The organism is Chitinophaga sp. GbtcB8, assembly GCF_019091455.1.
GTDB lineage: Bacteria > Bacteroidota > Bacteroidia > Chitinophagales > Chitinophagaceae > Chitinophaga.
This window is the reverse complement of sequence record NZ_JAGXJN010000010.1, coordinates 1-115,343: the sequence shown is the minus strand read 5'-3', so window position 1 is coordinate 115,343 and position 115,343 is coordinate 1. Positions and strand designations below refer to the sequence as shown.

94 protein-coding genes (1 of these 94 running past the window's edge) are annotated in these 115,343 nt (G+C 47.6%); 44 read left to right on the top strand and 50 right to left on the bottom strand.

The genetic code is table 11. The annotated features are described in order from the left end of the window. Nucleotides 1–651: the 3' portion of a class II fructose-bisphosphate aldolase gene (locus KVT36_RS11845; RefSeq protein WP_217603705.1), read on the top strand. 159 nt of this gene lie to the left of the window's left edge; 651 of the gene's 810 nt are visible here — the last part of the coding sequence; its start codon lies off the left edge, out of view; it ends in the stop codon at nt 649–651. Between the two features lie 72 nt (nt 652–723). Here KVT36_RS11845 and KVT36_RS11840 read toward each other — a convergent pair whose 3' ends face one another. Together KVT36_RS11840 and KVT36_RS11835 are read right to left on the bottom strand one after the other, a co-directional pair. Next, a complete protein-coding gene (locus tag KVT36_RS11840) occupies nt 724–1,533 on the bottom strand; it encodes a sensor histidine kinase (RefSeq protein WP_217603704.1) in 810 nt (269 codons plus the stop codon). Between the two features lie 598 nt (nt 1,534–2,131). Beyond that, the gene (locus KVT36_RS11835; protein ID WP_217603703.1) at nt 2,132–2,413 is read right to left on the bottom strand and encodes a hypothetical protein; all 282 of its coding nucleotides are present in this window, start codon (nt 2,411–2,413) and stop codon (nt 2,132–2,134) included. Between the two features lie 23 nt (nt 2,414–2,436). Here KVT36_RS11835 and KVT36_RS11830 point away from each other — a divergent pair, with 23 nt between their 5' ends. Further along, nucleotides 2,437–3,636: a tyrosinase family protein gene (locus KVT36_RS11830; protein WP_217603702.1), complete on the top strand. Its 1,200-nt coding sequence runs from the start codon at nt 2,437–2,439 to the stop codon at nt 3,634–3,636. A 15-nt stretch (nt 3,637–3,651) separates the two neighbouring features. Here the strand turns inward: KVT36_RS11830 and KVT36_RS11825 are convergent, their stop codons facing one another. After that, nucleotides 3,652–4,320, bottom strand: a complete 669-nt coding sequence (locus KVT36_RS11825; protein WP_217603701.1) for a response regulator transcription factor — start codon at nt 4,318–4,320, stop codon at nt 3,652–3,654. Nucleotides 4,321–4,559: 239 nt separating this feature from the next. Here KVT36_RS11825 and KVT36_RS11820 point away from each other — a divergent pair, with 239 nt between their 5' ends. Together KVT36_RS11820 and KVT36_RS11815 are read left to right on the top strand one after the other, a co-directional pair. Then, nucleotides 4,560–4,769 (top strand): hypothetical protein, encoded by a 210-nt coding sequence (locus tag KVT36_RS11820; protein WP_217603700.1) that lies wholly within the window; start codon nt 4,560–4,562, stop codon nt 4,767–4,769. A 145-nt stretch (nt 4,770–4,914) separates the two neighbouring features. Continuing rightward, the gene (locus KVT36_RS11815; protein ID WP_217603699.1) at nt 4,915–5,916 is read left to right on the top strand and encodes a phosphotransferase; all 1,002 of its coding nucleotides are present in this window, start codon (nt 4,915–4,917) and stop codon (nt 5,914–5,916) included. Here KVT36_RS11815 and KVT36_RS11810 read toward each other — a convergent pair. Beyond that, nucleotides 5,913–7,142: a BamA/TamA family outer membrane protein gene (locus KVT36_RS11810; protein WP_217603698.1), complete on the bottom strand. Its 1,230-nt coding sequence runs from the start codon at nt 7,140–7,142 to the stop codon at nt 5,913–5,915. The two genes, KVT36_RS11815 and KVT36_RS11810, sit on opposite strands and share 4 nt — an antisense overlap. Nucleotides 7,143–7,238: 96 nt before the next feature. Next, nucleotides 7,239–7,907 carry an NAD(P)H-dependent oxidoreductase gene (locus KVT36_RS11805; RefSeq protein WP_217603697.1) on the bottom strand — a complete coding sequence of 223 codons (669 nt, stop codon included), beginning with the start codon at nt 7,905–7,907 and terminating at the stop codon, nt 7,239–7,241. 98 nt (nt 7,908–8,005) lie between these two features. Here KVT36_RS11805 and KVT36_RS11800 point away from each other — a divergent pair, with 98 nt between their 5' ends. The 3 genes from KVT36_RS11800 to KVT36_RS11790 all read left to right on the top strand — a co-directional run bounded on the left by KVT36_RS11800 (nt 8,006) and on the right by KVT36_RS11790 (nt 9,732). Then, nucleotides 8,006–8,380 carry a helix-turn-helix domain-containing protein gene (locus KVT36_RS11800; protein WP_217603696.1) on the top strand — a complete coding sequence of 125 codons (375 nt, stop codon included), beginning with the start codon at nt 8,006–8,008 and terminating at the stop codon, nt 8,378–8,380. A gap of 72 nt (nt 8,381–8,452) precedes the next feature. Next, on the top strand, nt 8,453–9,370 hold the full coding sequence (locus KVT36_RS11795; protein WP_217603695.1) for a TIM barrel protein: 918 nt from the start codon (nt 8,453–8,455) through the stop codon (nt 9,368–9,370). Further along, complete coding sequence (locus KVT36_RS11790) at nt 9,370–9,732, top strand: nuclear transport factor 2 family protein (RefSeq protein ID WP_217603694.1); 363 nt, start codon at nt 9,370–9,372, stop codon at nt 9,730–9,732. The genes KVT36_RS11795 and KVT36_RS11790 overlap by 1 nt, the downstream gene beginning before the upstream one ends. A 51-nt stretch (nt 9,733–9,783) precedes the next feature. Here KVT36_RS11790 and KVT36_RS11785 read toward each other — a convergent pair whose 3' ends face one another. Then, nucleotides 9,784–10,719, bottom strand: coding sequence for an NADP-dependent oxidoreductase (locus KVT36_RS11785; protein WP_217603693.1), 936 nt, complete (start codon nt 10,717–10,719; stop codon nt 9,784–9,786). A gap of 88 nt (nt 10,720–10,807) precedes the next feature. Here KVT36_RS11785 and KVT36_RS11780 point away from each other — a divergent pair, with 88 nt between their 5' ends. Beyond that, nucleotides 10,808–11,653 carry an AraC family transcriptional regulator gene (locus KVT36_RS11780; protein WP_217603692.1) on the top strand — a complete coding sequence of 282 codons (846 nt, stop codon included), beginning with the start codon at nt 10,808–10,810 and terminating at the stop codon, nt 11,651–11,653. A gap of 40 nt (nt 11,654–11,693) precedes the next feature. Here KVT36_RS11780 and KVT36_RS11775 read toward each other — a convergent pair whose 3' ends face one another. Further along, on the bottom strand, nt 11,694–11,900 hold the full coding sequence (locus KVT36_RS11775; RefSeq protein ID WP_217603691.1) for a hypothetical protein: 207 nt from the start codon (nt 11,898–11,900) through the stop codon (nt 11,694–11,696). An 87-nt stretch (nt 11,901–11,987) separates the two neighbouring features. Here KVT36_RS11775 and KVT36_RS11770 point away from each other — a divergent pair, with 87 nt between their 5' ends. After that, on the top strand, nt 11,988–12,284 hold the full coding sequence (locus KVT36_RS11770) for a hypothetical protein (protein ID WP_217603690.1): 297 nt from the start codon (nt 11,988–11,990) through the stop codon (nt 12,282–12,284). A 43-nt stretch (nt 12,285–12,327) separates the two neighbouring features. Beyond that, the gene (gene bla, locus KVT36_RS11765) at nt 12,328–13,215 is read left to right on the top strand and encodes a subclass B3 metallo-beta-lactamase (protein ID WP_217603689.1); all 888 of its coding nucleotides are present in this window, start codon (nt 12,328–12,330) and stop codon (nt 13,213–13,215) included. On the opposite strand, the gene KVT36_RS11760 is transcribed toward bla, so the two are convergent. From KVT36_RS11760 to KVT36_RS11735, 6 genes are all read right to left on the bottom strand, one after another. Then, on the bottom strand, nt 13,212–15,644 hold the full coding sequence (locus tag KVT36_RS11760) for a penicillin acylase family protein (protein ID WP_217603688.1): 2,433 nt from the start codon (nt 15,642–15,644) through the stop codon (nt 13,212–13,214). The genes bla and KVT36_RS11760 overlap by 4 nt on opposite strands. Before the next feature lie 96 nt (nt 15,645–15,740). Next, complete coding sequence (locus tag KVT36_RS11755; protein WP_217603687.1) at nt 15,741–16,850, bottom strand: pyridoxal phosphate-dependent aminotransferase family protein; 1,110 nt, start codon at nt 16,848–16,850, stop codon at nt 15,741–15,743. A 60-nt stretch (nt 16,851–16,910) separates the two neighbouring features. Beyond that, nucleotides 16,911–18,704: an OmpA family protein gene (locus KVT36_RS11750; protein ID WP_217603686.1), complete on the bottom strand. Its 1,794-nt coding sequence runs from the start codon at nt 18,702–18,704 to the stop codon at nt 16,911–16,913. Between the two features lie 16 nt (nt 18,705–18,720). Further along, a complete protein-coding gene (locus KVT36_RS11745; protein WP_217603685.1) occupies nt 18,721–19,719 on the bottom strand; it encodes a type IX secretion system membrane protein PorP/SprF in 999 nt (332 codons plus the stop codon). 17 nt (nt 19,720–19,736) lie between these two features. Next, entirely contained in the window at nt 19,737–23,831 is a 4,095-nt protein-coding gene (locus tag KVT36_RS11740; RefSeq protein WP_217603684.1) for a Calx-beta domain-containing protein, read from the bottom strand. 411 nt (nt 23,832–24,242) lie between these two features. Then, the gene (locus KVT36_RS11735) at nt 24,243–36,308 is read right to left on the bottom strand and encodes a hypothetical protein (RefSeq protein ID WP_217603683.1); all 12,066 of its coding nucleotides are present in this window, start codon (nt 36,306–36,308) and stop codon (nt 24,243–24,245) included. 522 nt (nt 36,309–36,830) lie between these two features. On the opposite strand from KVT36_RS11735, the gene KVT36_RS11730 reads away from it, so the two are divergent. Further along, nucleotides 36,831–37,427, top strand: a complete 597-nt coding sequence (locus KVT36_RS11730; protein WP_217603682.1) for a tRNA-(ms[2]io[6]A)-hydroxylase — start codon at nt 36,831–36,833, stop codon at nt 37,425–37,427. A gap of 11 nt (nt 37,428–37,438) precedes the next feature. Here KVT36_RS11730 and KVT36_RS11725 read toward each other — a convergent pair whose 3' ends face one another. Beyond that, complete coding sequence (locus KVT36_RS11725) at nt 37,439–39,682, bottom strand: patatin-like phospholipase family protein (protein WP_217603681.1); 2,244 nt, start codon at nt 39,680–39,682, stop codon at nt 37,439–37,441. A gap of 151 nt (nt 39,683–39,833) precedes the next feature. On the opposite strand from KVT36_RS11725, the gene KVT36_RS11720 reads away from it, so the two are divergent. Then, nucleotides 39,834–41,330, top strand: coding sequence for an MFS transporter (locus tag KVT36_RS11720; RefSeq protein ID WP_217603680.1), 1,497 nt, complete (start codon nt 39,834–39,836; stop codon nt 41,328–41,330). A gap of 198 nt (nt 41,331–41,528) precedes the next feature. On the opposite strand, the gene KVT36_RS11715 is transcribed toward KVT36_RS11720, so the two are convergent. The 12 genes from KVT36_RS11715 to KVT36_RS11660 form a co-directional block, all read right to left on the bottom strand. After that, complete coding sequence (locus KVT36_RS11715) at nt 41,529–42,503, bottom strand: GSCFA domain-containing protein (protein ID WP_217603679.1); 975 nt, start codon at nt 42,501–42,503, stop codon at nt 41,529–41,531. Nucleotides 42,504–42,538: 35 nt separating this feature from the next. Then, entirely contained in the window at nt 42,539–43,393 is an 855-nt protein-coding gene (locus KVT36_RS11710; RefSeq protein WP_217603678.1) for a hydroxymethylglutaryl-CoA lyase, read from the bottom strand. 39 nt (nt 43,394–43,432) lie between these two features. Further along, entirely contained in the window at nt 43,433–44,221 is a 789-nt protein-coding gene (gene rlmB, locus KVT36_RS11705; protein WP_254639960.1) for a 23S rRNA (guanosine(2251)-2'-O)-methyltransferase RlmB, read from the bottom strand. 23 nt (nt 44,222–44,244) lie between these two features. After that, nucleotides 44,245–44,805 (bottom strand): NUDIX hydrolase, encoded by a 561-nt coding sequence (locus KVT36_RS11700; protein WP_217603677.1) that lies wholly within the window; start codon nt 44,803–44,805, stop codon nt 44,245–44,247. A gap of 12 nt (nt 44,806–44,817) precedes the next feature. After that, nucleotides 44,818–45,258: a GNAT family N-acetyltransferase gene (locus KVT36_RS11695; protein WP_217603676.1), complete on the bottom strand. Its 441-nt coding sequence runs from the start codon at nt 45,256–45,258 to the stop codon at nt 44,818–44,820. A gap of 86 nt (nt 45,259–45,344) precedes the next feature. Then, complete coding sequence (locus tag KVT36_RS11690) at nt 45,345–45,818, bottom strand: DinB family protein (protein ID WP_217603675.1); 474 nt, start codon at nt 45,816–45,818, stop codon at nt 45,345–45,347. After that, nucleotides 45,805–46,722: an EamA family transporter gene (locus KVT36_RS11685; RefSeq protein WP_217603674.1), complete on the bottom strand. Its 918-nt coding sequence runs from the start codon at nt 46,720–46,722 to the stop codon at nt 45,805–45,807. Before KVT36_RS11685 ends, KVT36_RS11690 begins: the two co-directional genes overlap by 14 nt. Before the next feature lie 12 nt (nt 46,723–46,734). Continuing rightward, nucleotides 46,735–48,195, bottom strand: coding sequence for a pyridoxal-dependent decarboxylase (locus KVT36_RS11680; RefSeq protein ID WP_217603673.1), 1,461 nt, complete (start codon nt 48,193–48,195; stop codon nt 46,735–46,737). A 334-nt stretch (nt 48,196–48,529) separates the two neighbouring features. Beyond that, entirely contained in the window at nt 48,530–49,015 is a 486-nt protein-coding gene (locus KVT36_RS11675; protein WP_217603672.1) for a methylated-DNA--[protein]-cysteine S-methyltransferase, read from the bottom strand. Nucleotides 49,016–49,065: 50 nt separating this feature from the next. Next, nucleotides 49,066–49,962: a DNA-3-methyladenine glycosylase gene (locus KVT36_RS11670; protein WP_217603671.1), complete on the bottom strand. Its 897-nt coding sequence runs from the start codon at nt 49,960–49,962 to the stop codon at nt 49,066–49,068. 4 nt (nt 49,963–49,966) lie between these two features. Beyond that, nucleotides 49,967–50,497 carry a helix-turn-helix transcriptional regulator gene (locus tag KVT36_RS11665; protein ID WP_089914375.1) on the bottom strand — a complete coding sequence of 177 codons (531 nt, stop codon included), beginning with the start codon at nt 50,495–50,497 and terminating at the stop codon, nt 49,967–49,969. A gap of 229 nt (nt 50,498–50,726) precedes the next feature. Next, nucleotides 50,727–51,170 (bottom strand): carboxymuconolactone decarboxylase family protein, encoded by a 444-nt coding sequence (locus KVT36_RS11660; RefSeq protein ID WP_217603670.1) that lies wholly within the window; start codon nt 51,168–51,170, stop codon nt 50,727–50,729. Nucleotides 51,171–51,265: 95 nt separating this feature from the next. Between KVT36_RS11660 and KVT36_RS11655 the strand changes: the two genes are divergently transcribed. Beyond that, the gene (locus KVT36_RS11655; protein ID WP_217603669.1) at nt 51,266–52,693 is read left to right on the top strand and encodes a PLP-dependent aminotransferase family protein; all 1,428 of its coding nucleotides are present in this window, start codon (nt 51,266–51,268) and stop codon (nt 52,691–52,693) included. A gap of 1 nt (nt 52,694) precedes the next feature. On the opposite strand, the gene KVT36_RS11650 is transcribed toward KVT36_RS11655, so the two are convergent. Next, nucleotides 52,695–53,186, bottom strand: coding sequence for a DinB family protein (locus KVT36_RS11650; RefSeq protein WP_217603668.1), 492 nt, complete (start codon nt 53,184–53,186; stop codon nt 52,695–52,697). Nucleotides 53,187–53,256: 70 nt separating this feature from the next. Here KVT36_RS11650 and KVT36_RS11645 point away from each other — a divergent pair, with 70 nt between their 5' ends. Beyond that, nucleotides 53,257–54,687: a PLP-dependent aminotransferase family protein gene (locus KVT36_RS11645; RefSeq protein WP_089914383.1), complete on the top strand. Its 1,431-nt coding sequence runs from the start codon at nt 53,257–53,259 to the stop codon at nt 54,685–54,687. A 78-nt stretch (nt 54,688–54,765) separates the two neighbouring features. Here KVT36_RS11645 and KVT36_RS11640 read toward each other — a convergent pair whose 3' ends face one another. The 8 genes from KVT36_RS11640 to KVT36_RS11605 all read right to left on the bottom strand — a co-directional run bounded on the left by KVT36_RS11640 (nt 54,766) and on the right by KVT36_RS11605 (nt 61,935). Next, complete coding sequence (locus tag KVT36_RS11640) at nt 54,766–55,884, bottom strand: ABC transporter permease (RefSeq protein WP_217603667.1); 1,119 nt, start codon at nt 55,882–55,884, stop codon at nt 54,766–54,768. Then, nucleotides 55,884–56,990, bottom strand: coding sequence for an ABC transporter permease (locus KVT36_RS11635; RefSeq protein WP_217603666.1), 1,107 nt, complete (start codon nt 56,988–56,990; stop codon nt 55,884–55,886). Before KVT36_RS11635 ends, KVT36_RS11640 begins: the two co-directional genes overlap by 1 nt. A 139-nt stretch (nt 56,991–57,129) precedes the next feature. Further along, nucleotides 57,130–57,852: an ABC transporter ATP-binding protein gene (locus KVT36_RS11630; protein WP_217603665.1), complete on the bottom strand. Its 723-nt coding sequence runs from the start codon at nt 57,850–57,852 to the stop codon at nt 57,130–57,132. Between the two features lie 3 nt (nt 57,853–57,855). Further along, nucleotides 57,856–58,776, bottom strand: coding sequence for an ABC transporter ATP-binding protein (locus tag KVT36_RS11625; protein WP_217603664.1), 921 nt, complete (start codon nt 58,774–58,776; stop codon nt 57,856–57,858). Between the two features lie 3 nt (nt 58,777–58,779). Continuing rightward, nucleotides 58,780–59,679 (bottom strand): HlyD family secretion protein, encoded by a 900-nt coding sequence (locus KVT36_RS11620; protein ID WP_217603663.1) that lies wholly within the window; start codon nt 59,677–59,679, stop codon nt 58,780–58,782. 34 nt (nt 59,680–59,713) lie between these two features. After that, on the bottom strand, nt 59,714–60,976 hold the full coding sequence (locus tag KVT36_RS11615) for a TolC family protein (RefSeq protein ID WP_217603662.1): 1,263 nt from the start codon (nt 60,974–60,976) through the stop codon (nt 59,714–59,716). A 49-nt stretch (nt 60,977–61,025) separates the two neighbouring features. Then, entirely contained in the window at nt 61,026–61,634 is a 609-nt protein-coding gene (locus tag KVT36_RS11610) for a TetR/AcrR family transcriptional regulator (RefSeq protein WP_217603661.1), read from the bottom strand. A gap of 142 nt (nt 61,635–61,776) precedes the next feature. Then, nucleotides 61,777–61,935 carry a hypothetical protein gene (locus tag KVT36_RS11605; RefSeq protein ID WP_217603660.1) on the bottom strand — a complete coding sequence of 53 codons (159 nt, stop codon included), beginning with the start codon at nt 61,933–61,935 and terminating at the stop codon, nt 61,777–61,779. 398 nt (nt 61,936–62,333) lie between these two features. On the opposite strand from KVT36_RS11605, the gene KVT36_RS11600 reads away from it, so the two are divergent. The 10 genes from KVT36_RS11600 (at nt 62,334) to KVT36_RS11555 (ending at nt 71,675) form a co-directional block, all read left to right on the top strand. Then, nucleotides 62,334–62,855, top strand: a complete 522-nt coding sequence (locus tag KVT36_RS11600; protein ID WP_217603659.1) for a hypothetical protein — start codon at nt 62,334–62,336, stop codon at nt 62,853–62,855. A gap of 18 nt (nt 62,856–62,873) precedes the next feature. After that, entirely contained in the window at nt 62,874–63,551 is a 678-nt protein-coding gene (locus KVT36_RS11595) for a hypothetical protein (protein ID WP_217603658.1), read from the top strand. Nucleotides 63,552–63,577: 26 nt separating this feature from the next. Next, nucleotides 63,578–64,315: a sensor histidine kinase gene (locus KVT36_RS11590; RefSeq protein ID WP_217603657.1), complete on the top strand. Its 738-nt coding sequence runs from the start codon at nt 63,578–63,580 to the stop codon at nt 64,313–64,315. Between the two features lie 171 nt (nt 64,316–64,486). Then, nucleotides 64,487–65,155: a response regulator transcription factor gene (locus KVT36_RS11585; protein WP_217603656.1), complete on the top strand. Its 669-nt coding sequence runs from the start codon at nt 64,487–64,489 to the stop codon at nt 65,153–65,155. Nucleotides 65,156–65,263: 108 nt separating this feature from the next. After that, nucleotides 65,264–65,599 (top strand): hypothetical protein, encoded by a 336-nt coding sequence (locus KVT36_RS11580; RefSeq protein ID WP_217603655.1) that lies wholly within the window; start codon nt 65,264–65,266, stop codon nt 65,597–65,599. A 54-nt stretch (nt 65,600–65,653) separates the two neighbouring features. Beyond that, on the top strand, nt 65,654–66,361 hold the full coding sequence (locus tag KVT36_RS11575; protein WP_217603654.1) for an ABC transporter ATP-binding protein: 708 nt from the start codon (nt 65,654–65,656) through the stop codon (nt 66,359–66,361). A 25-nt stretch (nt 66,362–66,386) separates the two neighbouring features. Further along, the gene (locus KVT36_RS11570; protein WP_217603653.1) at nt 66,387–67,811 is read left to right on the top strand and encodes a DUF3526 domain-containing protein; all 1,425 of its coding nucleotides are present in this window, start codon (nt 66,387–66,389) and stop codon (nt 67,809–67,811) included. A gap of 10 nt (nt 67,812–67,821) precedes the next feature. Beyond that, complete coding sequence (locus tag KVT36_RS11565) at nt 67,822–69,249, top strand: DUF3526 domain-containing protein (protein ID WP_217603652.1); 1,428 nt, start codon at nt 67,822–67,824, stop codon at nt 69,247–69,249. 25 nt (nt 69,250–69,274) lie between these two features. After that, entirely contained in the window at nt 69,275–71,407 is a 2,133-nt protein-coding gene (locus tag KVT36_RS11560) for a TonB-dependent siderophore receptor (protein ID WP_217603651.1), read from the top strand. Between the two features lie 79 nt (nt 71,408–71,486). Then, on the top strand, nt 71,487–71,675 hold the full coding sequence (locus KVT36_RS11555; protein WP_217603650.1) for a pinensin family lanthipeptide: 189 nt from the start codon (nt 71,487–71,489) through the stop codon (nt 71,673–71,675). A 5-nt stretch (nt 71,676–71,680) separates the two neighbouring features. Here KVT36_RS11555 and KVT36_RS11550 read toward each other — a convergent pair whose 3' ends face one another. The 4 genes from KVT36_RS11550 to KVT36_RS33160 are packed head-to-tail and all read right to left on the bottom strand — an operon-like array spanning nt 71,681 to nt 79,346. Next, complete coding sequence (locus KVT36_RS11550; RefSeq protein ID WP_217603649.1) at nt 71,681–73,606, bottom strand: lanthionine synthetase LanC family protein; 1,926 nt, start codon at nt 73,604–73,606, stop codon at nt 71,681–71,683. Then, on the bottom strand, nt 73,593–74,474 hold the full coding sequence (locus KVT36_RS11545; protein ID WP_217603648.1) for a thiopeptide-type bacteriocin biosynthesis protein: 882 nt from the start codon (nt 74,472–74,474) through the stop codon (nt 73,593–73,595). The genes KVT36_RS11550 and KVT36_RS11545 overlap by 14 nt, the downstream gene beginning before the upstream one ends. A 3-nt stretch (nt 74,475–74,477) precedes the next feature. After that, nucleotides 74,478–77,105, bottom strand: coding sequence for a lantibiotic dehydratase (locus KVT36_RS11540; protein ID WP_217603647.1), 2,628 nt, complete (start codon nt 77,103–77,105; stop codon nt 74,478–74,480). A 30-nt stretch (nt 77,106–77,135) separates the two neighbouring features. Further along, complete coding sequence (locus tag KVT36_RS33160; protein WP_217603646.1) at nt 77,136–79,346, bottom strand: peptidase domain-containing ABC transporter; 2,211 nt, start codon at nt 79,344–79,346, stop codon at nt 77,136–77,138. 160 nt (nt 79,347–79,506) lie between these two features. Between KVT36_RS33160 and treA the strand changes: the two genes are divergently transcribed. After that, the gene (treA, locus tag KVT36_RS11530; protein WP_217603645.1) at nt 79,507–81,063 is read left to right on the top strand and encodes an alpha,alpha-trehalase TreA; all 1,557 of its coding nucleotides are present in this window, start codon (nt 79,507–79,509) and stop codon (nt 81,061–81,063) included. 156 nt (nt 81,064–81,219) lie between these two features. Here treA and KVT36_RS11525 read toward each other — a convergent pair whose 3' ends face one another. Then, on the bottom strand, nt 81,220–82,290 hold the full coding sequence (locus KVT36_RS11525; RefSeq protein ID WP_217603644.1) for an aminotransferase class I/II-fold pyridoxal phosphate-dependent enzyme: 1,071 nt from the start codon (nt 82,288–82,290) through the stop codon (nt 81,220–81,222). 414 nt (nt 82,291–82,704) lie between these two features. Between KVT36_RS11525 and KVT36_RS11520 the strand changes: the two genes are divergently transcribed. From KVT36_RS11520 to KVT36_RS11505, 4 genes are all read left to right on the top strand, one after another. Next, the gene (locus KVT36_RS11520) at nt 82,705–85,902 is read left to right on the top strand and encodes a TonB-dependent receptor (RefSeq protein WP_217603643.1); all 3,198 of its coding nucleotides are present in this window, start codon (nt 82,705–82,707) and stop codon (nt 85,900–85,902) included. Between the two features lie 11 nt (nt 85,903–85,913). Then, nucleotides 85,914–87,806, top strand: coding sequence for a RagB/SusD family nutrient uptake outer membrane protein (locus tag KVT36_RS11515; RefSeq protein ID WP_254639959.1), 1,893 nt, complete (start codon nt 85,914–85,916; stop codon nt 87,804–87,806). 9 nt (nt 87,807–87,815) lie between these two features. Further along, nucleotides 87,816–88,493 carry a DUF3823 domain-containing protein gene (locus KVT36_RS11510; protein ID WP_217603641.1) on the top strand — a complete coding sequence of 226 codons (678 nt, stop codon included), beginning with the start codon at nt 87,816–87,818 and terminating at the stop codon, nt 88,491–88,493. Between the two features lie 119 nt (nt 88,494–88,612). Continuing rightward, nucleotides 88,613–89,266 carry a class I SAM-dependent methyltransferase gene (locus KVT36_RS11505; RefSeq protein WP_217603640.1) on the top strand — a complete coding sequence of 218 codons (654 nt, stop codon included), beginning with the start codon at nt 88,613–88,615 and terminating at the stop codon, nt 89,264–89,266. Between the two features lie 4 nt (nt 89,267–89,270). Here the strand turns inward: KVT36_RS11505 and KVT36_RS11500 are convergent, their stop codons facing one another. From KVT36_RS11500 to KVT36_RS11490, 3 genes are read right to left on the bottom strand one after another with little or no spacing between them, the layout of a single operon-like run. Continuing rightward, a complete protein-coding gene (locus KVT36_RS11500) occupies nt 89,271–89,978 on the bottom strand; it encodes a LytTR family DNA-binding domain-containing protein (protein WP_254639958.1) in 708 nt (235 codons plus the stop codon). Continuing rightward, nucleotides 89,975–91,003: a sensor histidine kinase gene (locus KVT36_RS11495; RefSeq protein WP_217603639.1), complete on the bottom strand. Its 1,029-nt coding sequence runs from the start codon at nt 91,001–91,003 to the stop codon at nt 89,975–89,977. Before KVT36_RS11495 ends, KVT36_RS11500 begins: the two co-directional genes overlap by 4 nt. Before the next feature lie 33 nt (nt 91,004–91,036). Beyond that, nucleotides 91,037–92,263, bottom strand: a complete 1,227-nt coding sequence (locus KVT36_RS11490; protein ID WP_217603638.1) for an acyltransferase family protein — start codon at nt 92,261–92,263, stop codon at nt 91,037–91,039. Between the two features lie 377 nt (nt 92,264–92,640). Here KVT36_RS11490 and KVT36_RS11485 point away from each other — a divergent pair, with 377 nt between their 5' ends. Both KVT36_RS11485 and KVT36_RS11480 read left to right on the top strand, forming a co-directional pair. Continuing rightward, nucleotides 92,641–93,834 (top strand): DUF4221 family protein, encoded by a 1,194-nt coding sequence (locus KVT36_RS11485; RefSeq protein ID WP_217603637.1) that lies wholly within the window; start codon nt 92,641–92,643, stop codon nt 93,832–93,834. Further along, the gene (locus KVT36_RS11480; RefSeq protein WP_217603636.1) at nt 93,809–94,264 is read left to right on the top strand and encodes a hypothetical protein; all 456 of its coding nucleotides are present in this window, start codon (nt 93,809–93,811) and stop codon (nt 94,262–94,264) included. Before KVT36_RS11485 ends, KVT36_RS11480 begins: the two co-directional genes overlap by 26 nt. Here the strand turns inward: KVT36_RS11480 and KVT36_RS11475 are convergent, their stop codons facing one another. Both KVT36_RS11475 and KVT36_RS11470 read right to left on the bottom strand, forming a co-directional pair. Next, on the bottom strand, nt 94,265–94,744 hold the full coding sequence (locus KVT36_RS11475; protein WP_217603635.1) for a group II truncated hemoglobin: 480 nt from the start codon (nt 94,742–94,744) through the stop codon (nt 94,265–94,267). It abuts the gene before it with no gap. A 70-nt stretch (nt 94,745–94,814) separates the two neighbouring features. Further along, nucleotides 94,815–95,600 carry a DUF2231 domain-containing protein gene (locus KVT36_RS11470; protein ID WP_217603634.1) on the bottom strand — a complete coding sequence of 262 codons (786 nt, stop codon included), beginning with the start codon at nt 95,598–95,600 and terminating at the stop codon, nt 94,815–94,817. A 127-nt stretch (nt 95,601–95,727) separates the two neighbouring features. Between KVT36_RS11470 and KVT36_RS11465 the strand changes: the two genes are divergently transcribed. Beyond that, nucleotides 95,728–96,090 (top strand): DUF1304 domain-containing protein, encoded by a 363-nt coding sequence (locus KVT36_RS11465; protein ID WP_217603633.1) that lies wholly within the window; start codon nt 95,728–95,730, stop codon nt 96,088–96,090. A 42-nt stretch (nt 96,091–96,132) separates the two neighbouring features. Next, nucleotides 96,133–97,209 (top strand): glycosyltransferase family 4 protein, encoded by a 1,077-nt coding sequence (locus tag KVT36_RS11460; RefSeq protein WP_217603632.1) that lies wholly within the window; start codon nt 96,133–96,135, stop codon nt 97,207–97,209. On the opposite strand, the gene KVT36_RS11455 is transcribed toward KVT36_RS11460, so the two are convergent. Next, on the bottom strand, nt 97,185–98,285 hold the full coding sequence (locus tag KVT36_RS11455; RefSeq protein ID WP_217603631.1) for a glycosyltransferase family 4 protein: 1,101 nt from the start codon (nt 98,283–98,285) through the stop codon (nt 97,185–97,187). The genes KVT36_RS11460 and KVT36_RS11455 overlap by 25 nt on opposite strands. Before the next feature lie 173 nt (nt 98,286–98,458). Here KVT36_RS11455 and KVT36_RS11450 point away from each other — a divergent pair, with 173 nt between their 5' ends. Genes KVT36_RS11450 through KVT36_RS11440 form a run of 3 tightly spaced genes read left to right on the top strand, consistent with a single transcriptional unit; the run spans nt 98,459 to nt 101,442 of the window. Beyond that, on the top strand, nt 98,459–99,121 hold the full coding sequence (locus KVT36_RS11450) for a HemK2/MTQ2 family protein methyltransferase (RefSeq protein ID WP_217603630.1): 663 nt from the start codon (nt 98,459–98,461) through the stop codon (nt 99,119–99,121). A gap of 11 nt (nt 99,122–99,132) precedes the next feature. Continuing rightward, nucleotides 99,133–100,608, top strand: a complete 1,476-nt coding sequence (locus KVT36_RS11445) for a radical SAM protein (RefSeq protein WP_217603629.1) — start codon at nt 99,133–99,135, stop codon at nt 100,606–100,608. 9 nt (nt 100,609–100,617) lie between these two features. Beyond that, complete coding sequence (locus KVT36_RS11440; RefSeq protein ID WP_217603628.1) at nt 100,618–101,442, top strand: bifunctional 2-polyprenyl-6-hydroxyphenol methylase/3-demethylubiquinol 3-O-methyltransferase UbiG; 825 nt, start codon at nt 100,618–100,620, stop codon at nt 101,440–101,442. 5 nt (nt 101,443–101,447) lie between these two features. Here the strand turns inward: KVT36_RS11440 and KVT36_RS11435 are convergent, their stop codons facing one another. Beyond that, entirely contained in the window at nt 101,448–102,365 is a 918-nt protein-coding gene (locus KVT36_RS11435) for a hypothetical protein (RefSeq protein ID WP_217603627.1), read from the bottom strand. Between the two features lie 490 nt (nt 102,366–102,855). On the opposite strand from KVT36_RS11435, the gene KVT36_RS11430 reads away from it, so the two are divergent. Beyond that, nucleotides 102,856–104,601 (top strand): SWIM zinc finger domain-containing protein, encoded by a 1,746-nt coding sequence (locus tag KVT36_RS11430; protein WP_217603626.1) that lies wholly within the window; start codon nt 102,856–102,858, stop codon nt 104,599–104,601. Nucleotides 104,602–104,648: 47 nt separating this feature from the next. Here the strand turns inward: KVT36_RS11430 and KVT36_RS11425 are convergent, their stop codons facing one another. Further along, on the bottom strand, nt 104,649–105,842 hold the full coding sequence (locus KVT36_RS11425; protein ID WP_254639957.1) for an MFS transporter: 1,194 nt from the start codon (nt 105,840–105,842) through the stop codon (nt 104,649–104,651). 19 nt (nt 105,843–105,861) lie between these two features. Beyond that, nucleotides 105,862–106,428: an NADPH-dependent FMN reductase gene (locus KVT36_RS11420; RefSeq protein ID WP_217603624.1), complete on the bottom strand. Its 567-nt coding sequence runs from the start codon at nt 106,426–106,428 to the stop codon at nt 105,862–105,864. 162 nt (nt 106,429–106,590) lie between these two features. Between KVT36_RS11420 and KVT36_RS11415 the strand changes: the two genes are divergently transcribed. The 3 genes from KVT36_RS11415 (at nt 106,591) to KVT36_RS11405 (ending at nt 108,677) form a co-directional block, all read left to right on the top strand. Continuing rightward, a complete protein-coding gene (locus tag KVT36_RS11415; protein WP_217603623.1) occupies nt 106,591–107,121 on the top strand; it encodes a VOC family protein in 531 nt (176 codons plus the stop codon). A gap of 87 nt (nt 107,122–107,208) precedes the next feature. After that, nucleotides 107,209–107,976 carry an SDR family oxidoreductase gene (locus KVT36_RS11410; RefSeq protein WP_217603622.1) on the top strand — a complete coding sequence of 256 codons (768 nt, stop codon included), beginning with the start codon at nt 107,209–107,211 and terminating at the stop codon, nt 107,974–107,976. A 116-nt stretch (nt 107,977–108,092) separates the two neighbouring features. Then, nucleotides 108,093–108,677 (top strand): Crp/Fnr family transcriptional regulator, encoded by a 585-nt coding sequence (locus tag KVT36_RS11405; protein WP_217603621.1) that lies wholly within the window; start codon nt 108,093–108,095, stop codon nt 108,675–108,677. A gap of 10 nt (nt 108,678–108,687) precedes the next feature. On the opposite strand, the gene KVT36_RS11400 is transcribed toward KVT36_RS11405, so the two are convergent. Beyond that, on the bottom strand, nt 108,688–109,314 hold the full coding sequence (locus KVT36_RS11400) for an NAD(P)H-dependent oxidoreductase (RefSeq protein ID WP_368670019.1): 627 nt from the start codon (nt 109,312–109,314) through the stop codon (nt 108,688–108,690). Between KVT36_RS11400 and KVT36_RS11395 the strand changes: the two genes are divergently transcribed. The 4 genes from KVT36_RS11395 to KVT36_RS11380 all read left to right on the top strand — a co-directional run bounded on the left by KVT36_RS11395 (nt 109,295) and on the right by KVT36_RS11380 (nt 115,268). Further along, entirely contained in the window at nt 109,295–109,660 is a 366-nt protein-coding gene (locus tag KVT36_RS11395) for a helix-turn-helix domain-containing protein (protein WP_217603620.1), read from the top strand. The genes KVT36_RS11400 and KVT36_RS11395 overlap by 20 nt on opposite strands. 276 nt (nt 109,661–109,936) lie before the next feature. Next, the gene (locus KVT36_RS11390) at nt 109,937–111,550 is read left to right on the top strand and encodes an RICIN domain-containing protein (protein ID WP_217603619.1); all 1,614 of its coding nucleotides are present in this window, start codon (nt 109,937–109,939) and stop codon (nt 111,548–111,550) included. A 29-nt stretch (nt 111,551–111,579) separates the two neighbouring features. Then, on the top strand, nt 111,580–114,747 hold the full coding sequence (locus KVT36_RS11385) for an RICIN domain-containing protein (RefSeq protein WP_217603618.1): 3,168 nt from the start codon (nt 111,580–111,582) through the stop codon (nt 114,745–114,747). Between the two features lie 137 nt (nt 114,748–114,884). Beyond that, nucleotides 114,885–115,268, top strand: coding sequence for an acyltransferase (locus KVT36_RS11380; protein ID WP_254639956.1), 384 nt, complete (start codon nt 114,885–114,887; stop codon nt 115,266–115,268). Nucleotides 115,269–115,343: the final 75 nt, after the last annotated feature.

The following is a 115,343-nucleotide window of genomic DNA, read 5'->3' as shown; positions in this document are numbered from 1 at the left end:
CTGGGCATTAACACCGCGGTACACATGGCCAGGGTAGCGCTGCGCCAGTACGGTGTAACCGGATGGGTGCACCTGGACCATGGCAGCAACATACATACTATCCGCGAATGCCTGGATGCAGGTTTTGATTCCGTGATGATAGATGCCAGTGAAAAATCATTTGAAGAAAATGTTCGTACTACCGCTGCCGTTGTAAGGGTAGCTGCAGGGTATGATGTGAATGTAGAAGCAGAGCTGGGATATATTGCCAAACTGGGACAGGAACAAACCGCTGCCTTTACAAGCCCGGAACAGGCCCGGCACTTTGTAAATGAAACCGGTGTGAATGCCCTGGCCGTAGCTATTGGTACTGCGCATGGCTTTTATAAATCGCCCCCGCATTTGCAGATAGACCTGCTTAAAGAGATCCATACCGCTACACCTGCCGCACTGGTATTACACGGCTGCTCCGGCGTTCCGGACGATCAGCTAAAAGCCGCTGTTAAAAACGGTATCACCAAAGTAAATCTTGCTACCGAAACAAAGAATATATTCATGAAAACATTGCAGCAACAGCTGCTAAACAGCCAGGATATAGATCTGCGCAGGGTTTTCCCAAAGGCAATAGATGCGGTAACAGAGCTTATATCCCGGAAGCTGAGCGTGATATAGCTCCATTGACACCCGGAATACACCTAAACATAAACCTTCCCTATGGGAGGGTTTATCCGTTTTACAGCCGGTCTAAACGGGTAACTTTATTGTTACAATACATCCGCTACCTATAGCGCTATCAATATTAAGAGAGGCATTAATAAGCGCAGCTCTTTTCTGAAGATTGTGTAACCCAGCCCCTTCTGAGTTTTTAATTTTGTCTGCAACATCAAAACCTTTGCCATCATCGGATATTTCCAGGTTAACAGTTTTCTCATTACCAGAAAGCTTTACACGGATATTTCTTGCATCGCTATGCTTCACCGTATTATTCAGCACCTCTTGCACTATACGGTATAGGATAATGGCTTTCCCGTCCGGGATAACCAGCTTGTCCACGTCCTGTTCAAAGTGAGTTATAAATTGCTCCGTTTTGCCAATACGCTTCATTTCAATTTCCAACATTTTAGCCAGGCCAGTACGCGAGATGTGATCTGTACCAAGGCTGACGGATAGCGACTTTATGTCTGTAATGAGGTTCCTCGTAAGCTCCCGGGTATCTGCTAGTTTTTCAGCAGCTTTTTCCTTGTCATCCAGAGGTATAGTGTGCAAATTTATTTTGATCAGGCTTGCGATCTGCCCAAGATTATCATGCAATTCATTACTAATATGCTGAAGGGTTTGTTCCTGTATTTCCAGTTGCGATTGCAGCAAGGTTTGGTTAAATTTTGATCGCATCAACTCTTTTTCCCTTTCAAACGACAATACCTTTCGTTGGTACTTTAAGACAAATCCGAAGAGAAAGACAAGCAGTATGAAAACAAATACTGAAGACGCAGCGATTATAATTATTTCAGTACCCATTTCTTGGAATTGATAGCTTTTAAGAAAAGCAAGCATGCAAGGCAAAGAAAGATATTATGTAATTGCCAAAGTACGAAAACATTCTTTAATGAAATACTGGACAAGTAATTATAGCTGATAAAAATAAAAAAGGAGCTGCCGAAATAAGCAAGTATGCCTGTAATGATCCAGAAGTCTTTCAGGGAAAGTATCCTAATAGCTGGCAGCGTATCAATAATCTGGTTTAAAAAGAAAAAGGCATAGAGGATAGTAATGAAGCTGCTGATGGAGTACAGGTAGCTAGGGAAGCTGTTATAAGGCTGTATTTCCAGGGTGATCAGAAGTAACGAAACAAGGAACAGAAAGAAGCCCCAATAAACGATCTGCTTATTGGACAGCACCTTCAGAAAATAGTAACCGAATATACAGTGAGTACTGTAGCAGTTTAAATGGTAAACCCATAAATTGTTGATCAATCGATCCTGCAGTATTGCAGCTGTTCCATTAAGCAATAATTGGGTTACAAAAAATGTGAGTAATAAACGATCCCCCAATGATTGTAGTCTTCGTTGGATCATTATCAGTATCATGGATAATAAAAGCGATACTGCAGGAGCGATTAGATCAAGTTTGAATAACAGGTCTTTCAAAGGGCTTAATGTAAAGGTGTTGCATAACCAGGGGGATAAGGACACCCTTTGGCCCTGTCATTTTGAACGATCACATCTTTTTTCGCTTGCGGATCAAAAAAAACAGCATTCAAATAAAAAACGGGCTCTTTCGCTTCGTCTAATGAGGGGCATACAACGAATCCTTTGAAAACTAAATTAGGAAGATAACTGGGTGGTGTAAAGATCTTAGAAAAGTCAATGGGTTCTCCCTGGATATGCCCATCTACCAATTCCTCGGCAGGTATTATAAACATAGACTCCATCATAAATTTAAATTTTTTTGTGATTAATGTCTCAAATATTGTTTGAATTCCATTTGGATAAAACAGGAAAAAACCTGTTTTATCCAATATCCTCTTTGTCTAATTTGATGTCCCTCACTAAAAACTATTTTATGATAAAAAGAAAAGAAATAAGATCCCTCGAGCCGTCCGAACTAATGGACCTTCGTATGGCGATGATAGCTTTTCAAGACAGTGGCGGCTACTATGAACTTGCAGGATATCACGGGCTTCCCAAGCACTACTGCCCTCACCAAGATCCTGTACTATTTCTGGCATGGCACCGTTATTACATATACAAATTTGAGCAGGGGCTAAGGGAAATTAACTCAAATGTGTCGTTACCATATTGGGACTGGACCAACAAGGCTACATTTGCTAACAGTATCGCCCCGGCACATGCAGATCAAACTTTTATAGATCCTACCGGCACAAAAAGAGACAATCCTCTTTATTCATCAGATATTTACGATAAAACCCGCAAAACTAACCGGAAGCCGTTACAATTACGAGGCTCCCTTATATCGGCCAGATCACTTGTTGACTTTGCACTAGGTAATAAAACACCTACATTGCCTGCCATAGGCAGGAAATTGCTGCCGCCTCACGGTTCAGTACATACAGGTGTAGGAGGTGATTTTAGCAATTCCGATCTGGCGGCCTATGATCCTCTCTTCTGGTCTCATCACGCAAATGTTGACCGGCAATGGGCAATCTGGCAAAGTCACAATCCTGATCCGGCTGGTCAATTTTTAGAGGATGAGCTGCGTGGATTTAACGGGGTAAGGGTCCGTAATGTTGTACAATATCAAACCCTGCTTGGATATGAGTATGACAACCTTACTTATGTAATAGAGCCACCTCACCACCGTGTAATATTACAGATTAATGGTGCCAATATGCCCATGCAGTCCTTGATTGTAGAAGTTTTTTTACAGCAAATAGATAATAATAAAAAAGTAAGTGCAGGCATTTTTGGAATATTTGGTATGGGTGACATGACAGGCCATATGCACCATCAAATGTTGTTTGACCAGTATCATGATATCACTGAAGCTTTAAATAGACTGGATTTACATGCAAAAAATATAGACCCTCAGAAAGACGTAAGTTTTGAAATAAGGGACACTCATGGAAACCTTTTAACTAACGAAATTCTCAAATACAACAATCTCACTATAGAGGAAACGACCGTTGAGTTGCGATAAGATAGCATACCTGCCTCACACTTGTACAAATCCATTCTTAATTGCGTACACGGCTAATCCAACTCTCGATCTCACGTTTAATTTCTCAAACAGCGCATTCCTATATCCGTCAATGGTCTTAGGGCTTAAAAACATCTTTGAAGCAATTTCATTATAAGTAAGTTCCGTGCAGGCAAATTTCAGAAATTCTCTTTCCCGGTCGCTCATAGCGGGCGGCCGGGCATTTCTGCCATTCCCTTCATCCCCTCTTTGCAGTGAATGCACGAGCTTACCGGTTATAAAATCCGTATAGTAATATCCTTTGTTCACTACAGAATCAATGGCAGCGCCCAACTCCTGCGGTTCCACATCCTTCGACAAAAATCCCTTTACGCCCAGCTTTAACATCTTTACAATGGTTTCTTCCTTCTGCGCCATGCTAACTATCAAAACCTTCACCAGCGGAAAATGCTCTATTAACCACTCAACGGTCACAAAACCATCCATATCCGGCATGTGAATATCCATGAGGATAACATCCGGCTCGTTCTCGGCTGTTATTTTCTGTTGCAGTTCCCGTCCGCTTCCAGCTTCGAATAATACACAGTAATCGCTATTGGCAAGTTCGATGAGGTTGCGCAAACCCTTTCTGAATAGTTTGTGATCGTCAACCAGGGCTAGTTTAACGTGTGATTTGGGAGTCATATATATGTAATCAATGGTTATAGGTCGGACATTTGCAGTGCTCCATTATTTTCTATTGTCCCTAAATATTATATGCTAATGTAATCAATTTTTTGCCGATACGAAATTCAGCCCAGGAGATTTTTAGGGCCGGGTACAGGAAAAACCTGGTATAAATTCCCGTGAAAATCCCCTTAAGTATCCTGCAGGGAATGCGCAACTTCGCATTATCCACTTAAACACATTTAAAACAAAACAAAATGAGTGATCAACTAATGTCGATTGAGCAGATCGATAAACACATTGCAAGCCGGCCTAATGCAACTACTGCCGCCATTGACTTTTGCGCCATCTACAAAACAGTAAGGCCTATACTGCTTTTCGCAAAAGCACTTTTGTTTTTCAAACCCGAATGGCAAAAAGTGCTGGAAGCCTTTATTGAGTCCATGGATGGCAATTGCCAGGCTTAACTTATTTAACTACCGGTGCACTTTCACCGGTAGTTAAATAAAACAAATAAAAATAAGATTATCTGTCACTACACGGTTGTTGCTAACTGAATATACCAAAATAAAAGTGAATGTCATAAAATTGGAATATTGTTACTTTTGATGCTTGGATACACAATTTTTGTTACCTGCACAATTGGAGCACATACTACGCAGCACAGGCAGGCTGGCGCCGGATACCCGCATCCTGTCCGTAAGACCGGTAACCATGGCAGGCGGCGGCTTAGTAGGGAACGTGTTACGCCTGCATGTTACCTATGATCATACACCGGGGCCAGGTACATTCATCGTTAAGCTCCCCTCCTATCAGCTAACGGAAAGTGTTGCATTCAGTCAAACAGAGGCCTGTTTTTACCAGCAGGCCAGCTCCTGGTTTCCCGGTATTCCTGCTCCTATATGTTATGCAGGCGATGAAAATTACCTGTTGCTGGAAGAACTGCACAATGGCTGTTTTGTAAAACAGCTGGCAGGTTGTAATGCGGCACAGGCGCAGCTGGCCATCCGGCAAATAGCGCAGCTGCATGCACAATGGTGGGATCGTGACCTGCCTGCTGACCTGCATTGGATACAAGCGCTTAACACTTCGCCTGCCGGTAACTTTTGCACGCAACGCCTGCTGGCATACGGCGGTGAATGGCCGGCATTGCTGCAGCCTTATCTACCCAATGTCACTACCCAGCTTAGCAAGCTGCAATCCCTGTTAATGGCAGCGCCACGCACCATAGTACATGGCGATTACCATAGCCAGAATATTTTTTTCAGGGAAGATAATGTTACGCTGATAGACTTCCAGTTTATGCAGCAGGCCTGCGGCATGCTGGATGTGGCGCGGTTTATAGCTACCAGCATTACTACGGAGCTGCGCCGCAGCATAGAACATACTTTACTGGAAAGCTACCGGGCATGCTTACACGCATATGGCATTCTTTACCCGGCACAGCAATGCCTGTTGGATTATAAAGCCGCCTTATTATGGAACCTGCTGCCACCGGTGGCGCTGCACCTGGTGAATGTTATGAAGGCGGGAAAACCATGGCCTGCGCAGTTCCCCATCCTACAAAAATGCATTGCGGTTATTGAAGATCATGAGGCTATGCAGGTACTTTAAAATGCTTCGCCCAGGTTAATATAAAACACATTGCCGTAGCGGCTAAAGCCATAATCCAGCGCTATATTGGTATTAGAGCGTTTGTTGAACTTAATGCGCAAGCCTGCGCCGGCTGCGGGGTGAAAGCCGGTAAAGCGGTACTTATCCCGCTCCGTTACTGTATTCATATTTGCAAACAGGGTAAAACCCAGGAAGCCGCTGGGTAAAATATCGCGCCGGTACTCTGCTTCGAGGTCTATGAGGCCCTTGCCCCGAAAGCGGTTCTGGTCTATGCCCCGGCCACTGCGGTTAGTAGGGTCCCAGCCTATGCTGGGCAGATCCAGGTAAGGTGTTTTACGACTGAGCGTGGTCCAGTAATAACCCCATAGGGCCAGCACATTCTGCATTCTTTCCGGACCAAAATGGAAATAACGCCGGTAATCTACATATAAAGATTTCCAGTTATCATTACTCCCCAGGAAAGTAGGGTTAATGCGGAAAATAGCATTTACATAATACCCGGATTGCGGGTTGATGGGGTTCTCCCGCGTATCATTCTGCACGTTCAGCGAAATACCCGAAGAAACTGATTGTTTACCCGGTGCTGTACCATAATCATACTTTACATAATCCGGCAGGTACAAAGAATCATTACTTCTTACCTTAATGGCCGAATGCCAGTCCAGGTGATAACCTACACCCGCCAGCAACCCGGGTCTTATACGCTGATAAAAAGTTTCGTAAAAGCGGAAATAGTTATTGCCCAACAGCTCGCGGTCATCGCCGGCGCCGCCTTTACCCAGGCCCCAGGTGTATTGCGGGTTCACAATAAAGCGTACATCGCCCACAATATTGCGGTCGTTACCCTGAAACCATAAGTTGGGACGCACGGAGAACGAGAACCGGCCTGAAAAAGAAAAGGACGGCGAGAACGTTACGTTGGATATACGCGTGGTGCGCCGGGGTCCCATGTAAAACGCCGCCTGGGTAGAGGTTACCAGCGCACTACCACCACCCGGTATATTCGTGGGAATGGGTATTAATGAATAATATACCTTCCCGTTTCTTTTGGGGACATTATGGGACTTTATGTGGAATAAATCGTTAAACAGGTCTATCACATCCAATCGTGGCACGGTATCCTCGTCAGGGTCGTAGTTCCTTTTTTGCAATGAATCCAGCCCCTTGTTCTGTGCCAGAACACAGCAGGGCGAAAGTAAGAGTATGATCAGCCACCATTTTTTCATCCGGGTAATCTGCCTTTTACGGGCCTATGCAGGCCCTTAGTTACACAATAGATCTGCTTATATAAACAAAATATTGTGCCAGTACCCGGCTGATGCTTAGTAGGCGCCCACAGTAAAAGGCGCTTCTTCAAAAATACCCTGCAGGCGGGTGGTCCAAACCGCCAGCTCATTAGCCCGTTCCTCATCCGATAACCTTGCCGGACCATACACCACCTGCGGCGCCAATACGGTAAAACCCGTGAACTCCAGGATACCGCGGTGAATGGGCCGTAATATGCCGGACAGATCTCCATTAAAACCACCTTTCACATAATTGCTTTCCGGGCCGCCGGTGGTAAGGGATAACAATGCTTTTTTGCCCCGGAACACACCTGTTTCATAAATATGCCCGTGCCGGTAAGTCCGGCCCATAGCAAACACACGATCTACCCAGCCTTTCAGGATACCCGGCAGGCTAAACCACCACAGGGGGAATTGCCAGATCATCAGATCACACCACTCCACTTTTTCCTGTTCTGTATCTATATGCGGTGCAAAACCATTTACTGCAGTGGCATGCGTTTCTTCCAGCTGTTGTTTAAAAAAGGCTGCATTATGTACACTGGTAAAGTTATAGCGGTCAGATACCGGGTTGAACTGCATACCATACAGGTTGGATGTTTTAACCTGGTGGCCGGCGGCTGTTAATGCCTGGATAGCTGTCTGAAAAAGCGCAGCGTTCATACTCTTCGGCTCAGGGTGCGCGTACACGATCAATACGTTCATAAAAAGATTTATTTAAATTATGCTGGCAAAATTATTCCCTGCGGTTTACATTTGTAACCTGTGTAGCCGGTTGTTTGATACACACAAAAATGTTAGTTATGGCTAAGCGTAAACCTACCTCCACCAATACCCAGAACCGGGAAAAGCTGAATAATATCTGTGGTGTTACCTATGCTATTAATATCCTGGGCGGACGCTGGAAGCTGCTGATCCTGTATAAGCTGGATAACAAAACCCTGCGTTTTGCGGAGATCAAGAAAAAGATCCCCGACATTTCTGACCGTATGCTAACCCTGCACCTGAAGGAGCTGGAAAGGGATGGCCTCATTAGCCGCGAAGTGTATGCTGAAGTACCGCCCCGGGTAGAGTATAAGCTTACAGAGAGCTCACAGGCGCTGATGCCTATCTGGAAACAGCTGGAATATTGGGGCCTGGCCCATCGCGATATACAGGAGCAGGTAACGGCCCTATGATTTTAACTTAAATTGAGTATATTCAGGTTACCTTACACACACGTTATTTCACGTTCATAAACAAACACTACTATGCACATTTCAAGAAGGAATTTTCTGCGTACCGGCGCTTTAGCCGTTGCAGGTACCACGTTATTAAGGAACGAATTATTTGCGGCCGCACGCGCCAAAGAAATACTGGGCATACAGCTATACTCTATCCGGGATGATATGAAAAAAGATCCTTCCGGTACCTTGAAACAGCTGGCCAGCATGGGGTACAAATACGTGGAGCATGCCAACTACATAGACCGTAAATTTTATGGCTATTCCGCCGCAGAGTTTAAAAAGCTGCTGGACGGCCTGGGCCTTTTAATGCCCAGCGGCCATACTGTAATGGGCAAACAGCACTGGGATGCTGCCAAGAAAGATTTTACCGACGCATGGAAATATACGGTGGAAGATGCCGCTACCGTAGGTCAGCGCTATGTAATAAGCCCCTGGCTGGATGAGGGCCTGCGCAAAACCTACGACGACTTTAAAGCCTATATGGATGTGTTTAACAAAAGCGGGGAGCTGTGTAAAAAGTCGGGCATGAAGTTCGGCTACCACAACCACGATTTTGAGTTCAGCACCAAGCTGAATGGCCAGAAACTGTTTGACCTGATATTGCAGAACACAGACCCGTCGCTGGTAGCCCAGCAGCTGGACATTGGCAATATGTACCATGCAGGCGGTATAGCGCTGGACATTGTAAAACAATACCCGGGCCGTTTTGAGCTGATGCACGTGAAAGATGAAATAAAATCTGCCAAGGGCGGTGAAATGGGCGGCGCTTATGAAAGCACGGTGCTGGGGAAGGGCATTATACCGGTAAAACAGGTTATAGACCTGGGCAAACAATCCGGCGGTACCAAGTACTTTATTATTGAACAGGAATCTTACCAGGATAAAACTCCGCTGGAAAGTGCGAAGCTGGACCTGGTGCAGATGAAGAAATGGGGGTACTAATGACAACAGCAATGGTAGCCGGCAGGCTGATTGAGCTCTGCAAAGAAGGGCAGTTTATTCAGGCGCAGCATGAATTGTATGATACAGATATTATAAGCATTGATCCTGATGGAAGCAGAACTGAAGGAGCTTCTAATATGCATGCGAAGGAGGAGCGATTCCTGAGTAATCTTGAAAAGATCATCAGCGTTAGCTTTTCTGAACCTTTGATAGCTGGTAATTATTTTTCTGTGATCCTTAGAATGGAAATAGAAATAAAAAATACCGGGTACAGGGATTTTGAAGAGATCTGTGTGTACCAGGTTGCGAATGGAAAAATTGTTTTTGAACAGTTTTTCCGGGATGTTAAAAAAGTTGTTTAAATAAGTACCGCTCTTAGCTTCTACAGACAGCTAAGAGCGGTACCTTCATAATTAAATCTCCACCACTACTTTCCCCACTGTTCTGCCGCTTTCCACCTGCAAATGCGCTTTATCCATATCTGCAAAAGCAAATGTTTGTGATACATGGGATCTGAGCTGCCCTTGGGCCAGTAAGTCAGCGAGTGCTTTCATATCCTCTCCGCTGGATTGTACTAATATAAATGCACCCCGGATGCCTTTTGACTTTGCCTTTTCTGTTACCTGCTCACTAAGGCCGGAGGGAATGCTTACCAGTGTGCCGCCGGGTTTAATTACTTCCAGGGAACGGTCAATATGATCACCGCCAATAGCATCCAGCACAAAATCAATATTGCTCACTACCTGCTCAAATTGCTGAGACCTGTAATCGATATGTTCATCAGCCCCCAGGCTTAATACAAAATCCCTGTTGACAGCAGAAGAGGTGCCTATTACGTAAGCGCCCAGGTGTTTGGCTATTTGTACGGCGTAGTGCCCTACCCCACCGGCAGCTGCGTGTATGAGTACCCGTTGGCCTGCTTTTACCTGGCCAAATTGCACCAGGGTTTGCCAAACGGTTAAAGGCGCCAGTGTAGCAGCAGCAGCTTCCGCATGGGAAATGCTGGCCGGTTTTAATGCCAGGTGCGCGGCAGGCGCTGCTACGTATTCCGCATAGGCCTTACCGTGGCCGGGAAAGTTGACCATCCCAAATACTTCATCACCTGCTTTGAACTGCGGAGAGCTGGAAGCAGTAACCACACCGGATATATCCCAACCTAAGATCAGAGGGGAAAACGCTTTCAGCCGTCCGTACATACCTTTGCCCTGGCGGCTCTTCACATCTACCGGGTTAATGCTGATGGCTTTTACCTGTACCAGTACTTCGTTATCACCAATAACAGGTGTATCTGTTTGTGTGTGGATAAGGTTTTCTACCCCTCCAGGCTGCGCTACGATAATTGCTTTCATGTGGCTCATTGATTTAATAACACAAAATTATACAGGCAAAACGGCTATTTACTGGTATAACTTTTCGCTTTTTCTGTACATTTGCCGCATGATAAAGGAAAACCTGTACGAGCCGTTTGAAATTGTGTTCAAAGAGCTGGATGAGCTGCCGGAGTACGAGCATAAACATTCTTTCTTTGAGCTGGTGTACATTGTATCCGGTACCGGTACGCAGTGTATCAATAAACATTCGTTCAACTATCATCCCGGGCATATGTTCCTTATTACCCCGGACGACTGCCATTCCTTTGATATAAAAAGTACTACACAGTTCTTCTTTATCCGCTTTAATGATATTTATATCCGCAACAGCAGCATACCTGCCGTCAACCGGGAAAAGCTGGAATTTATTTTACAGAATGCCAACCACCAGCCGGGCTGCATTCTCAGGAACCAAACCGATAAAAGCCTGGTGAAGCCCATTGTGGAAGCCATTATACGGGAGTATGTGAACCGGGACGTTTTTAATAAAGAGCTGATCCAACAGCTGGTGAACACCCTCATTATAGTAGTGGCACGCAACATTGCCAAGTACCTGCCGCAGGAAGTAAATGAAGCTACGGATGAAAAAGCGCTGGATATACTGCAATACATTCAGCAGCATATCTATGCACCGGAGAAGCTGCGTACGGAAGCCATCAGCAAGGAGTTTGGCGTATCGGCCTCTTACCTGGGCCGCTATTTTAAAAAACATGCCAATGAAACCATGCAGCAGTACATTAACAACTATAAGCTAAAGCTGATAGAAAGCCGCCTGCTGCGCAGTGACCTGCGTATTAATGAAATAGTGGCGGAGCTGGGCTTTACGGACGAAAGCCATTTGAATAAATTCTTCCGCAAGCTGAAAGGCATCAGCCCTTCGCAATTCAGGAATAAGAAACACCAGGCTGCGTGAAAGCAAAGGCAGCTATACACCATCCGCTAATGCTGCATCTTTATTTACCTTTATTCGCACGATAACTATACACCGTTAATACCCCTCCTAACAATACGATCAACGCACCCAGCCAGGGCGTAGCCGGCAGGCCCAGGGCTGCGCTGCCCACTGCTTTACCACCTGCATAGGAACCGATAGCTACCCCCAGGTTAAAGGCAGAAATGTTCAGTGAAGAGGCAATATCCGGTGAAAAGCAGGACAGCAAACCCTTTGAGCAGCTGGTTAAAAAAAAGAAATATGCAGATGCTGCCGCTGGCTGAAACAACAGGTATGGTACAGCACAGCTACGGATATGGAGAACCTGCGCAAATTCTGGCAAACAAATTTCAACAACCACCCGGATTTCCGGCCTAATTATATTGTGCCCAATAAATGCTCCATTGTAAGATGTTTAAGTAACCGTACGGGCTTTGCCGTGATACCTGATTTTTTATGCCGTAACGAGCTGCAAACCGGGAAACTAAATCTGGTATGGGAAGGGAACGCTGTGCTGGAGAATACCTTGTACTTTGGCAAAAGAAAGCGTACCATGTTTGCAAAGGAGATCAGCCTGATAGAAGGATTTTTTAAGGAACAGGAGTATAAATGATGAACGGTTTGTTTGGCTTTTTTTATGTTTATATTATTGCGCCATGCTTAAAAGATCATTGCACCTTACTTTACTGATAACCACCCTGCTGCTGACCCACCTTTGCTCCCATGCTCAAAAGCCTGCAGCCACCTACACTCCGCCGGAAACCTGGTCGCAGGATTATGCGCCCTTCAGGATTGCCGGCAACCTGTATTATGTAGGCTCCTATGAGCTGGCCTGTTATCTGATTACCACGCCCAAAGGCCATATACTTATCAACACCGGTATGCCGGGATCTGCTCCTATGATCCGGAAGCATGTGGAAGCATTGGGATTCAAATTTTCCGACATCAAAATATTACTGACTAATCAAGCGCATGCTGATCATGTAGGCGCAATGGCGGCCATAAAGAAAATAACGGGTGCAAAAATGATGATCAATGAAAAAGATGCACCTGTACTGGCAGACGGGGGAAGATCTGATTATGCGCTGGGCGGCAACCCTGCATTTGAATATACACCTGTTAAGGCAAACCGGCTGCTGCATGATAAGGATACAGTAACGCTTGGCGGCATGCAGGTGATAGTACTACACCATCCGGGGCATACAAAAGGCTCCAGCAGCTTTTTAGTTACCGTTAATGATACACTGCATACCTACAAGGTATTGATCGCCAATATGCCTTCTGTGCTGGAAGAGACGAACCTTGCAGGCATGCCTGCCTACCCGGATGTTGCTAAAGACTACGCCTATACGTTTGATGCAATGAAAAAGCTGGAATTTGATCTCTGGTTCGCTGCCCATGCCGGCCAGTTTGACCTGCACAAAAAACGTAAACCGGGCGATGCCTATAATCCTGCCGCATTTATTGACCGGCCGGGTTATGATTCCATCTTAAGTGATCTGCAGAAAGCTTATCTTAAAAAGCTGGGCAGCGCCGGGCATTAACTCTTAGGGGCCATTACCATCCTGAACTTGATACCGGCATCATCCCGCTGTTTCTGATCAAAGATGTGTAACAGGTAATACTTGCCCTGCACCCAGTCATTCACCGCATTATCATAATAAGGGCTGCCCGGGTTACCGCTTTGCCCACCGGGATAAATACCATACGCTTCCGTAGTAGCTCCCAATTGCACTACCATACGCCAGGAAGGGCCATGGTTAGCCTTGGTAGCATTTACCACATGCGTACCGCCGCCGGTGTAGAGATGCATACGGCTAAAGGCGGGCAGGCTGCGTGTAAGGTGGCGGATATCCGTACCACGGAAACGCCCCCACTCCAGCTCCTGCCGCTGATCCAGCTTTTGTGCGGAATCTGTTACCTGCGCAAAAGTTTGCAGCACCAGGTCTGTTAATGTTTCTTTTTGCGGAGTATGCACATCATCTACAAAACGCATGGAGGAATCGCGGATCAGCCATAACAGGGAGGCATTATCCTGCGGATAATCCAGCTCCGCGCTGTCAGTACGGTTCATCAGCTCATCGTCCCAGATGCGGTGTTTAAGCCCTTCCCACAACATATAAAAAATGGTAGCGCCTTTACTGGCAGGGCTGTTCTGCTGGTCCCATACTTTCAGCAGCTGGTAATAGGGCTGTTGTGCAGGCTTAAGATCAGCCTCCGGCAAATGCCTGGTGAGCAATGGTATGGCAGCGCGTGCAAACAGGTTGGCATTATCGTTCTGCAGCTGCATCATATCCTGTGTGGTGATCTGGCTCATGGCGCTCAAACGCTCATTGATCCGTTTACCACGGTACAGGTCATAATAACCAAAGTAATAATAAGGGTAGGTGCTGTCTGTTGGCTGCTGGTTGGCAGAGCTTACAAAACCGCGTGCGGGGTTTTTAATATGCGGCACTTCGCCATGCGGAATATATCCCTGCCAGGCAAAGCTGCTGTCGCTGCCGGGCATGATCCATTTGCCCTGGTCTTTCCAGCGCAGCGGGAACTCCCCGTTATGCCATAAAGCAATATCGCCGGCTTTGGAAGCAAATACAAAGTTCTGCGCAGGGCAGGTATAATGTTCCAATGCAGCCACGTAATCGTCGTAATTACGGGCATGGTTCAGCTTATTGAAGGTAAGCAGCTCATTGGAAGGGTCATGCGCTTTCCAGCGCAGGGCCAGGAAAGGCTGCCCGGGAATATCATCGTGAAAAGTATTATCAAACATTACCGGCCCCCATACGGTGTAGGCAACGGTGTCATAATAAGACCGCTGGCCGCGGATCTTGATTTCTTCCACGCGGGGCACAGCATCGCGGTACTGCCCGTTGAACAAATATTGCTGACGCCCGTTGCGGAACTGCACGGCGTAATAGTCCATCACATCTTCAGAACCATTGGTTACGCCCCAGGCTATGTTATCATTAAAGCCTATGATAACGCCGGGTGCGCCGGGCAGGCTGGCGCCATATACATTCATAGTGGGCGTGTTGATCTGTACCTCGTACCATAAAGAAGGCAGGCTTAAGCCCAGGTGCGGATCATTACACAGGATGGGTGCGCCGCTGCGGGTTCTGCTGCCGCTTACGGCCCAGTTATTACTCCCGTTATCCGGGTCAGGTTTGTCCTGCTTAAAATGCAGCATGGCAGCTACCTCCTGCAAGGCACTGTCTGCGGGCATAACGGCATTCTTCACCGGTTTATCAAAGGCGGTGCCTTTAGGTATTACCGGGTCTATGCTATCGTTACGGTCGGGGTACATGTTATTAAAGTCCGACTGGCTGAACAGGCGTCGGGCATTCGTATATTCCAGATCGTTCACTCCGCCGGCCAGATCATACGACATATACTTCAGCAATGCAGCGCATTTCAAAGCGCTCCAGGGTTCCGGACGGTAGTCCAGCAGCTTGTATTCCACGGCCAGGTCGCTGTAAGAGAGGCTGCTGATATAGGCATTGATACCGGCGGAATAGGCTTCCACCACCATTTTGGTAGTGCTGTCCTTTAACATCGCTGCTGCGGATAATTCTGCTGCATATCCCATGCCCAGGCGGCGCTGGCGGCGGTCGTACTGCAGCAGCTTAGGCCCCAGTATCTCACTTAAACGCCCTTGTGCGGCCATTGTCTGCAATTCCATTTGCCAAAGGCGGTCGCGGGCATGCAGGTAACCTTCTGCATAATAGGCATCGGCTTCCTGCTCTGCAAAAATATGCGGCACCATACGGTCATCCAGCCATACTTCTACTTTGCCTTTGAGGCCGGGCAGGGCCAGCTCCTCATTATAGTCTTTACTGATAGCTTCTGCATTTTGCCAGAACCCTTCCTGCGGGCTTAAGAACTTACCTAAGGGCGGGATGGATCCCCATTTGCGGTTCAGGGCTCCAATTAAAGCAAGGGTAATAACGGCGGCTATAAGAAAGGGTATGAATCTCATAATAATGTGCAAATATGCAGATGTGCAAATATGCAGATGAAATTAATGCAAAAAAATGAATACAATGGTGTACATGTGATTTTTCCCATCTGCACATCAGCACATCAGCATATTTGCACATTGATCCACTTCCTCAAACGTATTAAAGCTGTGTAATACAATACGTAAACGCTCCTGGCCCTTGGGGACTGTTGGGTGCAGGATGGGCCTTATATCTAAATTGGCGGACTGTAAAGCGGCTGCCTGGCGGCGGGTAAATTCATTGCCGGGGGTCAGCACGATCTGGATGGGCGTTTCGCTGGGCAGCACCTGCAGGGTATGCGTGGCTTGCCGGAAGCGGGTTATGAGGGCAGCCAGGTGCGTGCGGGCCTCTGTCATATAAGGGAATAAGTTATAGCTGGCCATAATAGCAGCAACAGCTGTAGGGGGTAACGCGGTCGTATATATGAAAGCGCGGGAAAAGTTTACCAGGTATTTGCGCAGCTCATCAGACCCTAATACAATGGCGCCATGACAGCCCAGAGCTTTGCCAAAGGTATGTACGCGGGCAAAACATTTACCGGCTAACCCCAACGCCTGTACTAAACCTTCGCCCTGCTCCCCGACTACACCGGTGGCATGGGCTTCATCTACAATTAAATGAGCGCCGGCCTTTTCACAGGCTGCAGCCATTTCTTTAAGCGGGGCCATATCCCCATCCATAGAGTATACGGATTCTACGGCAACAAATACATTGCCCGTAGCGCGCTGCAGCTTCTTTTCCAGGTCGGCCACATCATTATGTAAAAAGGAAAAAGCCTGTGCGCGGCTCAGGCGAATGCCATCGCGGATAGAGGCGTGGATCAGCTGATCATAGATCACGGTGTCTTCCTTTTGCGGTACGCAGGAGAACAATCCTACATTAGCATCGTACCCGGAATTATAGATCAGGCCTGCGGGGGCGGCATGAAAGGCGGCCAGGTTCTGCTCCGCTTCTTCGATCCACGCATAGTTACCGGCCAGCAAACGGGAGCCCGTGCTGCCATGCATATAAGGCCTTTCCATTAACAGGGTATGCACAGCCTCCTGCATGGCGGCGCTGCGGGCAATGCCCAGGTAGTCATTGGAACAAAAATCCACCATATGCGGGGCAGGCAGCTTCAGCTCGCGTAGGGCGTGCTGCGCCTGGCGCTGCGCCAGCCGGGATAAAAGAAAATCTTCCTTCATCCGTCAAAGCTAAGGAAAAGATCATTCAGGAGATGTTCCTCTGCTGTGAACGATCTTTGCTTAATACAAGATCTTCAGCATACTCCGCCTGTTTTCCCGATGCTGGCTTTCATCACAGGGCACCCCATTTCCACAGGGGTTTACCAGCACCCGCTCGCCCAGGTTCTCATAATACATGCGTTTGGCTGATACTCCTTTTTTAACCAGGTAATCTATTACAGCATAACTGCGCAGGGCGGAAAGATCAATATTGTACTTGTCAGAACCGCGGCTATCTGCATAGGAGCGCACCATCAGTTTCCATTCAGGATGCTGCTGCAGCACCACTGCTACTCTATCCAGCAGATCTTTGGATGCCGTTAGCAGCTCAGCGCTGTTATAATCATACAGGAAATATAATTTTTCCAGCTTGTTCACAATAGTGCTGTCTGTTTTAGTAGGTACAGGAGGCGTAACGGCAGCCGTATCAGGCTGCGTTGGTTTCCCGGCTTTGGGATTCTCCAGTTTTTCTGAGATATGCGTATCCATGAAATGATAGATATCATCTCCACCGCCACCACCGCGGCGGTTAGAGGAAAAGTACCCTTCGTACTGGTTGCTTTTTATTACAAAACCCAGGTCATCTGAACCGGAGTTAAAGGGGCGGTGCAGGTTGCGGGGAGCGCTCCATTCCGCACGGTTGCCCGTGGTGCGGAAAATATCAAAACCGCCCATGCCCGGATGCCCTTTGCTGGAAAAGTAAAGCGAGCCTGCTTCATTTATGGTGGGAAATCCTTCTTCAAAGCGGGTATTGATCACCGGCCCGCAGTTGGCGGGTGGTCCCCAGTTACCATCTGCCTGTTTTTCACTGTACCAGAGATCTGTTTTGCCCTGCCCGCCCGGCCGGTCTGATACAAAGTACAGGATATTGCCATCACCGCTAAGCGTTGCATTGCCGGTAAAGTAACCAGCCAGGTTTAATGCTGCAACCGGCTCCAGTGGCGACCAAACCGAATCTTTCTTCACAGACCAGAACAGCGACATTAAACGTTTTCCATTCACGGCGCCTTTCTTCGTACGGTCAGCCATATCTTTTCCCCAAACATTCAGGGTCACATACAAAGTATCTTCCCTGCTATTGAAACAAACCGGGCCTACGTGGTAAGGGACCTTTCCCAACACCTTCGGCAATACTTCTTCCAGCACATTATTCACTATGCCGCCTTTTGTATATTGTTTGAACAGGTAGGCTTTAAAGAAAGGTTGATTCACCCGGGGATCTGTAGCCGGGTTACGTTCTGCACCTGTGCTGAGCGCCATTTTACGGTAACCGTTGGATACTACCAGCAGCCCGGCTTTCATCATACCGCTCACCCAGTCGGCCCCTTGTGAGCTTAGCTCTTTTATATTTTCAACTGCCAGGTTCAGTGTATCTTTTTTCCATAACAGCGCACTGTCGCAACCCGCCAGCATCATGTTCCTCCATTGCATAATACTATCTGCACCAGTGCCGTTATAACGGCCTAAGTAAATTTTTGCCGTATCATATTCTTCGATGTTCTTTTGGATCTCGCTATACAGGAGCCCTATCTCTGCCGGGCAATCGGGGCGTTCCAGCATTTGCAGGTACCAGTAACCTGCTTCTGTAAAACGTGCCATTTCAATATAACACTGCGCTGTTTTTCCCAGCAGCTTTAGCGATGCCTTGTTACCCTTTCTTTCCGCCAGCCTGCTATAGAGCGTAGCAGCTACTGCATACTCCTGCCGTGCAAAAGCGTCATCTGCCAGCTGTGGCAGGCTTTTTTGCTCCTGCGCATATAACCGCACAGGCCCCCAAACTAAAACCATTAACAGAATGGTGTAAAAACGTAACATATCAGAGCCCCTTCTTTTAAAAGTACCGTGGATTGGATGTGCTGTAATGCTTTGACGGGAATAACAGGCCTATAGATATTTCGTGCGATCCCCCCTGGGCGCCGGCCAGTTTGTTAATATTCATATCATAGGCGTATCCCATGCGCAGCTTTTCCGATACATAATATTCTACCATAGCGCTGGCGGCATTCACAGATTCCAGCCCGGAAGGCAGCTGTTTGTTCCATATGGGCACGCCTGCACGAAAAGAGCCGCCTATCCAGAAAACATTTTCAATAAGCAGCATGGCATTCAGGTCTATGTTGGTAGGCCCTTTAAAATCATCCTTGAGCATGATGGACGGCTTCAGCTGCACATGTTCTGACAGCGGCAGCATACAACCTGTTGCCAGGTAAAGGTGCTGCGTTTTGCGGATGTTCTGGTAGTTATATCCTTTCCAGTGATATGATGTGCTGGTATAACGGGAAAAAAGGTCCAGCACAGACAGGCTGAGGAAAAAGGATGGTGTATGATAATAGATACCGAACCGCGCATCCGGAGAGTAAGCATTTACGCCTCCTGCCGGGAACACCGGGTCATCCGTATCCAGGTACTGCAGCGCTTTCCCGTCCAGCCGGTACTGCGTAACACCCAGGGCTATGCCCAGGCAAAGACGGCGCGTATTTTCATTATCCAAAGGAATGCGGTATGCATAGGAGCCGTAAAAAGAAAATGCCTGCTGCGGTCCCATCACATCTGCCATTACCTGTAATCCCAAACCTATTCCTGCACCGGCTTTCAGCGGGTGCACAGGCCCATCTACCGATACTCCTCCGGTATGCGGCGCACCGGGCAAACCGGTCCATTGCTGCCGGTAAATGGTGTTAAGGTATAAGGCATCCTTATAACCTGCATAGGCAGGGTTTACACTTAACCCGTTAAAGGCATACTGGCTGAACTGCACATTCTGCTGCGCCCTGCTATTCAAGGCTGCCAGTAGCAGTATTACTATATACCATCTTTTTCTGCTGCACATAACTGTACGTTTACGAATTAATTCCTTTTTATCACCACCCATCCTTTGTATAATTTTACGCCTCCTGCTGTTTCTTTTAATTCCAGCTTATAGAAATAGGTGCCTTCACTTAAGCCGGTACCATTCCAGTCGTTATGATATTCTTTTGACTGGTACACCATGCTACCCCAGCGGTTGAACACATAGAGCGCAGCCTTGCCATATTTTTCCAGTCCTTTGATGATAAAGTATTCATTCTTGCCATCGCCATTAGGGCTCATGGCATTTACAATAAACAGCCCGCCATCGCTGTCGTCCGGTATGGTTTCAATCTCCGTACCCGGGTGCCCGTTACAGCCTACGGATGCAGGATCGCAGCCGGATGTTGGCACTGTAACAGTACCATCTGAAACAAAGGCTGTATTGGTGATCACAGGCACGCTGCTATCCAGCCCGGTGCTTACTTTTACTTTAAAGGTTACATCGGCAACAGTACCTAATGCCAGGTTGCTCAGGGTCCATTTTACTGCATTCGTTGCCCTGTCATAAATACCGCCATCTGTTGCGCTTTCAAAAGTGGTATGCGCCGGTACTGTATCGGTAATATTAATAGCCGGTATGGTTACATTCCCTGTGTTCCGCACCTGGATGGTGTAGGTTAATATTTCCCCGGCTTTTGCCTTGGGATTACCGCTGGCAGTGGTCACTGTTTTCCAGGTATCAAATGTGGATACCTTGCCCACCGGTATGTTGGTGGCAGGATCGCCGGGATTGGGGTGCGGATGCGGGTTATTAGGATCATTGGGATCTGACGGCGTGCTGGGCTGCCCTCCCTTACCATTACCGTTATCTACTGCAGCGGTATTAATAATGCTGGTAGCGCCCGTAAGGTCTTTTACCACCTTTACGGTAAAGCTGCGGGTAACATCCGGTGCGCCTACTGCAATAGTGGCAACCGTCCAGGTAAGCTTGCCTGTAACATCGGGACCTATGCCGCCTTCTGCGCTTACAAATTCCGTATAGGCAGGTACGTTATCCGTGATCTGCACATTGGTTAATGTAACACTGCCGATATTACGCACATGAATGGTATAGGTGATCTCGTCGCCGGTGGTTACCGCACCTGCAGCACCGGAGCCGGTATAACTGGCACTTTTCCAGTTGGCGGAATTCTTGCCATTATCCACCGGCACCTCGGTAGCCGGATCATTGGGATCCGGGTTAGGTTTGGGCTGATTAGGATCGTTACCATTCTGCGGGCCTGTGGGATGATTACCGCCGCCATCTCCATTATCTACCCAGGCTGTATTTACAATATAAGTTGCGTTGGTAAGGTCGTTCGCTACTTTTACGGTAAAGCTCCGTGTTACATCTGCGCTGCCTACCGGGATCTCTGTAATGGTCCAGGTAAGCTTGCCGGCTCCATCGGGCGTAATACCACCTTCTGCGCTTACAAACTGCGTATAGGTAGGTATGTTATCCGTGATCGCTACATCAGTGAGCTTTACATAACCGGTGTTACGTACATGGATGGTGTAAGTGATCTCATCACCGGACCTTACTGATCCTGCAACGCCGGTGCCCGTATAGCTGGCACTTTTCCAGTTAACAGAGCGTTTGGCGGTATCTACCGGTACATTGGTAGACGGATCACCCGGGTTAGGATGGGTCTGCGGGTTGTTAGGATTATTTGGATCCGGCGGCGTAGTGGGATGCTCTCCTGATCCATCACCATTATCAACTCCTGCTGTATTAAGAATGCCGGTTGCACCGGTAAGATCATTCACCACTCTTACCACAAAACTGCGGGTTAGGTCTGTTGAGCCAACAGGCACCTCTGTTACGTTCCAGGTGAGCTTGCCGCTTGCATCGGGTACAATACCGCCTTCTGCGCTTACAAATTGCGTATAGGCGGGCATGTTATCCGTGATCACTACATTGGTAAGCTTTACATGGCCGGTGTTGCGGATATGAATAGTATAGGTTATCTGGTCGCCCGGTTTTACGGCGCCTGCAGCGCCGGTGCCGGTGTATGCTGCGCTTTTCCAGTTAACAGAGCGTTTACTCTGATCAACCGGTACGTTGGTAGATGGATCGCCAGGGGTAACAGGGCCGGGATGCGGGTTGTTAGGGTTACCGGGATCCGGCGGCGTGGTGGGATGCTCTCCTGATCCGTCGCCATTATCTACACCCGCGGTGTTAAGAATGCCAGTAGCGCCGGTAAGATCATTTGCCACTTTTACTACAAAGCTGCGGGTGACATCAGGGCCGCCTGTTGCTACACTGGGAATGGTCCAGGTTAATGTACCGGTAGCATCCGGCACAATACCACCATCGGCACTCACAAACTCTGTATAGGTGGGTATTTTATCCGTTATTTTTACGTTCGGTAAATTAACGTTGCCGGTATTGCGTATATGAATGGTATAGGTGATCTGGTCGCCTGCAGTTACAGCGCCTGCTGCACCGGTGCCGGTATAGGCAGCGCTTTTCCATTGCTGGGAGGATATAACATCATTATCAGCAATAGTAACAGTAGCGGGATTTGGCGTGCCTATCAGGATGGCAGGGCTGCTGGACGGACTGCCCGGTATAACAGCGGTGAGCGTCATAACCACGGTTTCAGGGCCTTCTACAAGATTATCATCCAGCACGGTTACTGTTACATCTGCATAACTGCTGCCCGACGGGATGAAAGTACTTGTGGGCATCGTATAGTCGTTACCGGCGCCCTTTGTTGCGGTGCTGCCGGTAATGCCGAAGTTAACGATCAAACCTCCTACCGGAGCCTTTACACCATTGGTCCAGCCAATTCTGAAACTGCCGTTATTACCTGCGCCACCTGGCTCCCTACCATCTGTGGTGCTGATAATAGCGATGGATGTGTTATCATCATCGGCAATATTTGCCACTGCGCTTTTATTAACAGGGTCCAGGGAAAAGTTCACTGCCGGTGATCCGGTTGAAACGCTTGCATTGGGCGTTAATGAAATACTAATTGTTTCTGTTGCTTCTATTACTTTATCGTCGTTCACTATTATGGGCAGTAACACACTGTTAGATCCTGCGGGTAAAACGATCCCGCCGGTAAGGGTTGTGTTATCATAGTCGTAGGTTGCACCGGGGCCGCCTGTTGCCGTACTGATGTTATCTATATTATACTTTACAAGAATGTCCTGAGTAAAGGTAAGCCCACCGGGCAAGCTGATGTTAAAACCTGCATTGTTGCCAGCGCCACCTGGCTCCGTGCCGTTTGTTGCAAGGGTGATGCTTAAGCGGTTATCATTATCAATAATATCTATGCCGCTGCCTATGTTGGGGCCTATGGTGAACATCACACCAGTTGCATCTGTAACGTTGTTTAACTGAATGGACAGATCTTCATCGCCTTCTATATCGTTATCATCTATGGCTGTTACCACCAGGTCTACTTTATTAGCGCCCGCCGGCAGTATAATGGAGTGGGGAGAGAGATCATTATAATCCGCCCCTTCTGTTGCAACACCGACGCCTGCGCCCTGGATGGTATAATCGATGGTAATATCATTGGCAGCTACTACACCTGCGGGCAGCTCAAAAGTGAATTTACCATTTGCGCCGCCTTCTTCTGCATTAATGGCGGTGCTGCTGATGTTTATATTATTATCATCATCCGTAATAGATACTGTTGCGGCATTGTTGGCTGAATTAACCGGCACCGGAACAGCAGGCGATCCGGTGGTAGCGCCCGTAAGGGTTACCACTACCGATTCAGTGGGTTCAATGAGCTTATCGTCCATTACATCTACCGGTATTTGCACCGCATTTGTATTGGCCGGTAATACTATTGTACCGGATAACGCTGTGTAATCACTACCTGCCGTGGCTGTGCCGCTTACTGTATAGGAGATGGTAATATCTTCCGGGTGCATGGTTCCCAGTGTTAACCCAACGGAAAAATTACCGGTGGTACCAGGTTCTCTTGCACCGGCTATAGCAGTGATGGCCACTTCCAGTGCATACGCGGGTGTGGTTTTATGCAGGGATGCTGTTTGACGGTTTACCGGTGTCCAGCTGCCGCATAAGATGCAGATGGCTATTAACAGGACATATTTCCTGCTACCGGTATACATGGTTAAAATGCGCTGCTGCATATATGCAAGCTTGCACCAATAGGGAGTAATACGCATTACATTAAATTGTTTGCGTTGAGAAGATAGGTTTAGTCCGGTGTCCGGAATGAGGGGGAGTTAAAGATGCATAATGGGGTATGCTACGTTGTGTAAAACTACTCATAGGTTAAAGGCATTGGTTATAGGATAGTATTCTGATACCATAAAATTAATGATATTTATATCTAAACAATCATTATACACCATATATTTCACCGGTATTTTCAAATAAATCGTATGTGCGTTTATGTGAGTATCATATATCAGGCATACCACTCCCATTCAGCTGTGGCAGCATGTTTCAATAGCTATTACTGATAAATACTTTACGTTCTTCCTCCGGAGAAAAAGAACGTAAAGTATTTTTTTATGCCTGATACTTTGTTTGTGGTATTACCACTTGGCCAGTATCAGCTTGGCCGAATATATTTTTCCGTTTGCACGGATCACGCAATAGTGCATACCCGGGGGAATGCTATGTGCATCCAGGAAGAGTTTATATGTAAGTCCGCCCTGCGCCTGACCGGAGAACAATACCGTTTCCCGGTTACCCATCGCTCCGAAGATGGCTACTTCTACCCTTCCGCTCACCGGCGATTTGAATGTGATACATGCTCTTTCCACAAAGGGATTGGGGAAGATGTTATATTCAAGCGGCGCCTGTTCTTCTTTTGCTACACGTTCAGTAAGATTAGCCGTAGCCGGTGCTGCAACCAACATCGCTCCTGCTGCTGTTGTTACCTTTAAGCTGGCCGTGTTCTCGCAACCATTTGTTTTATCCTTTACTACCAGCTTAAATGTGCCGGAGGTATTTGCATCGCCGGACATATACACCACGCTTGATGCATCTGCACCTGATACTATAGACCATTGGGGATCTGTAGCGGTGAGCGTCCATGCATAGGATACATTGGTTACATCTTTTGCTGTTAATACATTAAAGGACTGCGCATCCGGCGCTGTTGCCGGCGGATTGATGACACATTCCGGTATAGCCTTGTTCTCTGTTACAATGGTGCTCTTTGTAGCGGTACAGCTATTACCCGGGTCAGTGACTGTTAATGTATAGGTACCTGCTTTGGTGGTAATGGCCGTAGATCCCGGCACATCAAAACCGGCGCCATCCGTCCACCTGTAAGTAACTCCTGCGGTTGTGGAATTACCTGTTAAGGTAACATTGGTTTTGGTACATGTAAGCGGGCCATCATTGCCTGTTACCGGTGTAGCTGGTGCGGTGTTATTCTGGACTACCACTGTGCTTTTGGTAGACGTACATCCGGTAGCTGTATTAGTAACTGTGAGCGTATAGGTGCCTGCCGCTGTTGTAAATGCTATAGCGGTAGTGGCGTTATAGGTGTTGGTTGCATTCGTCCATCTGTAAGAAACATTTGACGAAGAAGAAACACCGGTCAGCGTTACACTGGTTCTTGCACAGGTCAGCGGACCGTTATTGGAAGCATCTACACCCTGCGGGGCTGTAAGATCCTGGATCACGGTTACGGAATCTTTATTAGTACAACCGTTCACGTTACTGCTCACCATAACATAATATTTACCTGGCGTGATCACGCTTACCGGATTCTGGCCTGCTGTGAAACCTGTCCAGGTGATACTTGTTCCATTAGTTGCTGCTGTCAGATTTACAGCCGTAGTGTTACAATTTAATACTGCCGGCTGTGTAATGGACAGTGTTGGCTTAGTGATATTCTGCGTTACCGTTACGCTGTCTTTTTGTGTACAACCGTTAGTACCAGTAGCCACTGCGTAGTATTTGCCTGGTGCGGTTACACTTACTGGGTTCTGGCCGGCGGCGAAACCTGTCCAGGTGATGGTTGTACCGTTAGTGGTAGCTGCCAGGTTCACGGAAGTAGTAGCACAAGTTAATACTGCTGGTTGTGTTATTGACAGGTTTGGCTTGGTGATATCCTGCGTTACTGTTACGCTGTCTTTTTGTGTACAACCGTTGGAGGCTGTAGCGATAGCGTAGTATTTGCCAGGAGCTGTTACACTTACCGGGTTTTGACCAGCGGCGAAGCCCGTCCAGGTGATGGTTGTACCGTTAGTGGTAGCTGCCAGGTTCACGGAGGTAGTAGTACAAGTTAATACTGCTGGTTGCGTGATTGACAGATTTGGCTTGGTGATATCCTGCGTTACTGTTATGCTGTCTTTTTGTGTACAACCGTTGCTACCTGTAGCCACTGCATAGTATTTACCAGGTGCTGTTACGCTTACCGGGTTTTGACCAGCGGCGAAACCTGTCCAGGTGATGGTTGTACCGTTAGTGGTAGCTGCCAGGTTCACGGAAGTAGTAGCACAAGTTAATACTGCTGGTTGCGTGATTGACAGGTTTGGCTTGGTGATATCCTGCGTTACTGTTATGCTGTCTTTTTGTGTACAACCGTTGCTACCTGTAGCCACTGCATAGTATTTACCAGGTGCTGTTACGCTTACCGGGTTTTGACCAGCGGCGAAGCCCGTCCAGGTGATGGTTGTACCGTTAGTGGTAGCTGCCAGGTTTACGGAGGTAGTAGTACAAGTTAATACTGCTGGTTGTGTGATTGACAGATTTGGCTTGGTGATATCCTGCGTTACTGTTACACTGTCTTTTTGTGTACAACCGTTGCTACCTGTAGCCACTGCATAGTATTTACCAGGTGCTGTTACGCTTACCGGGTTTTGACCAGCGGCGAAGCCCGTCCAGGTGATGGTTGTACCGTTAGTGGTAGCTGTCAGGTTCACGGAGGTAGTAGTACAAGTTAATACTGCTGGTTGCGTGATTGACAGATTTGGCTTGGTGATGTCCTGCGTTACTGTTATGCTGTCTTTTTGTGTACAACCGTTGCTACCTGTAGCCACTGCATAGTATTTACCAGGTGCTGTTATGCTTACCGGGTTTTGACCAGCGGCGAAACCTGTCCAGATGATGGTTGTACCGTTAGTGGTAGCTGCCAGGTTCACGGAAGTAGTAGCACAAGTTAATACTGCTGGTTGCGTGATTGACAGGTTTGGCTTGGTGATATCCTGCGTTACTGTTACACTAGCTGTAGTAGAACAGCCATTTGCAGTTGTTGCCGTTGCGGTATAGGTACCAGGAGCAGTTACACTCACTGGGTTCTGGCCAGCGGCAAAACCTGTCCACGTGATAGTTGCACCATTTGTGGTAGATGCGGCTGTTAAGTTCACGGAGGTAGTTGAACAAGTTAACACTGCAGGTTGCGTTATTGTCAGGTTTGGTTTGGCAATATCCTGCGTTACCGTTACACTCGCTGTAGTAGAACAACCATTTGCTGTTGTTGCTGTTGCGGTATAAGTGCCAGGAGCGGTTACACCCACTGGGTTCTGACCAGCGGCAAAACCTGTCCAGGTGATAGTTGCACCATTAGTGGTAGATGCAGCTGTTAAATTCACTGAAGTAGTCGTACAAGTTAACACTGCAGGTTGTGACACCGTCAGGTTAGGCTTGGCAATATCCTGCGTTACTGTTACACTAGCGGTAGTAGAACAACCATTTGCAGTTGTTGCTGTTGCTGTATAGGTGCCAGGAGCGGTTACACCCACTGGGTTCTGACCAGCGGCAAAACCTGTCCAGGTGATAGTTGCACCATTTGTGGTAGATGCAGCTGTTAAGTTCACTGAAGTAGTCGTACAAGTTAACACTGCAGGTTGTGACACCGTCAGGTTAGGCTTGGCAATATCCTGCGTTACCGTTACACTCGCTGTAGTAGAACAGCCATTTGCAGTTGTTGCTGTTGCCGTATATGTGCCAGGAGCAGTTACACTCACTGGGTTCTGGCCTGCAGCGAAACCTGTCCACGTGATAGTTGCACCATTTGTGGTAGATGCGGCTGTTAAATTCACTGAAGTAGTTGAACATGTCAGTACAGGTGGCTGCGTTACCGTCAGGTTAGGTTTGGAATTATCCTGCGTTACTGTTACACTGACTGTAGTAGAACAGCCATTTGCAGTTGTTGCTGTTGCCGTATATGTGCCAGGAGCAGTTACACTCACTGGGTTCTGGCCTGCAGCGAAACCTGTCCAGGCGATGTTTGCACCATTAGTGGTAGATGCAGCTGTTAAGTTCACTGAAGTAGTCGTACAAGTTAACACTGCAGGTTGTGACACCGTCAGGTTAGGCTTGGCATTGTCCTGCGTTACTGTTACACTCGCCGTAGTAGAACAGCCATTTGCAGTTGTTGCCGTTGCGGTATAAGTACCTGGAGCTGTTACACTCACTGGATTCTGGCCTGCTGCAAAACCTGTCCAGGTGATTGTTGCACCATTGGTGGTAGATGCAGCCGTTAAGTTCACTGAAGTAGTGGAACATGTCAGCACAGGCGGCTGCGTTACAGTCAGGTTTGGTTTGGCAATATCCTGCGTTACCGTTACACTCGCTATAGTAGAACAACCATTTGCAGTTGTTGCTGTTGCGGTATAAGTACCTGGAGCGGTTACACTCACTGGGTTCTGGCCTGCGGCAAAGCCTGCCCAGGTGATAGTTGCACCATTTGTGGTAGATGCAGCTGTTAAGTTCACGGAAGTAGTCGTACAAGTTAACACTGCAGGTTGTGACACCGTCAGGTTAGGCTTGGCATTATCCTGCGTTACTGTTACACTGGCTGTTATAGAGCAACCGTTGGCGGTTGTTGCTGTTGCCGTATAAGTGCCAGGAGCTGTTACACTCACTGGATTCTGGCCTGCTGCAAAACCTGTCCAGGTGATTGTTGCACCATTGGTGGTAGATGCAGCCGTTAAGTTCACTGAAGTAGTGGAACATGTCAGTACAGGCGGCTGCGTTACAGTCAGGTTTGGTTTGGCATTATCCTGAATTACCGTTACACTATCTTTTTGTATACAACCATTGCTGGCGGTAGCCACTGCGTAGTATTTACCAGGTGTGGTTACGCTTACCGGGTTTTGGCCCGCAGCGAAACCTGTCCACGTGATACTTGTACCATTGGTGGTAGCTGCCAGGTTCACGGAGGTAGTAGTACAAGTTAATACTGCTGGTTGTGTGATTGCCAGCGTTGGCTTGGTGATATTCTGCGTTACTGTTACGCTATCTTTTTGTGTACAACCGTTGCTGGCGGTAGCGATAGCGTAGTATTTGCCAGGAGCGGTTACGCTTACCGGGTTTTGACCAGTGGCGAAACCTGTCCAGGTGATGGTTGTACCGTTAGTGGTAGCGGTTAGGTTCACGGAGGTATTAGTACAAGTTAATACTGCCGGTTGTGTGATGGCCAGCGTTGGCTTGGTGATATCCTGAGTTACTGTTACGCTGTCTTTTTGTGTACAACCATTGCTACCAGTAGCCACTGCGTAGTATTTGCCAGGAGCTGTTACACTTACCGGGTTCTGACCGGCAGCAAAGCCTGTCCAGGTAATACCCGAACCATTAGTAGTAGCTGTCAGGTTTACGGAGGTGGTAGTACAAGTTAAGATTGCCGGTTGCGCTAACGTCAGGGCCGGCTTAGTGATATTCTGCGTTACGGTTACGCTATCTTTTTGTGTGCAGCCATTATTGCCTGTGGCAATCGCGTAGTATTTACCAGGTGTAGTTACACTTACCGGATTCTGGTCTGCTGCGAAACCGGTCCAGTTGATCGTAGCACCTGTAGTCGTAGTGGCGGCTACCAGGTTCACTGAAGTAGTCGTACAAGTTAATACTGCCGGTTGTGTTACTGTCAGGTTAGGTTTAGTTATATCCTGTGTTACTGTTACACTCGCCATAGTAGTACAGCCATTTGCGGTTGTCGCTGTTGCCGTGTATGTACCAGGAGCTGTTACACTTACTGGGTTCTGACCGGCAACAAAGCCGGTCCAGGTGATAGTTGCACCTGTAGTGGTAGTAGCGGCGGTCAGGTTCACAGAAGTAGTGGTACAAGTCAATACTGCTGGCTGTGACACCGTCAGGTTTGGCTTGGCATTATCCTGCGTTACTGTTACACTGGCTGTTGTAGAACAGCCATTTGCTGTCGTTGCTGTTGCGGTGTAGGTACCAGGAGCGGTTACACTCACTGGGTTCTGACCTGCGGCGAAACCTGTCCACGTAATAGTTACACCATTAGTAGTAGATGCTGCTGCCAGGTTCACAGAAGTAGTGGTACAAGTTAATACTGCTGGCTGTGACACCGTCAGGTTTGGCTTGGCATTATCCTGGGTTACCGTTACACTCGCCGTAGTAGTACAGCCATTTGCGGTTGTCGCTGTTGCCGTGTATGTACCAGGAGCTGTTACACTTACTGGGTTCTGACCGGCAACAAAGCCGGTCCAGGTGATAGTTGCACCTGTAGTGGTAGTAGCGGCGGTCAGGTTCACAGAAGTAGTGGTACAAGTCAATACTGCTGGCTGTGACACCGTCAGGTTTGGCTTGGCATTATCCTGCGTTACTGTTACACTGGCTGTTGTAGAACAACCGTTGGCGGTTGTTGCTGTTGCGGTATAGGTGCCAGGAGCGGTTACACTCACTGAGTTCTGGCCGGCGGCAAAGCCTGTCCAGGTGATAGTTGCACCATTAGTAGTAGATGCAGCTGTTAAGTTTACAGAAGTAGTGGTACAAGTCAGTACTGCTGGTTGTGTTATCGTCAGGTTTGGCTTGGCATTATCCTGCATTACCGTTACGCTGTCTTTTTGCGTACAACCATTGCTATCAGTAGCAACTGCGTAGTATTTACCGGGAGCGGTTACACTCACTGGGTTCTGGCCTGCGGCAAAGCCGGTCCAGGTGATACTTGTACCATTAGTGGCAGCTGTCAGGTTTACGGAAGTAGTAGTACAGTTCAGTACTGCCGGTTGTGTTATAGCCAGGTTAGGCTTCGCAATATTCTGTGTTACGGTTACATTGGCCATAGTGGCGCAACCATTTGTGGCGGTTGCGGTTACAGCATATGTACCAGGAGCGGTTACACTCACTGGGTTCTGACCTGCGGCGAAACCTGTCCACGTAATAGTTACACCATTAGTAGTAGATGCTGCTGCCAGGTTCACAGAAGTAGTGGTACAAGTTAATACTGCTGGCTGTGACACCGTCAGGTTTGGCTTGGCATTATCCTGGGTTACCGTTACACTGGCTGTAGTAGAACAGCCATTTGCAGTTGTTGCTGTTGCGGTGTAGGTACCAGGAGCGGTTACACTCACTGGGTTCTGACCTGCGGCGAAACCTGTCCACGTAATAGTTACACCATTAGTAGTAGATGCTGCTGCCAGGTTCACAGAAGTAGTGGTACAAGTTAATACTGCTGGCTGTGACACCGTCAGGTTTGGCTTGGCATTATCCTGGGTTACCGTTACACTGGCTGTAGTAGAACAGCCATTTGCAGTTGTTGCTGTTGCGGTGTAGGTACCAGGAGCTGTTACACTTACTGGGTTCTGACCGGCAACAAAGCCGGTCCAGGTGATAGTTGCACCATTAGTAGTAGATGCAGCTGTTAAGTTTACAGAAGTAGTGGTACAAGTCAGTACGGCTGGTTGTGTTATCGTCAGGTTTGGCTTGGCATTATCCTGCATTACCGTTACGCTGTCTTTTTGCGTACAACCATTGCTACCAGTAGCAACTGCGTAGTATTTACCGGGAGCGGTTACACTCACTGGGTTCTGACCGGCGGCAAAACCCGTCCACGTAATAGTTACACCATTAGTAGTAGATGCCGCTGTTAAGTTCACAGAAGTAGTGGTACAAGTTAATACTGCTGGCTGTGACACCGTCAGGTTAGGCTTGGCATTATCCTGCGTTACCGTTACACTCGCCGTTGTAGAACAACCATTTGCTGTTGTTGCTGTTGCAGTATATGTACCCGGAGCAGTTACACTTACCGGGTTCTGACCAGCTGCAAACCCGGTCCAGGTAATAGTTGCACCTGTAGTGGTAGTAGCGGCTGTAAGATTTACAGAGGTAGTAGCACAAGTTAACACTGCCGGTTGTGTTACCGTCAGGTTGGGCTTCGCAATATTCTGCGTTACCGTTACATTGGTCGTATTGGAGCAGCCATTCGCTGTTCTCGCAGTTACAGTATATGTACCAGGAGTGGTTACACTCACCGGGTTCTGACCGGCGGCAAAGCCGGTCCAGGTGAATGTAACACCGGTGGTAGTAGAAGCGGCTGTTAAATTTACTGAAGCAGTGGTACAGGTTAACACTGCCGGCGGTGTCACCGTCAGGTTAGGTATCACAGCATCCTGCGTTACCGTTACACTATCTTTTTGTATACAACCATTGGTACCGGTAGCCGTCGCATAATATTTACCAGGAGCGGTTACGCTTACCGGGTTCTGACCGGCAGCAAAACCGGTCCAGGTGATAATGGCGCCGCTGGTGGTAGTAGCGGCTGTAAGGTTTACAGAGGTAGTAGTACAAGTTAATACTGCCGGTTGTGTTAACGTCAGGTTTGGCTTCACAACACTCTGTGTTACTGTTACACTGGCCGTGCTGGTACAACCATTCGTTGTTTTGGCTGTTACGGTATATGTGCCGGGGGCTGTAATTGCTACCGGGTTCTGGCCTGCGGCAAAACCGGTCCAGGTGAATGTAACACCATTGGTGGTAGACGAGGCCGTTAAATTCACAGATGTAGTACCACATGTAAGTACAGGCGGCTGCGCTATGGTCAGGTTAGGCAGAACAGCATCCCGCGTTACCGTTACACTGTCCATGCTGGTACAACCATTCGCAGTATCCTTCACCGTTACATAATACTTACCAGGTGCAGTAACTGCTACCGGGTTCTGACCGGCAGCAAAACCGGTCCATGTAATAGTAGTACCAGTGGTGGTGGTAGCAGCTGCCAGGCTTACTGATGTAGTGGTACAGGTAAGCACTGCCGGCTGTGTTACCGTCAGGTTAGGTTTGACAATATTCTGCGATACGGTAACTGTGCTGGTAGCCGTACAACCACCCGGAGCAGTAACGGTAAGGGTATAAGTACCAGCAACCGTTACTACCGGGTTTTGATCTATAGATGTAAAATTGTTAGGACCTGTCCAGCTATAGGTTACGCCAGCGGTGGATGAGCTACCGGAAAGCGTTACTGAAGTGGCTTTACAGGAAAGCGGGCCACTCACGCCGGCAACAGCATCTACACCTGTCACTTTCACATTATCCACGTAATAAAATTCATCAGTACCAGTAGCCCTGGCCCTGATCACCAGCTGCAAGCTGGTACCGGTGCTTAGACCGGTCAGTGATATGTTACTATAAGTGGTGCTGTGATTATTGATAGCAGATCTCTTTTCTGCAAATAATACTTCAGCACCACCATTCAGCTTATAATAGAAACGAATGTAATCTGCAAATTCGCCGGTGTCATTCATTACGGCGCCGCCTGTTATGGCGCTGCGTACGTTTGCTGAAAGACCCAGACTTGTTTTACCGGTAATATTGATCACACCGGAAGTCCACACGCTTTCTCCGGTAGTGCCCTGGCCACTGATCTTAAACTCGTTATTATTTACTGCAAAGGTGCTGCCGGAAGGTGTTGTGGTGGTCCAGCTGGTAGTACCATTATCGCTGGTGGTACCGTTAGCAAGCGTAAAGTCTTCTAACCAGAATGCAGCAGTGCTGGCGCTAAGGCTAACTGTTGCGGTATCTTTTGCCGTACAGCCAGTGGCAGGATTGGTAACTATTAATATATAATCCCCGGCCACGCTTACCTGAGGGTTTTGCGCGGTGGAGGCAAAATTATTGGGACCTGTCCAGCTGTAAGTTACCCCTGCGGTGGATGAGTTACCCAAAAGCGTTACTGAAGAAGCGCCACATGAAAGTGAGCCGCTTGCAGCAGCAGTAACATTCGGTACAGTAGTGTTACGTATTACCGTTACCGTATCCATTGCAGTACAACCCGCGGCCGGGTCAGTAACCGTTAATATATAATTACCGGGAGCTGTTACAGACGGGTTCTGCGTAGTGGAAGTAAAGTTGTTAGGACCGGTCCAGCGGTAAGTAGCGTTTGTAATATTCGAGCTGCCTGAAAGGTTAACGGAAGTACGCGTACAGGTCAGGGAATCTGTTACAGATGCAGTAGCTGTAATGGTGCTGCTTGTATTAGCGCCGGTCAGCTTCACATCATCAAAGTAGTAACGTTCTGTTGCATCTGAATTCCTGGCTTTGATGATCACCTGCAGCGTGTTGCCGGTTAATGCGGCAGAGCTGACAGTGGTGCTGGCCGTGCCATTGGTGGTATTACCTATGCCGGCTGCGTCGTCATATACCAGTACTTCAGCACCGCCATTCAGCTTATAATACACACGCATATAATCATCTGATTCAAACGCATCGTTGGTGGATGCCGTTTCGCTGCGCAGGTTGGCAGAGATCACTACGCTGCTTTTACCGGAAATATCTACCACACCAGAGGTCCATACGGCTTCTGCGGCTGCATTATAGGAAACCTTAAACTCGTTATTCTGTACAGATATAGTACCTGCACCGCTATTGGTCAGCGTCCAGCTGGTAACACCGTTATCAACGGTGGTGCCGTTTGCCAGTGTAAAATCTTCCCACCAAAAAGCAGCAGGAGCAGCAGCACCGCTTGTTACCTGAACGGATTGAGTGTTCGTACAGCCGTTAGCGGGATTTCTGACTGTTACCGTATAAGTACCTGCAGTGTTTACGGAAGTGCTTGGGGAGTTGCTGGTAAAATTATTAGGACCTGTCCAGCTATAGGACACACCCGACACGGAAGAACTGGCGCTGATGGTAACACTGCTTAAACATCCCAGTGCACCACCAGTAGCCGTAACATCCGGCGGTGTTTTATTTTCTGTAACATTTACAGATGCGGATACGGTACAGCCACCTGGCATAGTGCCTGTAACATTATATTGTCCTCCTGCTGTTACAGTGGGGTTTTGTGTAGTGGAGGTAAAGCCATTGGGACCTGTCCATGCCCAGGATGATATTGTACCACTGGGCGTTACAGTAATAGTGGCATTACCGGTACAGGTTACCGGCCCGCTAACAGCTGTTGCTAACGTTACTGCCGGATCTACGGCTGTTACCTTTACATTATCTGTGTAATAAAATTCATCCGTACCGGTAGCCCTGGCCCTGATCACCAGCTGCAAGCTGGTACCGGTGCCTGAGACGGCGGCCGATAAATTCGTATAGGTGGTGCTGTGATTATTGATAGCAGATTTCCTTTCTGCAAATAATACTTCAGCCCCGCCGTTCAGCTTATAATAAAAACGTATGTAATCTGCATATTCACCGGTATCATTCATTACGGCGCCGCCTGTTACGGCGCTTCGTACACTTGCAGCAAGATTAATACTGGTTTTACCGGTAATATTGATCACACCGGAAGTCCATACACTTTCCCCGGTAGTGCCCTGGCCACTGATCTTAAACTCATTATTATTTACAGCAAATGTGCTGCCGGATGGGGTTGAGGTGGTCCAGCTGGTGGTACCGTTATCGCTGGTAGCACCATTGGAAAGCGCAAAATCCTCTACCCATGTATTGGATGCGGCAGCGCCGCTGGTAACGCTCACTGTTTGCGAAGCAGTACAGCCATTCGCAGGATTCCTCACTGTAACCGTATAATTACCGGCTGTGCTAACGGTAGGGTTTTTTACCGTACTGGTAAAATTATTAGGACCTGTCCAGCTGTAGGTTACGTTCGCGACAGAAGAATTAGCATTTAGCGTAACGCCAGAGGAGCCACAAGCCAGGCTGCCACCTGTGGCGGAGAGGTCCGGCGGTGTTTTATTTTCCGTAATTGTAACGGAAGCAGTACCTGAACCGGATGAGCTGGTGCCTGTTACGGTATAGGTTCCGGGAGTGTTTACAACCGGGTTTTGACTATTGGAAGTAAAACCATTAGGGCCTGTCCAGCTGTAACTTACACCGGAAGCAGTAGAGCTGGCAGACAGTGTAAGGGACGGGTTGGCACAGGTGAGCACACCGCCATTACCCGCAGTAGCCGTTACCGTTATTCCAGTGGCGGAGCAAGGGCCCTTATCTTTAAACACACGGTATTCCTCAATATAATATTTGGAGGTTTGCGAGCCTCCGTTGTTGTAATTATAGATCTTCACTACCAGCTGCACACTATTACCATTCAATGCGGGCGATGTAAAATCAATGGTACCGAAGTTGCCGGTACGCTGGTCCAGTAATACTTCACTGCCACCATTTATCTTATAATAGATCTTTACATACTCTGAGCTGTTCATATCCCCTTCCGAAGATACCTTTACTGCTACCTGCCAGCCGGCATATCCTGCAGTAGAAAATACTTTGGAATACCAGATGCCTTCACCTCCCAGCTCCTGCGCATGCAGGCGGTTTGATTTAACTGCAAAATAGCCGGTGCTGGCTACTCTGGATGCATCCAGGTACCATCCGGTAGCACTGTTATCAACAGTAGTACCGTTTGCCAGGGGGAATCTTGCCGTTACGATCGGGCATTCAGGCGTGGCAAAAAGATTGTTGCTGGTAAATAACAGTAGTAGGAGAACGAAGGACATAAAATGCCCACGTCCTTTCGTTGGTAAAATTTTCACGATAAGGTTGGTTATGGTTTAAGTGATTACTTCTTGTTCAATAGGTAAAGGCTAGCTACAGATCTACACAAATTAAATTCTTGCGTAATATTAGTGAATATTACTATATCGCATATCGTATGAATGTCGTACAGACAATTAAACCGAAATGAATAGTCGGAACGGAGGAAGATCAATTTTCGTATAGGACATATTGCAAATAACTGACTACTAATTATAGTAAGGTGTATTTAATAAAAATAGTACCGGTTATTGCGGAATAAAAAATAACCATAATGGACAAAAAAAAATTTACCCCCGAGCACAATAAATATACTTTACCGGTATTTACCGGGATATTCATCTGCAGGTTTACGTACTTTTTATACCAGTTGTATACTCCCTGCCCTTGCGGTATATTATAAGTTTGTAACTTGCCACGGTATCCGGAAGCCATGCCTGTTATGATAACCGGCCCGGTACCTGAACACCTTTAGTTTCATTACTATGTCTAAAGTATCCATTCTTGGCCTGCAGCTGCCAACAGACCCTCGCTGGGTGAACCTGGCTTCCATTTCCCTGGAGGCAGTATTAACCGACCATGCTTTTTGCGAACAGAAGGCTGCTACGGCCTGCATATCACTGATACAGCGCTATCCTGAAAAAGACCGGCTGGTGCAGGACCTGGCACCTATTGTTACAGAAGAATGGGGCCACTTCCGGCAGGTGCTGGCAGAAATGAAAAAAAGAGGTTTTTCCCTGGGCAAACAACGCAAGGATGCTTATGTAAATGAGCTGATGCTGCACCAGGTAAAAGGCGGCACTGCTGAAGAACAGCTGCTGGATAAGCTATTGATATGCGCCCTTATAGAAGCCCGTAGCTGTGAGCGTTTCCGCCTGCTGAGCGAAGGGCTGGAAGATGAATACCTCCGTGATTTTTACCGCAAGTTCATGATCTCTGAAGCAGGGCATTACCGCCTGTTCATTGACCTGGCGCATGAATATATTCCCGAAGAAAAAGTAAGCCCGCGCTGGCAGTACTGGCTGCAAACAGAAGCGGAGATCTTAAAGGGAATGGAGATTAGAGGGGATAGGATGCATTGATGATGTGCATATTAAAAGTTGAATCCAATATTTACATAAAACTTCAACCTCCCATCCTGGTCATTGTACATGAGGGAGCCTTCTATGGGCCCCAGGCGCGAGCTATAGCCAGCAGTAATGGAGTAGCCGCTCAGGTAACGGTAACGGGCATTTACATCGCCATTGAAATCATACAGTCCCACACCTATGCGCGGCAGTACGAACAGGTTCCTGAAAAGCTCATGCTGATAAGCGACTTGCGCAATTGCTGCGCTGGATGTTATTACCTCACCTTCATACAATCCCGGAAACGTTAATTGGTTATGCGCAACTTTGCTCAAGCCCCCTAACAGGTAACCATTGATCGGGGATTGATTATAATTAAAATTCACACCGCTACCCAGGTTCACCTCCAGCGCACTTCTGCGGCTAAACGGAAAGTAATATTTCATTTGCAGCATAGCATGCTGATAGTTCGGGAACTCCAGGCCGGTACTGTCTTCCGGCACCATTACCTCATCTTTATACAGGCGGTAGCTGGGATTTTGGTTAAACACCCAGCCTGTTTCAAACTGCAGGTCCATACCTTTGCGCGGATAGATCTTACGGTCCAGGGAATTAACGCCATAATACAAATAGCTGTTCATCTGGTTGCCATCTCCCTTCAATTCTTCTGATGATTCAAAGCTGGGCCGGAAGTGGAAATACTCCCAGCGGGTGCCAACGCCAATGGTCATAATACGGCTTAAGGCATACTGCATATGTATGTTAGCGTTAGCATACTTGGTGCGGTATTGCTGCTGGCGAATGAAATTATCGTACACATTCAACCCGTTATTTTCAAAGTACAGGCCCATGCCAAAGCCAAAGCTGCGGTTCCAGCCCAGGTATTTAAAGTACTCTGCTTCTACCCGCGGATTTTCACTGATAGCTACGGTTACGAATGAACGGGAATTGGGTACAATGAAATTCCTTTGTGTAATATTAATAATGGCGCTGGCATTGGTGAAAGTATTGTACAGCAATGCAAACTTTACATAGGTAAGGGGATTCTCCTCTACCTGTATGTTCATGGTGCCTTTTGCCGGGCCATCCGGTGTGAGGCTGTAGGTGATCTCTTTATAAAAACGGGTGCCAAACACGTTCTGTACGGCAGCCTTTAGCTGCTCCGGGTTATAACAACCGCCGGTTTTGAGGCCCAGGCGGCCCCGGAAGAATTTTTCGTCGGAATGCACCAACCCTGTTATGCTGATGCCTGTTAATTCTATGTCCGGCACAAAAGGCAGGCGGTCCTTTTGAAAAGGTGCGGTGGGATACAAGGCGTTCAGCGAATCGGCCAGGTGTTTGAACACCGGGTACATTTCCCGGCCTTTTTGTTTTCCTTTTTCGATAATAGAATCCACGCTGCCAAAGCTGGCGGCGGAATATTCCTCCATATCATGCCGGATATAAATATCACAGGCTTTGCGGGCTTCCTTAAAGTCAATAGCATCTTTATAAAATCCCAGCTGGTAAATGATATCTAATGGTGTGGTCAGCTGGTCGGCTTTGCGCAGGCCGCCGCTTACGTTAGAGCCTATCACAATATCCGCTCCCATTTCCTTGGCGGTGATCACGGGGAAGTTACGTACTACGCCGCCATCCACCAGCTTGCGGTCGCCGATCTTTACTGCGGTAAAAATAGAAGGGATGGCCATACTGGCCCGTATGCTGGTAATGATCTGCCCTGTGTCCAGCGTTACAATTTCGCCGGTGGCAACATCTGTGGCAATACATTTAAAGGGGATATTGAACTTTGAGAAATCTTTTATATCCCGCGCCGGCCAGCACAGGCGGGCCAGCTCCAGCCATAGCTGCTCACCGGTGATTACACCGGAAGCCAGCTTGGGTTTGCCATACTCAAACGGGATCTCTATTATATACTTATCGTATTCGCTTTTTTCTTCGTAGGAAATATCTTTCAGTGATGCCTGGTTGGCAAACAGGTTGTCCCAGTCCAGCTGGCGAGCCAGCGTTTCAATGGTATCGCCGGAATAACCCATGGCGTACAGGGAGCCTACAATGCTGCCCATGCTGGTGCCGGTGATATAATCGATCTTCAGCCCGGCGCTGTCAATAGCTTCTAAGATGCCTATATGGGCCAGGCCCTTGGCCCCGCCTCCGCTGAGTGTGAGCCCTATTTTAGGACGGCCTTTGTCCGACTGGGCCTGTACGGCGGCAGGGTAGCTACAAATTCCAAGAAATATAACGGCTAGTATTACGCTTAAAAACCTCATAGTAACTGTCCACAGACGCAACAAAGTATTGTCTAAAGTTAACGGATTCATCTGACAGTAAAGACGTATACCAGGGTTATTTCCCCTACAAAAGATTTAAATACTGTAATAATTTTTTATATCTTCTCCCCTGTTTTTATAAATCCTACGAATGAACAACTCGAAAAATGTGCAAAATATCTGGCAGGTGATCTTCGCATCTTCTGCCGGTACCCTTATAGAGTGGTACGACTTTTACATCTTCGGCAGCTTATCCGCCATTATCTCTGAAAAGTTTTTCCCGGCCACAAACCCTGACCTGGCCTACATTGCCACGCTGGCTACCTTTGCGGTAGGGTTTATTGTACGCCCTTTCGGGGCTATTATATTCGGCCGCCTGGGCGACCTGGCAGGCCGTAAATATACTTTCCTGCTTACGTTGCTGATCATGGGCGGCTCTACCTTTGCCATTGGGCTGATACCGGATTATAAAAGCATTGGCGTATTTGCACCCATTATTGTACTGGTGCTGCGCCTGTTACAGGGCCTGGCCCTGGGTGGTGAATACGGCGGCGCTGCTACCTACGTAGCGGAACATGCCCCCGACAACAAACGCGGGTATTACACCAGTTTTATACAAACCACGGCTACACTGGGTTTATTTGTATCACTGGCAGTAATACTGATCACACGCAATGTTATGAAACCGGAAGACTTCAGCAGCTGGGGATGGCGTATCCCTTTCCTGCTGTCAGTGGTGCTGGTGATCATGTCTTATTACATCCGCATCCGCCTGAAGGAATCGCCTTTGTTTGCACAGCTGAAAGCAGAAGGCAAAACCTCCCGCAACCCGCTTAAAGAAAGCTTTGGCAAAAAGGAGAACCTGCGCATGGTGCTGCTGGCGTTATTTGGCGCTACCATGGGGCAGGGCGTGGTTTGGTACACCGGTCAATTCTATGCGCTCTCGTTCTTACAAAAGACCATGCAGCTGGAGTTTGTACAGTCCAACGTGATCATTGCCATTGCGCTGGTGCTGGGCACCCCGTTCTTTATTTACTTTGGCGGATTATCTGACAGGATAGGCCGTAAGAAGATCATGATGGCTGGTATGCTGCTGGCAGCCCTGGCCTACTACCCTATTTACAGTGCCATGGATAATACCGTGAACCTGCAAAAGAAACAGGAGCTTACCGCTCAATTCCGGATAGAAAGTAACCTGAGCAGCAATAACGGCATCAGCACAGAGAAAACCACACGCATTCACAACTATTCGGATGGTACGCAGGTAAAGGAGATCTCTACGCTTACACAAGGCAAAACAGAAACCAAGAAAGAGATCACGCTGGGCTATTCTGCTATTATCCTGCTGGTAATACTGGTGTTTGTGCAGGTATTGTTTGTAACCATGGCCTATGCGCCTATTGCGGCTTTCCTGGTGGAGCTGTTTCCCACACGCATCCGTTATACGTCCATGTCATTGCCCTATCATTTGGGGAATGGAGTGTTTGGCGGTTTATTACCTACTATCTCTACCCTGCTGGTTACGCAAACCGGCAACCACCTGGCGGGGTTGATCTATCCGATCGCCATTGCGCTGATCTGCTTTGTGATTGGAATGGTATTTATAAGGGAGAAGGGACTGAATAAATATGAAATGGCAGTGGATTAAGAGAATTACGAATTGAGTACTTCATAAAAGAAAGTCCTGCGGTTTAAGCTGCAGGACTTTTATTATACCCGTCATTGCGATACGCAGTGTAAAGCTATTGTGCGAGGGGCGACGAAGCAATCCCCCGAATAGCAGGAGATTGCTTCGTTCCTCGCAATGACCTTTAGTTTAAACTTAGAATACGTGCAGCGGGGGTAATTAGCCCCTGAAGTATTTTTCTAACTCACTCCAATCCAGCTGTACGTGCTGCTCCTTCAGCTGCTGCACCTTGCGGGCGTAGGTTTGCAGGAATTGTTTGTGCTGGGGGCTTTCCGGGTTAAAGGGCTTGTGCTGGCGGGCACGGTTCAGATCATGGATGGATCGCAGGAGCTGCTGGCTATCCGGATGAATGCAGTTATTTACGAACTGCTCCCATACATAATGAATGGCGGTTTCATTGGGATGCACCAGGTCGTCTTTATAAAAACGGTAATCGCGCAGGTCGTCTATCACCAGCTCATAGGCCGGGAAATAGAACAGGCGGTCAAATTTATTTACCAGGTGATGCACGGCCTGCAGCAGTATAGCTTTGCTGAGGTTATTTTCCACCACTCCATCCCGCACATAACGTACAGGGCTGATCGTAAACAGGATATTAATATGCCGGTTGCGGAAGAACAGCCGGTGCATCATGTTATCCAGGGCACTGATGATCTCATCTACCGTAAGCAGCTTTTTATAGAAAGATGCCATGGGCACTTTATAGCAGTTGCCTGCCAGCTGCCCGGTTTCCTTTAATAAATAAGCATGTGCAGAACCCAGGGTGATCACCAGCCAGCGGGCTTCTTCCAGGCATTGTGCGGCCTGCGTTTGAGCGGCATTGATATTTTGCAGCGCTGCAGCAGGTGTTAGTGCGGAAAAGCGGCTGTGATGGTCCCAGCTATGCCACAGATCATTGTGCTGGAAAAGGTCTGCTTCCGTATACTGTTTAGCATCCAGGTAGCTGTGTATGGCATGGGTAATGCTAAGGGGGTTGTATAAAATACCATGCGGGTTCACCAAAGTCTGGAACAAATGCTGTTGCAGCTGCGCCCCCATTTCTTCCGCAAAACAAGACCCCATCAGCAACAGCCGGTCGCGGTAGTCGATGGGCGGTTCTATGGGCGTAATGGGAAAAGTAAGGCGGAAGTGCATGCTTGTAATTAATAATTAAGAATGAATAGTGAAGATCAGAGCGAAGTAGTAAATATCTGCTCCGCCAAACGCTGCGCAGCGGCTAATGCAGACTGGTTCATTGTTAGCGGCTCATTATGCTCATTACAGAACTGCAGCAGGTTTTCCGTGGCCAGGTTGCCTACCAGGTCGTCCTTAGCCATGGGACAACCGCCAATACCTTTAATGGTGCTGTCGAACCGGCGGCAGCCCTGCGCATAGGCGGCAGCCACTTTCTCCTCCCAGTTATGAGGGGCGGAGTGAAAATGCGCGCCAAACTCCACCTGCGGGTAAGCGGGTATAAGCGTGGAAAACAGTTTGGTAATGTTATCAGGTTCTGCTACGCCTACGGTATCTGCCAGGGAAATAATGCCAATGTCCATCTTTGTCAGCTCATCAACCCATTGCATGGCAATGCCCGCGTCATACGGATCGCCATAGGGATTGCCAAAACCCATAGAGATGTATACTACCAGCTGTTTGCGGTTCTTGATACACAGCTCCTGCATGGTTTGCACCAGCTCCAGGGATTCTGCAATGGTTTTATTGGTATTGCGCAGCTGGAATGTTTCTGATATGGAAAAAGGATAACCCAGGTAAGTAATTGGTTCGCACATCACAGCTTCTTCTGCCCCGCGCTGGTTGGCTACAATGGCCAGCAGCTTGCTGCCGTTTGCCGGAATATCCAGGTGCGACAACACTTCTGCCGTATCCGCCATTTGCGGAATAGCCTTAGGCGATACAAAACTGCCCAAGTCGATGGTATCAAAACCAACCTGCAACAGGGTATTGAGGTATTGGATCTTACCGGCCGTTGGAATGGGGTGATGCCATCCCTGCATAGCGTCCCGCGGACATTCGATTAGTTTCATGATCGATGATTTGAACCCGGATCTCAGCTGTATGATGCATCATACCTCCAAGGTCCTTTGCTTCATGGCTTCATATAAAATGATACCCGCTGCTACGGATACATTGAAGGATTCAAAGTTACCGGTCATGGGTATATGAAAAAGTGTATCTGCTGCTTTTAACAATGCGGGATACACCCCTTTATCTTCTGACCCCATGATCACGGCTACCGGCTCTTTCAGGTCGCAGTTGTACAGCCTGGGCGTGGCTTCCATTTCACTGGCCATTACTTTAATACCGTTCAGGTGCAGGGTGTCAATGGCTTTCAGCAGGCTGTTGACCCGGCAAACGGATATTTTTTCCAGCGCACCGGCAGAGGATTTAATGGCTTCCTCATTCAGCGCTGCAATCCCTTTATCCGGGATAATGATGGCCTGCGCGCCACAGCAAACGGCGCTGCGGGCAATGGCGCCAATGTTACGTACATCGGTAATACCGTCCAGGATCAGGAACAGTGGCGTAAGGCCCTGCTCTGTAGTGTGGGAGATCACATCCTGCAGGTCCAGGTAGCTGATCTGGCCTGTAATGGCAATAATACCCTGGTGATTAGCCTGTGTAAGGCTATTCAATTTCTCTACCGGTACTCCGTTAATGGGAATATTGTATTGTGCGGCGAGCTGCTTTATTTGCGGAATAATGTCGCCGGTAGCATTGCGCAGCATATAAATGCGCTCAATGGCCTTACCGGATTGTATTGCTTCTACCACCGGCTGCCGCCCTACAACCATGGAAGAGGCTTTGGGCTTGGGTGCAAAGGTGCGGCGGGTAGCGTTTTTACGAAAATCCATGCTGCAAATTACGAACTAATGTGCTAAATCTCCTTTTCCAGCATCATCAGCTTTATTTTCTGAATGGCGGCAATAGACATAGAATCGGTGATCTGGTGGTTTTTCACCATCTGGTAGGCTTGTTCAAAAGGAATGCGCCGCGTAGTGAGCTGTTCGGTTTCTTCCGGCTCCGGCGCACGCTGTTCCAGGCCGCGGGCCAGGTACACCAGGCCCTTTTCGTCAGATACAGAGTTAGAGAGGTGGATGTTTACAATAAGTGACCATTCTTTGGCTACCAGCCCGGTCTCTTCCAGCAGCTCACGCTGGGCAGAAGCCAGGGGCGCCTCATCCAGCGGGCCGCCGCCTTCCGGTATTTCCCAGGAGAACTGTTCCAGCGGAAAACGGTATTGCCCCACCAGGTAAATATATCCTTCCTCATCCAGCGCTACCACGCCTATAGCCAGGTTTTTGAAATGTACCACGCCGTAAATACCGGCGCCGCCATTAGGGTTAATGACCTGGTGTTCTGTAAGCCGTATCCATTTATTATCATACTGTACCTGGCTGGATAATATTTTCCAGGGGTTGTTGTGCACTGTTTCCATGTTATAAAAATATCAAACGCTCAGGTAATAGTAGTAGTAAATATCATCTTTCTCAAAACCTGTTTTTTCATACAGGGCCTGTGCGTTCACATTGTCGTTATGCGTTTGCAGCATGATCCATTTGGCATTGGTGGATTGGGCCAGCGCTTTGGCAGCATCGATCAGCGCGCGGCCTATGCCGGTATTGCGGTACTGCTCCCATACATACAGGTCGTTCAGCACCCAGGCGCGCTGCATACCTACGGATGTGAATAACGGGTATAGCTGTACGAAACCCAGCAGCTCTTCCCCTTCCTGCGCCAGGTAGATCACGCTTTCCCGGTTGCGGATCCGGTCAGCTATAAAGGCTTCTGCACCCGGCAGGTCGGGCGCCTGCTCATAGTGGATCCGGTAGGCATCAAACAAAACTGCTACTGCAGCGGCATCCTGTAAGGTGGCTTCTCTGATTGTCATGCTTAAATGTAAGACTTCCCGCTAAAAAAAGATGCCCGGTCCGGTAAATACCAGCGGGCATCGTGTCATACTTCTATCTAAATCGTTCAGGTTGAATAAGTCACCTGCGCCTGCCGCAGATGATGGTGTAAGTGCACCAGGTAATCCTCCACTATATATTCCAGCGTTACCGGTGCGTGGGCGCCTATTTTACAGGTTTGCTGTAAGGCGGCTGCGGGAATGCGTTGCATTACCCGTACCAGGTGGCGGTTCACTACGGCCCATAACAGGATGAGCGTTTCCCAGTCTGTTTCCTGGTAGCCCTGTGCGGCTACCCAGAAATCCTGCGCATATCCCGGCAGCTCCAGCGGCCCTTGCTGGGCGCGTATAAAACGTTGATGGTTGTTGAGTGCAGAATCTATCAGGTGACCCAATATTTCCCTTTTGCTCCACTTTTCAGGCGCTGGTTTGAAGGCTGCTTCTGCTTCGGTATACTTCCGAAGGTTAGGTACAGCTACTGTTAATGTTTGTTCCAGCCCGCGGGCGGTTGCCTGTGCAGTGGTTTCCTCAACTGAGCTCATAGCGTTGTTCTTTGCTTTTATTTACGGCTGTATTCACCATATACACCCCGGTTAATGTTACCAGGCATGATAAAGCAGTGATCCAGTTTAATTGTTCATTTAAGATCATCCACCCCAGCAGCACTGCTACTATCGGGTTTATGTAAGCATATACGGATGCCAGGGATGGAGGCAGGTTATTGAGCGTGTATACGTAAGCGGAGTATCCTAATATAGACCCGAAGAAGATCAGGTATAACAGGCTGCCCCATAATTCGCCGGTAAACTCCGCATGGCGGAACTCGCCGGTGACCAGGGTTATTACCAGCATTACAATGCCGCTGAATAACATTTCAAACCCTGCGCCGTACAGGTAATTCACCTCCAGCGCCCACTTGGCGGTGAGCACAGAACCCATGGACCACGACAAACAGCTGATAAGCACCAGGATAATACCAAAGCGGAAATCAGGGTTCATCAGATCTCCCAGGTAATCGGAAAAAATGCCTGCCACGCCAATAAAACCAATGACCATACCGGCAATTAACAGGGGCGATACCCGGTTCTTTTGCTGCACCAGGAAAAAGCTGAAGATGGTCATCCAGATAGGTACAGTGGCGGCAATAATGGCGCCCAGCCCACTGGGTATGTATTTCATGGCCCAGGTAAGCAGGCCGTTGGCGCCTACCAACATCATCATACCAATAATAAACAAGCGCGATAATACGGCCTTACCCGGCAGCTTATACCCTTTCAGTAAAAAGAAGCTAACTAACAGCACACCTGCCACGCTTTGCCGCAGGCCTGATAGCATAAGCCCGTGCATATGCCGCACTCCTATCCTGGAAGCCAGGTAAGTAGTGCCCCAGAAAATGCTTACTATGACCAGCGCCAGGTAAGCTTTTGTATGTTTGGATTGTGTCATTCTTATAGCGGTTTAAAGCAAAAAGCCTAGTAGCTTGTCTAACAGCGGTTTTTCTTTGGTTGCTGCTTTGGGCTTTAAGCTTTGTGCTATTTCTTCCATTTCCTTAAATACTGTGCGTACATCCTGCTCCGTAGTACGCCAGTTCACCAGCGCTGCGCGGATGGCCGGTGTGTGCAGGTATACCGTAGGCGTCATAAAGACTACGCCACGCTCAGCCAATATTTCCAGGAAACGGGCAGTGGCTTCATCCAGCTCGTTTAAAGGTTTGCTAAGTGTAAAACAAACCACGCTCAGCTTCACCGGCGCCAGCAAGCGGAAGTACGGGCTGTCTGAAATCAGCGATCCCAGTAAATTCGCCTGCTGTATATTGGCTTCTACTATATCCTGGTAGCCTTTTGCACCATAAGCCTGCAGCGAGTACCAGGCTGGTAAGGCCCGCAGGCGGCGCGAGTTTTCCGGTACATGATGAATGAAGTTAAAATCTTTTGCAGGATCGCCTAAGTAAGCAGCGCCTACGTTCTTGAACACGGCGGCCTGTAATGAAGGATGCCTGCAGAAGATCATGGCGGCATCATAAGGTACGTTCATCCATTTATGCGCGTCAATGGTAATGCTGTCTGCCGCTTCCCAGCCTTTTACCCAAAACCGGTGCTGCGGGCTGCAGGCGGCAAACCCGCCAAAAGCAGCATCCACATGTAACCAGAAATTATATTGCTGTTTTAAACGTGCCAGCGCAGCAAGATCATCAAAGTCAGTTGTATTTACGGTGCCTGCGCTGGCAACAAAGATCACCGGCCGGCCTTTGTGCTGCTGCAGCCAGGCCTCCAGCGCATCTACATCTACCGCTTCCCGTTGGGGCAGGGCAGGTATCTTTACCAGCGCATCCCTGCCAAAACCCAGCATAGAAAGGCTTTTAGCCACACTGGAATGCGGTGTGCAGGCAAGCACTTTTGGCTCCTGTAAGGCGCCTATGCCCTGCTGCCCTACATCTACTCCCTGCTGTTCTCCCAGCCATTGCCTTGCCACAGCCAGCCCCGCAAAGTTTGACATAGTAGCGCCGGATACAAAGCTGCCTTCAAAATCATCCGGCAACCCAAATAACTGGCGGAGCATTTGTATGGTGGCTATTTCAATATTAAAGGCAGCTCCGCCTTTGTCGGCTGCATTCATATCAATGGCGGAAGCCACCCAGTCGCCAGCTAAGGCGGCAGGCGTTACGCCACCGGTTACAAAACCCCAGTAGCGCGGTCCGGCACCTGCTGCCAGGTACGGACCGTATTGCTTCTGGAATTGCTGTAAGGCTGCCATAGCCCCTATGCCCTGTTCGGGTAATAAAGTAACATTGCCTGGCGGTGGCATGTACTTACTGGCGGGCAGCTCTTCTATGTTGGATAAGAAGTGTGTACTAAATGTTTGCGTTGCTGACAATAGGTCATTCAATTGCGCCAGATCCTGTTCTAATTGCGCGTTCATCTTACTAACGTTTAGAATAACTGTAACGGTTGAGACAGCAAAATTGATACAAAAAACTTATCTAAAACAGATGCAGTTCTGTAAAAATTGACCAGATCAGATAGCTGTTGAACCAACTTTCGTGATCTGCGGTCGGGGGCAATTATCCGTATCCCTGCTGTTATTGACCAATAACAAGCGGACCTGCATACATAAAAAGAAATTGCAAAAACAAACAACCAGATCAGATGGTCTTAAATTAATCGTACAGGCATATCACTTATAACAGGCTTTCTTTAAAACTGCCACGGTACAGATACGGGGCGGGATCATCAAACGAATGGACCTTATCCGGTTAAAACAATTCCTGTGTACCATACTTATGCTTCCATTCATGCTCCAGCAGCCACTTTTTACGCCAGATACCGCCGCCAAAACCTGTAAGTGAACCATTGCTGCCAATTACGCGATGGCAGGGCACCACAATCGGCAAATGGTTGCTGCCATTGGCAGTGCCTACGGCACGAATGCTTTTAGGATTGTTGATCCGTTTAGCCAGCTGTAAATAGGAGATGGTATTACCGTAAGGGATGGCTAACAGCTGTTGCCATACCGTTTGCTGAAAATCTGTACCGCTTTGCTGCATGTTAAAGCTGAAAGTACGGCTGCTGCCGGCAAAATATGCATCCAGCTCCGCCATGCACTGCAGGAAAATATCCGGCAAAGATTGCATAGTGACCAGCGTGCGCGGATCAAAAATGATCCCGGTGATGTGGTCATCATTTCCCGTGAGGCCCAGTGGGCCGATGGGTGATTGATAGGTGTGGTGGTAGAGATCCATGACAATTACGAATTTTCAATTACGAAGTGCGAATTGAATGCAACGAAGACTTACTCGCTGGATAAGCTTCTCCACAAATAAAAGGTGGCATAAGCTGCATGCTGCTGCCAATGGGCGGTGTAGTCTTTTACTGCTACCAGGGAAGGTTTGGCCGGTAGCTGTAGCTGGCGGCGCAGGGCGTTGTGCAGGCCTGCATCTTCCAGCGGTAATGCTTCCGGGAAACGGCTGTACTTCATTAACACATAGTTAGCAGACCAGTTGCCGATGCCTTTCCATTGCAGCAGGTATTCCCTGGCAGCGGTATATTCCATTTGCTGCAGCTGTGCTGCTGTTAACCGCCCCTCTGTCATGGCCGCTGCTATGCCAATAATATAATGGGCCTTACTGCGCGAGAACTGCATGGGGATCAGGTCATCCGGCTGTAAGCCGGCCACCACCGCAGGATGCGGGTAAGTGTAATGATCTGCTTCCTCTACCTGTGCATGGTAACCAAAGGCCTGTATAAAACGGCGGCGTAATGTATAGGCAAATGGTAAGCTGATCTGCTGCCCGGTAATAGTCCATGTAATAGCTTCAAACAAGTCCGGTATACCAATGAGGCGCAAGCCGGGGTAACGCTGCACCAGCGGCGCTAATACCTCATCCTGCGCGGCAAAGTTGTAAAAGGACTGCATATCAGCATCCAGGTGCAGCCAATGCGTAACGAATTGGCGGATGTTAGCTTCATTCACCGCTACCTCCCATGGATTGGCTACCTGTACTTCCAGCGCTTTTTTATCGGCTGCTTCGCGGATCTTCAGCAGCAGCGGGGCGCCATCCTGCACGATCATACGCTGCAGGTAACCGTCTTTCACAAAGTGCAGGCACTCCCGGTCAGAGCGGCTGAGAAATACCAGGCACTCCGCAAAGGAAAATTGTTCAGGATGTAATATAGGTACTGTGATCATGTGCTTATGGTTTACAACGCTTACAGGCGCGGAAGCCATTCTTCAGGGCTTCATCGCGGTTAGCATAAAAAATAACATTGTCTGGCCGCGGATTAGCGGAGCAGGATGGTTTGCAGAAAATGCCGGTGGTTTTTACGGCGTTGTAGAAGAGGGTATCAAAATCCTTATCCTTGCTGAGCATGGCCTGCAGCATTACAGGATAAGTTAGCGGGGAACCTTTCTTGTAGGTAGTACGTTCCAGGAATACGCCATGATCGTTTTTAAGGGAACGCTGGTCCAGGTTCAGGTAGTCCTGCAGCCAGTCTTTCAGCTGGTAAAAAGCCGTTTTATTCAGGTAACCATAACGTTCCCTGCCGGCCTGGTAGATCCTTATCCAGCCGCAGTCTTCCAGCACACTTACATGTTTGGAAACGGCCTGCCGGCTAATATCACTAAAATGCTCGTTGATCTGGTTCACATTCAGCGGCTGCTGTAACAACAGCTCCAGTATTTGCCTGCGTACCGGATCAGCGAGCCCTTTAAACAGCTCATCCATTTGCGCAACATTTAAGTTGCACGAAAATAGTGCAACTTTTTAATTGCACAAAAAATAATTAAGAATGAATAATTAATACCGGAGGCCGGTTGTTCGCCTGAAGCACCAGCCCCATGACTATTAATAATGAAGACTGTTGTTCATTAGATATGATTATTAATCATGAAGGCCGGTTATTCACTTGAAGCACATGCCCAGCGTCTATTAATTATTCATTCTTTATTATTAGTTAGCGTAGCTGTGGAAGTGTTCGTGTTGAAATAACAATACGGTTCCAGCCATTAATGGTTACAATTAACAGGATAAGCTGCACAAGCTCTTTTTCTGAAAAATGCTGAGCGGCCTCATTATAAACATCATCCGGCACATGCGTGGCAGATACCAGGGTAACTGCTTCTGTAAGCGCTAAAGCAGCCCGCTCCTGCGGGGTAAAAAAGGGGGCATCCCTCCAGCCGGCCAGCGTGTACAGGCGCTGTTCTGTTTCTCCTATTTTGCGGGCCTCAAAGGCATGCATATCCAGGCAAAAGGCGCAGCCATTGCTCTGGGAAGCGCGCACTTTAACCAGGTCCATCAGCTTTTTATCCAGGCTGCTGTTGCGCACATACGTTTCTAAAGCGCTCATTGCTTTGTAGGCTTCGGGGTCTACTTCTTTCCAATGCATTCTTGTTTTCATCTGCTTTCAGGTTTGATGCGGATACAAAATAACAGCAATACCGCTCACCAAAACAGATACAGAATTTATTATTTTTGACCATAACAGATAGAGTTATGCCTAAAACGGATGATTTTTTATACCAGCAGCTGGCGGATAAAATTGAGCTGCTCATTGAAAAAGGTGTGTATGCAGCGGGCGATAAACTCCCCTCTGTACGGGAGCTGCACCAGGAGCATAATATCAGTATCAGCACCGCTTTACAGGTATATACACAGCTTGAAAAAAGGGGATGGATAGCTGCCCGTGAGCGCTCAGGATATTATGTGCAGTATACACAGCGGCAACGCCTCCAATTACCGGCTATTACTACACCCCGGGCTACTATTACCACGGTAAAGGTAAATGAGCAGATGCAGCGCATACATGATGGACGGCAGTACAAAGGCCTTATTTCCCTGGATGCTGCAGCGCCTGCCAATGAGCTGTTCCCGCTTAACAAGCTGCACAAAGCCTTGCTGCATGCAGTACGTTCGCATAAAACGGCCTTTGTGCATTATAATGATCTGAATGGTTATGAACCGCTACGCAAACACATTGCGCGGCGTACGCTAAGCTGGAAGGGGGCCGTTAATTCATCGGACATTATTATCACCAATGGCTGTATGGAAGCCATTAGTCTGTGTTTGCGGGCAGTGGCCAAAGCCGGTGATACCATTGCCATAGAATCCCCTACTTTTTTTGGATTGCTGATGACCATTGAAAGCCTGGGCATGAAAGCGCTGGAAATACCTACTGACCCGGTAAGCGGCATATCACTTGAAAAGCTGGAAGATGCCTTTCGTAAAAAGCGGGTAAATGCCTGTTTGTTCATCAGCAATTATAATAACCCATTGGGCAGCTGTATACCTGCTGCCGGCAAAAAAGCGCTGGCGCAGCTGCTGCACAAATACCAGGTGCCGTTAATTGAAGATGATACTTTTGGAGAGCTGCATCATGGACCCGAAAGGCCCGCTACTGTAAAGACTTTTGACAAGGATGGATTAGTGCTGCACTGCTCTTCTTTTTCCAAATGGCTGGCGCCCGGCTACCGCCTTGGATGGGTAATTCCCGGCAGGTATTATACCCAGGTACAACAGCTGAAATTTATGACCACCTTTTCTACCGGCCTGCTGCCGCAGCTGGCTGTATATAGCTACCTGGAGCATCAGCGCCCGGATCTGCACCTGAAGCAGCTACGGCGGGCGCTGGCCCTGCAAACGCAGCAAATGGCCCGTGCCATCCAGCAATATTATCCGGATGATACACAGCTCAGCAACCCGGAAGGGTCTTTTAACCTGTGGGTAGTGTGCAATAAAAAAACAGATACCTGGGAACTGCACCGGCAGGCGGCAGCACATAACATTGGTATTATGCCAGGCACCCTGTTCACCAGCCAGCAGAAATATAAGAATTGTATGCGCCTCAGCGCTGCACTGCCCTGGAACGAAGACCTGACCCGGGCCGTGCAAACTACCGGAAAACTGATCCGGAAAATGTTATAAGCTACTGCGCATGCGCCAGCTTAAAAATGGAGAACAAATGATGCGCTTCATGCAGCAGGAAGAACTCTGTCCATTGCAGTATGTTCAAACGGCCATACCGTTTGTGCACACCTACGCGCTGTAATTGTTCCTCCGAAAGGCTTTGCAGCAGCTGAATGATCTTCTGCCGGTCGGTTTGCATTTCTTCCAGCAAGGTGTCCATCGACTGGCGGCGCCAGTACAGGAACACCGGGTCATCATCTCCCACATACGGCTCAAACAGCGGGTCCTGCGTATCCAGGATACGATACACCCTGCTCAGGAATGCTGGCTGATAGCTCACCAGGTGGGCTACCTGCTCCTGCACCGACCATTTGCCGGGCGAAGGCTGCGCCAGCAGCTGCTCCTGCGTTAAAGCCGGTAACATAGGCGGTAGTGCCTGGTACTGGTTCAACAGACGTTCCAGCAACGATGGATAAAACATATTGGCGAAAGGAGTTAGATATGGCTGCAAAATAAATAGTTTGCAGGTTGCCAAAACAGATGCAGTTTTAGTAATTTTGACCAGATCAGATCTTTAAGCCATGTTAAAAACCGCGGAGCATTTATACTTGCAGATAGCAGACCGTATAGAACAGCTGATAGAAAAAGATGTATTGAAAATAGGCGACAAACTACCTTCTGTACGCATGCTCAGCAAGGAACAGGGCGTAAGTCTCAGCACTGCTTTCCAGGCCTATTACCACCTGGAGGGCAAGGGATTAATTGAGCCCCGGCCTAAATCCGGCTACTACATACGTTTTAGCCCGCGTAAGCTGCGCGATATTCCCAAAACCTGCGAGCCGGTAAAAAAAGCATCGGAAGTAACGGTACATGAAATGATAGACCGCGTGTTTGCCCACATGGCGGCCGACAACATACTGAAGTTCTCCATTGCGGCCGCTGCCGATTCCCTGCTTCCGGCAGCCAAGATCTCCAAATCAATGGTGCAGGCCCTCCGTAATATGCCTGGTAACGGTATTGGATATGAATCCATACAGGGGAATTTGCAGCTAAGACGGCAAATTGCACGCATGAGTATTTTATGGGGCGGCGTGGTAAGTGAAGAAGATGTGGTAACCACCAATGGCTGTACAGATGCCTTAACACTCAGCCTTTGTGCCGTAACACAACCCGGTGATACCATTGCGTTAGAGAGCCCCTCCTACTACGGCTCCCTGCAGCTGGCTGCCAGCCTGGGTTTAAAGGTGCTGGAAGTGCCTACCAACCCGGTAACCGGTGTAGAGCTGGATTACCTGGATAAAGCCATTCCACGGCACAATATTAAAGCCTGCTTATTTGTAACCAACTTCAATAACCCGCTGGGCTCCTGCATGCCGGATACGCATAAACGCGAGCTGGTACATATACTAGAAAAACATGGCATTCCCTTAATTGAAGATGATATTTACGGGGATATTTATTTTGGAAGGGAAAGGCCCGCCCTGTGTAAAACCTTTGATGAAAGCGGTATTGTGCTGGCCTGCAACTCCTTTTCCAAATCCCTGGCGCCCGGCTACCGCGTAGGCTGGACACTTCCGGGGAAGTATAAGGAAAAGGTACTACGCCTGAAACGTAACCACTCCATTGCCTGCGCCTCGCTGCCCCATGCAGCCGTAGCGCATTTCCTGGAAAATGGCCGTTATGAGCACCACCTGCGCAGCATGCGCAAACAGCTGCATACCCAAAGCCTGCGCTACTTACAGGCGGTGGCGGATTATTTCCCGGAAGACACTTTGGTAACAAGGCCTATGGGTGGTTTTGTACTATGGCTGGCCCTTAATGAGAATATTAATACCTATGAGCTGTATGAGCTGGCGCTAAAGAATAAGATCAGCTTTGCGCCAGGCCGTATTTTCTCCCTGCAGGACCGCTACCGTAACTGTATGCGCCTGAGCTATGGCAACCCGTGGAATAAACAGGTAGAGGAAGGCATTAAAACATTGGGGAAGCTGATCAGGAAGCTGAAAGGTTAAGCATAAAAAAAGCCGGAGCAAGAATGCTCCGGCATGCCTAAACCTACAACTGTTACACTGTAACAGATACTAAAAATCTTATGTTATTTTCCGGTAATTCCAGATAGCAATACCATTCATCACCACCGCATATGCCAGCATAATAAGCAGGTATATTTGTATGTTAGCCCAGCCACTGCCTTTGAGCAATACCATACGTATCACCTTTACAAAGTAGGCAATAGGATTAAACCAGGTAAGCACCTGCGCCCAATGCGGCATATTCTCCACCGGGGTAAACAAACCACTCATGAGTATAAAGATGATCACAAAGAACCACGCAATGAACATAGCCTGCTGCTGCGTTTCCGTAAAGGTGGAGATCAGCAAGCCCATACCCAGCATAACCCAGAGGTAAACGGCGGCAAACAGGAACACCAGCCACAGGCTGCCTGCCATGGGCAGATGGAATACCAGCTTTCCTACCAGCAATCCCAGGGCCAGCTCAAACAACGCTACGATCCAGAATGGGATCAGCTTTCCTAATATAAAGTGGTGTTTACGTATAGGAGTTACGTTTAGCTGCTCGATGGTACCAATTTCCTTTTCTTTTACGATATTCATCCCGGACAAAAAAGCCCCGATCATAGTTACCAGCACTACAATAATGCCCGGCACCATGAATACTTTATAATCCAGGCGGGTATTGAACCAGTTTGAATAGGTAACCTCAATTACAGCAGGGCCATTGCGCCCATCCAGCGCCAGCCATTCCGTGCGGATGTTCTGGTTAAAGCTGCGGATAATATTATTGGTATAACCATTTGCCAGGCCTGCCTTGCTGCCGTTAATGGCATTTACCAGCAGCTGCAGGGAGGCTTTATCTTCCCGTACCAGGTCGCGCTCAAAATGCCGGGGTATCATTAGTACAATGTCTGCTTTATCCAGCTGCAGGTCTTCAAAAGCGGCTTTTTCATTAAATGTTTGGCGGTGCAGCTTAAAGTAACCGCTGGCCGTGAGCTTATTTACCAGGCGCTGCGACCAGGCGGAATGATCCTGGTCCACTACATCAATAGCCAGGTTCCTTACTTCATAGTTGGCAGCATTGGACAATACCAGCAGCTGGACAATCGGGATCAGGAAGATGATGGCCATCATACCCCTGTTCCGGAAGATCTGCAGGAACTCTTTTTGCAGTATAAAAAAGATGGTACGCATCAGCTTAAACGGATTTTGAATTTACGTATGCTTATTGTCACAAATAATAACGTCATACCGCACAGTACAAGGCTTTGCGGCCATACTTCCCGCAGGCCGGAACCTTTGAGCATAATATCCTTGAGGATAATGATGAACCATTTGGCCGGCATTATGTTAGATAATAACCGCAGCGGAAGGGGCATGCTTTCAACAGGAAAGATGAAACCGGACAGCAACACGGTAGGCATCAGTAAGCCCATCATGGAGGCCATCATGGCGGTTTGCTGTTTATCTGTAACGGTGGATATGAGAATGCCTAAACCCAAAGAGGTTAGTACAAACAGCGCACATTCCAGCAACAGCAGCACAATACTGCCTTTAATAGGCATACCAAATAACCAGATACCCATGCCCAGGATCACCAGTGCATTAATGAACGACAATACAATATAAGGCACCACCTTTCCTGTTACGATCATTGCCGGCGGTAATGGCGATACCAGTAATATTTCCATGGTGCCCAGCTCTTTTTCCCGGGCAATGGTGATGGAGGTCATCATGGCAGATACCAGTAATAGTATTAAGGTCATTACACCCGGCACAAACAGGAATACACTTTTTAATGCCGGGTTGTATTGCATGCGTACCGTGGTGTTAATAGTAAGCGGCATTGACTGCGGCCCGTTCAGCTCCTGCTGATAATTGCCGATAATGGCCCGGGCATAGTTAATGAGCGTGGTAGCGGTGTTAGGGTCACCGGCATCTGCCAGCAGCTGTACCTGCGCTTTATGTAAATGGAAAAATGATTCCCCGAATTTAGGCGGGATCACTACCACCATTTTTATACGCCCTTCCTTGAAGGCCGCTTCAATAGCCTGGTGGCTTTGCAGCTCCTGGTCTATTTTAAAATAACTGCCTGCCTGCAGCTGCTGTACCAGCCGGTTGCTGTAATAGTCCCTGGATTGGTCCAGCACAGCGATTTCCGCGTTTTTGATCTCATTGGTAATGGCAAAACCAAAGAGCACGATCTGCACTATCGGCATTCCAAAAAGAATGAGCAGTGTGCGCTTATCGCGGAAAATATGGTAAAATTCTTTTCGGGCAAATACAAAGAATTGACGCATGAGATTTTAATTACGAATTGTCAATTACGCCCCGCAAAACGGGGCTTGAGCACCATTGAAAATGATTATGAATGCGAATAATTACGAATGGCTTAGCTTTTGTTGATTGCTTATTCGCCTTCACTTTTTACTTTTTTACTTACTTGCCCCTTGCCAGTTTCAGGAATACATCATCCATCGATTCAGCCTGGAACTGCGCTTTCAGCTGCCGGGGCGTATCCAGGGCTTGTATACGGCCATCCACCATTATAGAGATACGGTCACAATACTCCGCTTCATCCATATAGTGAGTGGTTACAAATACCGTTACCCCGCGGCCGGCTGCTTCATAGATCAGGTCCCAGAACTGGCGCCGGGTAACCGGGTCTACCCCACCGGTAGGTTCATCCAGGAACACAATGGACGGATCATGCAGGATGGCTACGGAAAAGGCCAGCTTTTGCTTCCAGCCTAATGGCAGGGCGCTTACCAGCTGGTCTGCTTCAGCTTCCATCTGCAGCTTTTGCAGCAGCTGTTTTGTTTTTTCTTTGATCGTGTTATTACTTAATCCATAAATGCCGCCGTAAAAGCGGATATTCTCTTTTACCTTCAGATCTTCATACAGGGAGAACCGCTGGCTCATGTAACCGATATTTTGTTTTATCCTATCGGCCTGTTTGTACACATCAAAGCCGGCAACCTTAGCTTCCCCGCTGCTGGGCCTCAACAGCCCGCAAAGCATGCGCATAGCGGTTGTTTTACCGGCGCCGTTAGCCCCCAGGAAACCGAAGATCTCCCCTTCCTTTACTTCAAACGTAATGGCATTGGTGGCTATGAAAGTGCCGAATTTCTTAGTAAGCTCTTTAGTAACGATGGGTTGCATAACTTAAACTTTTTCGCTTTTCATCAGCTCCATAAAACAATCTTCAATGCCGGCCTGTATGGGATGCATGCTAAACTCCTCGTGCCCTTTGGGTTGCAGGTAAGCATGTAGCTTATCCAGGTCTGCCTCCCCGTGTTTGAGCGTAAGATGCAGGTACTCTCCAAAAGCATAACAGCTCTCTGTTTCAGGAAAACTGCGCAGGTCCTGTATCAGCGGGTACATACGTTTAGCGCGAACGGCCCACATCGGTTTGTTGTTTTGTGCAATGATATGTTGCGGCGTATCAATTTCCAGCAGGCTGCCATTCTGGATCAGCGCTACCCGGTCGCAGAGCATAGCTTCATCCATATAGGGTGTGGATACCAGAATGGCAATGCCTTTTTTACGCAGGCGTTGCAGCATTTCCCAAAACTCCTTGCGGGATACCGGATCTACACCGGTAGTAGGCTCGTCCAGGAACAGCACCACCGGTTTATGTACCAGCGCGCAACACAGCGCCAGCTTTTGTTTCATACCACCGGAAAGTTTTCCTGCCGGCCGGTCTTTGAAAGGCGCTATCTGCACATATATTTCTTCTATCAGCTCATAGTTGGCAGCCACCGTGGTATTAAAAATGGTAGCAAAAAAGTCCAGGTTCTCCTGCACCGTCAGATCCTGGTACAGGGAAAAACGGCCCGGCATGTAACCCACTATTTTGCGGATGGCTTTATAGTCCTTTACAACATCCAGCCCATTCACCGTAGCCTGTCCTTTATCTGCCAGCAGCAGGGTGGTAAGAATGCGGAACAGCGTGGACTTACCGGCGCCATCCGGTCCTATAAGCCCGAACAACTCCCCTTCATTCACCGTGAAAGAAATATCGTGCAGGGCTTTTACCTTGCCGAAACTTTTATGCACATCCTGTACAACAATGGGTGTTTTCATGAGTTATTGTTTTGCCAGTTTCAGCTCAGCGGGCATGCCTATTTTCAGGCTGCCATCATTCTGTACTTTCACTTTTACGGCGTATACCAGGTTAGTCCTTTCTTCTTTAGTCTGTATTTCCTTGGGGGTAAACTCTGCTTCGGCAGATACCCAGGTTACGGTGCCGGGCCACTCGTGGTATTTACCTTCCGGCAGATCGGTGCGTACAGTTACCTGCTGGCCTATCTTTAACAGCCCTAATTGTTCCTCACCCACATAAGCCCGCAATAGCAGGGAGGAAAGGTCAGCTACTTTATACAGCGGTTTACCATAATTCACCACCTCTCCCTTTTCCACATACTTGGTAAGTACTGTGCCGCTAACGGGGTTCACTATACGCGACTGGCGCAGCTGGTCATTGAGCTGCAACACCTGTGCTTCCAGGGGCTGTGTCTCGCTGCTGTAGCCACTTACCTGTGTATTGAGGGTGGAGGCCAGGGAGCGGTATTGTTTTTCCAGCACAGCTACCTGCGCATTAACATCATCCAGCTGTTTGGTGGTGGCGGCGCTGGCTTTTACCAGGTTCTGTATACGCAGCTGCTCCCGTTTCTGGGTGGCTATCTGTTCCCGGATCACTTCCAGCTGGGGTGCGGTTTCCGGTATTTTACTCAGCACAGCTTTAATGTTGGCCCTTACCTGCGATTTTTTCAGGGAAAGCTGGGTGGAGTCTATCCATCCTACTATGGTATCAGCGGGTAAGGTCATTCCTTCCTCCACGGCAAAGGATAACAGCTTACCGGTACCTTCTGCAGATACTACTGTTTCTATGGCTTCAAAATTCCCATAGGCGTCTGCGTTATCATCATTGGAGCGGCAGGCCGGCAGCATAATAGCAAGTACTATAACATTGAATACAGTACGCATGGTGCAAATGTTTTTGAGTACAGGTAACATATATTTAATAGCCTTTTATAAGTTGATAATTAATACGGGCCAGCGCCAGCTGCACCTGGTGCGTGCTTTGGTCTACCCGGGCCTGCATTACGGCATTCAGGTCGGTAATGTAATCGTGCACGGTAATAACCCCGTTATCCAGCTGGGCAGCGCTGGCATCTTTTACCCGGGCGCGCAGGGTCAGGATCTCCGTATCTTTTTCCAGCGTTTGCTGCAGGCGGCCTATTTCCGTTTGCTGCTGCGCCAGCTGTACCCGGGTGTTAAGTGTAAAGGTTTCTGTTTGCTGGTTTATGTTCTGCTGCTGCAGGCGCAGAATGTTTTGTTCCGTACGGTTATAACGCCAGTTCCAGAGGGTCCAGTTCAGGCGGATGCCGCCCAGGTAAAAAGGAGTAAAATCATTTTTCAGCATATTTAAACCCGGCCGGCCGTAACCACCCTGCACAAAGGCGCTTATACGGGGCAAGGGTTTGGTGGCGGTAAGCCTGGCCTGCTGGTTAAGGGCGGCGGACTGCAGCTGGTATAACTGCAGCTCCGGCCGGTTAAGTGTATCCGTTGAGGTTACCTGCGCTGCTGCAGGCAGGGACAGTTTTACCGCGCCGGTTGTTTCATAACCGGTAAGCAGCTGTATCACGGCCAGGTTAGCACTGCGGGAGGCATCGGCGGAGATCTCCTGCTGGCTTGCCCTTAGCTGTTCTGCCTTTAACATATCTACATTCGAGGGCAGCACCGTACCATTCTGTACCCCGGCATTTAACCGGTCTATCCGCTGTTGCAGGTCCTGCTGCGTTAAGCGGGCAGCCTGTATGTATTCCGCTGCCAGCAACGCATTGAAATAGGCCTGTGTTATCTGCTGTTTTACCTTGTACAGCTCCACTTCCACTTTCTGCTGCTCTGTTTGTTGCTGTATGGTTTGCAGCTCCCGCTGCTGGCGGGTAGCGCCGCCATCGTACAACAGCTGCTTTACATCAATGGTGGCCCGGTACTGGTCTTTGGAAAATTCCGGTATGCTTACCCCCGGTACTTTAAACGGAAATTCTGTAACGGCGCTTTGGTAGGTAGCCTGCCCGTTCAGCTCTGCCTGTGGCAGGTAAGCGGTATTGGTATTTTTTACCTGCAGTTTTAAAATGCTGTCCAGCACCTGCTTTTGGCGTAGCAAAGGGTAATGCTCACGGGCCAGCTGCTGGCATTGTTCCAGGGTAAGCAAGGTGCTGTCCTGTGCATACAGCTGCGTGGTAGCTAATAGCCACACCCAAACGACATACTTCATTGTTAACTATTTTATTTAACTATTTGGTTAATTCAAAAGCAAAAAAAACCTACGGTGTAATTGCCGCTAAAATAAAGTCCGCCACAAACTGTTTTCTTTCTTCTATCAGTAGCTTAAACTGTACTTCATCTATTCCTGTAACCCCCTTCAGCAAAGGTTTTGCCGCGAAGGGAAAGACGCACATCGACAAAATATTCAGCATTAATTGCAGGGGGCTTATCTTTTTAATGATCCCCTTTTCCCCTGCCACGGCTATTTCCATGAGGAACTGCTGGATGTTCGGGAAGTTAGGTTTGGTTTTGAATTGCTTTACCAGGAGCTCCGGCTGCTGCTGCAGCTCATTCAGTACAAATAAAGGGAGATGCGGATTTTCCGTTAGCCCCTGAATATAGTTCTTAACGATCTCCCGGATCTTATCCGGCAGCGGCAAGTTAGCATTGATAACATTGCTCATACGATCCATTAGCTTATCCAGGGCTTCCGTGAAGACTATTTCAAACAGTTTCTCCTTGCTGCGGTAGTAATAATGCAGCATAGCTTTATTAATGCCTGCTTCATCTGCAATATCCTGCATACGCGCGCCTGCAAGTCCTTTGGTTGAAAATATCTTTTTGGCTGCTGCTATAATCTGCTCCTCTGTATTCCTTTCCTGAGACATAAACTATTCAGTTTAACCATTCGGTTAATGCAAAGATATGGAAAGATTGGAAAGCGTAAAATAAATTTTTCTGTCAGGGAGCTTGGCCTAAGAGCACCCTATGGCATGATGAAATTGTGCGTACGATTGCCCGGGGGACTGCCTACAAAGAATCTTCCACTCCTATGGCAAGATGAATATTGTCAGGATAATAGCTGGAAGGATCGTCCATCTCCCGTAAAAGCCAACCGCTTTTACGTAATTCCCAGCCCCTCAGGCCGGTGAAAATGCCGCGGTGTAAGACCAGTATGAAACGCCGCATTTAACTTTTTGCTCAGCTCCCGTGCAGACCATAGATAACAGCGCATCATTATTAGTATATACATATGCCGGAAGCCGCCCCGGATACACATATGAACCATCCGGGAAAAATGCCTTATCTTAATAGGCGTAAAGAAGAAAAAGAAGAAAGGTTAACAAACAAGGTGCTGACAGCCGTTATCGGGTGCTGCCCTTACGTTTTGGGGTCAAACGCTATATGCAGAGAAAAGTACGATCGATTTAACAGTACAAATTTACTACCGGCCGGCCATGGGGGCAAGCGAAGTAACACCTGAAAAGATTGCGTATTTATACTTGTTTTTTCAGGCAATTCTACGAAGGGGTTTGTAGGGCATATCGGCTATTTTGCAGCTCAGTTCACCAAAAAACCTCATACTCATGAAAAAAAACCGCTTTACTTACATTGCCGCCCTGGTGGCAATTGTTTTGTTAAATGCATGCCAGCAGCCTCAAGGCCCCATCCCTTTTGACCCCCAAAAGGCATCGATCCACACCATTCCCATAAACGAAGCCGCTACCCTGACCAGAGATTTCCGGAATACCCGGGACCAGCTTATAAAAAACGTCCGGCTGGATTCGTCCCTGAAGCTACCCACAGCCGAAACCTTTAACCGCGACGCCTTTGCCGTATTATTAAACCAGAAAGATGCACAGGGCATCCGTATTTATTATGGCCGTGGTAAGAATGGGGAAGTGAGACTGGTAATGGTACCGGTTGATTCCAAAGGCGAAGATATTGTTGTAAAACTGCTGGATGGTAAGAACAGCCGGGGCGAGAAAGCCGTTGGTTTTATACCCGGTATCTCCACTGCCCAGGCGCAGGTTGATGATGCAGAGGCCATGGAAAACGGCCAGCGTTGCGATCCCCCGCCCTGTAAAGCCAGCAAGCTAACCAGATAATCTACCCAACTTTTCTCAATGATCCCTGACCATATTGCCAGTTTCCTGTTAAGCGAAACAGTGGTTATCCCGTTGATTATAGGGGTGGTACGCTTTTACAAGATCAATACCAGCTACCACCCCTTTATTCTTTTGTTATTGATGGCCTTTACCTCTGAGGTCATTAGCTTTATCTGTATCAGCTACCTGCACGCCAACAATGCGATCACGGTAAACCTGTACGCATTAATTGAGTGCCTGATCCTGCTTTTCCTATTCCGCTCCTGGGGTTTCCTGCAGCGGAAACAAAAGCTGTTCTATTTCCTGATGGCTGCCTTTATTATTATCTGGATCACGGAGAACCTGGTGTTCTTTAAGATAGAAACCTACAGCCCATTTTTTAAAGGCGCTTACTCCTTTGTGATCGTATTGCTTAGCATCAATGAGATCAATTATATGATCGTGCAGGATAGCAAACAGCTGTTTAAGAACGCTAAATTCCTGATCTGCCTGGGCTTTATCATCTATTTTATTTACCAGATCATTTACGAAGCATCCTATTATGTGCTGGGGAAGGATAATGTGGTAAGCGTAGCCACGAAGATCATTAGTATGTTCGGGTATATGAACGCTTTTGTAAATTTGCTGTATGGAGTGGCCGCGTTTTTAATCCCCGTAAAAAAGAACGATCTTTATTTTAACAGGCACTTTGAGTAAATGAAGGAGAAAGTAATTTTTCAACAATGGGAGATAAGATCTTTTATACCACCGTCTTTGTTTCTTTGCTCATTGCAATTATCATCGTTTTTTTTGTAGTATCCATTATCCTGTACCACCGCCGCTATATTAAATTACAAAGGGAACGGATCACCGCGGAGATCACCATACTGGAAAACGAACGCAAACGTATTGCCACAGACCTGCACGACAGCGCCGGCCCCCTGCTGTCAACCGTAAAACTTTTCATTAACAGCCTGGATGTACATACCGATGAGGATAAACAGATCATAGCCCGCTCCAGCAAGTATATTGACGAAACCATCACCAACCTGCGGCAAATATCCCATAATCTGCTGCCCAATGCGCTGGAGCGAAAAGGGCTCACCGAAGCGCTCCGCGAATTTATCCAGCAGATCAGCGAAAAACAGCCCCTGCACATTGAGCTGCGCACCAGCGGCGACATACAAATACAGCCGGAAAAGGCCATCCACATTTTCCGTATTATCCAGGAAATTATCCAGAACACGCTCAAACACGCGCACGCCAAACAGCTGCAGATATCCCTGAATAAGGAAGAAGACCTGCTGCTATTGCTGATCCGTGAAGACGGCGCCGGTTTTGATGTAAAAAAAGCAAAGGCCAACTCCACAGGCCTGGGCATGAAAAGCCTGGAAATAAGGACCGACATTATGCATGGCTCTCTGTCCATTGATTCCGCACCCGGACAAGGCACCAACTACCTGATAAAAATACCAGCCTGAATGCAGGCCCCTCCCACCTCCACTGCCGTCTGAACAAAAACTGCCGGAAATTTGTATATTTACTTCCTCAAAAGAGGCACTTATCCACCCCAATATTGCAGTTCGCAATTTTCAGTTGGGGCTCGTGGGGCACGCAACGCTTGTACGGCGATCATTATCACTCCGGAAACAATGGACCAACAAATCAGATTATTAATAGCAGACGATCATGAGATCTTCAGGGACGGACTGGCACTGATGCTTTCCAGGCAGCCCGATATTCAGCTGGTAGGCCAGGCATCTGATGGCCGTGAGCTGGTGGACATGCTGGAAAATGTGCAGGCGGATATTGTACTGACCGATCTCAAAATGCCCCGTATGGATGGGGTAACCGCTACCCGCTTGCTGCTGCAAAAAAATCCTTTGCTCAAGATCATTGCCCTTTCTATGTTCGACGAGGAAGACCTGATCGTGGAAATGCTGGAAGCCGGTGCCAAAGGGTACCTGCTTAAAAATGCGGATAAACAGGAAATACTGGAAGCCATTACACAGGTGTATGCAGATAATATCTTCTACTGCAAACAAACTTCCGCCAAACTGGCCACCATGATCGTAAAGAGCCGGTTTGACCCGCAACGCAATAAAGAAAAGATCTCCTTCACAGACCGCGAAAAAGAGATCATTAAACTCATATGCCTGCAATTCACCGCCCAGCAGATCGGTGAAAAGATCTTCCTGAGCAAACGCACGGTGGAAGGGCACCGCACCCGCATCCTGGAAAAAATGAATGTGAAGAATACCGCCGGCGTAGTGGTATTTGCGCTGAAAAATAACCTCATTAAAGAAGAAGACCTGCTCTAATATTTTTATATGCCCTGCTACTGCCTGCTGTGAAAAAATGTTTCTTCCAGGTAATAATTTACCTATTATTTTTTGCAACGTTGTTACAATTTTATTTATATTTGTCACATGCAGTTCCTCCGGCATATCCTTATTCGTAAAGCAGCGGCCTTTATATTAATGGCCATGCTGCTGTATATACAGGGTGTGCAGGTTTTTCACCGGCACGACTATACGCAGGTAAAACATCATAAGACTGCCCAGCTGCCGGAGCACCTGGTTAAGGCCAGCCATTCCTGCCCTATTTGTGATTATCACCTGGCAAAAGATGCAGATCTCCCAGCGGTACATATAATATTGCCCCCGCTTTGTTACTATTCTGTTACTAATACCTTCCGCCCTTCTGCCCCCAATGCTGGCCTGCAGTATACACAGGCTAACAGAGGCCCTCCTGCCCTGTTATAATATTCTTCCCTTATTGCTGCTTCACATTTTTCATTGACTGTATTCCTGTAAGTTATGTTGCAAGCCATTGCGCTGACCAAACAATTTGGCCGGCATACAGCGCTGCACGCGTTGAACCTGTCTGTAAATAAAGGTGAGATCTTTTGTCTTTTAGGGCCTAACGGCGCCGGCAAAACCACCACGATCAATTGTTTCCTGGGTTTTTTAGACCCTGGCAGCGGTACTGCGCTGGTAAATGGTATAGATGTAAAAACCCACCGGCAGCAAGCCCGCCGGCATATTGCCTATATCCCGGAAACAGTGATGTTGTACCCATACCTGAGCGGGCTGGAGAACCTGCAGTTCTTTAACGCGCTTACCGGTAATGAATACACGAAACAACAGTATATACAGCTGCTGCTGCATGCAGGTTTGCAGGAAGATGCCATACACCGGCGGGTACAAACCTATTCCAAAGGTATGCGGCAGAAAGTAGGGATAGCAATTGCCACTGCCAAAAATGCCAAAGCCCTGCTGCTGGATGAGCACACCTCCGGCCTGGACCCCAGGGCCAGCAACGAATTTTCTACACTGCTGCGGCAATTCAGTGATGAAGGCCGCGCAGTATTAATGGCCACCCATGATCTGTACCGGGCCAGGGAAGTGGCCTCCCGCATTGGCATTATGAAGGAAGGGCGGCTGCTTGCCATTATGGAAGCCGCCACCATTGATCATTACACACTGGAAAGCATGTATATGGAACATATGAGCGCCACCCGCTGATTCACACGCCTGTTATTCAATGACCATGTTTATAATATTAGCCACTAAAGAATGGCAGCAGATGCTGCGTAACCATACCCTGCCGGCAGCCTTCATTGCATTGCTGGTAATGCTGGGTATTGCCTTTGCAGGGGTTTGCGGGCGGTATAACCGCCTGCAGGAAGAACGATCTGCTGCAAACATACATTTCCGGCAACAATGGGAGCAGCTGCAGGTGGGTGATCCGCATAGCGCCGCCCATTTTGGCACCTACATTTTTAAGCCTGTTACCTTGTTAAGCAGTTTTGACAAAGGACTGGATAACCTTACCGGATATACGATGCGGGTAGAGGCGCACGTGCAGCACAGTATGGCCACACCCAGCCTGCGCCCGGCCGATATTTACCTGCGTTTCGGAGAGCTGACCATGGCAAGTGTGCTGCAGCTCTTTTTCCCCCTGTTCATCCTTTTCTGCTGTTTTAATAGCTATACACAGGAAAAAACATCCGGCACGCTGCGGCTGCTTTTATTACAGGGCGCCAGCCCGGCTGCATTGTTAAACAGTAAAGCCGGTTTTAACCTGGCTATTGTAAACAGCATGCTGCTACTGGGGTTGCTGGTATACCTGCCTGCGCTCTTTGTAATAACAGGCCGGCCAGCCACCGGTGCAGATCTTTTGCGTATGCTGCTGCTCATTATTTGTTATGCCGTTTACAGCAGCATTTTTGTTTTAGTGGGCATCCTGGTGTCTGCACTGGCAAAAAATGCCCGGCAGTCACTGATCATTGTGCTGGGCATATGGCTGTTATGGAATGTGCTGATGCCCCGCTTAATGCCTGTTATTGGGCAGGCCCTGCACCCTTTACCTTCCCGGTATGCCATACAGGAAAAAATTGAAAAGGCTATTAAAATGGGCATTCATGGCGATGCGCCCCGGGAAAGCAGGCAGGCACAGCTAACACAGGAAGTTCTTAAAAAGTACCATGTTACCAGCGTTGAACAGCTGCCGGTTAATTTAACCGCCATCTTAATGCAGGCTAATGAAGACTATACACAAATGGTGTATGATACCTATGCTGCACAAACAGATAGCATTATACGTTTGCAAAACAATATTACCCGTTATGCGGCTTACCTTAATCCTTACCTGGCCATACGCAGTATTTCTATGGCTTTATGTGGTACAGATTATGACCATCAATGGCACTTTGATAAAACCGCCAGGCAATACCGCAATACTTTTATACGCCGCCTGAATAATGAGCTGGCCTATGGCGGCAGTAAAACAGAGGATGTTACCTCGAAAGTAAACCCCAGTTTTTACAGCACCATACCTGCCTTCCGCTACCAGCCGCTAACTACAGCCAGCGTGCTGCATAACCAGCGCTTACTGCTATTATCCCTGCTGTTATGGCTGCCGGGAAGTGTTTTACTCTTAAACCGGTTTGCCCGCCATGCACAGGTTCAATAGATCCATATTTATGACAGGGCGCATCCTGCAGTTCGAGGTACGCAGCCTTACCCGGACTTCCTTATTACCGGCGCTGGCAGGCATTTTTATAATAACAGCTGCAGTAGCCTTATACTATGGCCGTTCCGTAATGGTAACCCATAAGGCTACGCTGGATAGTATACAGCGGGATTACCACCAGCAGTACATAAAGCTTTATAAACAATTGGATGCGGATACCAGTACGGCACAGGGGAAAACGGATTATATTATGGCCAGCCACCCTGCTGTGGTGGATTACCGGCTGCACCGTACCGTCTTTCACCCGCCTGCGCCCCTTTCCCTGCTGGCTATTGGCATGAGTGATATGGCCACTTATTATTTCCCGGTTACCATCAAACAAAATTTTGTACCGGCGGAAGAAAAGATCAATAACCCGGAATATTTGCTTTCCGGCAATTTTGATGGCGCCTTCCTGCTGATCTACCTGCTGCCACTGGCCGCCATCTGTTTAAGCTATAACCTGCTGGCGCAGGAAAAGGAACAAGGCACACTGGCGTTGCTGGTTATACAAAAAGGCAGTATTACCGGTACGTTATTGCTGCGTTTATTGGTACGTTATCTTATTTTATTAATGGGTGTGCTGCTGATCACTGTAGCCGGTGTATGGCTATCTGGCAGCGCACATTTTCCCTGGCAGGCATTCCTTGCCTGGCTGGGCGTATCCGCCGCTTATACAGCACTGTGGATGGCTATGATATGGTTCATACTTTCCTGGAATACTACGGCTGCTGCAAACCTGGTTATTATGTTATGCACCTGGTTAGTGCTACTGGTAGTAATACCGGCTTTGTTCCGGCTAGGTACACAATCTACAGGTACAACAGACAATACAGCCACCTATGCCTCCCGGCAAAGGGAAATTGAATGGGATACCTGGGAGCTGCCGCAAAAACAATTGCTGGACAGCTTTTATGCAGGGCATCCACAATACTACAATCAGCAGGCTTATGATACCAGCGCAGCCAGCTCCCGGCGTTTGATGGCTTATTTTGAGCTGGTAGCCAAACGTATGCAGCGGATAATGGCCGGGCAGGAAAACGCGAACCGCCTGGATATGCAGGCCATTACGGCTTCTTACCATTATAACCCTGCCGTATATACGCAAACATTACTGAACAGTATTGCCCGTACAGATATAGCTGACTATGCCTGTTTTAACCGGCAGGCCAATGTTTTCCGTGAACAATGGAAACAATTCTTTTACCGCCTGCATTTTAACGGCCGGAAGTTTACCGCAGCAGATTACAAAACCCTGCCTGCCTATGAACCGGTATATGATGTAAACAGCGCCACACGCTGGTGGAAAGGTATGACCTACCTGCTGTTATTAACAGCAGGCTGGCTGCTGGCGGGTATAACTGTGTTATGGAAAAGGCATGTACGGCATGATCATTAAATCAATCAGTTAATATATCGCATCAATGAAAAAAACACTACCTATATTGATCAGTTTATACAGCATTACTGTCAGTAGTTATGCCCAGCATAATACAGACAGCCTGCGTAAACAACGCCTGCAGGAAATTGTAGTGCTGGAAAAGAAAAAAAAGCTGAAGGCAGACAGCATGGCGCCGGTACTGCGCCTGGAAGGCCGCCTGCTGGAAATACCACAAAGCCTGGTAAGTGTAACCAATGAGCTGATCCGTGAGCAGGGAGGCTTGGAAATGAAAGACATTATACGCAATGCCAGCGGCGTAAAGATCGGGTATAACAGTTCTGTGTTTGATGCTTCCGCAGCGGCATTCATGAGAGGTTTCTCCGCAGACCAGTTTGTAAATGGCATGCCACAACGCAGCACCATGGGCGCTATTACAGATGATGCGGCCCTTATAGAACGGGTGGATTTTGTAAAAGGCCCGGCAGGTTTCCTGCTGTCGTCCGGTGAGCCGGGTGGCAGTATGAATATTACTACCAAAACACCCCGGCAGCAAAAGGTAAGACAAATAGAAGCTGCAGGCGGCAGCTTTGGGTTATGGCGGATAGCGGCCGATGCAGGCAGCGCAGTGCAGGAACATGGTTTTTCTTACCGCCTGAATGTTGTATACCAGCAACAGAACAGCTTCCAGGATTTCATTAAAACAAAAAAGTATGTGGCCGCCCCTGTTATACAGTATAACTTCAGCGCCCGTACTGCTATCCTGGCGGAGTATGATCTTATCCGCACCACATCGGAGGGGGGTAGCAGCATTACCAAAATAGGCACGGAAGCAGATATACTTAAAGACCGCATTGGCAATAACTATGCAGGCGATCCCAATTTACCACAGTCCAGCACACAATCGCAGAGCGTGCGCCTGGCCTTTAACCACCGCTTTAATGATCACTGGCGCTTATCAGTACAATCAAAATATACCGTTACTCCTACCACTGTCTGGTACCTGATCTCCGATAACTATTCGCTGGTGAATTTCGACAGCACCAATATTACCCGGCGCTTACCGGTTAATAATAGTATTACCGGGCGGGTAGCAGCAGCACAGGTATATATGAACGGCTCTTTTAAAACCGGCCGTGTTATACAACACAACCTGGTGGTGGGGCTGGATTACAACTACAGCAAGGATAATTTTTTTAATGCTTACGGGCAATATGCTTTCACTTTTGACAGAATGCACCCGCAGTATGGCTTAAATACAGATAGTGTGCGCATGCTGGGTAAACCTGCACTTATTGTACGCGAAAATAACTGGACCTCCGCTTTTGCTTATAACACTACCCGTATTAATACACGCTGGATCGTGAACTACGGCGGCCGTTTTACACTGAATACACCGGTTACTACCAATGGCAAACAACCGCAGCGGGATGAAACAGCCTTCTCTCCCCGCCTGGGCATTACCCGTTTGCTGGGCGATAATACATCGGTATATGTGTTGTACGATCAATCCTTTATACCGCAGTCTGGCGTTGACTTTGCAGGCAACAATTTTAAGCCTATGCGGGGCAACAGTATAGAGGCAGGCGCTAAAAGGGAATGGTTCCAGCGCAAGCTTATTACCAGTGTAGCAGCTTACCGCATTATTAAAAATAACCTGCTTACGAGCGACCTGGAACATCCCGGCTTCAGAAGGCAGATAGGCCAGGCCACCAGCACCGGTGCAGAGGTGGATGTAACCGGCCGCCTCTCCAACCGCTTTTCCATATCTGCGAATTATGCTTACACACATGCTATTACCAGCAAAGATGCTAACAAAGAAAATGAAGGTAACAAGCTGCCCTTTATACCGGAACAGATGATCAACAGCTGGCTGCAATATACCCTGCCGCTGAGTGAAACCTCCCGCTTAAGCTTTAGCGCAGGCCAAAGTACGGTTACACGTACTGCTACATATACGCCCGGTTTTTACCTGAAAGGTTATACGAAGCTGGATGCAGGCCTGGCTTATGATGCCGGTAAATGGTATGTGCGCATTGTAGCGGATAACCTGGCCAACAAACGTTATTTCGCCAGCGGCGATATGCTGGTGGGCTCCGTGTACCCGGGCGTAAGCACCTATTATTATATAGAGGGAGCGCCTATTTCCTTTAAAACATTTGCCGGTATACGGCTTTAACTATTTAAAAAAGATTGCGCAATCGGGGATATGCCGAAACCCCTTAATAGTAGGCACTAATTCTTTAAAAACACTATTTATGAAAGAGAACAAAGCACCCCAGATCAAATTGAGCATTGATGATCTGAAAATTGAAAGTTTTGTAACCAGCATTGACAGTGAAATGAATATGCGCCTGGCAGGCGGGTTGGCTAATCAAAGCCACCCCACGCATACATTGGCTACCGATGACGAAGGCCATTTATGCACGACCGTTATTTGTGCATAAACCTGTTAACGATAGCAGAGGGAGATACTTTTTGTATCTCCCTTTTTTTTTGCTTCCCGGATAAAGTATTGTTGTAATAATGCTTTGATCTGTGTAATGGCCGCTGTGGTAACGGGCTGAATGGAGGTACTGGTATCCCGGTTAAAATGGGTATCCCATATGGAGCTGATCACCCTTTGCAGGGTTTTCCCCTCTTGCAAATTATTTAATAACAAAGCGGCAAACCCGGTGAGCGGATAGGTAGAGATACCCTGCTCATGGCTGTGGTGAATATAATAGTATCCCTGGGGAGAAACGTTCTCCCTGTTTGGCAATCCCGGTTCATGCCAGGGCCAGGTGGTATAACAAAGCTGTATATTGCTCACCGGTATAAATACGGTTTGTAATAGCTGTGCAGGACTTGCGGCCCGGAGCTTTTCTACTGCTGCCTGTAATAATTCTTTTCTTTTAGCATAACACAAAAAACCTTTGTGCTGCTGCCATAAGGCGGTTAAGCTTTGCTCAAACCTGAAACAGTCTGTTATAAATAAACATTCCGCTTCCGGCGACGTGGTTATGCGCCGCACTAGTATGGATTCCAGCTCCGGTATATCATCCGCTACCTGCCAGCATTCTTCCTCCTGCAAAAGTGTAATGGTACGGCCGTAATAACGCATGAATAATTTTCTCCTCACTTCACCCGGTGCATATAGAGGAGCTGTCTTTTTGCCCGAAGCCTTGCAAATGATGGGATGCGTTATTGCATCTTCCTGGTAAGGCAGGAGTGTGTTTACTAAAAAGTACCCTACTCCTGCAAGCCCGGAAAACAGTCCGGGATCATTATTTGCGTCCGGTACATAGGTATTGTAAACGCCCTGCTGCCGGTAAAATTGGACCGCTGCCAGCGCCGTTTGCTGTGCGGCAAGGCGTAACTGCGGCCGTTGCAATATACCGGCTGCCTGTAAAAGGAAAGATGCCAGGCCGCCGTAACCGCTGCATAAGGTAAAATCCCCGCGTTGCAGCAGCTGCACATCTTTTAAACAACGTTCCAGGGCCTGGTTCACCTGCTGCAGGTAAGATGGGGTGCGGGTAAGCTGCCAGGCATATAAACGGCCTATTCCCACTCCTGCTGCGCCGTGCGCCCAGGCATTGGCATCACTGGCATATTTCCTGAAATTGGCTGCCTGCCAATCCATAATGTCCGCTTCATACAGATGGGTGCTCGTTAGCCGTAGGTCCAGCCAGTTATTGGCAGCTGCATCGTAGTACAGCATTTCATAGTGCAAGGCCTGTTCTGCCAGGTAAGTTAATCCTTCATCCCCCCAATACTGCGCGGCCTGTAACAAGGCATAAGCAATACCTGAAGCGCCGTGGGAAAAGCCGGTAAGGCAGTCATACGATCTTTTAACATGCCCCCATCGCAGGCCCTGCGGTGCCATCCGCGCCTGTTGGATCAGCTTATCTGTGAGTGACCTGGTGAGCATTTTCACGCTTTCATTTCCCGTATGTGCATGCAGGTAAGTAAGCAGGAAAATATTGCCGGCATGCCCGCTCATAAAATCATCCTGTACCACCTGCTGCAAAATGCCGGGTTCAAAATGCTGTACCAAAGCCAGCGCATGATCCATATACTTTTTTGTATTCGTAGCCTCATACATTTTTATACACAGGTATATAAGACCGGTAGCGCCGGTATACAGGGTAAAATATTCCTGCCGGCGTATGGCAGGGCGTTCCAGTAAAACAGCTGCCGCCCGCTCGCAGGCTTGCAGATACAGCGGATCTTTACAGTGATCATATAACCGCAAATAGAACAGGATCACCCCTGCGCTACCATTAAACAGGTCCGTGCCCTGGCTGCCATTGACAATAACATCCGGGTGAATGACGTGTAACAGCTGCGCGGCTATGCGGAATACTTCTTCTTCAATAATTGCTTTATCCTGCTCCATAAATAAACTCCAGGCATTTTAAAGTGAAGAACATGATATATGCCTCATCGTGGTTGGAAATACCCAGCCGGTTATGGCCCATATGCATAAAGCTGCCTATAATGTCCTGTAAACGGATGGTTTCAAAACCCAGTGTTTTATACTGTTGAAAAATGTGCTGGTTGTGCTCCGTGAAAATTTGCAGACGGTGCTCACAGGCGCCCCGCGACAGCTCCTCCCAGAGTGCCAGTGCAGCCGTATTTAAGCTGTCTGCATACTGCTCAAAACGGGTTTGGAACAGGCTCATAAAGTGCTGCTCCTGCTGTGACCGGTCTTTGCCCGGATCATATAAGCGGGGCAGCCAGGCATGGATAAAACGCCGGCAGGTATCCAGGTTCATTTCCTTTTCTTCCTGCAAGGCGTACATAACGGCTATATTCAGCTTAATGGCATGCAAGAGTGCAACAGTACCCTTCCATTCGGAGATCTCTGCCAACTGTTTCAGTATATAATCCGAAGAAGCAACGAACTGCTGCTCTGCCCATTCTATGCTTTGGAAATTGCCATAACGCATTACCTCCGGCTCGTAAGCAATAAACTGCAATGTATTATTTGGCAATAGTGGCTTGCCTTCATAAGCCGCATCATCCCTGTTGGAAGGATAGCGGGTAAAGTAGGCCTGGCTTGCACTATGCAGCAGGCGATTTGCTTCCGGCATGGCCGTTTCAGGAACATGTAACCGTAAGCGTATATGCGGGCCGCATTCCCAGTAACGGATAAAAAAAGCAGGATATCCCGTGCGTTGCAGCAATGGTATTACCAGGTGGCGGAGCAGGTGATGCAGATCACCTGCATAAAACAGGTGTGCAGATAACCAGGTACGTTGCATGCATTAATATTTATACCAGTGCAGTAAATATTCCGTAACGGTGCTTTCCGGCCCCTGTTCCGCTAAGTGTGCTGCATGCGGTAACATTTCCTCCAGGTAACAATAAACACCGGCCCTTGCCAGCAGCTTACGGAATAAGCCCACCAGTAAAGGCTGGTCAAAACAAATGTATTGTGGTTTATAATCGTCCCTTTGAAGTTTGGTAACTTCACCGGGCACTATTGGGATATAAGGTGATCTCAGGAAAATGAAAACATGCGCAGGCAGATCATGCTGTTCCCTCCATTCATGCAGGCGTACAAAATAGGCTGCATTCGTTTCCCCATTCACCGGTGCAGGTATGGCAGCGGTTTTCACCAGCCACCCTTTTCTTCTTAACACCACCTGCTCTTCAAAAGTAATACGGGGCCTTAGCTGCACATTTTCCTGCGGAGGGTATGTAACCGCATATTGCCGGTCGGCCGCTATGATCAATTGACGTAAAGGCAGGCGCTGCTCCGGGTTAAAATGCGCCAGCAGCTGGTAAAAATGAGAACGGTTGTAAAAAGATTCCAGGCAAAGATCATAGGCATATATCTCCTTTCCATCAGACGCATGATATAAAGACAGCCCGTCTTTTTCCGGGTTATATTTCACCTGTATGTCCTGCAGGGATACCTGCGCTTCCTGCGGGTAGTTATTATTACCACCAGGCATACAGATCTCATACGGCAGCAGCGGCGGGTGTATGTTGGCATTAAATGTAGAGCCATCGTTCAGCTCTATCATCCTGTGTTCCGGGTATAGCGCGGCATTCCATTCTTTAAAACTGCCTGCTACAGCGGGATCTAACAGATGCAGGAAACGGCCGGCCACTTTGCCCATGCCCGGCAATAATGCATTGATGATACCATGTAATGCGGGTTTACCATTTTGCCCAACATTGTAAAACTGCACAAACATACCCCTGGTATGCCCTGCAGTATTATCAGTGACCAATGTTGACCGCATACTCACCTGTGCAGGCGTAATATCCAGCTGCAGCCCATCCGGGAGCTGCATTGCAGGCTGTTCCTGCTTTTTCGCATGCGCCTGTTTTTTCTCAAACAGGTAATAGGCGTGGTAAAACGTGGTAACAGGTACCGGCTGTGAAGGGCCATAATGCTGCAGGAAGAAATTACGCATTTGCTGCCTTTCTTCCTGTAAAGCATCTTTTGTTCCCAATAAAGCACAAAGCCGTTCTGCCTTATTTATAAATGCCTGTATGCCAGCTGCAGGCAATGGGTTACTAACAGGCGTAGCAGTATCTTCATAAAAAATATCCTGCGGGGCAAAAGAACGTGGATGAAAGCGGTTCACTTCAAAAGAGGCAGCGGTGATGTTATCCACCGGCTGTTTTATATCTGTTGCAGTGGGTAAGCCAGCCTCTTCCTGCAGAACGTTTAAGCCCTGGTTTAGCAGGGCTGCTGTTTCCTGCAATAGCTGGTAACGTTGGGTGGATGAAGCACCTGCATAAGCAAGCTTGCGGTCCCTTACTGTATGCAGCAGCCGCTGTAAGCTGGCAACGGATGTATGTTGTGTATGTGCTGAAAGGAAATGCGTAAATGCTGCATCCCAGTCCGGATCTACCCCGGAACAGCCAATACCTGTTTCCAGGAAACCACCGGCAGCCAGCTTTAACAAAAAATCCTTGATGGTTGCACGGTCTGTATCAGGAATATGTTTGCAAAGGGTATCAATTAAAGTGCTCATGGTAACAGGCGCTGCCTGCTCCTGCAGGAACTGAAATAACCATAATGGCAGGTTACGCGCAGGCAGGCGCTGAAAGGCTTCTACATTAAAGTAGTTCACCAGGAAATGCAGCTGCTCCTCCTGCACAGTAGCTGTTACATTTAGCCGGATGGAGAGTATTTCATTTAATACGGGATGATGGATCATTAAAGAGCGGATATACGAAAACAGGCCGTTATGCAGCCGGATGCAGCTGCGGATAGTCTTTGGCGCCGGGGGAATATAATGATGTAATGCCTCATCCAGCATACCTGTACCGGTGCAGGTAAATGTGCTGAATGGCGATGTTTTACCGGCCATACGGGTAATATAACGGAGCAGGCTATACTCATTCTTCAGCTCCCGGTTCCGGAAAGCAGTGGTATCTGCCGCCGCAAAACTATCCAGCTGTGTATACAGGACCGGGCTGGATAAGAGAATACCGCTGCGCAGCAATTCGTTTTGCGTCCATTGCTGCAGCTGTTTTCTATGATCTATGAGCGCCTGGTCAAAATGGAGCTCCCATGCCTGCCGGATTGTTTCAATTTGCCGGAGCGTTTGCAGGTAAGCCTGCAATGCGGTCTGTATAAGCGGTTCCTTTACAGCATCCACCTTTGCCAGTTCCGCGCCGGTAAGCTGTTTGCCATTATATACCTCCCGTTTCAGCTGTAATAAATGCTGCCTTTTTTTATGATCTTCCTGTGCCTGAATAGCGGCGTATAGCTGATCGCACAGGGTTTGTTGCTGCTGCTGTAATGCTTTTTGCAGCTGCGCCTGTTGCGCAATAAAAGCTTCCACACCGGGCATATGCAGGGCTTCTAATGTGCTGAATGACATGGCAGCATAACGTACCAGCGCATAGGGGAATATTTTTAATGCCATAGGACTGTATTTACAGGTGTAACGGATCTGTTATTTTCCCAGCTCCAGCTGGTTCTTTATCAGGTGGTAATAGGCGCCACCGCTGGCGGTTAACGTTTCGTGCGTGCCTGCTTCTACAATAGTGCCTTTATCCATGACCAATATCTGATCGGCATGTTTAACCGTGCTGAGGCGGTGCGCCACCACTACTACTGTTTTCCCTTTAAAAAAACTATGCAGGTTATTTATGATGGCACGTTCATTATGCGCATCCAGTGAGTTGGTGGCCTCATCCAGGAAAACAAATGCGGGGTTGCGGTAAATAAGCCGGGCAATCAGCAGGCGCTGTGTCTGCCCCTCGCTTAGCCCATAACCATCTTTACCGATCAGGGTTTCATAACCAAAAGGCATAGCCGTAAAAAAGGTATGGATATTGGCCATTTTGCAGGCTTCATATAAGCGGGTGTGATCCTGCTCTGCTGCACCTGCGAAAATATTATTGGCAATGGTGTCCCGGAACACATAACCATCCTGCATTACCACGCCGCAATGCCGCCGCCAGGCTTTGGCCTGCATTTGCTGTAAGGGCATATTGCCCAACATTATGTGCCCCTGCACCGGTTGATAGAATTTCAGCAATAACTTCAGCAGCGTGGTTTTTCCGCTGCCGCTCATACCTACAATGGCAGTTACTTTACCGGCGGGTATGGTAAGGTGGATGTTGTTTAATACAAGCGGTGAATGTTTATGCCCGTACTGGAAATAAACGCCGGAAAGGCACAGATCCTTCCCTGTTACCTCATTGTGCAACAGCTCTTTTTCCTGCGGCGGATCTTCATCCGGTTCATGATGCACCTCTGACATGCGCCGCAAACTGAAACGCGTATTTTGTACTGCACGTATAAAGTCCGTCAGCTGGGCCACCGGTGTATTCAGCTGCCCGCCAATGTAGGTAATAGCCAGCATCTCCCCCAGCGTCAGGCGCCCGTTCACCACCAGTATGGCAGCCAGGCAGGTAATAAGCACATTCCGGGTTTCATTGATGAAAAGCGCAACACCCTGTATAAGCTGGTCCACCTTTAAACTTTCCAGCTTTACGGTAAAAGACCGTTCCTGTAAGGCAGCCCATTGCGCGGCTTTAAGACCCTCGCTCCCGGTTAGCTTTATTTCCTGGATAGCGGAAAATATTTCCAGCAGCGTATCCTGGCCGGATGCCAGCACGCGAAAACGTTTCTGATCCAGCCGCCCGCGTTTTTCCTGGAAAGCGCCTGCCCACGCAATTCCTATAACAGCACCAGCAGCAAACAGCAGGAACAGCTGCCAGTTATAATACAGCAACATACCACCCAGCACCAGCAGGGTTACCACCGCCATTACAAATGTGACCAGGGAGGTGGTCAGAAAATCCTCTACACGCTGGTTATCTGTTACGCGCTGCATATTATCGCCCGCCTGCCGGTTATCAAAAAAAGTAAAAGGCAGGCGCATCAGCTTTTGTAAAAAATCCTTCAGCATGCCAATGCTGATACGTGCCCCCAACGCCAGCAGCAAACGGGCGCGTATAAAATCCATTACCATGCGGCCCATGAACAGCATCAGCTGCCCCGCGCAAATGAGCAATAACAGCGGCACATCTTTTCCCCTGATACCTTTGTCAACCACAGCCTGCGTAAGCAATGGCGGAAGTAATGAGAGCAGGCTGGCTATCAGCAATGTGCCCAGCACCGGCATTAATTTGTTGCGGTGCGCTGCCAGGTAAGGCCATAAAGTGCGCAAAGTAGTTTTAGGTATTGCAACTGCAGGCGCTTCGTAAAAAGCAGCAGCAGGCTCCAGGAATAAAGCACGCCCCATCTCCGCCTCCTGTGCAACCTGCCAGGCGGCCATAAATTCGGGGATGGTATACCGGCTGCGCCGTCCCAGCGCAGGATCTGCCACATACACCGCTTTGGGGGTAATACGGTACAGCACTACAAAATGCTGTTTATCCCAATGTAAGATGCAGGGCAGCGGCGCCTTTTGCGCCAGCACCGTAAAAGGCAGCTCTGCTGATAATGTTTTAAAACCCAGCTGCTCTGCAGCCGCCATCAGGTCGGCAAACGTAACGCCCTGCCTTGAGATCTTACAGGCATTACGCAGGTACTGCAGCGGATAAACTTTGCCATAAAACGCCGCTACCATTTGCAGGCAGGTAGGCCCGCAATCCATAGCGTCAGATTGTTTGTAAAAAGGAAAGGGTTTATGGCTGAATATATTTTGAAACACTGTTGCAATTTATAAAACAAATCAGATATGCAACGCTGTTTCAAAAAATATTTTTAAGAATAAGGTATCCTGCAGGCTGCTGCACTACTAAGCGGCCGGCATATTTATATTCCTTAGATTAGCATGATATTCTGCTAATATCCGCTAACTACCATAGGCTATGAAAAAAGCACTTTTCTTTTTCCTCGCGTTATGGAGCTGTGCGCCAGTATTAACGGCGCAAACCATTCAGCCCCCGGACCAGTTATATGGCCCCCTCTTTAAAACCGTACAGTTATCCGGTATTTTCCGCGACAATAAAACCTTTGTAGATGCCGTACCCAAAGAAGATCCCAAACAGGTAATGGCACAATACCTGGCTGCCGGGCAACCAAAGGATAGCGCGGCGCTACGGGCATTTGTACAGGCACATTTCCTGCTGCCGGATTCTATTGCCGTTCCACCGGCTTTTAACGGGCACGAAACCTCCGTAACAGCCCACATCAACCATTTATGGAATGTGCTGCAGCGGGATACCACCCATGCCCTGCCCTACAGCTCCCTGTTAAACCTGCCCTACCCGTATATTGTACCGGGCGGCCGCTTCCGGGAAATTTATTACTGGGATAGCTACTTCACTATGCTGGGGCTGGAAGAAAGCGGGCGTTTTACCATCATAGATAACATGATCAAGAATTTTGCGTACCTGCTTACCCGTTATGGACATATTCCCAATGGCAACCGTAACTATTTCCTGAGCCGCTCGCAACCGCCCTTTTTTTCACTGATGCTGGATATACTGGCCAAACACAAGGGTGATAGCATTTACACCGCTTACCTGCCGGTGCTGGAAAAGGAATATGCTTACTGGATGGACAAAACAGCGCCTACCAAACACGTAGTAAAGATGCCGGATGGCAGCCTGCTGAACCGTTATTATGACCAGGATAATATTCCGCGGCAGGAAGCCTATAAAGAAGATGTAGCGGTAGCTAAGCTTACTCCCTATAAAGATATTTACCGGGAGCTGCGTTCCGCCGCAGAAAGCGGCTGGGATTTCAGCAGCCGCTGGTTCCGGAATACCAAAGACCTGCACACCATTCGCGTAACCTCTTTTGTACCGGTGGATCTGAACGCCCTGTTATTTCACCTGGAAAATACACTGGCGCGCGCCCACCAGCTGGCGGGTCATACACAGAAAGCCGCACAATACAAGCTGCTGGCAGCCAGGCGCCAACGCAGCCTGGAAAAATATTGCTGGTCGGCCGCTGCGGGCTGGTATGTGGATTATGACCTGCTTAGCCAGCGCCCGGGTACCGCATTAACACTGGCTGGTATGTACCCCTTGTTTACAAAGGCAGCTTCAAAAACGCATATTACCATCATACAACAACAGATCAATCAAAAATTCCTGAAAGCCGGCGGCGTAACCACTACCCTGAAAAATACCGGGGAGCAATGGGATGCCCCTAATGGCTGGGCGCCATTACAATGGGTAACCATCGCCGGGTTGGAAAACTATGGCGCATCTGCGCTGGCTAAAAAAATTGCGGAACGCTGGGTGGCGCTGAATATACAGGTGTACCATAACACCGGTAAGCTCATGGAAAAATATAATGTGATGGATCTGCAGCTGGTAGCCGGCGGCGGTGAATATCCCACGCAGGATGGTTTTGGCTGGACCAATGGTGTGTTGTTGAAATTACTGCAGCAGTACCGGATAAATGCGGAACGCTGAAGGCTTAATGCTGAACGCTGAACGCTGTTTGCGTTATGTTGGATAGACTGGTATTATTAATGCCTGATATATTATATACTAATGGTTTACGGCTTCACCACAGGCATTGGGCACTAAGCATTCAGTATTGGAGCATTAAGCGTTAAGCGTTCGGCATTAAGCATTCCGCATTTCTTCCGCAATGGCTTTCAACGCAGGCAACAATTCCGGTGCATTCCAGACAGCGCCCATCGCAATGCGGATGTAGCCCTGATCTCCATGCACGGAAAAACTTTCACTGCTCATTACATCAATACCTTTCGCTTTCATTTGCGGCACAAAAATACCTGCCGGCAAATGCACAGGCAGCTTTACCCAAAAATGATAGCTACCGGGAAATATATTATAGTTCAGTCCTTCAAAGAGGGTCGTTATTTTTTCATATAATGCCAGCGCTATCTGCCGCTTTTCATGGATCACCTGCGGCAGCAGATCATACTGTAGCAGGTGCTGCACAAAAGCATGGAATAATGCGGAGCTGCCGCTGGTAGTGATACTGATGATGCTATCCATACCCTGCAGCAATCCTTTGGGATAAATAATATAAGCCAGCCTCACAAAAGGATTAAAGATCTTGGAAAAGCTGCACACATAAACAGTACGCTCCGGCATCAGCTGTAAAAAAGCCGGCGGCGGGGACGGATGCAGGAAACGGTAGGCATCATCCTCTATTAAATACACATCCTTAAAAGAGCGGATCACCCTGGCAATGGCCTCCCTCCTTTGCAACGACATTACACTGCAGGTGGGATTATGCACCGTAGGCTGCACATACACGAGCCTGCTTTTACCGGTTTGCAGGTATTGTTCCAGCGCATCCGGCAGCATACCTTCCTCATCACAGGTTATGGTTTGAAACTGGTAGCCCAGCGCCTGCCCGCTCAGTTTAAAATTGTTGTAGGTAAATTCTTCAATAGCTACCGTTTGCTCCGTATGGCGGAAAAAAGCAAGCATGCAATAACCGGCACTGTTTCCACTGGCAGTGGTGGTTACATCCATTTGCTGCTGCAGGGTATCCGGCGGCAGCTGCAGCCACTGGCCCAGGCGTTGTAAACCTGCAGCATTGGGCGTCATAGGGGCCGGTGATAACAATGCAACTTTTTCCTGCTCCGTTAATCCATTTACATATCTTTGAAAAATATCAGCCTCCTGTTTAACCGCAGGGTAGTTCAGTCTAAGATCCAGCATAAACTATTAAATTAACTCAAAAATAAAAGATTCAGCTTATCAGGGTTATTTTTTATAAGAAGTGTTAAATTGACATTTATTTTTTTTACTTTTACTTTACATGGAACCAAACCCATAAAAGTCGCATTACAAGCACTATCAGCCAGGACCATATTTTTTATCAGCCATCAAAAAAATCCCGTATGAGAAGTCCATTCCACCTCATCGCTATTGCACACAGGTATCCTTTTTTGTTGGTACCTGGAACTGATCAAAATACAGGTAAGCATCGCAAAAAGCTTCATAAAAAACCACCATCAGCTGCCTGTTTTACCTAGCAGTTTAAAACACTTTTCAAATATAACAACGTATCACCGGTGTGTTTAACTCCGATGGTATTATTTTCCATTTACCCTTTAAATTAAATCCAGCGTTATGAGATTACTATTACACTTCCTGCACAGGAAGCGGCTGTTGGCGTGCGCACTGGTAGCAGCTATCATCAGCACGTTTCCGGCCTATGCACAACAAGGCAATCCGCAAACCTACCACGGTACGGTTACAGACTCTGCCGGACTGCCCATACCCGGCGCCTCCGTTATACTAAAGAACACTAACCGTGGCGCCATCACCGATCAGAATGGCGTTTTTAACCTGCAGGCCCCGCAGGGCAGCACCATTGTGGTAACTAATGTAGGTTACCAGAACCAGGAGATTATACTGGGCGGCGGCAGCACGCTGCGCATCCGCCTGGCCCAGGCATCCAGCAGCTTAACAGATATTGTGGTAGTAGGTTATGGCACACAAAGAAAGGCCACGGTGAGCGGTGCTGTAAGCTCCGTAAAATCAGAAGACCTTGTACGCACGCCTGCCACCACGGTGTCTGCCGCACTGGTAGGCAGAATGCCCGGCCTTACTGCGCGGGCTCCGGATGCGCGGCCCGGCAGAGGCACCAACATACAGATCAGGAACCTGGGTAACCCACTGTATGTAATAGATGGTGTGCCCTACACCGGCAGTCCCAATACTACCGCATTCGGCTTTACGCAAGGCAGCGGGCAGGATGTGTTTAACAGCCTGGGTATAGAAGATATTGAGAGCATTACCATCCTGAAAGATGCTTCTGCATCCATTTACGGCCTGCGCGCATCCAACGGCGTGGTACTGGTAACCACTAAAAAAGGTAAACGTGCCGGTAAACCCAACATCAATGTTTCCGGTTATTACGGCTTGCAGAACTTTACCCGTTACCCACATCCCGCTAATGCCGGGCAATATGTGCGTGCGCTGGTGGAATCTGAGCAGAACCTGGGCCGCGATCCCTCATTGCTGTATTCCCCGCAGGAGCTGGCCAAATGGGAGGCCGGCACAGAAAAGGGATACAAGAGTTATGACTATTACAAAGAAACCTTACGTCCTAATGTACCGCAGTCTTACCTGAGTGCAAGCGCATCCGGCGGTGGGGAACGTTCTACTTATTATCTATCCGTAAGCCGTATTCAGCAGGATGCCATTGTAAGGGATTTCAGCTTTGAACGCACCAACCTGCAGGCTAACCTGGAAAGCAGCCTGGCCAAGGGTTTGAAGGTAGGCACACAGATCAGCGCACGCCTGGAAAAAACCCATAACGTAGGCGTGCCCGGGCTGGATGATTACTTTAATCCTTTCCTGAGCATTTTCAGCATGTGGCCAACAGAAAGCCCGTATGCCAACGATAATCCCAACTACATTAATCAAACGCATAACGTAAACGTGAACCCCGCCACGTATAAAGATGATGTTACCGGTTACCTGGATGAGTGGTGGCGCGGCATTAACGTAAACCTGAATGCGCAGTATGATTTTAATTTCGGGCTAACGGCAAAAGGCATTTACTCTTACAACTACATGAACGAAGACTTTGATGGGTTTGAATATACCTGGGATGCGTATAAGTATGATGCCAACACAGATACTTATAACACCCAGCCAGGCTTCGGTAACCAGAACCCCTGGCGTGAAAGGCATAAGCGGAACGTGATCTCCCGTTACGGGCAGTTCCAGCTAAGCTATAACAAACAATTTGGCCCGCATGCTATATCAGCCGTGGCGGCCTACGAACGGTCTGATTACGATAACTCTTATTACGTAGTACATACCATTCCTACTAACAACTACATCCCTACGCAGTACTTATCGGAACAGGATTATTTGTCGGATGAATGGACTACGGAGGCCCGTGCCGGTTATATCGGCAGGGTTAACTATAACTATAAGCAAAAGTACCTGCTGGAACTATTGGGCCGGTATGACGGCTCTTACCTGTATGCCAAAGGCCACCGCTGGGGCTTTTTCCCGGGCGTATCCGTGGGCTGGCGTATTTCAGAGGAACCTTTCCTGAAAGATAAGCTGGGCACCTTTTTGAATGATCTGAAGATCAGGGCTTCCTATGGTGAAACAGGCAGTGAGATCGGCTTCCCGAACGGCGATCCTCCCCAACCTTTCAGCTACCTGTCTGGTTACAACTTTAACCAGGGCGGCGCTGTGCTGAATGGCGCCTATGTGATAGGCATCCGTCCGCGCGGGCTGCCTATTACGCAGCTTTCCTGGGTAAAGAACCGCTCCACCAACATTGGTATTGACTTTACCCTGCTGGATAATAAGATCAGCGGCCAGGTAGATGTATTCAAGCGCAAACGCACCGGCCTGCCCGCAGCCCGTTATGATGTGCTGCTGCCCAGCGAAGTAGGTTATACCTTACCCAATGAGAACCTGAATGCAGATGCTACCCGTGGTATAGAAGGTATGGTTACCTACAGCGGCCAAACCGGGCAGGTAAATTATTCCATTGGAGTAAATGCCACGTACGCGCGGCTGAAAAGTGTAAGCACCTATAAACCCCGTTTTGGCAATGAATGGGAGAAATACCGCAACTCTGTAGAAGACCGCTGGTCTAACATTACCTGGGGATACCATGTAACCGGACGTTTTGAATCACAGGATGAGATTGATAACTATGACATTAATAACGACGGACAGGGCAACCGTACAGAGCTGCCCGGTGATTTTAAGTATGAAGATGTGAATGGCGATAAGATCATTAACAATATGGACCAGCGGCCCATTGGTTATGCACAGGGTGCGCAGCCATATGTAAGCTTTGGTATTAATGGCAGTGTCGGGTACAAAGGTTTTACCCTGCGTTTTGATTTTGCAGGCGCCACTATGCAGTCTTACCTGCGCGACTGGGAGCTGCGTTATCCTTTCCAGAACAATGGTTCCTCACCGGCCTATATGTTCACCGACCGCTGGCACCGTGAAGATCCGTATGATCCCAACAGCAAATGGATTGCCGGTACCTACCCTGCCATCCGGAAAGATAATACCACGCACGTGAATTACCAGACCAATGATTTCTGGATCACCAATGTGCGGTATATCCGGCTCAGGAACCTGGAGCTGGGTTACAACTTTCCTAAATCCTGGCTGAGCAAGATTGGAGTGAATGCCTTCCGGGTGTATGTGAACGGCACTAACCTGTTCTCCCTGGACAATGTAAAGAAATATGAAATTGATCCGGAGATCAGCTCCAGTAACGGGCTCGTATATCCGCAGCAACGGCTGTACAACTTTGGTTTTAATCTTTCCCTTTAATGATGATAATTATGCAAAAGACATATAAATACATACTCCTGGGCCTTTGCCTGCTAACTGCCGGCGCGTGCAAAAAAGACTGGCTGGAGCGGCAGCCCCGCACCATATTGCTGGAAGAGCAGGTATGGAATGATCCCAAACAGATCGTAGCACTGCTGGCTAATTTTTACGACCGCCTGCCGGTACAAACCGGCCTGCAGGATATTAATAATAACGGCGACCTGGACGGCCGCATAGCCCAGTGGCGCGATATGGCCAATTTTGACGACGCTATGTGGTCCGGCCAGTCCAATGAAGACGGGCGTAATAATATTCCCGCTTATGGCTTTGACAGCTGGCGTTTATGGAACTTTTCTTATATCCGCGATATTAACCTGGCGCTGGAAAACATAGCACAGTATGGTGAGCGCTTAACAGAAGATCAGAAAAAACAGTTCACCGCTGAGCTGCGTTTCCTGCGGGCCTACGATTATTTTGAGCTGGTAAAAAGAATGGGCGGCGTGCCCCTGGTTACTAAACAGCTGCTTTATGATTACAGCGGCAATGCCACTCCCCTGCAGGTACCACGCGCCAAGGAGGAAGCTGTGTATGATTTTATAGCCAGTGAAGTAGATGCTATTAAAGACGACATTGGCAACGACGGTAATGTGTCCCGCGCCAACAAGTACACTGCCCTGGCGCTGAAAAGCCGGGCCATGCTGTATGCCGCCTCTATTGCCAAATACAATAACCTGATGCCTGCGCCCATTAATACCCCCGGCGGAGAAGTAGGTATCCCGGCATCCAGGGCCACGGAATTTTATACCAAATCACTGGAAGCATCCAGGGAGATCATTAACAGCGGGGTATATACGCTGTACAAGGTGAACCCGAACACGGGCGAGAACTTTTACGAAGCCATTACCAAAAAATCCGGCAATAAAGAAGCCATTTTTGTAAAGGATTTCCTGACGCCTCAAAAACGGCACTGGTTCTCTTATGACAATATTGTACGCGGTATCCGTGAGGATAACCTGGGCTCCTCTTCCGTAACGCCTTCCCTGAACCTGGTGGAAAGCTATGAGTACCTGGATGGTACGGCCGGTGCGTTAAAAACCCGCACTGCCGATAACAGCGATTATATTTATTATACCAATATTGGGGATATATTTGCCAACAAGGATGCACGTTTATACGGCACCGTTATATACCCCGGTACTACCTTCAAGGGTTTGCCGGTAGGTATACAGGCAGGTGTAATGGCCTGGAATGCCACCCGTAATGCATATGATGTAGTAGAAGGCAATGACCTGAACACCACCTATACGGATGGCAAAACGCTCACCGGCAGCTCTGGCCCGCACCGTTCCATACAGGAAGTATCCAACACTGGTTTTTACCTGCGCAAATATATTGATGCAGGCGCGCGCACCAGCACCCGCGGTATACAGAGCGATATCTGGTGGATCTGGTTCCGGTTAGGGGAGGTGTACCTGAATGCAGGAGAAGCCGCCTTTGAGCTGGGATTAACCGGCGAAGCGCTCACCTACATTAACGCCATCCGCGAAAGGGCCGGTTTTGGCGCCAACAGCCTTAGCACGCTAACCCTGGCCCGCATACAGAACGAGCGCCGGGTAGAGCTGGCCTTTGAAGACCACCGCCTGTGGGACCTGAAACGCTGGCGTATTGCAGATAAGCTTTGGAATGGCAGTGTGAGTAACCCGAATGCCATGGTGTATGCGCTGTATCCTTACCGTGTAGTACGCGCCGGGGATGCAGCCCGCAACGGCAAGTATGTATTTGTGAAAATGATCGCACCGCGGTTCAGGGCGCCAAGATTTTTCCAGCTGGGTAATTATTACTCCTCCATAGACCAGGCAGTAATCAATAATAATCCAACAATTGTTAAAAATCCCTTTCAATAACTCAATATTATGCAACGTATCATCATCTCATTCCTGGCGATCGCATTCATAGCGGCAGCAGGATGTAAAAAAGATAACTACGAGGAGCCCAAGGCTACTCTAACAGGCCAGGTTGTGTACGATAAACAGCCGGTGGGCTTACGCTCTAACGGCGTACAGCTGGAGCTGTGGCAGCACGGTTCTGCCCTGTTCACCAAAATACCCGTGTATATAGCGCAGGATGGCACTTTTTCCGCATCCCTGTTTAACGGCAGCTATAAGCTGGTGCTGTTACGTGGTAACGGCCCCTGGGTAAATAATTCCGATTCGCTGGATGTAACGGTAAATGGCAATACCACAGTAGAGGTACCGGTAGAGCCTTTTTTCATTATTAAAACCGCTAACATAGGCCGGAGCGGCAGCGATATAACAGCAACGGTTACACTACAGCAAATAAATAACAGCCTGCCGCTTGATGCCGTATCCATTTATCTGGGCTCCACTACGGTAGTAGACCAGGTGAACAGTGTGGCCGGTACTACGGTAGCTGCCGCAGACATTCCCAACATTACACAGCCGGTTAATTTAACGGTGGCTATCCCGCCCTCCCTTATTGCCAAGGGATATGTGTATGCACGGGTAGGTGTTAAAACCGCCGGTATAGCGGAATTACTGTACACCATGCCTCAAAAAATTGAGCTGAAATAATAATAACACCTGCCAACGGAAGCTGGCAGTTTTCGCCGTCCGGTTTGTATTAATTATCTTTATTGCAACCCGGACGGCGCCCCTAAAGGGGTGGTCATAACCTCCGGAAATTTCATAAAATGGACGAAGCAGCATTACAGGGCATTGCCCGCCAATTGAGCCACCCGCAAGGGGAAGATGGGCTTAAAATAGCCGCCAATATGAAAGTTGGCAATGGAGGCATGATCCAGCGCACCATTGACCTGCTGGCCTGTGAGGACCATAATACCGTGCTGGAAATTGGCCCGGCAGATGGTGGTTATGTGCCTTACCTGCTTTCCCGCGCGCCACATTTAAAGTATTATGGCATTGATATTTCTGAGACCATGTTAGCGCAGGCCAGGCAGCAGCACGCAGCGCTCATCACCCAGGGCATGGCTTCATTTACATTAGGAAATGGGCGGGAGCTGCCTTATGATGATGATCTCTTTGATAAAGTATACACGGTTAATACCCTGTACTTCTGGGAAGATCCACTGCTGATGTTAGCTGCAATTAAACGGGTATTAAAACCCGGCGGCCGGCTGGCCATTGGCATACGCAGCAAAAGCCTTATGGAAAAACTACCCTTCACACAATACGGCTTTGAATTGTATGATACCGCCAAAGCCACCACCCTGCTGCAAAAAGCCGGTTTTACTATTCAGCAGGTAGTGGAAGAAAAGGAAGAAGTGGTGAAGATCATGGAAAAAGAATTTCAAATGGACAGGATTATACTTGTGGCCAGCAAATAAACAATTACTTTTTAAGGAGCTTATTCTTCAGTATTTTCTCCAGCACCGCATCCTTCATACTGCGGGATACCGGTACCTGGTGTTTGCCCAGCTCAATCAGGTTCCCTTCAATACTGGTAATTTTAGCGGCATTGATCACAAACGATTTATGTGTTTGAATAAAACCGGGATCCGTAATACATTCCAGCACAGACTTTAACGTGGTATGCGTAATATAGCGGGTTTGCGCCGTGTAAATGTTTATATAATTTTCCATTGCCTCTATATACACAATATCGTTAATGGAGATCTTCACCAGCTTATCATCTGTTTTAATAAACAAATGGTCGGACGCTGCGGGCGCTGAGGTTTGGCGGAACAGATCGTATACACGGTTCACCGACTTCAGAAAGCGTTCAAAGGAAATAGGTTTCAGTAAATAATCCACTGCTTCCAGCTCAAAACCTTTTATAGCATACTGCTCATAGGCCGTAGTAAAGATCACCTTAGGCGGGTTATTAATACTCTGCAGCAGCTCCAGTCCATTGATGTAAGGCATTTCTATATCCAGGAACAGCAGGTCCACCGGCTGCTCACGCAGCAGGCTGTTTAATGATACGGCATCTTCACAAACCCCTACCAGCTCCAGGAAATCCACTTTCTCCACATACCCTTTAATGCCTTTGCGGGCCATTGGCTCATCATCTGTAATTACACATTTGATCCTGATCATAATCCTATATTTAAATTAGCCGTAAAACTTTGCCCGTTATCCTTAATGGCCAGCGTATACCGGTTGGGATATAGCAGGGCCAGGCGCCGTTGCAGGTTATCCAGCCCAATACCACTCCTGCCCTTTCTCTCCGGAATGATCTCCGGCTTTGCATTGCTTACCTCAAAGTGCAGCTCTCCGTTATTTAACCTGGCAGAAATATTGATCCAGTATTCACCGCCGGCGTATTTAAAAGCATTTTCCACCAGGGGTAACAATAACAAGGGGTACACCTGCTGCCCGTCCAGCGCTTCATCAAACTGCACCTGCAGGTTAAGATGGTCATTCATCCGGCTTTTTTGCAGGTGAATATACGATTGCAGGTACTGTAGTTCCTGCCGGATGGAAACCTGCTGATGCTGGTCATACAGCTGGTAACGCAGCAGCTCCGACAGCTCTTCAATAGTTTGTTTGGCCCGGCTCACATCCTCATCCATCTGGAAATATACCGTATTCAATGCATTGAACAAAAAGTGCGGATGGTACTGCGCTTTCAGAAAACGCAATTCTGTTTGCAGCTGGTCGTTACTGATCTTTTCTATCTGCAGCTGCTGCTCATAACTTTTTCTCATAGAAGCATTTCCTCTTATAAAAGCGTAATAGAATAATAAGTACAGCAGTGGTATCAGGTAAATGAGCACAGCATCGTACCAGGTAAGCCCGTCATCTGTAAGGGCTGCCATGGGCATTATGAATACAGTGCTTACCAGCTCCACATACAAACCTACCACAGCAAACTCCTTCAGTAACCCCCGGTTACGCACCGGCGCCTTAAAATATCGCTGGTTCCTTTCCAGTAATTTATGAATACCCCATATGTTAATGTAGCTGATAAGTGTTACCACTGCTAATTCAATGGCATTAACAGCCCAGGGCCTTAGCCAGAAACGGGTACCGGTGATCACATCATTTACCAGGCGGATGGTCATATAAATGAGCAACCCGTAAAAAACCGGAAATATCAAACGCCACCATTTATACTGCATAGTCATGAAGTTAAGCAAAGATCAGTAAACTTTTTAGGATACAACCAGCTCCGGTACTACCTGTAAGGACGGCTGCGGTACCGGCTTTTCACTTACCGGGGCCTGTACCTTTTTCTCAAGAGGCCTCATTCCGAACAGGTAACGGGTAAGGGCAAACGGTTTTATAAATACATGGTAAATACCCATGCTTATGCATAAAGCGGTTATTACAATAAAGCCGTACTTCATGCCAATGGTATCATTGGTTTTTACCACGTACCAGGCAATGATCACGATCACTGTCTGGTGCAGGACGTAAAAGGGATAGATGGCCTGGTTAATATAATCCATCACCTTTACTTTCCGGTTCAGGTATTTTTTACCATACCCTATCAGCGCAAATACCCAGAACCATGAGTTCAGCGGCTGCCTTGCCAGGTATGGATACAGATACCAATGCTGATCCCAGTCCGGGACCCAGGTGCTCAGCCCTACATTATTCCAGCGCAGGTAATTAATGAACCCCAGCATAACCAGGGCCATGCCCAGCGAAAAGCGGCGGTTACGTTCCAGGCTGTCCATCAGGGCAGGTTGCAGCATGCAAATAAAACCTGCTACCAGGAAAAGCATCCAGTACACAAAAAAGCAGTAGTCGTGCACCAGGTCACCGGTCATGGGATATTTCAGCACGGTTAATGAAAACCATATGGCGGAAGGAAGCATTAACAGATATACATTTTTGCCACGGGCAAAAAATTTCAATTTTTCAACAAAACCTTTGGCCTTAGGGGAAACAGCCCATCCGAAAAAAGGCGTCAGCAACAGGTCAAATACCAGCAGGTATGCAATAAACCACAGGTGATGCCAGCTGGTATTACCATGCGGGTAAGGGCGCATCTCAAAAATGGAAGGGTAAAAATGCCAGAAATTCCCTTTAAAACCCTGGTTTAACCGCTCCATATAGATCTGGGGCGGCACAATCAGCAGCATACCTACCAGCAGGGGAATGAACAGGCGCTGGAAACGCAGCCACATAAAACCGCGGGCGCTTTTTTTGCTGACCATAAACCAGGAAACCGTTCCGGAAATAAAGAACAGCAGGTGCATACGGAAACGGCTAAGCCAAAAGGCAAACTCCGTCAGCACATTGCTTTGGGTGGCATTGTTCACGTGCCAGGGATCATCTACCATAAACGGGCGGGCGGAATGGAATAACAGCACGCCAAAGATCGCTGCAATGCGCAGCCAGTCAAGGTAAGTTTGTCTATTTGTAGGTTGCATCTTTTTTTTTACAAACCTAACAAGTGTAAAAGCGGTACAGGCCTCTGTTTTGACCACCTGCAATTTTAGGGTGACAACCCGCACACTGCTGCCCTGCCGCAGTAGACAACCTGCCCTTTATGCGAATTAAAAAAGTTAGTATATTGATTATGATAAATCCTATTTCTGCACTCAAATCCATTAAAAGATGAAGAAAACCTGTATTTTCCTGGGCTTTGCCCTGGTAGCCGTATGTAGCTGGGTACCTGGAAACTCCACCCCCTGTGAGGTAAGTCCCACTTTTTTGAACGGGAAATGTAAAGCCGAGTACATTGAAGGACACGCGTATTATTACTGTGGTTCTCCAATAGCAACAGAAAAACCCAATTGTACGGCTTATGTACAATAGGAGAAATTATCAGTGGGCTACCGTAATGGTAGCCCTGCTGTTTTGTATGACCACTGCCTGTAAAGAAACCGGAACACCGGTTGTTCAATCCTGCACCACTGTTACAGACAGCCTTATTCCCCTGAAGATCAATATTGGAAAGCCATTAAACCTGTACCTGGACAGTATGCTGGTAATAGGCGTACAAACACCGGTGCAATACCTGGAAAAGGAAAATGCCCTGCTGATACTGGACACCTATGGCAAACGGCTGCTGCAATACCCGCTAACAGCTGCTGATACCGTAGCAAAACCCAGCCGGGCGCAGGCGCTGCACCTGAATGACAAAGTGATGTACATGCATTACCTGAACCGCGATAGCCTGCTGTTATACACCTATGGTCTGTTCCGCCTGTCTTATTATAACCTGGATACGGACACTGTATATAAAACACTGTCTTTTTACGATAGAAAAGTAAAAACCAATTTTGCCTTTAACCCGGCTCCCCCCAATGCCAGTAATGCTGCACCTATTATTTTTAAGGGCAATAACATTATTGGTACCGGTTATTTAATGGGCGAGCATGACAGCGAAGTAGCGGCAGGGCGCACGCTCTTCTCCATCCTTCACTTACCTGATGGCAGCCTGCAGCACAAAATACCTTACTCCGCTATTTATAAAACCGGTAACTGGGGCGGCTCCCACATGCGCACAACGTATGCGGCGTATAACCCACAGCAGGGAACATTATTGCTTAGCCTTCCGGCAGATCATAACCTGCAGGTGATTGACAGCGCATGGAACATAACTACCGTATATGCAGGCAGCCGGCAAAAGTTCTGCATAAGCTCCATGCCCATACGCAAAAACAGCCCGCAGCTGCAGGACCCGGATAATGCCCTGCGTTATTTTACAAACACAGCTGCTTACCGGGATATTATTTATGATGCTTACAACCAGCGTTATTACCGGGTATTACAAACCCCGCCTGCCGCCGCTGAGCTAAATACACAGCAGCTGGGGGAAAAACATGCCACACTGATCGCTTTTGACAATACCTTTCATTACCTGGGCGAAGGCCCCTTACCCAAAGGGCTTGCGCTGGATAATTTTTTTGTAACGGAACAAGGCCTGTATTTTCTGAATGTAGCTAATCATGACCAAAACATTGGGCAATATGTACACATCAACCCGGAACTATAAGATCTTCCTATATACATTACTGTTAGGCTTTACAGCTTGCTCCGCAGCACCTGACCAGCTGCTGCAGGCCTTACATGCAGTGGATGCAAAACCACTGCCGGCCGGGCATTACGTGGTAATACCCAACCAGGGCTGTGAAGGCTGTATCAGCACCGCAGAAGATTTTGTAAAAAGGAATTATAGCCGGTTCCCACAGGCGAAGTACATTTTTACACGGGTACAATCCATTAAGTTATTACGGATAAAACTGGGTAATGAAGTAATGAATAACAGCCGGGTATTAATAGACAGCAACAATGTTATCCATTACCCGGAGCAGGGAAAGGACATTTATCCAATGATCATTACCATTAAAGGAAATACAATAAAAGGGATCACCTATCAAAGCCCGGCGTCAGACGGGTTAGCTGAGCTGCTGCGGGAACAATGATCAGGGCTGGTACGGTCCGCCAGGTTCACCCCATCCCCATTTAGGCATAGGCTCACCTTCTTTAACAGGATTTTCAGTAGTAGTGGAGTTCATTACGGCAATACGGCTGCCCCATTCCAGGTAACCTACCAGCGCAGCGCGGAACTCCGGATCACTGGCCAGGCCTATCTCATCCGCAGTTTCCAGCAAAAGGGCTATCCATCTTTTGCGTTTGGTATCATCCAGCATCCTGCCTACATGATGGGCCACCATAGATGCATGGCTGCCGTTATCCTGTTCTGAATATAATTTAGGACCGCCAAAAACTTCAGCAATAAAATGCGCAACATGTTTGCTGTGGTCGCCGCTCATATCTTTAAACACCGGGTACAACAAGGGATCTTTAAGCACCTTATCATAGAATACCTCCGTTAGCTTTTCCAGCGCTGCCTGTCCGCCGGCCCATTCATATAAAGTAGGAATTATTTTTTCCTGTGCCATAATACCGGTATGGATTATGGGCGAATATATGGAGACTTTTCTTCACAATGTAGCCTGGTATACTCAATCTTTACAAGTGCAGGTACACCTTACCATTATCTTCGGTTAGCCGGTATATCACAATGCCCTGTTTCGCAGGCCCGGCTTTTTGCTGGCCGGTATTTACATCAAACTGGGAGCCGTGCCAGGGACATTGTACCGTACCACAGATCATAGCGCCGCCTGCCAGTGAGCCGCCTTTATGGGTGCAGGCATCGTCAAAAGCTACATAACCGGCTTCTGTTTTGCCGATCACAATACGTTTACCCTGCACATGCACCAGCTTCATCTGGTCGGTCTTCAGCTCATCACTGTTAGCTACCTGTATGGGTTGATGGTCACCGGAGAAACGTTCTTCTTTCCATTTGCCACCGCCCGCATAACGGGTAAAAACGCCTATCTGGTTGCGGTACACCAGCGTACCGCCCATCCAGCCGGCAAAGCCCAGGAGCACGATCCCCGCCATTTCCAGCAGCAGGATACCAAAGGCCGGTATGTAAGGGTTACGCTTCAGCAGCCAGGCTGCAAAGAACAGCACCAGGTTCAGTACGTTCAGCACCCCATGCCGGGCAGCCCGTTTTTTACCGGAGCTTTTAGGGGGCACTGTAAATACATAATCAATAATACCCGGCACCGCAGCCAGCAATGCCGTGGTAATGCCCGCTATTTGCATACACGATGCTACAAAGGCAAAATCATAACGGTCGTTCATTAACGCCATTATATCAAATAAGAGCGTGCCTATAAAAAAGGCAATGGGAAAAGTAACCAGTATAGGATGAAGCGGATGCCCCTTAATATGCGCAGTACTTTTCATGGTGGTAAGATTTTGTTTTGGTATATAAAGCCTCTATCAAAAAGTTTACCTGTTTATGGATGGTAAACCGGCTTGCATAACTTACATTTATAATATTTTCACTATATCCCCTATAAAATTCAAGCGCATGTTACTCTTTGCCAAGATCCTCATAGGCCTGGTAGCCCTGGAACACCTGTATATACTTTGGCTGGAAATGTTTGCCTGGACCACGGCGGGCAAAAAAACCTTCCGCTCTTTACCGGCTCACCTGTTTGAAGAAACCAAAACACTGGCTGCCAACCAGGGCCTGTATAATGGCTTCCTGGCCGCCGGCCTGATCTGGTCCTTGTTTATTTCAGATGTAAGCTGGAGCCGGAATGTGGCCTGCTTTTTCCTGGGCTGTGTGATAGTAGCCGGTATTTATGGCGGGCTTACCGCTTCCAGGTCCATTTTCATAAAACAGGGTTTACCGGCTGTTATTGCATTGATCGTATTATTACTGGCCTGATAAATTCATTACTTTGCGGCCTGTTTGAATAGTACAACCTGCATGGCAAATAACAGTAAAACACTGGTGATACTTATACCAGGCTTTCCGGAAAATGAAGCAGATACTACCTGCTTACCACCGCTGCAGCTACTGGTAAGGTCCCTGAATAAGGAGTTCCCTGAACTAAAGGTGGTGGTGGTAGCATTTCATTATCCCTTCTTTACACATACCTATCAGTGGCATGGCAATACCATCATCAGCATAGGTGGCAAGTACCGTAACAAAGTTCATCTCTTACACTCCTGGTGGAAAATATGGCGGCAGCTAAAAAAGCTCCGGCAGCAGCATGATGTGGCAGGCCTTTTCAGCTGCTGGTGCGGCCCCTGTGCGCTGGTAGGCCATTATTTTGGGAAGCGCTATAACATAAAACATCATACCTGGATACTGGGGCAGGATGCAAAAAAAACGAATAACACGGTACGTTATATACGGCCGGCGCCGCAAGAGCTGATAGCTATATCCGATTTTTTAGTACAGGAGTTCAACCGCAATCACCACATTGTGCCGCAGCATGTAATACCTATTGGTGTGAATACCGCCGACTTCCCTCCTGCTACTGCGCCGGTAGATATTGATGTACTGGGTGTTGGCAACCTGATACCCTTAAAACAATACGAGATCTTTATTGAAGTTATTCATGCCGTAAAACAACATTTCCCCAACATTAAAACCGGCATATGTGGCAAGGGAACAGAAGTGCATCACTTACAGGCGCTGATTGCCAAATGGGGCTTACAGGAGAATGTACAGCTATACGGTGAGCAGCTGCACCGCGAAGTATTACGGCTTATGCAACGCAGCCGCATTTTACTGCACCCCTCCGCTTACGAAGGTTTTGGTATGGTAATGCTGGAAGCATTGTATGCAGGCGCACAGGTGGTAAGCTTTGTACAACCTATGCAGGCTGCTATTCCCAACTGGTACATTGTAAAAGATAAAGGGGCGATGGTGGAACAGGTGCTTACCTTGCTGCGCCAGCCGCCGGCACAACGGCAGGCCGTATTACCTTATGAGATGAACGGCAGCGCCAGGGCCATTATGCAGCTCTTCGGCTATAATGAGGTAATGACCTCCTGAATTTTTTTAGCAATAGCCTCAAAGGAAAGCTGTGACTGGAATTGCGCTAATACTTTACTGCGCTCCGCAGCTACATCCAGCGTGGTAACCTGCAAAAGGGCCTGCAGCAGCGCGGCCTCATTCCCCGGGGCGTATAATACGCCACAGTGCCCGTTATTAGTGAGCAACTGAAAAGAAAGGATATCTGTAAGCACGGGGATACATCCGCAGGACATAGCCTCACACACCGCTATACCACTTCCCTCATAATGTGATCCGGAAATAATAAAAGGCACGCTGTTAAACCAATACAGCAGGTCGTCATGCGGCACCTTCCCTACTAAAACAATTTTGTCTTTATAAGTTGCCTCACTTTGCAAAAGGCTTTCAATTTCCGGCAGCAATTCCGGGGTATGATAGATCATATACAAGCGGGCCTCCGGATACTGCCGGGTAAATTGCAGGAAGGCACGCACCACTGTCAGCGGATCTTTATTATCATTTAACCGCCCTACCCACAGGAAAGCTGCTGCGCCCTGCACGCCTGTTTTTGCCCTTGCCAGGGACTGCGCTACCGGGTAAAAAACAGAAGAGCCTTCCATAACCCCATGAATTTTACCGGTGCTGCGGATATGCGCCTTTTTCATCCAATCCAAACCCATAGCCTGTGAGGTGAACAGGTAGGCATCAATACAGGAAGCAGCCAGCTGCTGCAGGTAACGCTTGGGCCACCGCGACGGCCTTTCTGCATGGTGCTGGGCAATGATCTTTACCCGCCGGCCTAATTGCAGGCGCAGCTGAATTACCTGCAAGGGAAAATGTAAACCGTGCACAAATACTACATCCGGCTGCAGGGCTTTGATATAGCGGTGCTGCTGCCAGGGAAAAAGAAGGGTTCTTTTCCCAAAATCCATAAACTGGTAGTCTACCCCGTTTTGCTGGTAACGGCCTTCATAGTCAATCTGTTCAATAGAAATGACCTCATTTTCCCGGCTTAAGGCTTCGGGTATGCCGGTATAAAAATTAGTGCGCTGCAGCCATTCCCCCGGATTTTTAAAACCGGAAGAACAAACATAACTTGCAAATACGATCCTCATAAAAAGCCGCCCGGTGGTAAGTTAAAAAGATGGGGCAATGATAGGCTAAATTCCGAAGACAAATTTTTTCATACCAGGCAACCTTTTAGGGCGGTATTGCGTACTGTAACTAACTTATGTCATTAAAATAAGTTACGGATAAGCAAAAACTATCATCAACCCAGTACATATACATGAGACGCGTTGTAAAATACCTGGTCACCCGCTTTTATAAGCCTTTACTGGTCCGGTACCTCTCTAAAACAAGGAAGTATACCTTTAAAGGGGTACAGCTTTTAATTCCGCCGGAGGTATTTCACCCGGCCTTCTTTTTCAGCACCAAGTATTTACTGCGTTACATCAGCGGCCTGCCCCTGCAGCAAAGCTCTTTCCTGGAGCTGGGCGCCGGCAGCGGCCTTATTTCCATCTTTGTGGCCGGCAAAGGGTCTAATGTATTGGCCACGGATATTAATCCTGTTGCTGTTGAATACCTGGAAAAGAACGGGCGCGCCAATCATGTGAAAATGGAAGTGATCCACTCCGACCTGTTTGAGCAGATTCCTTCCCGTACCTTTGATATTATTGCCATTAACCCGCCTTATTATAAAAAGCAGCCACAAACCTTTGCGGAACATGCCTGGTACTGCGGGGAAAATGGGGAGTATTTTGACCGCCTGTTCCATTCCCTGCCGGATTATATGCATGGTCAATCCACCGTGTTAATGACGCTGAGCGATGGCTGTGATGAGACTATGATCCGTAACCTGGCCATTAAGAATGGCTGCCGGTTAAACCGTGTGCACTCCATGCAGAACCTGATGGAGGAGATCTACATTTTTAAGATTGAGCGCAATTAAACAATGACTGCATGAGCCGTATACTTTTTTCCCACTCGTACTTTATGCGTTTTGATCCTAAACAATGGTCAATGGGGCAGCCGTATGCACCCCTGGGTACCATGCATGCAGCGGCATTAATGCGGGAAAAAGGGTATGAAGTATCCCTGTTTGATACCATGTTCGTAAGCAACCCGGATGAAGTATTGCCCAGGATAGTAGCCCACCAGCCTGACTATTTTGTGATCTATGACGATGGGTTCAACTACCTCACCAAAGTGTGCCTTACCAACATGCGGGAAGCCGCTTTCCGCATGGCCAAACTGGCAAAGGAAAGAGGTTGTACGGTTATTGTTTCCAGCTCCGACTCCACAGACCATTATGAGCAATACCTGGATGAAGGCGCTGATTTCATCCTGATAGGTGAAGCAGAAATGACCCTGCTGGAGCTTGTAACAGCTATTGATAATAATGCAACAGATGTTTCCGGTATTATGGGCCTGGCCTACAAACAAAACGGCCATGTGGTTAAAACGCACGGCCGCAGCGTAATGCGTGACCTGGATGCCCTGCCCATGCCGGCCTGGGTCCTGGTGGATATGGAGCCTTACCGCCACTCATGGCAAAAACATGCGGGTTACTTTTCCATAAACATGGGCACTACCCGCGGCTGCCCTTTTAAATGTAACTGGTGCGCAAAGCCCATATATGGCAACCGTTACAACTCCCGCTCCCCACAGCATGTAGTGAATGAAATAAAATACCTGCTTAAGCAATTCAACTTTGACCACATCTGGTTCTGTGATGATATTTTTGGCCTGAAACCGGGTTGGGTTAATGAGTTTGCAGACCTCGTAGAAAAAGAGCAGCTCTCTTTCAGGTTCAAGATCCAATCCCGCGCCGACCTGCTGGTGCAGGATAATTATGTAAAAGCGCTGGCCCGCGCCGGGTGCGAAAACATCTGGATGGGCGCTGAAAGCGGCTCCCAGAAGATATTGGATGCTATGGACAAAGGCACTACCATTGAGCAGATCCATAAAGCCACCCATTTATTAAAGGAGCACGGTATTAAACCTTCCTTTTTTATACAATTCGGTTACCTGGGCGAAACCAAGGAGGATATTAATAAGACCATTGACATGATCAATGAGCTGCTGCCTTCCAGCATAGGCATTTCCGTATCCTATCCATTACCGGGTACTGTATTTTACGATAAAGTAAAAGCAGACCTGAAAGAAAAAACCAACTGGACAGACTCTGATGAACTGGCGCTGATGTTTGAGAACACTTATCAGCCTGCCTATTACAAACAATTGTATAGGTATACGCATAAAAGCTATCTTAAACACCTGGCTTTTGCCAACATCAAACATCTGTTCACCCACCCGGGTAAGGCTACTAAAAAAACTTTACGGAAAGCTCTTTCAGCGGCCTATTATATACCGGCGGCCTTTATTGCCAAACGCAAGCTGCATACCCTGGAAAAACCTTCTTCTTCAAAAAAATAATTACCTGGCATGGTACAGGGCGAGCAACATACAATGGATGAGCAACAGGCAGCAGCTGCCTTTAGCAAGCAGTCGGCTATATTTGACGCCATTTATACTCCTAATAAGATCATCCAATATAAACGGGCACGTGTACGTGCGCAGGTGGAGCGTTTCCTCGCGCCGGGCAGCCACATCCTGGAACTAAATGCAGGCACCGGGGAAGATACAGTGTACTTTGCAGCAGCCGGCCACCATGTGCATGCCACTGACCTGGCCGAAGGCATGCTGGAAAAACTGGCAGCAAAAGTAAAGGCGCACCAGTTAAATGATCAGGTATCTGTTGAAAAATGTTCCTTCAACGCCTTGCCGGCCTTACAGCATAAAGGCCCTTATGATCTTATATTCTCCAACTTTGCCGGGTTAAATTGTACCGGGCAGCTGGATCAGGTGCTGCATTCCTTGGGGCCTTTACTGAAACCCAAAGGGCAGATAACCCTGGTTATACTGCCACCCTTTTGCCTGTGGGAAACCCTACTGGCGCTGCGCGGCCATTTCAAAACAGCTTTCAGAAGATTTAACAGTAAGAATGGCGTAACCGCTTATGTAGAAGGCGTACCCTTCACCTGCTGGTATTACAAACCTTCCTTTATTACCAGCACGCTGAAGGAGGATTACGAAGTACTGAGTATAGAAGGTTTGTGCAGTATTGTGCCGCCTTCTTACCTGGAACGCTTCCCGGATAAGCTGCCCCGGCTTTACCGCTTTTTAATGAGGCTGGAGAACCGGTTCAAAAGCCGGTGGCCCTGGAAGTATATAGGGGATTATTACATTATTACATTGAGGAAGAAGTAGGCTGATCAGTCCATTACTAACGTATACTTTGCCTTGATGGTGTTTACATTTTCCTGGTAACGGGAAAGGATCTTTTGCTGGAAGTGATGGGCTACCGGTTTACAGAGATGTTTCTTTGCTACTACGGCGCCTTTGGGAATACCAGTGGGTGTTAACCGGTTCAGCTTTAATTGTTCCTGCCAGTGACTGCTAAAACGTTCCATTAGCCAGGTATCCAGGCCGTTACCCAGCTTGTTATTTAACATCCACTCAATACCTTGTTTAACGATCCCCTTAGATAGCTCTTTTGCAGGCGTTCTGAAGCTGCTGTTTGGCAAATACTTATATACCCACCTGTTGGACGAAAAGAAACGTTCAAAACTACGTTTACCGCGGGCCGGCAATAATGTAACCACCTCAATTGCCGTAAAGATATTTTCCTCCTCTACTAACAATGCGTCCTCATCTACATAATAATTCAAACAGCATAAGCGCTGGAAAAACAGTACAGTAGTCACTTTTGCAAATAATAATAAGAAGGTCCTGGCGATCCACAACCGGTTAGCGGCTGTAATGATAAAAAAATCCAGGTCAGATCCTTTATAGGCAAAGTTCTTGGACAAAGACCCTGAAATACCTACTCCCCGCACATACGGGAACCATGACAATACCCGCGCTACCCGCATGGCTTTTTTCAATTGTTTCACAGCCATCTGGTTGCCCTGCTTTCTCCGGTCAACTAATTGCGGATCGTTCTTACAGCTATAATAATGGCCATGTTGCCACAGTAATTGCTTATCCAGTAAGGATTCCAGGGCTGCTGGCAAATCATCTCCATGAACCGGCTGGTCCAGGAAATGGCGGATCTCTTCCAGTGTAACCGGGTAGTTAAACAGGTCAAAATAAGCCACCACCTTAAGTATGCTCTCTCGAAGTTGTGCCATATATAGGAAACGGTTGTAAAGAATACGAAAGGTGGAGCTTGGGGGTTGCCTCAAAGGTTACTGATCATATAGGTCACCGGATCTGCCCCGGGGCTTACAACGGTATACGGGCATTTACGGAAGATTTATTGTACAGGTAAAGGCGGATGTTCCGGAGAAGGGATCAAACTTGTTCAGCAACACACCATATTTGCCGGCAGGCAGTGATGAAAAGGACATTTGCGCCCCGGAGCCCAATGCCTGCGCACCGTAAAGCACCACGCCGGTGGTGAAACTGTACAGCCCAACATAAATAGTAAAGTTGAAATTGTTACGGATAGTTATCGTCCTGTTGGGCGATGTAGTGCTCGTTACCGTAACATTGTTGGAAAGGCTGGTATGCTAACTAATTATACGCGACACGAAATTTAAGTATATTCGGCCTCACCTTCCAATTGAAGAAAATATTTAAGTAATAAGTTAGATGTTTTTCTAAAGTTAGAATTTACCTATGCTTACATTGAAAAATTTTGAGATCCAGCTAAACGAAACCATTTTAAAGCGGGGAAAACAGTACTATGAAGATGGCGCTGTTACTGATTTGGAAGAAACAGGCAAGAATATCTGGCAGGCAAAAGTAATGGGCTCCGCAACATACACCGTAGAAATAAAATTTATTAATAAGAATAAAATAGAAGACCACTCCTGTGACTGCCCTTATGATGGGGGCACATGCAAACATATTGCGGCTGTACTTTTCCGGCTAAAAGAAGCATTAACAAACACGAAGACAAAGCAGCCGGGAAAACCCGATTTTAAAACATTATTGCAAAAAATAAGCCTGGAAGAATACCAGGAATTTATGCTGGCACATGCTGCTAAAGATAAAAATTTCAGGTCTGTATTTGAGCTATGGTTCGCTCATAAAGACAGCCGTATTGATACCGGAAAAAAACACACTGACCTGATTAAAAGCATTATCCGGAAAAATACAACCCAGGGTTATATTGATTACCGGGCTGCCTACAGCCTGGCAAACGAGATTAATAAATTGCTGGACAGAGGCGATGACCTTATCCTTAAACACAACTTCAGAGATGCCTTTATATTAGCGCGGGCAGCTTTAAAAGAAGTGATTGAGCTTGTTGCTTACAGCGATGATTCCACTGGAAGCATTGGAGATATCATTAGCAGGGTAATACAACTGATAGAAAATGCCGCAGAAGCCAAAGGCGCCGCAATAGCATTAAAGGAACAGATATTTGTTTTTATACACACAGAGCTAGGCAATCAGATCTATTTTGATTATGGCGACTTTGGATATGAGATGATAAATATTTATCAACGTCTTGCCATACAGCTGAATAAAGAAGAAACGTTTCTCAATTACCTTGATGCCCGGCTAACAAAGCTTTCGGCAGAGGAACATGCGTATAAAAAAAATGCCTTCCTGGTATTGAAGATCGGATTTTTGAAGGCAATTGGAAAAGCGAATGAAATAGCTACACTTGTTCAGCAAAATCTGGATATCGTAGAAATCAGGCAGGGAGAAGTGGATAGCGCCATTGATAAAAAAGATTTCCCCCTGGCAAAAAAACTAATAGCAGAAGGGATCAAAATTGCTAAGCAAAAAGGCCATCCAGGCGTTGTTTCGGAGTGGGAAAAAGAATTACTGCGTATTGCTGTTTTAGAAGAGGATAAGGAAACAATAAGACATTATACAAAGTATTTTGCTTTTGACCGGTGGTTTAACCGGGATTACTACATTCAATGGAGAAAAACATTTACAACTCCTGAATGGAAAGAGGTGATAGAAAAGTACATTGAAGAAAAAATAAATCAGATAGACAAACAATACCAAAAAAACAAAGGTAAAGTATGGTATTCGCCTGATCTTCTTTTGCTTGATTCACTTGCACCTATTTATGTTGAAGAGAAATATTGGGACAGGCTGCTGGCACTGATCAGTAAAGAGGCTGATTTAGATAGGATCTTACAATACCACAATTATTTAGTAAAAGAATATCCGTTAGAGCTATTAGCAATATACCTGCCTGCATTTGAGCGTAAAGGAGATACGGCGGGCAATCGTGGTGAATACACCAATTTAGCTGGTAAAATGAAAACAATAATAAAAAGTATTCCTGAAGGAAAAGAAAAGATCATTGCTATTGCAAGAAATCTAAACCAGAAGTATCCCCGCCGGCCCGCCATGGTAGAAGAATTAAATAAGGTTATTGCTATGGATAAAGGGTAAAATATAAATTTATTTCAACCTGCCACCAACAATAAACACAAGAGCCGCTACGTTTTCCTTAACCGCAAAAAAAGTATTGCAGAAACAAACGTTAGCACCGCACAAATAATATAAGGCAGGCCTTTATGAATGTTATATAAAAAAGCAGCCGTAACAGGCCCGATAACCCTGGTTAATGATTGCAATGATTGATAAGTTCCCTGGGCCTTTCCCTGCTCATTGTCGCTAGCGGTCCTGGAAACCAGGGAACTCATAGATGGCTCAAACAATCCTTTGCCGACAGCGTAAACCAGGTAAGCGATATACACTTCCAGGGCAATATGAAAACGCATGAACGAAGCAAATACCAGGTACATAACACCTGCAATGCTGATACCGATCACGGATAATTTTCGCTCATCAAAAAAATCATGCAGCTTACCTACCAGGTAACCTTGCGTAATAAGGTCTCCAATGCCCACTATCAAAAATATGATGCCCATTTGAGCAGCATTCCACGATAGCTCCTCTTTAAAATATACGGTAATATTCCCCTGCAGCTGGGCAAATGCTATAAAATGAAATACTGACGCCAGCAGCAATGACCGCAATCCTGCATTTGACCGGATACCTTTAAACGCCACCAGGGGATTAACATCTGCCCAACGGAACCGGGTATACGCTGATTGTAATGATACGGTTTCTGGCAGGGCAAACCAGGCCCAGCCCAGGTTAAACAGGCACATTGCAGCCGCTATATACATAGGCGCGGACAGCCCCCAGCGGGCAGCAAAACCGCCTATTGCAGGCCCTATGATAAAGCCCAGACCAATTGCACCGCCTATCATCCCGTAACGCTTTGCTCTTTGCTCCTGCGGAGTAATATCTGCCACATAAGCAAAAATAGTACTGATGTTTCCTGCCGTTAATCCGTCGATGATCCTTCCCAGGAACAGCAGCCATAATGTTTTGCCGCAGCCCAGCAACAAATAACCCAGTACCGATCCGGCCATACTTAACAGCAATACCGGCCGTCTTCCATACCGGTCGCTTAATAATCCCAGTGCAGGAGCTGCCACAAATTCGCAGAAAGCAAACAATGCAGTTATGATACCCACATAAGATGCAATGTGTTTATGTGTGTATTGTGCTACAAGAAATGGCAATACAGGTTGTAAGATGCCGATACCCAACAGGTCAATGAACGTAGCCAAAAGCAATACAGGAAAAGGGTTGGCTGTTTTTATTCTTAGCAATTGCATTTACTGAAAAAAGGGGGCTTTATGAAGAAATGTTACTGCTTTTAGCAACCTTATTTTCAAGCAGATCTGCGTAAGACAACAGCTCACTGATAAACCGCTCTACCTGTTCCTTCATCTCATTTTGCACGGGTTCATTGTCCTGGTTGAATGCGAAATGGATCTCAGGCACCAGTAGCCGCCTTGGCGCCGGATAAGCGCCCAGGTTCAGCAAGGTGATCTGCATGTTGCTGGAAGCGTGCAATCCCCCGAACTTCGATGCTGAAGCCGATGCAATACCCGTTACCTTACTTATCAAATTTAATCCGCAATATTCCAATGCGTTTTTCAATGCCGCAGGAATGTTGCTGAGGTATTCGGGTGTTACGATCACCACGGCCTGTGCGCTTTTTAAGAAGGTGCTGATCTCCTCAACTCGTTTTTTTTCTTCGTTTGAAATTACTGATCCGAAGACTGGGAGTGAATAATTCTTCAGGTCTATCAGGTTAACGCTTACTCCCTTTGCTATCATTTGATCTTTAAGATAGTAAGCCAGGCGGTGGCTTTTTCTTTCCTCTCTGATGCTTCCCAGTAAGATTGATACTTCCATTTTATAATGTTTTATATGCTGCAAAGGTAGAGCGGCCATAACAGCGCAGTCAACGTGAAGGGAAGTGTGATCAACGCAAAAGGAAGTATTATGGATTGTCGTTTTTTTCCAAAGGCGCGGCAGGCCTTTTCCTTATTTTTGTGCAGAACAAACATCTTCAGCATGAAGATCCTGAGCCTGCCACTTATTATTCTTATCCTGATCGCTGTTGCCTGCAACGATCCTGTAGTTCAAAACAAACAAACTATGGAACAACGACTGAGCATTTTTACAATTGGTGTAAAAGACCTCTCCGCCATGCGCGCATTCTATGAGCAAAAGTTCGGCTGGACGCCTGAAGCTGTAAATAAGGATATTGTGTTTTATAAGATCAACGGCAGCCTTATTTCCTTTTTCTCTGCAAAGGCATTAATGGAAGATGCCAAAATCGCCTATGCCGAAAACAGCAACCGGCACTATGTTTTGGGCTATATTGTAAACAGTAAAAAAGAAGTAGATGAGCTGTTTGCACAACTGGAAAGCAAAGGGGTTACTATTGTAAAACATCCTGTAAAAACCTTCTTCGGCGCCTATACCGGATATGTGCAGGATGTGGAAGGTAACCTGTGGGATATTGGCACCAATCCGCTGATACCACTGGACGCCCAGCATAATGTAGTAACCCATAAGGATATCCGGCACCTTGAACAATAGTGACATTTATCACGCATATTATTTGACTAATATCCTCGGAAGCAAGCGCCTTGTTACCTGAACTTTGCCGTGATAAAAATAAATATCATGAAGCTAAAGAATAAGGTAACAGTAATTACAGGAGGGAACAGCGGCATCGGGTTGGGTATTGCAATGGCCTTTCAAAGCGAAGGCGCCGTTGGAGCAATTGTAGGGAGGAACCAGGCAACTTTAGACCGCAGTATTGCAGCATTAGGTGACCATTTCATTGGAATAAGTGCCGATGTAACAAAAATGGAAGACCTTGACCGGATCTTCCGGGATACTTCCGGAAAATTCGGAAAGATAGATAACCTTGTTGTAAATGCAGGAGGTGCAGTGGAAGGCGTGAAAATGGGGTCAGTAGCCGTTATCAGCGAAGCAGAATATGATCAGTACATGAACCTTAACCTGAAAAGCGTGTATTTCACTGTACAAAAGGCATTGCCCTACATGAAAGACGGGGGCACTATTGTTTTGATCGGCTCTATAAGCGGGCATAGGGCATTTCCCGGCCAGTCAACTTATGCCGCAGCCAAAGCAGCGGTGATTTCGTTTGCTCGCGGATTCTCCCTGGACCTGTTAGACAGGAATATAAGGGTAAATGTACTTTCCCCCGGTACAATTGATACACCTGTCTTTGATAAATTCTTACCCGCTGAGCAGGTTGAGCATGTCAAAGATCTGTGGACGGATCTAATTCCTATTGGAAGGATCGGGCAACCATCAGATATAGGGAAAGCAGCCGTATTCCTGGCTTCAGACGAATCCTCTTTTGTAGTGGGGACTGAAATTATTGCAGATGGCGGTGTTATAAACATCACAGCCCTGAAATAACTCATAAATATTTAAGCTTTCAGAGACCCCATACATAATGGGGTTTCTTTGCATGGTTGTACCAGGTATTGTATGGGGCCGGTTATTCCGTTACTTTTGCAATAAAGTAGCCGGTAATGTTTGAAATTTTAGCAGAATACCTGAGAAAGAATGCCTTCCTTACCGATCATGAAATAGAGCAGTTCCGTGTTAAGACTATAACAAAAAAGCTTCGTAAAAGGCAATATTTGCTGCAGGAAGGTGATATTTGTCATTCCAATTGTTTTGTTGCAAAGGGCTGTATGCGTTTGTACCGTGTAGGTGATAACGGTGCTGAACACATCTTAAAGTTTGCGGTAGAGAACTGGTGGATAGCTGATTACGAGAGTTATAATTCAGGAGATCCGGCAAAAGGTAACATTGATGCCTTAGAAGACAGTGACCTAATATTGATCCGGAAGAACGACCTTGACGAACTTGTAAGAGCTATCCCCAACTTTCATAATTTCAAGGAGAAGCTGGATGCGCGGAGTTTTGATGCAAGCCAAAACCGCATCCTGAGCAACATCAGTGATACTGCAGAAAAACGTTACGAAAATTTCATTAAAAAATATCCTGACTTTTTTAATCGTGTGCCGCTCCACATGATAGCATCCTACTTAGGGCTGACACGGGAAACATTAAGCCGGATCAGAAGTAATTATGCAAAACCTGAAAAGTAGTCCAGGTGGATTAAAGGGAGGCTAAAAACTCCATGTAAAGCGGAACACTCTTTTCAATCCATTCATCAGAAGAATTTAACTCAATCCCATAGTAAGCAAAAAGCGGTTTGTAATCGGCCTTTACATATTCAAAGGTTAGCTCAAAAGGCCGCGTTAATTCTGCCAGGGTATATTTGTATCTTTCTCCCTGGCTATATTCCTGTTCATCCACTCCTGCTGATACCGCCAGGGCAATCTTCTTTCCTGAAACCCTGTAGCTGCTTTTACTCCCGTAAGCCCAGCCGTAAGCCAACACTTCATCAAACCACTTCTTTAAAAGCGGAGGGCTGCTGAACCAATAAAAAGGAAATTGAAATACAATTTTGCTGTATTGCTCCACAAGCTTTTGCTCTGCCTGCACATTAATTCTTTCATCAGGATAAGCTTTGTACAGCTGATGTACAGCATACTTATCAGGGAATTTCTGCAGCTCTTCAATCCATCTCTTGTTAATAGCCGAACTTTCAATATCAGGATGTATAACGATCACCAATGTTTTCATTCTACGAAAGTAAAACGGTTGACCTAAATTTGATATTTTAGCACCCGAATGTATGGTACTATATAAAATGTAAGTAATGTCAAAAATTAAGACCACCTCCACAAACTTTGCTAACAAACAGGCATTAGCCGATGAATGCTCAGAAGTGTATGCTGCGAACATTATTGGCGGGCAATGGGCTTTAGCTATTTGTTCCTGGCTGATAAACGGTAAACTTAGATTTGGAGAATTAAGAAAACGCTTACCAAACATCACGGAACGAATGCTTACTTTACAGCTGCAAAAATTAGAGGAAAACAAAATCCTGAAACGGACTGTTTACCCAGAAGTTCCTCCACGGGTAGAATATGAGCTAACCCCAATTGGTTATGAGCTAAAACCCATTATTGAACAACTCGAAAATTGGGGAAAGAAGCATAAAGAGCTGGTCTTTTTACCCTGAATCATCCCTTACCCCTTAGATTTTTCGGTACAAGCCGCTATATAAATCATTGATTATAAAATACATAATTTAAAAACCCATTAGATTTTTTATCCGGCAAAGCTCTTGCCGCCTATCCCAGCCTATTAGTGATTAACTTAGACCTCGTCCCTTAAAAGGTCATAACCTATATTACCCAATAATGAAAATTCCACGTTTCCCCGCGTTTGGGCACTATGCTAAGCATTCTCCATGAATAATATATGTAACTAAACAATTAACCAAAATCAAAAATTTATGAAAAACTCTAGAGCGCTGAAACCCAGGCAATGGTTACTGATAATGCTGTGCATTACGGTCTTTTTCTCACACTGTGTTAAGGATGAACAAAAACCCGCACCCACCCCTGCTGCTCCAAAAACTGAAAGCACAAATTCAAATCCTTTGGCAAGAGGTGGTATTGATCCGGGTATTGACGACCAGGTGTACGATGGCTGGCTCAGGGCTTACCTGATCCGCTCAGGTGGTCAAACCTATTTCTGCAATAGCTTAACGGACCGGTCAAGAGCTTTCATGTGGGGCCAGGCTTACATGATCACCGGGGTGGAGGATTTCTACGATAAGTCACAAAGAGCGGATGCCAAACAGCTGATCATTGATCTGCTAAACACCTTTATAGCCAATGAGATCACTCCCGCAGCTACCAAAGACCTTTCATGGGATAGCTGGAATGATGACATTGAATGGGCAATTATCGCGCTTATCCGTGGCTACCAGATCACCGGTAATACGGCTTATCGTGATGCAGCGATCACCAACTGGAATGTAGTGTATAACCGGGGCTGGAATAACGTTTACGATGGAGGGATCTGGGAGAACATGGAAGATGTGCCGAACGGCGGCAAAATTGCCCTGAGTAATTATCCCTTCATCATTGCTGGCTGTATGATCTATAATGCAACCGGTAATACGGATGTGCTGAATAAATGCATCGCAACCTATGCCTGGGCACGCAGGCTCTTAAACACCACTACCGGAAGACTTTATGAAGGCTGGGGGCCCAATGGCCTGAATGTTGCTTCAGACGACAACATTTATAACAGTGGATTGTTCGTTAACGCAGCCAACGCGCTTTACCAAATTACAAGAACAGCATCCTACCTGGATGATGCAAAATTTGCGGCTGCGCATGTTATAAATGCATGGCCTATCCTGAACCAGGACAAACCGGCCAATGGTGATTTTGGCGCTGATCAGTTTGTGCGTGGATTGAGCCTGATGGCCAGCCAGAATAACCTCTGGGGTACCTACCGGGAGTATCTTACCAAACAATGCCTTGCAGCATGGAGCTGGAGGCGCTACGATTACAATGTTTCCTGGAATATATGGTCTGCAGCTACTCCTACAGGCGATGTTCGTGCTATGGAAGCAGAGGGTTCTGTTGTTTTACAGGCTGTAACTCCGTCTGAATCCTATGAGCCGGTTGCCGATGGCACTTACCGGATCGTTAACCGCAATAGCGGCAAAGTGCTGGATTGCAGGGATGGCAATACCGCCAATGGAACCATTGTACAACAGTATACCTGGAACGGCACTAACGCCCAGCGCTGGACGATCACCGGTTTAGGCAACGGACAGTACAAAATTATTAATGTGGGCAGTGGAAGAGCGCTTGACCTGAAAGATGTATCTACAGAACCTGCGGCTATTGTTCATATCTGGGATTACGTTGGCTGGAACAATCAAAAGGTATCTATTACTTCGCCGGAAAACGGGTATTATACGCTAAGTTTCGTTCATTCCGGCAAAGTACTCGATGTGCTTAGCGGTTCTACTGACGAAAGGGCAAGCATTATTCAATATGGTTACCACGGAGGCAACAGTGAGCAGTGGCAGCTTATAAGACTATAAATCAGAATCCCTCAAACCACATCTTTGCTATGAAAAAACTATTTCTTTATTTACTGATCCTTTGCCTTGGCCCGGTTGATACGCATGCGCAAACCCTTAGAACTTTTTATGTTGATTTTGGACCCAATGATGTTAGCAATGGCAATATCACTACCAGTCCCGACGTAAATGGTAATTACTGGAACAATGTTACGAATACCAGTACCACAGCCGCTCCGGTATACCTGTTAACAAACAGGAATGTTTCGTCCGGTGCATTTATAAACATCACCGCGGGCTTTAGCTCGAACGGTATTAACAATGGCGGTTTATTAGCACCTAATGCAGCACTCTTAAAGGACCTTGCGATCAATACTGCTACGCAGGATTATTTTCATACGGAAAATACCGCGGCTTTTGTAATAAAGGGTTTGGATGTTAGCAAGGGCTATATTTTCAATTTTTTTGCTACCCGGAATGATCCTGAGGTACGCAAATCCAATTATACCCTTGCAGGTAAAACCACCTATAGCGCTACCCTTCAAACCTCCGGAACCAATTTGGGAGGAACGGGGTACAATGGCAATAACAGCACTATTCTGGTTACGGGTACTATTGCCCCTGATGCAAAGGGCCAGATAGCCATTACCCTAAAAAGGGAGCTGGGTGCTTTCGGCTATATTGGCGCGCTGAAAATTGAGGAAGTCAGGATGCCTGTTACAGTCTTAAAAACAGTGTATGTTGATTTTGGGCCCAATGATGTTAGCAATGGCAACATCACCACCAGTCCTGATATAAATGGCAATTACTGGAACAATGTAACCAATATCAATACCACAGCTCCCCAGGTAAACCTGGTAGATAAAGCAAATGCAGCTACCGGTGCGTATATTAAGATCACTTCCGGGTTTCTTTCCAATGGTATTCAAAACGGAGGTTTATTATCACCAGATGCCGGTTTATTAGGTGATCTTGCTATTCCAACAGCTACACAGGATTATTTCCATACCACCGCATCTTCCACTCTTTCTATAAGGGGTTTGGATAAAACAAAAGGTTATGTTTTTAATTTGTTCGGAAGCCGGAATGATCCTGAGAAACGGGTCACCACGTATTCACTGACAGGCGCTACGTTCTACAACGGAACTTTGCAAACCTCCGGAACCAACCTGGGGGGAACAGGTTACAATGGCAATACGAAAACCATTTTAACCTCAGATATAATAATGCCGGATGATAATGGCCAGATAAATCTTACCCTAACCAGAACGGAAGGATCATTCGGCTATTTGGGAGTAATGAAGATGAACCAGGTTGCCCCTGTTGTTTTTGAGCCCAGCTGCCCTTCTAAGGACCTTAGCCGTATAGCCATTATGGGGTCTTCTGTTCCCTCAGGCACCGGCGCCACCAACAACCAGGGATATGCCCAGCTCTATGCCCAGCTGCTTACCACCCGGGCAAACAGCGGTGTGGGCCAGCCATGGAATGTGTCGAATATTTCAGTTCCCGGCAACAACACCATTAGTGTTATAAACCGCTGGGATAAAGACTTATTGCCTCTCTGCAGCAAATATGTTGTTTATGCGCTTTCATTAGGGAATGAGGGTATTACCACCGGCGGACAAGCAACCTTTAACCAGTTCAGAGACAACCTGCAATTGCTTATCAACAAAGCAAGACAACAAGGCATTGAACCCATTATAACCAATTGTTACACCCGTGAAGATTACACGGCTACGGAGTACAATTACATTAAGCAAATGAATTTGCTGATCCATTCCTGGAATGTGGCCAGTGTAAATTTGTTAGGAGCAATTGATAATGGTGCGGGCAGATGGGCTACGGGCTACAAATACGATGATCTGCATCCCAACGATGCGGGGCATCTTGAGTTTGAGTACGCAATGGTTCCTTCCTTGTTCGATGCCTTAAAAGCAGGAAAATCCCAGCCCTACCGGGTGGATGGTACATCATTAAGTTTAAGCCCTGCCAGCGGTTATAAGCTGCAGATCAAACCGGAAGAGATCCTTCATCCCTTTACCTTTTCTTTTGATATACAAACTTCATCAACCGGGCAGGTAGCAGAGCTGAGCACCGCTGCAGGACTGAATAAATTAGTGATCAATGCTTCGGGTAAAATGGATTATTCGTCGGCCTCCTCAACCGGCATTCCGGGAATTACTGTTCTTAACGACAACCAATGGCATAAGGTAACGCTCACGCATTATTATGCGATGGGTAAAACGTTCCTTTATATCGATAAGGTACTACAAGGCTCCATAGCTGAAAAAATTGTTACCACCACCTTTGACTTAAATGGATCCAATGCCCCGGCGGCAAACTACAGGACCTTACTCTTCTATCGTGCTGGTATGGTTGCCGAAGAAATAAACGCAATGGTGGATGCCAATTTGCTGAAATCTAGCCTCGAAATTTATTCACCGCTGGATGGTGCAAATGTATTTAGTGCAGACCCTCTCGTAAACCTGGCACAGAGTACCAATAAGGTAAGGAAAGTGAATATTATTTCAGGTACCTATTACCTCCAGAACCGTTTCAGCAGGTTGTACATGGATGTTGATGCCAGTATGATGACACAGGATGGCTGTAATATCCAGCAATGGGGTTTTATGGGTACCACTAATCAGCAATTTACGTTTACGCATTTAGGGAATGATGTTTATAAGATTATTTGCGTTGGATCCGGAAAATCGATGGATGTATCCGGGGTTAGCACTGCGGATGGCGCCAATGTACAACAATGGGGTTATGTGAGTGGCGCCAATCAGCAATTTTTAATGGTGCCTGTTGACAGCGATTATTACAAAATAGTAGCAAAACACAGTGGGAAGCTGGTGGAGGTTTCTAATTTCAGCACTGTTAATGGAGGAAATGTTCAGCAATGGACGGATGTGAATCAAACCAGCGGGCAATGGAAATTAAGCCGGCTGGGGGCAGCAATGCTGGCCAGGACTGGCGGCACCACAAAGAAAGAGGATATAACCGGTATTTCAGTGTATCCCAACCCTGCCATGACCACGCTTTATACTGTTGGGATTAAAAACCCTGTGAATATTGAAGTGTATAATAGCTTAGGGCAATTGCAGCTATCATCCTTTGGAACCTCTATCGCGGTTGAGGGGCTGAAGGCCGGTGCATATTACGTGCGGTTAAGATCAAAGGGAAAATACCAGGTATTTAAATTTATCAAACAATAAGCAACAACTACCGGCAACGAAAAAGGGACAGATCATCACAAGTATGATCTGTCCCTTTTGGTAAAAAATTGTATGGTTTAGGTCATCTTTTATAATTTGCGCCAGTTTCATTCTAAACCGCATATGCAATTTTACTAATGAATAATAATGATCTGGCCACCAAGCCACACTATCCTATATTAGATGGCCTTCGTGGTATTGCGGCCATTATCGTTGTTACCTTTCACCTCGCCGAGCCATTATCTACCAGTAATTTAGATAAGCTTGTCAATCATGGGTACCTGGCTGTTGATCTTTTCTATTTGTTATCCGGTTTCGTGATCGGTTATGCGTATGACGACCGCTGGCATAAAATGACCGTTGGCAGTTTCTTCAAACGCCGTATCGAACGTCTTCAGCCAATGGTGGTTTTGGGGATGACCCTGGGCGCTATCGGATTCTATTTTACGGATTCTACGCTATGGCCGCTCATCCATACCGTCCCGGTCTGGAAGATGCTGCTGGGGATGCTGATCGGTTAAACCATTCTCCCGGTCCCCTTATCGCTTGTAATACGTGGCTGGGAGGAGATGCACCCCTGGGATAGCGTGGGATGG

What these genes read in the sequence shown, in the direction of transcription:
- KVT36_RS11795 (WP_217603695.1), top strand. Translation starts at nt 8,453, where the DNA reads ATGCACATTTCAAGAAGGAATTTTCTGCGTACCGGCGCTTTAGCCGTT.
- KVT36_RS11550 (WP_217603649.1), bottom strand. Translation starts at nt 73,606, where the DNA reads ATGGAGCAGGATAAAGCAATTATTGAAGAAGAAGTATTCCGCATAGCC.
- KVT36_RS11790 (WP_217603694.1), top strand. Translation starts at nt 9,370, where the DNA reads ATGACAACAGCAATGGTAGCCGGCAGGCTGATTGAGCTCTGCAAAGAA.
- KVT36_RS11615 (WP_217603662.1), bottom strand. Translation starts at nt 60,976, where the DNA reads ATGAAGTATGTCGTTTGGGTGTGGCTATTAGCTACCACGCAGCTGTAT.
- KVT36_RS11640 (WP_217603667.1), bottom strand. Translation starts at nt 55,884, where the DNA reads ATGCGTACCATCTTTTTTATACTGCAAAAAGAGTTCCTGCAGATCTTC.
- KVT36_RS11575 (WP_217603654.1), top strand. Translation starts at nt 65,654, where the DNA reads ATGTTGCAAGCCATTGCGCTGACCAAACAATTTGGCCGGCATACAGCG.
- KVT36_RS11590 (WP_217603657.1), top strand. Translation starts at nt 63,578, where the DNA reads ATGGGAGATAAGATCTTTTATACCACCGTCTTTGTTTCTTTGCTCATT.
- KVT36_RS11700 (WP_217603677.1), bottom strand. Translation starts at nt 44,805, where the DNA reads ATGGAAACAGTGCACAACAACCCCTGGAAAATATTATCCAGCCAGGTA.
- KVT36_RS11750 (WP_217603686.1), bottom strand. Translation starts at nt 18,704, where the DNA reads ATGTTACGTTTTTACACCATTCTGTTAATGGTTTTAGTTTGGGGGCCT.
- KVT36_RS11610 (WP_217603661.1), bottom strand. Translation starts at nt 61,634, where the DNA reads ATGTCTCAGGAAAGGAATACAGAGGAGCAGATTATAGCAGCAGCCAAA.
- KVT36_RS11625 (WP_217603664.1), bottom strand. Translation starts at nt 58,776, where the DNA reads ATGAAAACACCCATTGTTGTACAGGATGTGCATAAAAGTTTCGGCAAG.
- KVT36_RS11720 (WP_217603680.1), top strand. Translation starts at nt 39,834, where the DNA reads ATGAACAACTCGAAAAATGTGCAAAATATCTGGCAGGTGATCTTCGCA.
- KVT36_RS11455 (WP_217603631.1), bottom strand. Translation starts at nt 98,285, where the DNA reads ATGAGGATCGTATTTGCAAGTTATGTTTGTTCTTCCGGTTTTAAAAAT.
- KVT36_RS11695 (WP_217603676.1), bottom strand. Translation starts at nt 45,258, where the DNA reads ATGACAATCAGAGAAGCCACCTTACAGGATGCCGCTGCAGTAGCAGTT.
- KVT36_RS11570 (WP_217603653.1), top strand. Translation starts at nt 66,387, where the DNA reads ATGTTTATAATATTAGCCACTAAAGAATGGCAGCAGATGCTGCGTAAC.
- KVT36_RS11410 (WP_217603622.1), top strand. Translation starts at nt 107,209, where the DNA reads ATGAAGCTAAAGAATAAGGTAACAGTAATTACAGGAGGGAACAGCGGC.
- bla (WP_217603689.1), top strand. Translation starts at nt 12,328, where the DNA reads ATGCTTAAAAGATCATTGCACCTTACTTTACTGATAACCACCCTGCTG.
- KVT36_RS11555 (WP_217603650.1), top strand. Translation starts at nt 71,487, where the DNA reads ATGAAAGAGAACAAAGCACCCCAGATCAAATTGAGCATTGATGATCTG.
- KVT36_RS11580 (WP_217603655.1), top strand. Translation starts at nt 65,264, where the DNA reads ATGCAGTTCCTCCGGCATATCCTTATTCGTAAAGCAGCGGCCTTTATA.
- KVT36_RS11740 (WP_217603684.1), bottom strand. Translation starts at nt 23,831, where the DNA reads ATGCAGCAGCGCATTTTAACCATGTATACCGGTAGCAGGAAATATGTC.
- KVT36_RS11715 (WP_217603679.1), bottom strand. Translation starts at nt 42,503, where the DNA reads ATGCACTTCCGCCTTACTTTTCCCATTACGCCCATAGAACCGCCCATC.
- KVT36_RS11670 (WP_217603671.1), bottom strand. Translation starts at nt 49,962, where the DNA reads ATGATCACAGTACCTATATTACATCCTGAACAATTTTCCTTTGCGGAG.
- KVT36_RS11780 (WP_217603692.1), top strand. Translation starts at nt 10,808, where the DNA reads ATGATAAAGGAAAACCTGTACGAGCCGTTTGAAATTGTGTTCAAAGAG.
- KVT36_RS11655 (WP_217603669.1), top strand. Translation starts at nt 51,266, where the DNA reads ATGCCTAAAACGGATGATTTTTTATACCAGCAGCTGGCGGATAAAATT.
- KVT36_RS11730 (WP_217603682.1), top strand. Translation starts at nt 36,831, where the DNA reads ATGTCTAAAGTATCCATTCTTGGCCTGCAGCTGCCAACAGACCCTCGC.
- KVT36_RS11505 (WP_217603640.1), top strand. Translation starts at nt 88,613, where the DNA reads ATGGACGAAGCAGCATTACAGGGCATTGCCCGCCAATTGAGCCACCCG.
- KVT36_RS11545 (WP_217603648.1), bottom strand. Translation starts at nt 74,474, where the DNA reads ATGCAACGTACCTGGTTATCTGCACACCTGTTTTATGCAGGTGATCTG.
- KVT36_RS11800 (WP_217603696.1), top strand. Translation starts at nt 8,006, where the DNA reads ATGGCTAAGCGTAAACCTACCTCCACCAATACCCAGAACCGGGAAAAG.
- KVT36_RS11385 (WP_217603618.1), top strand. Translation starts at nt 111,580, where the DNA reads ATGAAAAAACTATTTCTTTATTTACTGATCCTTTGCCTTGGCCCGGTT.
- KVT36_RS11390 (WP_217603619.1), top strand. Translation starts at nt 109,937, where the DNA reads ATGAAAAACTCTAGAGCGCTGAAACCCAGGCAATGGTTACTGATAATG.
- KVT36_RS11480 (WP_217603636.1), top strand. Translation starts at nt 93,809, where the DNA reads ATGTACACATCAACCCGGAACTATAAGATCTTCCTATATACATTACTG.
- KVT36_RS11630 (WP_217603665.1), bottom strand. Translation starts at nt 57,852, where the DNA reads ATGCAACCCATCGTTACTAAAGAGCTTACTAAGAAATTCGGCACTTTC.
- KVT36_RS11585 (WP_217603656.1), top strand. Translation starts at nt 64,487, where the DNA reads ATGGACCAACAAATCAGATTATTAATAGCAGACGATCATGAGATCTTC.
- KVT36_RS11495 (WP_217603639.1), bottom strand. Translation starts at nt 91,003, where the DNA reads ATGCAGTATAAATGGTGGCGTTTGATATTTCCGGTTTTTTACGGGTTG.
- KVT36_RS11405 (WP_217603621.1), top strand. Translation starts at nt 108,093, where the DNA reads ATGTTTGAAATTTTAGCAGAATACCTGAGAAAGAATGCCTTCCTTACC.
- KVT36_RS11675 (WP_217603672.1), bottom strand. Translation starts at nt 49,015, where the DNA reads ATGGATCTCTACCACCACACCTATCAATCACCCATCGGCCCACTGGGC.
- KVT36_RS11485 (WP_217603637.1), top strand. Translation starts at nt 92,641, where the DNA reads ATGTACAATAGGAGAAATTATCAGTGGGCTACCGTAATGGTAGCCCTG.
- KVT36_RS11540 (WP_217603647.1), bottom strand. Translation starts at nt 77,105, where the DNA reads ATGGCATTAAAAATATTCCCCTATGCGCTGGTACGTTATGCTGCCATG.
- KVT36_RS11445 (WP_217603629.1), top strand. Translation starts at nt 99,133, where the DNA reads ATGAGCCGTATACTTTTTTCCCACTCGTACTTTATGCGTTTTGATCCT.
- KVT36_RS11605 (WP_217603660.1), bottom strand. Translation starts at nt 61,935, where the DNA reads ATGCGGCGTTTCATACTGGTCTTACACCGCGGCATTTTCACCGGCCTG.
- KVT36_RS11685 (WP_217603674.1), bottom strand. Translation starts at nt 46,722, where the DNA reads ATGACACAATCCAAACATACAAAAGCTTACCTGGCGCTGGTCATAGTA.
- KVT36_RS11805 (WP_217603697.1), bottom strand. Translation starts at nt 7,907, where the DNA reads ATGAACGTATTGATCGTGTACGCGCACCCTGAGCCGAAGAGTATGAAC.
- KVT36_RS11755 (WP_217603687.1), bottom strand. Translation starts at nt 16,850, where the DNA reads ATGAAGGAAGATTTTCTTTTATCCCGGCTGGCGCAGCGCCAGGCGCAG.
- KVT36_RS11710 (WP_217603678.1), bottom strand. Translation starts at nt 43,393, where the DNA reads ATGAAACTAATCGAATGTCCGCGGGACGCTATGCAGGGATGGCATCAC.
- KVT36_RS11450 (WP_217603630.1), top strand. Translation starts at nt 98,459, where the DNA reads ATGAGACGCGTTGTAAAATACCTGGTCACCCGCTTTTATAAGCCTTTA.
- KVT36_RS11515 (WP_254639959.1), top strand. Translation starts at nt 85,914, where the DNA reads ATGCAAAAGACATATAAATACATACTCCTGGGCCTTTGCCTGCTAACT.
- KVT36_RS11690 (WP_217603675.1), bottom strand. Translation starts at nt 45,818, where the DNA reads ATGAGCTCAGTTGAGGAAACCACTGCACAGGCAACCGCCCGCGGGCTG.
- KVT36_RS11490 (WP_217603638.1), bottom strand. Translation starts at nt 92,263, where the DNA reads ATGCAACCTACAAATAGACAAACTTACCTTGACTGGCTGCGCATTGCA.
- treA (WP_217603645.1), top strand. Translation starts at nt 79,507, where the DNA reads ATGAAAAAAGCACTTTTCTTTTTCCTCGCGTTATGGAGCTGTGCGCCA.
- KVT36_RS11460 (WP_217603632.1), top strand. Translation starts at nt 96,133, where the DNA reads ATGGCAAATAACAGTAAAACACTGGTGATACTTATACCAGGCTTTCCG.
- KVT36_RS11735 (WP_217603683.1), bottom strand. Translation starts at nt 36,308, where the DNA reads ATGTCCTTCGTTCTCCTACTACTGTTATTTACCAGCAACAATCTTTTT.
- KVT36_RS11770 (WP_217603690.1), top strand. Translation starts at nt 11,988, where the DNA reads ATGGAGAACCTGCGCAAATTCTGGCAAACAAATTTCAACAACCACCCG.
- KVT36_RS11430 (WP_217603626.1), top strand. Translation starts at nt 102,856, where the DNA reads ATGCTTACATTGAAAAATTTTGAGATCCAGCTAAACGAAACCATTTTA.
- KVT36_RS11830 (WP_217603702.1), top strand. Translation starts at nt 2,437, where the DNA reads ATGTCTCAAATATTGTTTGAATTCCATTTGGATAAAACAGGAAAAAAC.
- KVT36_RS11820 (WP_217603700.1), top strand. Translation starts at nt 4,560, where the DNA reads ATGAGTGATCAACTAATGTCGATTGAGCAGATCGATAAACACATTGCA.
- KVT36_RS11645 (WP_089914383.1), top strand. Translation starts at nt 53,257, where the DNA reads ATGTTAAAAACCGCGGAGCATTTATACTTGCAGATAGCAGACCGTATA.
- KVT36_RS11380 (WP_254639956.1), top strand. Translation starts at nt 114,885, where the DNA reads ATGAATAATAATGATCTGGCCACCAAGCCACACTATCCTATATTAGAT.
- KVT36_RS11760 (WP_217603688.1), bottom strand. Translation starts at nt 15,644, where the DNA reads ATGAGATTCATACCCTTTCTTATAGCCGCCGTTATTACCCTTGCTTTA.
- KVT36_RS11565 (WP_217603652.1), top strand. Translation starts at nt 67,822, where the DNA reads ATGACAGGGCGCATCCTGCAGTTCGAGGTACGCAGCCTTACCCGGACT.
- KVT36_RS11635 (WP_217603666.1), bottom strand. Translation starts at nt 56,990, where the DNA reads ATGCGTCAATTCTTTGTATTTGCCCGAAAAGAATTTTACCATATTTTC.
- KVT36_RS11665 (WP_089914375.1), bottom strand. Translation starts at nt 50,497, where the DNA reads ATGGATGAGCTGTTTAAAGGGCTCGCTGATCCGGTACGCAGGCAAATA.
- KVT36_RS11500 (WP_254639958.1), bottom strand. Translation starts at nt 89,978, where the DNA reads ATGATCAGGATCAAATGTGTAATTACAGATGATGAGCCAATGGCCCGC.
- KVT36_RS11680 (WP_217603673.1), bottom strand. Translation starts at nt 48,195, where the DNA reads ATGAACGCGCAATTAGAACAGGATCTGGCGCAATTGAATGACCTATTG.
- KVT36_RS11475 (WP_217603635.1), bottom strand. Translation starts at nt 94,744, where the DNA reads ATGGCACAGGAAAAAATAATTCCTACTTTATATGAATGGGCCGGCGGA.
- KVT36_RS11560 (WP_217603651.1), top strand. Translation starts at nt 69,275, where the DNA reads ATGAAAAAAACACTACCTATATTGATCAGTTTATACAGCATTACTGTC.
- KVT36_RS11470 (WP_217603634.1), bottom strand. Translation starts at nt 95,600, where the DNA reads ATGAAAAGTACTGCGCATATTAAGGGGCATCCGCTTCATCCTATACTG.
- rlmB (WP_254639960.1), bottom strand. Translation starts at nt 44,221, where the DNA reads ATGGATTTTCGTAAAAACGCTACCCGCCGCACCTTTGCACCCAAGCCC.
- KVT36_RS11660 (WP_217603670.1), bottom strand. Translation starts at nt 51,170, where the DNA reads ATGAAAACAAGAATGCATTGGAAAGAAGTAGACCCCGAAGCCTACAAA.
- KVT36_RS11835 (WP_217603703.1), bottom strand. Translation starts at nt 2,413, where the DNA reads ATGATGGAGTCTATGTTTATAATACCTGCCGAGGAATTGGTAGATGGG.
- KVT36_RS11825 (WP_217603701.1), bottom strand. Translation starts at nt 4,320, where the DNA reads ATGACTCCCAAATCACACGTTAAACTAGCCCTGGTTGACGATCACAAA.
- KVT36_RS11840 (WP_217603704.1), bottom strand. Translation starts at nt 1,533, where the DNA reads ATGCTTGCTTTTCTTAAAAGCTATCAATTCCAAGAAATGGGTACTGAA.
- KVT36_RS11525 (WP_217603644.1), bottom strand. Translation starts at nt 82,290, where the DNA reads ATGCTGGATCTTAGACTGAACTACCCTGCGGTTAAACAGGAGGCTGAT.
- KVT36_RS11440 (WP_217603628.1), top strand. Translation starts at nt 100,618, where the DNA reads ATGGTACAGGGCGAGCAACATACAATGGATGAGCAACAGGCAGCAGCT.
- KVT36_RS11600 (WP_217603659.1), top strand. Translation starts at nt 62,334, where the DNA reads ATGAAAAAAAACCGCTTTACTTACATTGCCGCCCTGGTGGCAATTGTT.
- KVT36_RS11520 (WP_217603643.1), top strand. Translation starts at nt 82,705, where the DNA reads ATGAGATTACTATTACACTTCCTGCACAGGAAGCGGCTGTTGGCGTGC.
- KVT36_RS11810 (WP_217603698.1), bottom strand. Translation starts at nt 7,142, where the DNA reads ATGAAAAAATGGTGGCTGATCATACTCTTACTTTCGCCCTGCTGTGTT.
- KVT36_RS11435 (WP_217603627.1), bottom strand. Translation starts at nt 102,365, where the DNA reads ATGGCACAACTTCGAGAGAGCATACTTAAGGTGGTGGCTTATTTTGAC.
- KVT36_RS11465 (WP_217603633.1), top strand. Translation starts at nt 95,728, where the DNA reads ATGTTACTCTTTGCCAAGATCCTCATAGGCCTGGTAGCCCTGGAACAC.
- KVT36_RS11510 (WP_217603641.1), top strand. Translation starts at nt 87,816, where the DNA reads ATGCAACGTATCATCATCTCATTCCTGGCGATCGCATTCATAGCGGCA.
- KVT36_RS11620 (WP_217603663.1), bottom strand. Translation starts at nt 59,679, where the DNA reads ATGCGTACTGTATTCAATGTTATAGTACTTGCTATTATGCTGCCGGCC.
- KVT36_RS11745 (WP_217603685.1), bottom strand. Translation starts at nt 19,719, where the DNA reads ATGTGCAGCAGAAAAAGATGGTATATAGTAATACTGCTACTGGCAGCC.
- KVT36_RS11785 (WP_217603693.1), bottom strand. Translation starts at nt 10,719, where the DNA reads ATGAAAGCAATTATCGTAGCGCAGCCTGGAGGGGTAGAAAACCTTATC.
- KVT36_RS11425 (WP_254639957.1), bottom strand. Translation starts at nt 105,842, where the DNA reads ATGCAATTGCTAAGAATAAAAACAGCCAACCCTTTTCCTGTATTGCTT.
- KVT36_RS11395 (WP_217603620.1), top strand. Translation starts at nt 109,295, where the DNA reads ATGTCAAAAATTAAGACCACCTCCACAAACTTTGCTAACAAACAGGCA.
- KVT36_RS11725 (WP_217603681.1), bottom strand. Translation starts at nt 39,682, where the DNA reads ATGAGGTTTTTAAGCGTAATACTAGCCGTTATATTTCTTGGAATTTGT.
- KVT36_RS11595 (WP_217603658.1), top strand. Translation starts at nt 62,874, where the DNA reads ATGATCCCTGACCATATTGCCAGTTTCCTGTTAAGCGAAACAGTGGTT.
- KVT36_RS11415 (WP_217603623.1), top strand. Translation starts at nt 106,591, where the DNA reads ATGAAGATCCTGAGCCTGCCACTTATTATTCTTATCCTGATCGCTGTT.
- KVT36_RS11420 (WP_217603624.1), bottom strand. Translation starts at nt 106,428, where the DNA reads ATGGAAGTATCAATCTTACTGGGAAGCATCAGAGAGGAAAGAAAAAGC.